78 protein-coding genes, 1 tRNA gene and 1 pseudogene (1 of these 80 running past the window's edge) are annotated in these 115,343 nt (G+C 40.5%); 39 read left to right on the forward strand and 41 right to left on the reverse strand.

Annotation, left to right across the window (positions count from 1 at the left end):
* Positions 1-97: 97 nt before the first annotated feature.
* Positions 98-1,303 carry a site-specific integrase gene (locus tag AB8M93_RS11965; protein ID WP_373057941.1) on the reverse strand — a complete coding sequence of 402 codons (1,206 nt, stop codon included), beginning with the start codon at positions 1,301-1,303 and terminating at the stop codon, positions 98-100.
* 826 nt (positions 1,304-2,129) lie between these two features.
* Between AB8M93_RS11965 and AB8M93_RS11970 the strand changes: the two genes are divergently transcribed.
* Complete coding sequence (locus AB8M93_RS11970) at positions 2,130-5,297, forward strand: DUF4011 domain-containing protein (protein WP_373057943.1); 3,168 nt, start codon at positions 2,130-2,132, stop codon at positions 5,295-5,297.
* Positions 5,261-7,906, forward strand: a complete 2,646-nt coding sequence (locus AB8M93_RS11975) for an AAA domain-containing protein (protein ID WP_373057945.1) — start codon at positions 5,261-5,263, stop codon at positions 7,904-7,906. The genes AB8M93_RS11970 and AB8M93_RS11975 overlap by 37 nt, the downstream gene beginning before the upstream one ends.
* Positions 7,907-7,988: 82 nt before the next feature.
* Here the strand turns inward: AB8M93_RS11975 and AB8M93_RS11980 are convergent, their stop codons facing one another.
* The 9 genes from AB8M93_RS11980 to AB8M93_RS12020 all read right to left on the reverse strand — a co-directional run bounded on the left by AB8M93_RS11980 (position 7,989) and on the right by AB8M93_RS12020 (position 27,015).
* The gene (locus tag AB8M93_RS11980; protein WP_373057947.1) at positions 7,989-10,577 is read right to left on the reverse strand and encodes a cellulase family glycosylhydrolase; all 2,589 of its coding nucleotides are present in this window, start codon (positions 10,575-10,577) and stop codon (positions 7,989-7,991) included.
* A 65-nt stretch (positions 10,578-10,642) separates the two neighbouring features.
* Positions 10,643-13,090, reverse strand: a complete 2,448-nt coding sequence (locus AB8M93_RS11985) for a glycoside hydrolase family 2 TIM barrel-domain containing protein (RefSeq protein WP_373057949.1) — start codon at positions 13,088-13,090, stop codon at positions 10,643-10,645.
* 19 nt (positions 13,091-13,109) lie between these two features.
* A complete protein-coding gene (locus AB8M93_RS11990) occupies positions 13,110-14,309 on the reverse strand; it encodes a glycoside hydrolase family 53 protein (protein WP_373057951.1) in 1,200 nt (399 codons plus the stop codon).
* A 73-nt stretch (positions 14,310-14,382) separates the two neighbouring features.
* On the reverse strand, positions 14,383-15,531 hold the full coding sequence (locus AB8M93_RS11995) for a SusE domain-containing protein (RefSeq protein WP_373057953.1): 1,149 nt from the start codon (positions 15,529-15,531) through the stop codon (positions 14,383-14,385).
* Positions 15,532-15,548: 17 nt separating this feature from the next.
* Positions 15,549-17,150 (reverse strand): RagB/SusD family nutrient uptake outer membrane protein, encoded by a 1,602-nt coding sequence (locus AB8M93_RS12000; RefSeq protein ID WP_373057955.1) that lies wholly within the window; start codon positions 17,148-17,150, stop codon positions 15,549-15,551.
* A gap of 10 nt (positions 17,151-17,160) precedes the next feature.
* On the reverse strand, positions 17,161-20,139 hold the full coding sequence (locus tag AB8M93_RS12005) for a SusC/RagA family TonB-linked outer membrane protein (RefSeq protein ID WP_373057957.1): 2,979 nt from the start codon (positions 20,137-20,139) through the stop codon (positions 17,161-17,163).
* A 233-nt stretch (positions 20,140-20,372) separates the two neighbouring features.
* The gene (locus AB8M93_RS12010) at positions 20,373-24,431 is read right to left on the reverse strand and encodes a two-component regulator propeller domain-containing protein (RefSeq protein WP_373057959.1); all 4,059 of its coding nucleotides are present in this window, start codon (positions 24,429-24,431) and stop codon (positions 20,373-20,375) included.
* 473 nt (positions 24,432-24,904) lie between these two features.
* Complete coding sequence (locus AB8M93_RS12015) at positions 24,905-25,345, reverse strand: hypothetical protein (protein WP_373057961.1); 441 nt, start codon at positions 25,343-25,345, stop codon at positions 24,905-24,907.
* A gap of 74 nt (positions 25,346-25,419) precedes the next feature.
* Positions 25,420-27,015: an energy transducer TonB gene (locus tag AB8M93_RS12020; protein ID WP_373057963.1), complete on the reverse strand. Its 1,596-nt coding sequence runs from the start codon at positions 27,013-27,015 to the stop codon at positions 25,420-25,422.
* Between the two features lie 394 nt (positions 27,016-27,409).
* On the opposite strand from AB8M93_RS12020, the gene AB8M93_RS12025 reads away from it, so the two are divergent.
* The 9 genes from AB8M93_RS12025 to AB8M93_RS12065 all read left to right on the forward strand — a co-directional run bounded on the left by AB8M93_RS12025 (position 27,410) and on the right by AB8M93_RS12065 (position 45,560).
* A complete protein-coding gene (locus AB8M93_RS12025; protein ID WP_373057965.1) occupies positions 27,410-30,154 on the forward strand; it encodes a substrate-binding domain-containing protein in 2,745 nt (914 codons plus the stop codon).
* Positions 30,155-30,872: 718 nt separating this feature from the next.
* Positions 30,873-34,043 (forward strand): SusC/RagA family TonB-linked outer membrane protein, encoded by a 3,171-nt coding sequence (locus AB8M93_RS12030; RefSeq protein ID WP_373057967.1) that lies wholly within the window; start codon positions 30,873-30,875, stop codon positions 34,041-34,043.
* A gap of 11 nt (positions 34,044-34,054) precedes the next feature.
* Positions 34,055-35,770, forward strand: a complete 1,716-nt coding sequence (locus AB8M93_RS12035) for a RagB/SusD family nutrient uptake outer membrane protein (protein WP_373057969.1) — start codon at positions 34,055-34,057, stop codon at positions 35,768-35,770.
* A 67-nt stretch (positions 35,771-35,837) separates the two neighbouring features.
* Positions 35,838-37,355, forward strand: a complete 1,518-nt coding sequence (locus AB8M93_RS12040) for a TolB family protein (protein WP_373057971.1) — start codon at positions 35,838-35,840, stop codon at positions 37,353-37,355.
* A 295-nt stretch (positions 37,356-37,650) separates the two neighbouring features.
* Positions 37,651-38,940 carry a TolB family protein gene (locus AB8M93_RS12045; RefSeq protein ID WP_373057973.1) on the forward strand — a complete coding sequence of 430 codons (1,290 nt, stop codon included), beginning with the start codon at positions 37,651-37,653 and terminating at the stop codon, positions 38,938-38,940.
* A 155-nt stretch (positions 38,941-39,095) separates the two neighbouring features.
* Complete coding sequence (locus AB8M93_RS12050) at positions 39,096-41,870, forward strand: glycoside hydrolase family 2 protein (protein WP_373057975.1); 2,775 nt, start codon at positions 39,096-39,098, stop codon at positions 41,868-41,870.
* Positions 41,871-41,910: 40 nt separating this feature from the next.
* Positions 41,911-42,750: a sugar phosphate isomerase/epimerase family protein gene (locus AB8M93_RS12055; RefSeq protein ID WP_373057977.1), complete on the forward strand. Its 840-nt coding sequence runs from the start codon at positions 41,911-41,913 to the stop codon at positions 42,748-42,750.
* Between the two features lie 140 nt (positions 42,751-42,890).
* Positions 42,891-44,135 (forward strand): redoxin domain-containing protein, encoded by a 1,245-nt coding sequence (locus AB8M93_RS12060; RefSeq protein WP_373057979.1) that lies wholly within the window; start codon positions 42,891-42,893, stop codon positions 44,133-44,135.
* A gap of 243 nt (positions 44,136-44,378) precedes the next feature.
* Entirely contained in the window at positions 44,379-45,560 is a 1,182-nt protein-coding gene (locus AB8M93_RS12065) for an MFS transporter (RefSeq protein ID WP_373057981.1), read from the forward strand.
* Between the two features lie 5 nt (positions 45,561-45,565).
* On the opposite strand, the gene AB8M93_RS12070 is transcribed toward AB8M93_RS12065, so the two are convergent.
* The 5 genes from AB8M93_RS12070 to AB8M93_RS12090 form a co-directional block, all read right to left on the reverse strand.
* Complete coding sequence (locus AB8M93_RS12070) at positions 45,566-46,675, reverse strand: formylglycine-generating enzyme family protein (protein ID WP_373057983.1); 1,110 nt, start codon at positions 46,673-46,675, stop codon at positions 45,566-45,568.
* Between the two features lie 254 nt (positions 46,676-46,929).
* A complete protein-coding gene (locus tag AB8M93_RS12075) occupies positions 46,930-49,791 on the reverse strand; it encodes a glycosyl hydrolase 115 family protein (RefSeq protein WP_373057985.1) in 2,862 nt (953 codons plus the stop codon).
* A 4-nt stretch (positions 49,792-49,795) separates the two neighbouring features.
* Positions 49,796-50,929 (reverse strand): endo-1,4-beta-xylanase, encoded by a 1,134-nt coding sequence (locus AB8M93_RS12080; RefSeq protein ID WP_373057987.1) that lies wholly within the window; start codon positions 50,927-50,929, stop codon positions 49,796-49,798.
* A gap of 86 nt (positions 50,930-51,015) precedes the next feature.
* Positions 51,016-51,759, reverse strand: a complete 744-nt coding sequence (locus AB8M93_RS12085; protein ID WP_373057989.1) for an SDR family NAD(P)-dependent oxidoreductase — start codon at positions 51,757-51,759, stop codon at positions 51,016-51,018.
* Positions 51,760-51,835: 76 nt separating this feature from the next.
* On the reverse strand, positions 51,836-54,016 hold the full coding sequence (locus AB8M93_RS12090) for an alpha-glucuronidase family glycosyl hydrolase (protein WP_373057991.1): 2,181 nt from the start codon (positions 54,014-54,016) through the stop codon (positions 51,836-51,838).
* A 165-nt stretch (positions 54,017-54,181) separates the two neighbouring features.
* Between AB8M93_RS12090 and AB8M93_RS12095 the strand changes: the two genes are divergently transcribed.
* Genes AB8M93_RS12095 through AB8M93_RS12115 form a run of 5 tightly spaced genes read left to right on the forward strand, consistent with a single transcriptional unit; the run spans position 54,182 to position 60,559 of the window.
* Positions 54,182-56,389 (forward strand): glycoside hydrolase family 3 N-terminal domain-containing protein, encoded by a 2,208-nt coding sequence (locus tag AB8M93_RS12095; protein WP_373057993.1) that lies wholly within the window; start codon positions 54,182-54,184, stop codon positions 56,387-56,389.
* 15 nt (positions 56,390-56,404) lie between these two features.
* Positions 56,405-57,820, forward strand: a complete 1,416-nt coding sequence (gene uxaC, locus AB8M93_RS12100) for a glucuronate isomerase (protein ID WP_373057995.1) — start codon at positions 56,405-56,407, stop codon at positions 57,818-57,820.
* Positions 57,820-58,794 (forward strand): TRAP transporter substrate-binding protein, encoded by a 975-nt coding sequence (locus AB8M93_RS12105; protein ID WP_373057997.1) that lies wholly within the window; start codon positions 57,820-57,822, stop codon positions 58,792-58,794. Before uxaC ends, AB8M93_RS12105 begins: the two co-directional genes overlap by 1 nt.
* Positions 58,791-59,273 (forward strand): TRAP transporter small permease, encoded by a 483-nt coding sequence (locus tag AB8M93_RS12110; RefSeq protein ID WP_373057999.1) that lies wholly within the window; start codon positions 58,791-58,793, stop codon positions 59,271-59,273. Before AB8M93_RS12105 ends, AB8M93_RS12110 begins: the two co-directional genes overlap by 4 nt.
* Complete coding sequence (locus AB8M93_RS12115; protein ID WP_373058001.1) at positions 59,273-60,559, forward strand: TRAP transporter large permease; 1,287 nt, start codon at positions 59,273-59,275, stop codon at positions 60,557-60,559. The genes AB8M93_RS12110 and AB8M93_RS12115 overlap by 1 nt, the downstream gene beginning before the upstream one ends.
* Here the strand turns inward: AB8M93_RS12115 and AB8M93_RS12120 are convergent.
* Positions 60,545-61,603 carry a LacI family DNA-binding transcriptional regulator gene (locus AB8M93_RS12120; RefSeq protein ID WP_373058003.1) on the reverse strand — a complete coding sequence of 353 codons (1,059 nt, stop codon included), beginning with the start codon at positions 61,601-61,603 and terminating at the stop codon, positions 60,545-60,547. The two genes, AB8M93_RS12115 and AB8M93_RS12120, sit on opposite strands and share 15 nt — an antisense overlap.
* A gap of 185 nt (positions 61,604-61,788) precedes the next feature.
* The gene (locus AB8M93_RS12125) at positions 61,789-62,508 is read right to left on the reverse strand and encodes an NUDIX hydrolase (protein WP_373058005.1); all 720 of its coding nucleotides are present in this window, start codon (positions 62,506-62,508) and stop codon (positions 61,789-61,791) included.
* Positions 62,509-62,695: 187 nt separating this feature from the next.
* On the opposite strand from AB8M93_RS12125, the gene xylE reads away from it, so the two are divergent.
* From xylE to xylA, 3 genes are read left to right on the forward strand one after another with little or no spacing between them, the layout of a single operon-like run.
* Entirely contained in the window at positions 62,696-64,309 is a 1,614-nt protein-coding gene (xylE, locus tag AB8M93_RS12130) for a D-xylose transporter XylE (RefSeq protein WP_373058007.1), read from the forward strand.
* 20 nt (positions 64,310-64,329) lie between these two features.
* A complete protein-coding gene (locus AB8M93_RS12135; protein ID WP_373058009.1) occupies positions 64,330-65,823 on the forward strand; it encodes a xylulokinase in 1,494 nt (497 codons plus the stop codon).
* A gap of 4 nt (positions 65,824-65,827) precedes the next feature.
* Complete coding sequence (gene xylA / locus AB8M93_RS12140; protein ID WP_373058011.1) at positions 65,828-67,141, forward strand: xylose isomerase; 1,314 nt, start codon at positions 65,828-65,830, stop codon at positions 67,139-67,141.
* Positions 67,142-67,645: 504 nt separating this feature from the next.
* Here the strand turns inward: xylA and AB8M93_RS12145 are convergent.
* Genes AB8M93_RS12145 through AB8M93_RS12155 form a run of 3 tightly spaced genes read right to left on the reverse strand, consistent with a single transcriptional unit; the run spans position 67,646 to position 74,707 of the window.
* The gene (locus AB8M93_RS12145) at positions 67,646-69,736 is read right to left on the reverse strand and encodes an endo-1,4-beta-xylanase (RefSeq protein WP_373058013.1); all 2,091 of its coding nucleotides are present in this window, start codon (positions 69,734-69,736) and stop codon (positions 67,646-67,648) included.
* Between the two features lie 16 nt (positions 69,737-69,752).
* Positions 69,753-71,585, reverse strand: coding sequence for a RagB/SusD family nutrient uptake outer membrane protein (locus AB8M93_RS12150; protein WP_373058015.1), 1,833 nt, complete (start codon positions 71,583-71,585; stop codon positions 69,753-69,755).
* Positions 71,586-71,596: 11 nt separating this feature from the next.
* Positions 71,597-74,707: a SusC/RagA family TonB-linked outer membrane protein gene (locus AB8M93_RS12155; protein WP_373058017.1), complete on the reverse strand. Its 3,111-nt coding sequence runs from the start codon at positions 74,705-74,707 to the stop codon at positions 71,597-71,599.
* A 286-nt stretch (positions 74,708-74,993) separates the two neighbouring features.
* Here AB8M93_RS12155 and AB8M93_RS12160 point away from each other — a divergent pair, with 286 nt between their 5' ends.
* Both AB8M93_RS12160 and AB8M93_RS12165 read left to right on the forward strand, forming a co-directional pair.
* Positions 74,994-76,100 carry a glycoside hydrolase family 43 protein gene (locus tag AB8M93_RS12160; protein WP_373058019.1) on the forward strand — a complete coding sequence of 369 codons (1,107 nt, stop codon included), beginning with the start codon at positions 74,994-74,996 and terminating at the stop codon, positions 76,098-76,100.
* 16 nt (positions 76,101-76,116) lie between these two features.
* Positions 76,117-78,039, forward strand: a complete 1,923-nt coding sequence (locus tag AB8M93_RS12165; RefSeq protein ID WP_373058021.1) for a sialate O-acetylesterase — start codon at positions 76,117-76,119, stop codon at positions 78,037-78,039.
* Positions 78,040-78,176: 137 nt separating this feature from the next.
* On the opposite strand, the gene AB8M93_RS12170 is transcribed toward AB8M93_RS12165, so the two are convergent.
* Positions 78,177-79,850: a glycoside hydrolase family 43 protein gene (locus AB8M93_RS12170; RefSeq protein ID WP_373058023.1), complete on the reverse strand. Its 1,674-nt coding sequence runs from the start codon at positions 79,848-79,850 to the stop codon at positions 78,177-78,179.
* A gap of 324 nt (positions 79,851-80,174) precedes the next feature.
* Between AB8M93_RS12170 and AB8M93_RS12175 the strand changes: the two genes are divergently transcribed.
* Positions 80,175-80,435: a PID-CTERM protein-sorting domain-containing protein gene (locus tag AB8M93_RS12175; protein WP_373058025.1), complete on the forward strand. Its 261-nt coding sequence runs from the start codon at positions 80,175-80,177 to the stop codon at positions 80,433-80,435.
* Here AB8M93_RS12175 and AB8M93_RS12180 read toward each other — a convergent pair.
* Complete coding sequence (locus tag AB8M93_RS12180; protein WP_373058027.1) at positions 80,432-81,019, reverse strand: riboflavin synthase; 588 nt, start codon at positions 81,017-81,019, stop codon at positions 80,432-80,434. The genes AB8M93_RS12175 and AB8M93_RS12180 overlap by 4 nt on opposite strands.
* A gap of 61 nt (positions 81,020-81,080) precedes the next feature.
* On the opposite strand from AB8M93_RS12180, the gene pdxA reads away from it, so the two are divergent.
* From pdxA to AB8M93_RS12225, 9 genes are all read left to right on the forward strand, one after another.
* A complete protein-coding gene (gene pdxA, locus AB8M93_RS12185; protein WP_373058029.1) occupies positions 81,081-82,127 on the forward strand; it encodes a 4-hydroxythreonine-4-phosphate dehydrogenase PdxA in 1,047 nt (348 codons plus the stop codon).
* 96 nt (positions 82,128-82,223) lie between these two features.
* Positions 82,224-82,757: a YceD family protein gene (locus AB8M93_RS12190; RefSeq protein ID WP_373058031.1), complete on the forward strand. Its 534-nt coding sequence runs from the start codon at positions 82,224-82,226 to the stop codon at positions 82,755-82,757.
* Positions 82,758-82,770: 13 nt separating this feature from the next.
* A complete protein-coding gene (gene rpmF / locus AB8M93_RS12195; protein ID WP_081208252.1) occupies positions 82,771-82,968 on the forward strand; it encodes a 50S ribosomal protein L32 in 198 nt (65 codons plus the stop codon).
* A gap of 176 nt (positions 82,969-83,144) precedes the next feature.
* On the forward strand, positions 83,145-84,140 hold the full coding sequence (locus tag AB8M93_RS12200; RefSeq protein WP_373058033.1) for a beta-ketoacyl-ACP synthase III: 996 nt from the start codon (positions 83,145-83,147) through the stop codon (positions 84,138-84,140).
* A 20-nt stretch (positions 84,141-84,160) separates the two neighbouring features.
* Positions 84,161-84,664 carry an acetyl-CoA carboxylase biotin carboxyl carrier protein gene (gene accB / locus AB8M93_RS12205; RefSeq protein WP_373058035.1) on the forward strand — a complete coding sequence of 168 codons (504 nt, stop codon included), beginning with the start codon at positions 84,161-84,163 and terminating at the stop codon, positions 84,662-84,664.
* 60 nt (positions 84,665-84,724) lie between these two features.
* Entirely contained in the window at positions 84,725-86,077 is a 1,353-nt protein-coding gene (accC, locus tag AB8M93_RS12210; RefSeq protein ID WP_373058037.1) for an acetyl-CoA carboxylase biotin carboxylase subunit, read from the forward strand.
* A 1,105-nt stretch (positions 86,078-87,182) separates the two neighbouring features.
* A complete protein-coding gene (locus AB8M93_RS12215) occupies positions 87,183-88,295 on the forward strand; it encodes an NAD(P)/FAD-dependent oxidoreductase (RefSeq protein ID WP_373058039.1) in 1,113 nt (370 codons plus the stop codon).
* A gap of 1 nt (position 88,296) precedes the next feature.
* The gene (gene mtgA / locus AB8M93_RS12220; protein WP_373058041.1) at positions 88,297-88,968 is read left to right on the forward strand and encodes a monofunctional biosynthetic peptidoglycan transglycosylase; all 672 of its coding nucleotides are present in this window, start codon (positions 88,297-88,299) and stop codon (positions 88,966-88,968) included.
* A 58-nt stretch (positions 88,969-89,026) separates the two neighbouring features.
* Entirely contained in the window at positions 89,027-89,479 is a 453-nt protein-coding gene (locus AB8M93_RS12225; RefSeq protein WP_373058043.1) for a transcription elongation factor, read from the forward strand.
* A 61-nt stretch (positions 89,480-89,540) separates the two neighbouring features.
* Here the strand turns inward: AB8M93_RS12225 and AB8M93_RS12230 are convergent, their stop codons facing one another.
* The gene (locus AB8M93_RS12230) at positions 89,541-90,506 is read right to left on the reverse strand and encodes an ABC transporter ATP-binding protein (protein ID WP_373058045.1); all 966 of its coding nucleotides are present in this window, start codon (positions 90,504-90,506) and stop codon (positions 89,541-89,543) included.
* Positions 90,507-90,595: 89 nt separating this feature from the next.
* Here AB8M93_RS12230 and AB8M93_RS12235 point away from each other — a divergent pair, with 89 nt between their 5' ends.
* Positions 90,596-91,189 carry an HAD family hydrolase gene (locus AB8M93_RS12235; protein ID WP_373058047.1) on the forward strand — a complete coding sequence of 198 codons (594 nt, stop codon included), beginning with the start codon at positions 90,596-90,598 and terminating at the stop codon, positions 91,187-91,189.
* 63 nt (positions 91,190-91,252) lie between these two features.
* On the opposite strand, the pseudogene AB8M93_RS12240 reads toward AB8M93_RS12235, so the two are convergent.
* The 5 genes and pseudogenes from AB8M93_RS12240 to AB8M93_RS12260 form a co-directional block, all read right to left on the reverse strand.
* Positions 91,253-93,388 (reverse strand): annotated as a pseudogene (locus tag AB8M93_RS12240) (prolyl oligopeptidase family serine peptidase).
* A gap of 82 nt (positions 93,389-93,470) precedes the next feature.
* Positions 93,471-94,460, reverse strand: coding sequence for an aspartate-semialdehyde dehydrogenase (locus AB8M93_RS12245; RefSeq protein ID WP_373058049.1), 990 nt, complete (start codon positions 94,458-94,460; stop codon positions 93,471-93,473).
* A gap of 236 nt (positions 94,461-94,696) precedes the next feature.
* Entirely contained in the window at positions 94,697-95,134 is a 438-nt protein-coding gene (gene mscL, locus AB8M93_RS12250; protein ID WP_373058051.1) for a large conductance mechanosensitive channel protein MscL, read from the reverse strand.
* A gap of 48 nt (positions 95,135-95,182) precedes the next feature.
* A complete protein-coding gene (gene alr, locus AB8M93_RS12255) occupies positions 95,183-96,298 on the reverse strand; it encodes an alanine racemase (RefSeq protein WP_373058053.1) in 1,116 nt (371 codons plus the stop codon).
* On the reverse strand, positions 96,291-96,938 hold the full coding sequence (locus tag AB8M93_RS12260) for a thymidine kinase (protein ID WP_373058055.1): 648 nt from the start codon (positions 96,936-96,938) through the stop codon (positions 96,291-96,293). The genes alr and AB8M93_RS12260 overlap by 8 nt, the downstream gene beginning before the upstream one ends.
* A 250-nt stretch (positions 96,939-97,188) precedes the next feature.
* Between AB8M93_RS12260 and AB8M93_RS12265 the strand changes: the two genes are divergently transcribed.
* Positions 97,189-98,133 (forward strand): DUF8457 domain-containing protein, encoded by a 945-nt coding sequence (locus tag AB8M93_RS12265; RefSeq protein ID WP_373058057.1) that lies wholly within the window; start codon positions 97,189-97,191, stop codon positions 98,131-98,133.
* Between the two features lie 24 nt (positions 98,134-98,157).
* Positions 98,158-98,829 (forward strand): 16S rRNA (cytidine(1402)-2'-O)-methyltransferase, encoded by a 672-nt coding sequence (rsmI, locus tag AB8M93_RS12270; RefSeq protein WP_373058059.1) that lies wholly within the window; start codon positions 98,158-98,160, stop codon positions 98,827-98,829.
* A gap of 3 nt (positions 98,830-98,832) precedes the next feature.
* On the opposite strand, the gene ade is transcribed toward rsmI, so the two are convergent.
* Positions 98,833-100,449, reverse strand: a complete 1,617-nt coding sequence (gene ade / locus AB8M93_RS12275; RefSeq protein ID WP_373058061.1) for an adenine deaminase — start codon at positions 100,447-100,449, stop codon at positions 98,833-98,835.
* 103 nt (positions 100,450-100,552) lie between these two features.
* Here ade and AB8M93_RS12280 point away from each other — a divergent pair, with 103 nt between their 5' ends.
* The 3 genes from AB8M93_RS12280 to AB8M93_RS12290 all read left to right on the forward strand — a co-directional run bounded on the left by AB8M93_RS12280 (position 100,553) and on the right by AB8M93_RS12290 (position 103,048).
* The gene (locus tag AB8M93_RS12280; RefSeq protein ID WP_373058063.1) at positions 100,553-100,897 is read left to right on the forward strand and encodes a HopJ type III effector protein; all 345 of its coding nucleotides are present in this window, start codon (positions 100,553-100,555) and stop codon (positions 100,895-100,897) included.
* Between the two features lie 44 nt (positions 100,898-100,941).
* A complete protein-coding gene (gene recJ / locus AB8M93_RS12285) occupies positions 100,942-102,636 on the forward strand; it encodes a single-stranded-DNA-specific exonuclease RecJ (protein ID WP_373058065.1) in 1,695 nt (564 codons plus the stop codon).
* Positions 102,637-102,697: 61 nt separating this feature from the next.
* Complete coding sequence (locus AB8M93_RS12290) at positions 102,698-103,048, forward strand: hypothetical protein (protein ID WP_373058067.1); 351 nt, start codon at positions 102,698-102,700, stop codon at positions 103,046-103,048.
* On the opposite strand, the gene AB8M93_RS12295 is transcribed toward AB8M93_RS12290, so the two are convergent.
* On the reverse strand, positions 103,045-103,812 hold the full coding sequence (locus AB8M93_RS12295) for a UDP-2,3-diacylglucosamine diphosphatase (protein WP_373058069.1): 768 nt from the start codon (positions 103,810-103,812) through the stop codon (positions 103,045-103,047). The genes AB8M93_RS12290 and AB8M93_RS12295 overlap by 4 nt on opposite strands.
* A gap of 527 nt (positions 103,813-104,339) precedes the next feature.
* On the reverse strand, positions 104,340-104,792 hold the full coding sequence (locus tag AB8M93_RS12300; RefSeq protein WP_373058071.1) for a 6-pyruvoyl trahydropterin synthase family protein: 453 nt from the start codon (positions 104,790-104,792) through the stop codon (positions 104,340-104,342).
* A 99-nt stretch (positions 104,793-104,891) separates the two neighbouring features.
* Here AB8M93_RS12300 and AB8M93_RS12305 point away from each other — a divergent pair, with 99 nt between their 5' ends.
* A complete protein-coding gene (locus AB8M93_RS12305; RefSeq protein WP_373058073.1) occupies positions 104,892-105,545 on the forward strand; it encodes a 2OG-Fe(II) oxygenase in 654 nt (217 codons plus the stop codon).
* A gap of 1 nt (position 105,546) precedes the next feature.
* Here AB8M93_RS12305 and AB8M93_RS12310 read toward each other — a convergent pair whose 3' ends face one another.
* From AB8M93_RS12310 to AB8M93_RS12335, 6 genes are all read right to left on the reverse strand, one after another.
* On the reverse strand, positions 105,547-105,675 hold the full coding sequence (locus AB8M93_RS12310) for a hypothetical protein (protein WP_373058075.1): 129 nt from the start codon (positions 105,673-105,675) through the stop codon (positions 105,547-105,549).
* Positions 105,672-105,848, reverse strand: coding sequence for a hypothetical protein (locus AB8M93_RS12315; RefSeq protein WP_373058077.1), 177 nt, complete (start codon positions 105,846-105,848; stop codon positions 105,672-105,674). The genes AB8M93_RS12310 and AB8M93_RS12315 overlap by 4 nt, the downstream gene beginning before the upstream one ends.
* Positions 105,849-106,083: 235 nt before the next feature.
* Complete coding sequence (locus tag AB8M93_RS12320) at positions 106,084-106,257, reverse strand: hypothetical protein (RefSeq protein ID WP_373058079.1); 174 nt, start codon at positions 106,255-106,257, stop codon at positions 106,084-106,086.
* Positions 106,258-106,260: 3 nt separating this feature from the next.
* Positions 106,261-107,028 (reverse strand): enoyl-CoA hydratase/isomerase family protein, encoded by a 768-nt coding sequence (locus tag AB8M93_RS12325; RefSeq protein WP_373058081.1) that lies wholly within the window; start codon positions 107,026-107,028, stop codon positions 106,261-106,263.
* Positions 107,029-107,209: 181 nt separating this feature from the next.
* On the reverse strand, positions 107,210-108,538 hold the full coding sequence (locus AB8M93_RS12330; RefSeq protein WP_373058083.1) for an MATE family efflux transporter: 1,329 nt from the start codon (positions 108,536-108,538) through the stop codon (positions 107,210-107,212).
* Positions 108,539-108,596: 58 nt separating this feature from the next.
* Entirely contained in the window at positions 108,597-109,082 is a 486-nt protein-coding gene (locus tag AB8M93_RS12335; protein ID WP_373058085.1) for a GNAT family N-acetyltransferase, read from the reverse strand.
* A 78-nt stretch (positions 109,083-109,160) separates the two neighbouring features.
* Between AB8M93_RS12335 and AB8M93_RS12340 the strand changes: the two genes are divergently transcribed.
* Positions 109,161-109,234: transfer RNA gene (locus tag AB8M93_RS12340), tRNA-Ala, on the forward strand.
* Positions 109,235-109,292: 58 nt separating this feature from the next.
* Here the strand turns inward: AB8M93_RS12340 and AB8M93_RS12345 are convergent.
* The 4 genes from AB8M93_RS12345 to kbl form a co-directional block, all read right to left on the reverse strand.
* On the reverse strand, positions 109,293-110,177 hold the full coding sequence (locus AB8M93_RS12345; RefSeq protein WP_373058087.1) for an alpha/beta hydrolase family protein: 885 nt from the start codon (positions 110,175-110,177) through the stop codon (positions 109,293-109,295).
* A gap of 26 nt (positions 110,178-110,203) precedes the next feature.
* Entirely contained in the window at positions 110,204-112,966 is a 2,763-nt protein-coding gene (locus AB8M93_RS12350) for a PD-(D/E)XK nuclease family protein (protein ID WP_373058089.1), read from the reverse strand.
* A 71-nt stretch (positions 112,967-113,037) separates the two neighbouring features.
* Positions 113,038-114,447: an OmpA family protein gene (locus AB8M93_RS12355; RefSeq protein ID WP_373058091.1), complete on the reverse strand. Its 1,410-nt coding sequence runs from the start codon at positions 114,445-114,447 to the stop codon at positions 113,038-113,040.
* 172 nt (positions 114,448-114,619) lie between these two features.
* A protein-coding gene (gene kbl / locus AB8M93_RS12360) for a glycine C-acetyltransferase (protein ID WP_373058093.1) crosses the window boundary here: on the reverse strand, positions 114,620-115,343 show its 3' portion. The gene runs 470 nt beyond the window's last position; 724 of the gene's 1,194 nt are visible here — the last part of the coding sequence; its start codon lies beyond the right edge, outside the window; the stop codon is at positions 114,620-114,622.

Below are 115,343 nucleotides of genomic sequence, written 5' to 3' on the forward strand. Positions count from 1 at the left end.
TGAAGAAAGGGTTCGACTTTAAGTAATAAAGCCAAACCCCTTTATTTAAAACTTACACACTTTACGGGATAGTGTCTATAGTCTATAGAAGCTTTACCTATTGTAATAATAATTCACTTGCTTCATCCAGTATTGCAGTATCCAGCTCTTTTAGATAAGCTTTGGTGGTTTTAATATCTTGATGACCTAGAGATTCGCTTATGATATCTGTTCCCGTTCCTTTTTGTTTTAAGCAATTGGCGAAGCTATGTCTGGCGACATAACTCGTAAGGGGTTTATTTATTTCGGCGAGACTTGCTAATTCCTTTAAATCCTTATTAAACTTGCTCAGGGTTTTTCTTTTTCTGTCATTTAATTGATTGGGGGTGAGTTTCTCTCTAAGGATTATTGGAAATATAAAGGGTTTTTTATTTTTTCGGTAATAGTCAAGTATGTCTTTTACCGGTGGCATAATTTTAATGATGAAATTCCCTTTGGTTTTGGCTCTGGTATAATGAATTCTATCGCCGGAAACATTTTCCCATCTCAGTCTCATCATATCAGCAAAATTCATTCCCCTGGTATAAAAGCTAAAAATAAAATAATTTCTACTATTGACTAAATGAGGTTTATCACTCAAATCTAAATTTTGCAGGTTATGAACCTCTTCAATATTAAGGGCTTTTTTAATGGCTTTACCTTTTAGTTTAGAAATCTTATAATGTTTAAAAGGATATAGTTTTTCATCTATTATACCTCTTTTTATTGCCACATTGAATAAAGCTCGGATAGCTCTCATTTTAACGCCAATACCTCCACCGGTTCCACCTTTATTTCTAAGGTGGACTTCATATTTATCTAAAAAGGTGGGGGTCACTTCGTAAAAATGTAGAGACTTTTGTTTCGCGAATTTCTGCATTGAATTCCTAGTATGGTGATAAATGGCTGCATTGCTCATTCTCCCTGCCTCTTTAAATTCATCAATTTGCTCTTGCCAAAATGAAAATATATTTGAAGCTTCGGGATTTGATTGTAACCTGAACTTCTTTTCAAAATCATTCAGGGTATAGAAATCCTGGTTCATTCCCAGTTCACTAATGACTTCTAAAGCACGATCTTCAAATTTTCCTATTAATCGATTCGACTTAAGTTGCTGAGTAAACTTTTTATTAAATCTTCCTAATTTAGAATCCCATTCACTTAATTGAGCTTCGAATGGGGTCCCAAAAAACTTAGATTTACGATCTTTGGTTACCCTTAAAAGAACTGGGTATTTTCCGTTTCTTAGTGAAGTTTTCCGAAGGATGGTTTTAATTGAAGCCATAGCTTTATATTTAAATTCCCATCATTTTTATGTACAACATATGTACAACAAATTAATAAATAAAGGTAATTTAAAGAAACCAAAATAAAAATAAATACTTACAAAACATTGATAATCAGATAAACGAAAATAAATGAAAATTATGAGTAGGCTATTTTTGACTTCTCATAATCAAGGGGTCCCTGGTTCGAGCCCAGGTGGGACCACCTATAAACAAAGGCTTCACAAGGTTTTACCTGTGGAGCCTTTTTTCATTTGCACATAATTTGCACATACACGGTTTTTTTAACATTGTTTTAGTAATTCACATTTCCAAATTGAATCAATAATAATGAGGGATACGTGGAACATCGTTTCTTTTTATCTCCTGTGGAGTATAACTTTTCCTATACAGAAGGTTTTTTCATGTCCTTTCCGGTCTGTTGGAAATAAAGCCTATTTTTCATGTAAAATTTTAAGATAATTTTTTACTTTTAAGCAATCTGCGGTACATTCTTGTCCCTACCGAAACTGTAAAGCAGATTTTAGAGTAGTAGATGTCAATACCACAACAGAATTTATTAATGGTATTTTTCCAGGTTTCGGTGTTTAGTAATGATCACGAGTTTCAGGATCGATTTGCAGCTATAGGATACATTGAATTATCCTTGTGTCTCTTGCATGTACACACTCTAAAATTCGTGTATTCAAGTTATGATCGAGATCCTGTCAAAGATCTTTGTCTTAATATGCCACAACATCTCTTTACTTCATTATCGCATCATAATGTTTCTAAATATTTAAGAAACCTAAGAATTCTTTATCAGAGATCCCTAAATCAACTATTATGAATATTCAGTTAGAGCTTGTAGCGAGAGAACGGATGAACCTGGCCCTACTCCAGAACCGTATTCCTTTAATTCAGCAATTACAGATTAAAAATAGCAGTGAAAACCAGTTGGAGAATTTAAAGCTGCAGATAAGTTCAGATCCAGAGGGGGTGTTAAGCGCTGAAGTAGGAATTTCTACAATTCATCCTGAGGAAATATATGTTCTGGAGAATCTCCTTTTAAGCCATTCCTGGGACTTTTTCAAAAAAGTAAATGAGAAGATTCGGGGAAGAATTTTGCTTGCTTTGAAGGATGAAAATGGTAATATTCTATCGCAAATGTATCAGGATATAGAAATCGAACCGGAAAATGTATGGCTGGGTCAGCAAGCGCCCCTTGAACTTTTAGTCAGTCATATCATGCCTAATAGTAAGATCGTTCAACAGATCAATCGCAAAGCTGCAGATTTCCTTCAGGAAACGACAGGAAACTCTGCCTTAAGTAGCTATCAAACAAAAGATCGTGAACGCGTATATCAAACAGCACAAGCTATTTATCAAGCTATTCGAGAAGAAAATATTACATATTCCGAGCCTCCTGCAAGTTTTGAAGATTCAGGCCAAAAAGTAAGGACACCAGAACAAATTCTTAATAATTGCATGGCGACCTGCTTAGATATTTCTCTTTTATATGCTTCCTGCTTGGAACAAGCAGGAATATATTCCATTATTTTTATTGTTCAGGGACATGCCTATACTGGATTTTGGTTGGAAGACAAGTTTATGCCCCGACCCCTGGAAGAAGATGCCCAGTTTTTTAGAAAAAGGATTGAGCTGGATGAGATGGCAGCAATAGAAATTACAGGAGCTACTTCAGATAAAAATCCGGGATTCTCTCAATTGGAGAATGCTGGCAAAAAATATTTTGAGGATGAGGAAAACTTTATATGTGGCATAGACGTAACACATTGCCGGAGGCATGCGAGAATACATCCTTTGAATGATTCAGGTTTATATTCTAAACAACCGAATGCAAAAAGGGATAAACGAAAAGAAGCGGCTGAATTGGAAACGCGCCGATTCAAGGATTTTGACATTCCTGAAGATATCGAGGCACGGGAACAAGAACTGGACAAATGGAAAGATAAGCTTCTGGATCTTAGTTTTCGCAATCGCCTTTTAAATTTTAAAGCAAACAAAGGGACTGTCGAAATTCTCTGCCATAATCCAAGTGAAATAGAGGATATACTTGCAGATGGTGCAGCTTTCGAAATATTACCCGAACCGAAACAAAGTTCATTGAACCTGTATAGGACGGATCAACAGGAAATTTTAACAGATCAAATCACTTTAAATTTTGAACGAAAAAAGCTGTTGACCAAAATTTCTGAAGCTAAGTTTCAGGGACTGCTAAATAGTCTTTACCGTTCAGTGGTAAATGCAGAAGAAGAGACTGGAGCAAACACCCTTTTTCTTGCCCTTGGAATTCTTTCTTGGAAAGAAACAGATCGCAGTCATCAAATAAGAAGGTCTCCACTGCTGTTACTTCCTGTCAATCTTAAAAAGAAGTCGGTGGGTGGCAAATTTTCTTTATCGCTCAGGGATGATGAGACCGTAATGAATCACACGCTTCTTCAGAAATTAAAGAAGGATTATAATATGGATTTTCCGGGTCTTGATCCGCTTCCAGAGGATGAATCCGGAGTAAATGTTCCTTTGATTTTTGATATTATACGAAAGGTGATTCGGGACAAACGAGGATGGGAAGTTAAGGAAGAAGTGTGGCTTAGTGAGTTTTCTTTTCAGAAATACCTAATGTGGAAAGAACTGGATAATCATTACGAGGAAATGCTCAAAAGCCCTGTTATACGTACAATAATGACTTCCGAAATTCCTAAGGAAATTCCAGAATTTATTCCTGAAGATAAGGTAGAAGAATTACTTCATCCAAAAGACATATACTGTCCCTTATCTGCAGATTCATCACAAATGGCAGCAGTACTTTCAGCGGCAAACGGCAACAGTTTTGTATTGCAAGGGCCGCCCGGTACTGGAAAGTCCCAGACTATTGCTAATATGATAGCCCATTGTATAGGAATTGGTAAGCGGGTGCTTTTTGTTTCTGAAAAGAAAGTTGCATTAGAAGTGGTTTATAGAAGGTTACAGGAAATTGGTATTGGTCCGTTTTGCCTGGAGCTACATTCCAAGAAATCAGAGAAAAAGGAAGTGGTAAAAAGTTTCTACAATGCATTGGAATTTAATTCTAATGGCCTGAACGGTGAATGGGATCAGGTGTCAGAAGAACTTAAGAGTTCAAGAGATGGATTGAATAACTATTTCCGTGAACTTCATGAAGTTAGTTCTTCAGGTATTTCGGCATATAAAGCTTTTGGGGTGGCTTCCAGGAATCAGGATCTGCCAAATATTGAGCTTGATTTTAAAAGCTTTTTGGATTATCCTTTTGCAGAACTAAGAGAACTTGTTTTTAAATTAAAGAATTGGGAAGAGTTCGCTGAAACGCTCACCAGTGAAGAATACCTGGCCTGGGCCGCGGTTCAAAAGAAGGAATGGAATAGCCGCACAGAAGATTTAATGGTTGATTTACTTAATAAAATCCAATCTCAGATTGAAGAGCTGAATAAAGTGCATTCAGATATCAATCAGAAGGTCCCAATCAACAAGGACTGGAAAATCGTCAATTGGTTAAACCTTGCCGATTTTACCGCTAAACTCCTGATTACACCCGATATTACTTCAAAGTTTCTTAATCAAGGGGATTTCCAAAAATTTCAACATGAATTTAATGAAAATATAGAGCATCTAAAGAATCAGGCAGAATTTAAAGAAAAGCTAGATAAGATCTTTCAACCCGAGATTTTTAATGTTAATTTTTATGAATTAAAGCGACAGCTACAGGAGACGAGAGAGGGCTTTTTCCTTATTACTTTTTTCAGAAAACTCCAATTTAAAGGAAGGCTTAAAAAACTGGTAAAAAATAAGTTGCAGCCCCTGGATGAGTATGATCAGTATTTAGTAGCTGGAATAAAATATCAGGAAGGCCTGGCAAAAGAAGATACAGCTTCACGTTTTGTAAAAGAAGCAACAGGGGAAGAATATCAACTGTTAGAGATGAGAAATTCCGAAATGGGATGGCCTGGGCGGAAGAGGTGTGGAAGCATCTCATAAGCCTCTATTCATCAGATTTTGAAAAAGCAGCTTCTGCTAAAGCTTTTATTAGCAATATAATCGAAAACCGTTCTATGGCTTTATCAGGATCAAGTGATGTAAGAAATGAACTGGAACAAAAACATAGATTACTTGGTGGCTTAAGAACAAATCTGAATTCGCTTAGGAAAGAACTTGAACTACAATCGGGATTTTTTGAGGTGGATATAATTCAACTTGACACCAGGCTTAAGGCTATTGGAAAAACTTCTTCCCTTTTCAGAGACATTACAACAATGAATGTTTTGAAATCTGAACTTTTGGCAGCAGGTTTAAAGCCGTTGTTCGAAAAAGTGGATAAAGGAGAGCTTCCGAAATCCGAAATTAGTAACATTTTTAAATATAACTTTCATCGCCAATGGCTACAAGAGAAAAATGAAACTTCTGAAATTCTGAATAGTACAACTGGACTTCAGCTAAATAAACTTGATAATCATTTTAAAGAATTAGATAAAAAATACAGAACTTATACAGAAAAGGCACTTTCCGGGAAAATAGCTTCTGATAAACCCAAAATGGGAAATTTGATTTTACCTGATACTCCGGTGGGCCTAATTGTTAAGGAAAACAAGAAGAGCAGAAGACATTTGCCAATCCGGAAGTTTTTAGACTCTATTGGTTCGGTAGCAAAAAGCCTTAAACCGTGTTATCTGATGAGTCCAATGTCGGTGAGCCAATATCTGCCTGTCTCCCCAGATTTCGACATTGTCATCTTTGATGAAGCATCGCAAATTCCACCCTGGGATGCCATTGGAGCTTTATCCAGAGGGCAACAAGCTATAATTGTTGGAGATACAAAACAATTGCCACCTACTGCATTCTTTAGTATGAAATCTGAAGATGATTCAGATGAGAAGATTGATTGTGAGAGCGTTCTGGAAATGTTTGGAAGCATATATCCTGAAATGCTTCTAAAATGGCATTACAGGAGCCGGTCCGAAAGTCTTATTAGTTTTTCCAATCATCATATTTATGACAATCGCCTTTATACTTTCCCTGCAAGTAATACTGAAGATGATAAAGTTTCTCTGAAAATAGTAACCGGGAAGAATGCTTATTATGACAGGGGCAAATCCAAAACAAATGCCGGGGAAGCTCATGCTGTGGTTGACGAAATATTCAGCAGACTCAAAGAAGAAGGAAACACAGGCTCTATTGGTGTAGTAACCTTTAGTTCAGTACAGGCTACTCTTATTAGCGATTTGATAGATGAACGTCTGCAGAAGGAACCGGAGTTTGAAAGCTTTTTCGATGTCGCCAATCCTGAATATATATTTGTAAAAAACCTGGAAAATGTTCAGGGAGATGAAAGAGATGTAATTCTCTTTTCCGTTGGCTATGGAAGGGATAGTCTTGGCAAAATTAGCCGGAATTTCGGTCCTTTAAATAATTCCGGAGGGGAACGTCGATTAAATGTCGCAGTTACCCGTGCCAGGTATGAGGTGGAAATATTCTCCAATTTTCATCCAAGAGAACTGGATGTGAGCACAAGCAGCTCTGAAGGTCTTCGACTTCTTAAGGAATATTTACTTTATGCACAGGAAGGTCATACGGCGCTTCTTCGTCAACAAAGGGTTAATGATGAAAATGAATTTGATTCACCTTTTGAAAAAGAGGTTGCTGAGGCACTTAGGAAAAAAGGCTGGGAAGTACGAACACAGATAGGAGTTGGGGGTTATCGGGTGGATCTCGGGGTGGTGCATCCCGAATATTCCGGACAATTCCTGGCAGGTATAGAATGCGATGGTGCACGTTACCATTCAGCTAAATCGGCACGCGATCGGGATATTCTTAGACAGATGGTGTTAGAAGGGCTGGGTTGGAACATACTTAGGATTTGGTCGACCGACTGGTGGTATGATAATGAAAAATGTATGGATAAGCTTCACCAGGAATTAGAAGTGTTATTAGCAGCGCCCCGGGAGGCTATAAAGCAGGCATTAGAAGAAGTAGATATTGCCGAATCTGAAAAGAAAAATTCATCTGGGCAGGAGGCCGTCCTGCCTGAACAACATGAGGAGACAGATGCAAATGCTCAACTTTATGACCCTTCAGTAGTAGAATTGACGCCTCAAGGTGAGTTTTTTGAAAATTCCTCTCTAATAAAACTTCAAATTAGGGAGATGGTGGATAGATTAGCACCCATTTCCAGAGAGGAATGTTTTTCTATCATAGCACGTTCGTGGGGATTTGCGCGCAGAGGAAACCGGATTGACCAGTTATTGGATTATTGTTCTAAAGATGTTTATAAAACAAAATCCAGGGGACAGATATTCTTTTGGAATTCTCCAGAAGATGTGGCATCTATTACGGCTCTTCGATTACCTCCAGAAGGTCACCAGAGGCATCCATCCTCTATAGCACCAGAGGAACTTGCGTATGGATTTTTGCCAATACTTCAAAGTAATATTGAAGTTCCAAAAGATGTGCTTTTTAAAGAAGTGGCAAAAATGCTTGGTTTCAGCAGAATTTCCCGGGAAAATATGAAATTCATGGAGCCGGCCTTGGAGGTAATTAAGAATCAAAAACTGGTAAACGAGGAGGATGATACTATTCTTTGGCGAGGCTAAATACTAACCTTATGAATTGTTAAAAATAATCCTGCTTTTTGGAGTGGTTGTACATTAAAATTAGAATATTTTAGAAGCATATTTACTGCAATCTCACACTCACAATCCCTACTCCGTGCGCCTGTTTAAGTTCTTCCCCTTCCATTCCCGGGCCAATGGAGAATTGGAGGCTTTCAGTATTTTTCAGATTAAATTCTCCTTTATAATTATGATCAAAATAGTACGGCACAAATGACGGGTATGGTCGTGGCAGAGTTACCGTTTTTACAGGCTGAAGCTCTTCTAAACTAACGCGATATTCTTCAATTTCCGGAGTCAGCTTAATAATTTTGCCAAATGCTGCTCCGTTATCCATCACCAAAGCAACCTGCAGTGTTTCCGGTTTATCATTCAGCGACCTGGCCTTTATAACTAATTCCTGCTTCGCCGGCAGCTCTTCCAGCCTGCCTTTTATTCTTTCCTGGAAATTATAACGGAAGGAATAATCGTAAACAGGTTCAGCATCCAGATTTTCCGCATCTTCTTCAAAAAGCTGCTCCACATTTACCTGATATTCCGCCTCATTCGGATTATTTGCAGGCACCACATTGTTTCCGGGATTCCAGGGGGCAACCACATAATTGGCATTTTCCGAAGCATTAAAAATATAAAGCGGACTCTCATTTTTTACAATTTTCAGCCTGTAGGAAGCCTCATCATAAAAATCCCAGTCGCGCGGGCTACCATCCACTCCCGAAGGAAAAGTTTGGCTACCTTCCGGCGTATTTACGATTATCTGGTACTCGAGAAAACCGTGTTTTAGCAATTTTTTGGGGACTTCTGCGGAATAATTATAGGGTGCTTTATGGTGAAGTTCAAGATTCTCAAAGGAATTACCATTTCTCAACGCCACGGTTACCTTTTCTATATTAGTATTGGAAATAATTTCTGCTGAAATCTCTAAAAATGAATCTTCTGAAATTTCCTGAAGTGGTTCGTGCACTACATATGTTTGTTCTACCGTAGTTTCCGGCGCTGTAAATTCTTCCAGGCCAATATTTGTCAAATTTGAGATATCGTCTGAAAAAGATTTTCCGGAATTGATTAAAAGATAAGTTCCCGGCCTAATTGAAAATGATCCGGAATTAACTTCAGTAGAAAAAGAATTACCTTCATTTAAAGCCTTAACAGAAAAATTGTCGAGGCCCGGCAAACTAAGAGTCATATTTCTGCTTTCCCAGTTTATAACCGAGATTATCTTCTCCAAACTGTTACTTCCAAATGGATTGCTCACATTAAAAGCATCGGGCATCACTTCCAAACGCCACACACCGTCTTCCAGTTTATCAATAAAATAAGCTCCTGTACCCTCATATTCCACCAGATTGGAATTTCCATACCCGGCAAGATGGATCAAGGATTCTGCTGATTTTGGCTCCACTACATTATGGTTTGTATAAATAAATTCTTCTGCGGAATTATATACTGCCAGGTCCTTTTTATAATCTATGCTGAAATTGCCAAATTTCAGATTTTCAGGATAGGTTCCAGGATCTTTGTTCATCGGGACTTCATGAAATATTTTGGAAGCAATCATCAAAGCCAAAGCTTTTTTTGGAGTATAAGCCAGGTTCATATAATGGGTATTATATTCCGTATTGGCATAGGCCATAAAAGTGGGATCGTAAGCAAAATGCGTGGCAATCTGGATTCCCGCTTCGCGAAAACTCCTAGCCATTGCGGGATACATGTAAGATTTAAAAACATCGGCAGCATCAAACTCATAAACTATTTTTGCGCCGTTATTTTCAATAATTACATCGTCAAAAGGGATATTGTATTCATTCACATTAGGAAGAAGATTCCCCTCCAATTCTTTCTGAAATCCAAGCCCTGTTGGATACCACTGGAAAGTCCCACCCTGAATATCGGCATCAAAATAAGCCTGGGCCAGGTGAGTGCTGTGGCTAATATTGTAGAAAATTGGCTTCTCCGATCCTGTACTCCTCATTGCCTTCACCATTTTACTTATAAATGCAGTTACTTCAGCCGGAGTTCCTTTGTGATGAGGTTCATTGCTGATTTCAAAAGCAATAATATTAGATTCATTTTTATAGGCAACGCCGGTATAGGGATTCACATGATTTAGAAACTGTTCCAGGTAATTTTGCTGCGCTTTTATTGCGCCAGGATCGGTCAAACTATTTGCTTTGCCATATTTATCTGAAAATCCGGGAGTGTCTTCGTCGGGTTCCGGCCAGCCATTGCCCCAGTAGGCTATAGGCGTAATCATAAAATTGATATTCCTGTCCTTTAGCTGTTTCAGGAGATAATCGAAGGTTTCCAGATGTTCATTTTCCAGCAGGTTTCCCTCTTCATCACTAATTTCTGTATCCCAAACATGAATGCGATAAAGGTCAAATCCCAGCCTTGAAAAATGATATACATCATTATCTATGGCTTCCTTTATATCCACGCCTAATTTTTTTGCAGTTCGATAGGCATGTGCGAAAGGGGCAGAATAATTTACTCCAAAGCCTTTTACTTCTTCATTCGTATTTTCCCAGCGTATTACCCCTTTATCATCTACATAGGCGTTGCCATGCTGCTTGTTTTCCTGAGCTGAAAGTCTGCTGAAAATCCCCAGAAGCAGGAAAACAGCTATTTGAAATATTTTTTGTTCTCTTTTCATAGTTGAAATTTCCATGCAGTTTAAAGAGAAAGTTTAAATCCCTTTTAACTGGAATACTCTTTAATTTATTCTACGTTTATTTTAACCGAATCTTTCCCGATGCCTTTTGTTTGCGCGGTTACATTAATAGTCCCGGCATCAAAATCTGAGCCCACAATAATCATTGCTTTTCCGTAGAAAAGGTCTACCTCATCGTCTTGTAAAGGTTCGAAAGACTGCGGATTACCATTCCCCGCACCGGCAAGATGCCCCTTACCACTCACTTTAATTGCTATGGAATTATCGGCCAGGGGAGCCGGATTCCCATCTTTATCAAAAGCTTCCACGAGAATGTAAGACAAATCCATTCCATTGGCCTGAATTCTAGTCCTGTCTGCCGAGAGTTTTATATGATGTGGCTCCCCGGCAGTTTTCACCGTATTTTCTCCTATTTTCTCTCCATTCTTATAGGCAACAGCCTTTACCTCTCCAGGCTGATATTTGGTGTTTTTCCACATTAACCTAAAACGTTCTGTAGAATTGGAAGACACCGGGTCTTTACACTTTTTGCCCTGGGATTTGCCGTTTATAAAAAGTTCGGCGCAATCACCGTTGGTGTATACAAAAACAGGGACGGTTTCTCCTTCTTTCCCTTTCCAGTTCCAATGCGGCAGTATGTGTACAGTAGTTTCTTCAGGCTTCCAGTAGCTTTTATAGAGAAAATACCTGTCTTTGGGAATTCCCACCATATCCACAATTCCAAAATAAGAGCTACGCGCCGCAGCTTTATCCTTCATTCCCATTTTCTTTACTTCTGCATTGGTATAAGGTGTTGGTTCTCCCAAATAGTCAAAGCCGGTCCATACAAATTCTCCTGCGATATAATTTTCTTCCTGCTGCCACATAAAATCGTCATCTGAAATTTCGGCCCATTCAGGAGCATTCAGGTCATAAGAACTCACCTGTAGTGATTTGGTGAAATCGGTTTTTTCTTCCGCAAGCGGAAATTCATAAAATCCGCGTGTACTTACCGTAGATGCCGATTCGCTGATGATCACCGACTTATCCGGCTCTAACTGGCGGGCAAGCCTGTAGCGTCTTCCGTAGTTCCAGCTGTGTACGTCGTAATAATCAAAATGTCGCAAAGCTGCATTTGCCATCTGGTCATTTACAAGAGTTGTAGGTCGTGTAGGATCGTATTTATCTACATAATTCAGCATAGTATGCAGCCTTTTAAAGCCATTATTGATATTGGCCTGCACATCGTGTATTTCATTGCCCACGCTCCAGATAAAAACCGATGGATGGTTCCTGTCTCTTCTTACAAAATTCCGTATATTCCTGTGGGCGAAATTATCAAAGTCGGTAGTATCCGTGATATCTGCTTTAGCATCATATTTGTCAAAAATTTCATCAAAAAAAAGGATACCCATTTTATCACAAAGTTCCAATAGCTCGGGCGCGGCAATGTTGTGGCTGTTCCTTATGGCGTTTACACCCATTGCTTTCATGATTTCCAGTTGCCTTTCAGCAGCACGAGGATAAAAAGCTGCTCCCAGCGGCCCATGGCCGTGATGGAGGTTTACACCCTTTAACTGCACTCTCTTGTTGTTCAGGTAAAATCCATCGTTGGCGGTAAATTCAATAGTCCGAATCCCAAAAGTTGTTTCTTTTTTGTCTACAAGTTTATTATTCTGATAAACGTTTGTAAGTGCGGTATAGAGGTTTGGTGTTTGTGTATCCCAGAGAAGAGGATTAGTCACTTGTAAAGTAACTTCCAAATCTTTATCATCACCTGCTTTTATAGTTTTAGTGATGCTTCTTTTGGCGACTTCATTTTTCTGATGATCAAGAATTAATTGCTCCACCCGGATGGAATCGGATTCAGCAGAATTGTTAACAATATTGTTGCTGATTCTTACATCTGCATAATGGGATTTTATAATTGGGGTGGTAACATAGGTACCCCAAATACTTACATGAACCGGATTGGTCACCAGCATTTGCACCTTGCGGTAAATCCCGGCCCCGGGATACCACCTGCTGTCGTGTTCTTTGGTGCTGGCATGCACGGCCAGGATATTTTCACCTTCAAAGTTGAGATAATCGGTAATATCGAGATAAAATGAATTATAGCCATAATCCCATTTTCCAACCAGCTCCCCATTAATATAAACTTCAGGGAAAGCCATCACCCCGTCAAAAATAAGCTGCACTTTTTTGTTTTTAAAGGAAGGCTGAATTTTTAGTTCCTTACGGTACCAGCCTTCTCCCTTCCAGGGAAGTTTTCCTGTGCTGCCATCGCCATCTGTAATAAAATCTCCGGAAATTGCCCAGTCGTGAGGAACGCGCACCTGCTCCCAGTTGGAATCATCGAAATTACTGGTAGCGGCATGCTCAGGATTTCCTTTTGTGAATTTCCATTCTTTCTGAAGATTGAAAATTTCCCGCTGCTGCGCATTAATTGTGGAAAATGTTGAAAAAAATATGGAGATTAAAATTAGGGTCAATTTCCCTGGTATGCAGAATTTCATTTAAACAGTTATTGAGTTCTTAATCTTTTTTTGATGCCTGGTAAAATTGCATTCCCAGTGCAGCCTTATTATTATGGTCAAATAGTGTGGCATTATCCCAATGTGATCCAGTGCCCCACTGGGTATTGCAACCTGTAGAAACCCAGGCAGGTTCCCAATACACCAAACCTTCTCCGCCCGCCGCAGCAATTACCTCCTGAAGCTTATTGAGGTAATCCAGCTGCCCTTGTTGTGAAGCAGGATAACCTTCTATTAAAGCATCATTTCCAAGAATATTATTTGCGGAATCTACATCTTCCATAGTAAAGGGATATGCAGTTTCCACTACCATCAATTTCTTATTGTATGTATTAATAAGTGTTTCAAAAGCAGAAGCAACGTTGTTTAAATCATAGTCAGACCAGATAGGGTAATATGAAAGACCAATCCAGTCATAATCTGTCACCCTGTTTTCTGTAGCCTGTTCAAACCACCAAAGTCCGTTTTCAGGCTGGGCGATATGCAACATCACCTCAATACCGGCTTCTTTTTCTTCGGAAATATCCCTTACCGCACTTATCCCCGAATTAATAAGGTAGGAATTCCGTTCCCAATCTATAGGCCATACCAGTTCTCCTTTTTGAAGTATCATTCCGTTAATTTCGTTACCTACCTGAACGATTTCAGGTAACAAACCGGCCTCAGCCAGATCATTCAAGGTGTTATATGTATAATCATAAAGCAATTGCCCCAGAGCCTCCGTATCATCAATTTCATCTTCCCAGGCTGCGGGAATTTCCTGTGACTCCGGATCGGTCCAGTTATCGGAATAATGAAAATCCAGCAGAACCTGCATTCCCTGTTCTTTTGCGCGGCTAATGGATTTTTTAACATCCTCAAAATTGGAATAATTAGTCCATTGCGGATTATGCCATAGACGCACCCGTACCAGATTGGCCCCTGCATTTTTAAAAATACTGTAGGGGTCTTGGGCTTCTCCTTCGTGGTTATAATAAGTTGCGCCGCAATCCTCCATTTCGTTTACATAAGACAAATCTGCCCCATAATAGAAACTGATTTCTTCGGAAGGGGTTTCTCCAGGCTCTTCTTCCTCTTCTTCTTCATTTCCGGGTACTTCTCCTGTTGGATCATCATCAGAAGTAATTCCGCCATCATTATTATCACCAGATGAACAGGATATTCCCATAAAAAGCAACAACATTATACTAAACATCTTCATACTGATTCGTTTGAGAAGGGAATAACCGGGCGTTATGCAAAATTATTCCCTGTTTATTTGTAGCAATTTTGTTTTATTCCAGGGTGATCGTTTTTTCCTGGCTGTTGATTGTAATAGTATAAGAACCAGGTTCTCCAACAAAACTGAAATTTCCATCGGCATCTTCCGCAGAAACAATTTCATCATCTATGGTGTAGCCAAGATCTTCAAAATAGGTATAATTAAGGCCACTGTCCCAATTTCCACTTTCAGTAAAAAACCTGAAGATTCCGCTGGTAAAAGGCAAAGTAGCTGTCCTGATGTACGGTGAAGTTTCTTCTGCCTGTACTGCTCCGTCAAAACTCCAGCTTCCGGGTACTGCATCGCCAACCATAATGTAAGCCTGGGATGCTTCTACGCTAATTGCCTTCTCATTGTCGTTAACCACAACAGTATAAATTCCGGGCGTTCCGTTAAAGTAGAAGTTACTGTCACCATCTTCGGCATTTTCAAACAACGGATCTATGGTGTAACCTTCTTCAATAAAGTAAGGATAATTCATGCCAGAATCCCAATCTCCCTCTGTCTCAAAGAAACGGAAGGTGTCGTTTGTAAGTTCTAAGCTGGCTGTGTAAACGCTATTATCGCAATTAAATACAATGGGAGAGGTCCATTCCCAACCTGCATCTACTGCGCCTGCTCCAACTATATAAATTGGGTCACAACCAGCACCTTCTGGTGCACGCTCAATCCACCTTATAGTAATTGGCTGAATGTCGGACATCACATCTACACTGTTTGCTGCTCCCGTACCGGTATAGGCGTGAACCCTAAAATATACTTCCCCCATATTGTTGGGCAAACCATCTTCTGCGGTGGTTTCAGGATCATTATCCAATCCCATATCCTCTGCAAAACCTAATAATTGTTCCACTGTAACAGCCTGATTGGTGCTGGTGCTGGTTCCTATAATTTCTGATGTAGTAAAATCCGGATCTGTAGAGGCCAGTAAATCATAACTTACATTTACGGGCGCATCAAAATCTACAGCGTTCCAAAAAAATCTTTCAGCAATATTAGTTTCTGTTTCTTCAGAAAGTAGATATTCAGGCTGGAAGGAGTTTTCAAATGATATTCCTTCGGGATCTGGTACTGCCGTAAAATTGAGGCTGTCTTCTTCTTCGCAGGAAATAAACCCAAGAAGACTTACAACTGAAAATATATATACAAATGCTCTTTTCATCTTTTTATTGTTTAATATTAATAACCGGGATTTTGGGTAAGATTTGGATTGGCCGCTAAACTTGCACTTGGGATAGGATATAATCTTCTATTTTGATCTATTGCTATCCCGTTGGGGGTACTTCCTTTCCAGGACCAGTTATAGGCACCGCCCGTAAACCTGTTAAAGCGGATAAGGTCCTGCCTGCGATGGGCTTCCCAATATAGTTCAATCATTCTTTCTTCAAGTAGAAAATCTAAGTTCAGATCTCCCGCGCTCACTCTTAATGGATTATTTGCGCGTTCCCTTAGCTCATTAACATAAGCCACTGCATTTTCAAGGGAACCTCCGCCACCTCTTAAATGAGCTTCGGCATACATTAAATAAACATCACCAAGCCTGAACAATGGAAAATCTGTGTCTACAATTTCCAAAGCAGAACCTGCTTCTCCTGTGGATGATTTATTGGACCACTTTGAAACAATATAGCCGGTATTTCGCTGAGCGATATCGGGGATATTGATGCTTCTTTCTTCTGTAACAAGAGTATTGCGGGCGTCGTTATTGTAGGTGCCATTAAGCATAGTTTCAGAAAATTCCTGAGTTACCCTTATCGCCCCGTTCCATCCCGGGCTTACCCCAAAATCTGCAGCATTGGCTTCAATAGAGCCTACCTGGCCATTAATAACAACTGTTGTTGGGCCATAATTTTGTGTTACGACTCCATCGGAAACTAAAGGAAAAATAATTTCATTTCTTGCCGCACTTACATCATTATCTGCCATAAAAAGGCTAAGATAATCTGGAGCAAGATTAAATCCGGCCCCTATAATATCTTCACAGTATGAAATACAATCTGTATATCGGGCTTCACCTGTATAAACTTCAGCATTCAGGTACATCTTGGCCAACAGCATCCAGGCTGCAGCTTTATCAGCCCGGGCATATTCATTTTGAAGGGGTTCTTCCAGTTGTGGAATGATCTCCAGAAGTTCTGACTCAATGTAATTGAAAAGCTCTGTTCTTTCATAAACAGGTGCCTGATAAGCACCTACGGGATCATCTACGGTGACAAACGGTGCCTTGCCAAATAAATCCATCATATGGTAATAAGCAAGAGCCTTCAAAAACCGGGCTTCAGCACGATAAGTAGCGATTTCTTCTCTTAATTGACTGTCTACCCCTCGGGAATCCAAGGCTGCTTCTGAAGTCTGCCTTAAATATTCGTTAGCGAATGCTACAGAAGTCATTGTTCTTCCAAACATTCCCCTTAGAACTACGTTTGCTGCTGTCCACGTATTTCGGTTTAGTTCCCTTAAACCAGGATCATTTTCCCAGGACCATACGGCCTCATCTGTAGGTAATTCCTGCAAATTCCACAAACCACGGCCATACTGGCTGGTACCGGCATCCAGGCCGGCAATATTTGAATTATCTGCGCCATCTGTTCCTGTAAGGCTTAAATTGGCGTAAACACCGGCAAGGCCTTCCCGGTAAGATTCCGGGTCCGAATAAAAATCATCTGCAAGAAATGCATTAGGATCTCCCGGTTCCACATCCAGTTCGTCTGTACATCCTGAAAGCAGTATGAAAATGCTCAGGATGCTTAATTTGTTTATTTTTCTTATAATATTATTCATAGTCTGCTTTTTACAATCTTACGTTTGCTCCTAAAAAGAAAGTTCTTGGCCTTGGGTACAGGGTATTATCTATTCCATTTTCAAAAACTTCAGGATCCAGGCCGGAATAATTGGTGATGGTAAAAACGTTTTGTACTCCGGCAGAGATACGTACTGAAGAGTTATTGCTCCAGGCGTTTTCAAAAGTATATCCCAGGGTAATATTGTCCATTTTCAGGAACGAAGCTTCTTCTATATAATGGTCTGATAAAATAACATCCTCAGTAGTGGTAAATCCGGTATTAAGGACCGAAACCGGCAAGTTGGAAACCACGGCATTATTTTCTAATAGCCTGTACTGCGCCCTGGAAGAATTTACGTTATTATAAACATAATGCCCCAGGTTCGCCCTAAGATTAAAGGAGAGGTCAAATCCACGATAGTACATATTGGAAAGAAAGCCCATGGTAACATCTGGTGTTCCGTTTTGATAAATATAGCGGTCATCATCATTTATGAGATTATCACCATTTAGATCGGCATAGCCTCCTTCTATGGGCAAGCCTTCTTCATCATACACCTGCTTATACACAAAATACGAGTAGGGGGTATACCCAACCCGGTGGATTTGTACTGTATTTCCGGTTCCCCCGCCTATTTCCCCTACCTGCTGATCCTGGTTTAAAGCAAGGGTTTTAATTTCAGTATCAATAATTGTGGTGTTAAAATTCACATTCCAGGAAAATCTATCATCACCTCCTTGAAAAACATCTCCATTTATGGAAAACTCCATTCCCTTTGAGACAAAATTCCCTACATTCTGAAATCCGGCGTTGCTGAAGTTTGAACCATCTGATATAGCCACATTGGCAAGAAGATCTTTGGATTCTTTATAAAAGGCTTCTAAAGAACCTGAAAACCTGTCCTGTAAAATTCCGTAATCCAGCCCCAGGTTGTATGTTGAGGTTTCTTCCCATTTAAGGTTTTCATTCCGGTATTCGGGGATACCAATCTGGATAATTTGGTTGCCAAACTGGTATTGTGAGGCAGGTAATCCTCGGGCATATCTTTGGAGGAAAAGATCTGCGTTGTCACGGCCTATATCCTGTTGTCCTGTCACCCCATATCCAGCCCTTAACTTAAGAGTGGAAACAGTTTCTGATTCCGGAAAAAATTCTTCGTTAAGTTTCCAAGCAAAAGCGGCAGCAGGGAAATTGCCCCAGCGGTTTTCGTCACTAAATCTGGAAGTACCATCCCGGCGAAGAGATAATGTTAGCAGATATTTATTCTGAAAAGAAAAATTTGTTCTGGCAAAGAAACCAATTAATACCAAATCGGTATTAACGGTCAAAACCGGCTCACTGTCTTCCTGATCGTTGCGCAGTTCTCCGGAAATATATTGATTGCTTTCAAATTTTTGAAAAGAATAACCTGCTGTGGCTTCCAGCTCAAATTCACCTAACTCCTTTTCGTAAGCAAGATAACCATCAAAAAGTTTATTCATTTGATAATTCTCATAGGTTGATTCTGAACCTAAAAAGTCACCGTTGGGCTGGCTTACAGGATTTTCATCTGAAATTATTACAAATCCATCAGCCCTTTGCTCGTCATAACCTAAATTCACCACAGCACTTAAATCTGGAAAGAAGTGAAACTGATAATCAAATTTTACATTTCCGAAGAAGCGCTTTACCTCGCTCCTGTCATTTCGCTGAAGTAAATTGGAAACCGGGTTAAAAGGAGCGTCTGGTGTAAGGTCATTAATATCCAAAACACCGTCATCATTTAAATTGTAATATTGAAAAAACCCTCCGAAAGGAGACTCCGTATCATAAACCGGCTGGGTAGGGTCAAAAGTAATGGCATTACCTTCTTCTCCCTGTGCAAACCTGTTCTTTTCGTAAGTTCCATTTGCATTAAGGCTTATTTTTAGATGATTATCAAACAAGCGCGGATTAAGAGTAAGTGCTGCGTTATTTCTTTCAAATCTTGAGGTTAACCTTAGCCCTTCCTGTAAAGTTCTTCCAATAGAAAGCCGGGCAGGGGTGTTTTCAAAAATAGATCCCGAAACCGAAAGGTTTTGGCTGGAGTTGAGACTGGTCCTGTAGATTTCCTCCTGCCAGTCTGTATTTGCATCACCAAGCAATGGTACAAGGTCTGGACGTTGTTCTGCAACGATTTCCCTGAATTCCTCTGCTGAAAATACATCTACTTTATTAGCAAGGGAGTTAATGCCTATTTGGGTATCCAGATTTACACGAAATTCCCGGCCTCCCTGTTTAGTTGTAATTATAATTACTCCATTAGAAGCCCTGGAACCGTAAATAGCTGTTGCCGAAGCATCTTTTAAAACTGAAAAGGACTCAATATCATTAGGGTTAATAGTACTTAAAACAGATCGGGAACCTCCAATGGTGTTGTTATCTACCGGTAAACCATTAATTACAATTAATGGATCATTTGATGCTCCAAGCGAAGCACCTCCTCTAATTCGTATGGTGGATCCTGAACCCGGGGCCCCACCGGTATTAATGCTTAATCCGGCAACACGGCCGCTTAAGAGGTTCTCTGGGGTGACAATATTCCCTCTGTTAAAATCTTCTTCAGTAACAGAAGTTACAGCACCTGTAGCATCTTTTACAGTAGTGGTTCCATAACCAATTACTACTACCTGTTCCAGCTGGCCTGTATCTTCAGTTAACCGAACATTTAAAGTGGGGCGGCTAACAGTTCGTTCTTCGCTTATAAAGCCAAGAAATGAAAACTGCAGTACTTCACCAGTTTCTACATCAATTTCATAATTCCCATCAAAATCTGTGGTTGTTCCATTGTTTGTACCCTTAACAATTACATTCACACCGGGTAAAGGATTTCCTGTAGACTCTTCTGTAACGGTTCCAGATACTGTTGTTTCCTGCGAGAATGAAATAAGCGGCAGAAAAATTAAAAGAACCGGCAACAAAGCTTTAAGGAGCCAGCGAACAGTTAACTTTGGTAATTTTATATGCATAGGTTTTGATTATTGAATATTAATTACTGCTTTTAGACCTCTTTAATTTTTCATATTCCTAAAATTATTACTTGAATTTTGGGAATATTCATGATTTACAAATAAAACGTTTGCGTAAAATAAGGAAGGGGGAAAAATCTGTTTAAAAAGGGGGATTTTTTCGTTTTATGCAGTTATAGGTGGGCTGAAGAAGTAGAAAGGCAGAGGAACAAAGACTTTAATAGCTTTATATCTCAGCCTTTATTTTTATTATAATCAGAAGGATTTTTACCGAATTTTTTCTTGAAAAGTTTACTGAAGTACTTCCTGTCTGAATAACCAATCCGGTAACAGGCTTCACTAACGGAAAAACCTTTTTCCGCTATTAGTTCCCTGGCAATTTTCAGTTTAAAATCCCGAACAAATTCTACAAATGTCATACCTGTGAGTGCCTTTACCTTCTTATAAATAACAGAATGACTCATTCCCATTTCTTTGGAAATAAATTCCGCATTCAGGCTCTCGGTATCAATATTTTCCCGAATAATACCAATGAGGTCTTCCAGGAATTTTTCATCTAGAGAGTTAATTGCCAGATCTGCAGGGAGTATAGGCTTTTCTGAAGTAAACTTATCCCTCAGCAGGTTACGGCTTCTCAAAAGATTTTTAATTCGTAGTTTTAATATTTGTTCGCTGAAGGGTTTTGTGATGTAGGCATCTGCCCCGGTTTCATAACCTTCCATCTGCTGTGCCGATGTTGCCCTGGCGGTAAGCAGGATCACGGGAATATGGCTTGTTTGCGGGTTTGTTTTTAAAGATCTGGTAAGGTTAACACCATCCATTACCGGCATCATAATATCACTTATTATGAGGTCGGGCTGCTTATCTTCTATAAGTTCCAGTGCTTCTTTTCCGTTTGTAGCTTCTACTATAGTGCAATACTCCCTTAAGAGGCCAGAAATATATTCCCTCACTTCTGCATTATCCTCAACTATCATAAGGGTTTCTCCTTTAAGGATGGATAAATCTACCTTTTTTACGGGTAGCGAAATCTCCTCCTCTAAAATGTGTTCCCGGTGTTTGTCTTTTGTCGGTAAATTCTTTTTAATCTGGTCTTCCCCAAAATGTTTGCTTCCCAATGGTAACTTCAAAAAAAATGTACTGCCAATGCCTTTCTTACTTTCCACAAATAACGCTCCTTTGTGTAAGTCTACAATTTCCTTTGAAATAGATAATCCCAGGCCAAAGCCTGAGTCGCTATATTCACCGGATTTTTTAGCCTGATAAAACCTTTGGAAGATTTTATCTTTCTGCTTTTGACCAATTCCTATACCTGTATCGCTCACCTTCAACTCCACGTGGCTTTCGGATATTGAAATGGCCATTTTTATACATCCGCCTTCAGGGGTAAATTTTAGGGCATTGGAAAGAAGATTGTACAATACTTTTTCCATTTGGTTGGCGTCAAACCACAGGAGAACTTCTTCAACAGAAGTTTCCCATTTAAAATCTATTTTCTTTTGTTGTGCACTTTCAGTAAAAGAGAGAAAAATTTCCTCACAAAAGCTTATCCAGTTCTCCCGGGAAACTTTCATTTTCATGCTTTCCAGTTCCAGGTTCCTAAAATCCAGTAATTCATTCACCAAACGCAGTAGATGGCTCCCGTGTTTTTGAATGTTCCTGAGAGGGGCAGATTGCTTTTTTTCAACCAAACCTTTTTCTAAAAGCCGGTTTGTGGCACCTAGAATTAAAGTAACAGGCGTACGAATTTCATGTGAAATATTGGTGAAAAATTGCTGTTTAAGGGTGTAGAGTTCCTTATCTTTTTCATGTGTGAATTTTTCCAGGCGCAGGTTTGCCTTCATTTGCTCCCAGGCAATTATGTATTTTCTAAAAAGATAAAAAAGCATAATAATTGATAAAGCATAAAAGCACCATGCCCACCATTGCAGCCAGTACGGCTTTAGAATGGTAATATTTATGGAGGTATAATTCTCTTCCCAGTCTCCCCAGGTTTCCCTGCTTTTTACTTTGAAGGTATAATTGCCGGGGGCAAGGTTGGTGAAGGTTGCCGTTCTGTCTTTTCCAATATTACGCCAGTCTTCATCAAAATTTTCCATTTTGATGGCGTACTCACAATTATCAGAAAACGGGAATTTTAGGGCGGCAAATTCAAAAGTAATAACATCGGCATTATGTTTTAATATCAGTTTTTCTTCCGAAGCTATGTTCTTGTTCAAAATCTCATTTTCGCCCACAGGAAGTTTTTTATTAAACAATTTGAAGTTGGTGAGGGCCACCTGTGGAGCACTGGAATTGTATTGCACCGCTGCAGGGTCAAACTTTACCACCCCTTTAATTCCTCCAAAATAAAGCATGCCCTTATCATCTTTAAATGCAGAATTAATGTGAAACTCCCCACTTAACCCGGGAAAACTCCGGAATTCCTGCTGCTCTTTATCAAATTGCCAAATTCCTTGTTTTGTGCTGAACCAAATATTGCCTTTAGTATCCTCTACTATTGCTGTAACAGTGGCATACTTTAAAGCTTCTTCTTTGGTAAACCTGTTGAATTTTCCAGTTTCAGGATCGTAAGTGTTAATTCCTTCGCCTGAAGTCCCAATCCAAAGTTTTCCAGAAGAATCCAGCAGTAAGGAAAACAGGTTGTTTCCCGAGGGGGAATTGCCGTTACTTTCATCAAACTGAAAATGTTTGAATTTTCCACTTCTAAGGTCATATAGCTCCAGTCCGCCACCAAAAGTGGCAATCCATAATTTTTCACCCTGCTTTTGCAGTGAGAGTACGTTATCACTTGTTAAGGTGTTCGTATTGCCTTCACTGGCCCGAAAGCTCTTAAAACTTTTTGTTTCCTCATCAAAGTAATTCAGGCCACCTCCCCAGGTGGCAATCCATAAATTGCCGTTTGCCTCAGGAATAATATAACGAACATCATTGTAGCTAATGGAATTTGGATTTTCTGCCTCATGAGCATAATGCTGAAAATCGCCATTTTCAGGATTAAAAGAAATGAGGCCGTTGGCAAAGGTCCCAAGCCACAAAGTATTGCCCATTATGCTTTTTGCGATATACTGGAAGTAACTTCCCCCAATGTATTTTCCATTTTCCTTATTAAAATAAGTGACCGCTTTGCTGTTGGCATCATAAACGGTAAGGCCATTACCATCCAAACCCATAAGAAGCTTGTTTTTATCTTTAAAAACAGAAAGAACCGGGGAAGGATTATCGCCTTTTATATCACTAAAAAGTAATTCATAGTCCCTGTTGTTCGCCAAAATGTTAATTCCGTTCCAGGCTGTTCCAATCCAGAGGTTGGATTCATTATCTTCCATAATGTCATAAATGGCATTTCCCGATAAAGAGGAGCGCATTTGTGAATTGTACAGGAAATTCTGAATATTTGGTTCTTGTTCAGCTTTGTTCTCAATTTTTAAGAGGCCATTACCGTCTGTCCCAATCCACAGGGCGCCACAGCGGTCACGGGTAATTGCCCGTACAATTTTCACATCTTTTTCTATCCCGACATCCTTCAGGTAATTAGAGAAATTGTCTCTTGTGGTATTATATTTTAATAATCCTGCACCACTGGTTCCTAAAAGTAAATTTCCATCTTCCTGACCGTAAATGGTATAAATGAAGGAGGAAAAATATTCCTCATTAGAATAGATACGCTTAAATTGGTGGGTTTTGAGATCAAATTTATTTAAGCCACCCCCAAAAGTTCCTATCCATAAAGTTCCTGCTTCTGTTTGATAAATCCCGGTAATACTATTATGGCTTAAGCTGTTCTCTTTTTCTGAATGCTGAAAATTCAAAAAACCATTACCTGATTCATCAAAAAAGGATAGACCGTTTTCTGTACCGAGCCAAAGAGAACCTTCGGAATCTTCAAAAATGGTATTTACCTGGTTTGATGCCAGGCTGCCGGATTTATCTGAAGATTTAAAAATCTGAAATGCATCAAGTTCTGCATCGTAGAGATTGAGTCCACCGCCAAGGGTTGCTATCCATAGCCGGTTCTTCTTATCCAGGAAAAGGTCTGAAATATCATTAGAGCTAATGGAACTGTTTTGTTTGGTGTATACTTTACTTTCCAGCCCGTCATAACGGTTAAGGCCATTTTTAGTTGCAATCCATACGAAACCATAAGCATCTTTAACAATACTGGTAACCCTGCCATTAGAGAGTCCGTTAGAATTATCAATTTTTTCAAATATCGGATGTGCCTGGGCTAGCAGGACCTGGCAGGAAAGAAAATAAAATAAAAACAGGAATAAATTAAGCTTTTTGTTCATGGTAAAACAAATGAACCTGAATGATTCAACCAAATACAATTTCTTATGCACTATACTTAAGCAATGGAATATTGTGTACAATATAGCTCGAAAATTTGAAGTAAAGTGCAGAACTTCAATCAAAGCTAGATTTATACCCTTCATTCTAAATTAGCAAAACAAAAAGCAAATTCATTATTAATAATTGTACATAGGCAAATTTTAAATGAACTATAGATTCTTCAAAATGGAACAGTATTGAACTGGTAAAATATATCTTCAACATACCATTAATAGGAGGAGCAAAAATAATCTGTAGGATTTTTAATTTAACTTGCTGCAGCACTCAATTTTATAAAAAATGGCTATAAATGAAAACCACAGGAAGAGCTATGGATGTGGTAACCATAGCTTCTTTCCGTTTATAGGAAAATTAAGAAACAAAGAGGTATACTTCTTAAAAGGCCATACAAGAAGTAATCTTATCAAATCACTTAATCCACATTACCTATAGTTTCCTCTTCAGCTTCTCCAAGGGTATATCTTTTGGTAAAAAGTAGCATATAGGTGATTGCCTGCCTGGACTTATTTAAGCTGCCTGCAGATCTTATTTTACGCATAATAGGGGCATTGTCTACTTCATCTATCATTTCTGGAACAACATTGGATAAACTATCAATGCGGGCTTCAATATCTGCCGCGATTTCATCTTCTATTTCTGCAGGAATCTCAACTCCTGCCTGTACTAAACTGTCATAGACAAATACAGTATTGTAAATTTTAAAAGTTTGGTCAGAAAATTCATCAATGCTTTTAACCTTACTGGGCTTTTTGGGAGGAGTAAGGCGTTGCTCGGTTTGGCCGTAGGTTCCTAAAGTGCATAGATATATCCCAAGGCTTAAAAATAGAGTTGGTATTTTAAAATCCGGTTTCATAATGGAATTTTTTAAGTATTATTTTATTTAGTTTTCCGCCAGGGCGTATTTGTGAAATCATCCTGCCCGGCGGGTTAATCTTTTTCTTTTTTATTCAGGTTAAATAAGTGCCTTAGCTGGTTATTGGAAATATTTTTCTCATTTTCTGCGGTTCTTTCTTCTTCAAGTAATAGAGACTCAGCTTTTGTAATGGTATTTTTGCCATTAGCCCTGAGAACAAAGGGTAAGGAATACAAGACGCCCACCGGTTTCCCTCTTTGTAGGCCGGGTTTCATTTTTGGCAGAAGCTTAACCACACGTATTGCTTCCTGTTCCAAAACTGGATGTGGTGCAATGGAATGAACATCCACAATACTTCCATCCTTGTTGATCTTAAACTTCACATAAATTTGTATCGTACCTTTTAGCCCCAGTTCCTGAATTATTTGGGTATTGAAGTTATGGGTAACCAGCTCATGAATTCTATTAGACATACATGCTTTTCTTTCTTTATTTTCGCACCCCGGGAAAACTGGAGCATTTTCAACTACATCAAAAAGCACATCCTCAACTTCATATTGCGTGGAGTCTTTATTCTCAAATTGATTATCTATAGGGCGCATTCGCGAGTCCGGGCTGCTCTTTAAATTTACATAAGCATTTTTGGCATAATCGTTTGTAATTTTCCTGCTGGCAGGCCTGCAAATAGTAGGAAAATCAAAAAAGTAGAGGCATTCTGGAAGGCAGGCGTTGTTAAAAGTTACGGTAACTGAACCTTTCTTCTTTCCGGCAAAACCTGTGAATAAATAATCGGCTTTAAGTTTCTGTGGACGCCCCTGGGTATCCCGTGCCAAAATTTGAACATTTTCAACACTTCCTTGTTGATATTGGTTAAAATTCCACTGCCTGGAATTTTCATATACCAGGTCTTCAACTAATTGTTCTACATCCTGTAGGGGAGAAATTTCCTTTCTTTCAGCCCGTCTTTCCGCAATAAGATTTTCCAGTCTTACAGGTTGCTGTTCAAGAGCGAATAATCGTAAATTTTCCTGGAATTGTTTAAGAGCGGGGCTGTTACAGCCATTCATTTGTAGTAACCTTACTACATCCAGGCTTATCGCTTTTATTTCTCCCATCATTTTAGCTGCAGTGCCTATTCCATCCCCGGTACCCGCCATAGATAATACATTACCCAGCTGAAATCCCTCCAAAGCCCGCATAGCTGCATACATATCCTTATCAGCATAATAACCTGTTTTTTCGTTTCTCCAGCTAATACAATTCCTGCTTATTTCTATTCCATCACTGTTTTTTATCACCTCTTCCTGGTCGCATACTTGTCTTGTCAGCTGGATCTTGTCCGGAGAAAGGTTGTGGGGGCAAAACCTGGCATATTCCCAGATATAGGTACTGAAAAGACTATAAAAAAACATCCCCTTTCTTTCAAAAGGCACATCCTTAAAATTGCCCATATAAATATCTGTCAGCTCAATTTCATAATTTAATCCTTTAGCTGTAAAACCTGGTTCCTTATCCAGGAAGCTGTTCTCTGCATTTTTTAAACTATAAACGTTTCTAGGCTCTGCTGTAAAGGATTTACAGGGATTAGTGGTTGCCTCAATATTTGTAAAACCCAGGCTTGTATTTAGGAATATTATACTATAAATAGAAAACAGGAGTAGCTTTTTCATAGCAATAACTTTTAATATTCTACGGCTTACTTTGCTAAATTGTCTAATCCTACTCCCGGGCTTTAGGAATGGAAAAGTTCCTGTACAAGAAAATTAGTCTCTGTAAATCACTAAGTTAAATCTAAACATGGTGGTTTTGCAGTACTAATATATAAGCGCAGGCTTCAATTGATTTTCTGTAGCATTCTTAAAGGTAACTGCAGTTTTTAAGATTTGAAGTTGTTCTACATAAATCTCTGAAACCACTTTCCAAAGCGTACAGGTGTCTCTAATGATGCCCCCCCTACTATATTAATTGTTTGTTTTATCTCTATATAAATTAGGAATGTGCTACTATTTATGCCATTTTAATATTAAATTATGATTACATTAGGAACTCTTAATAGTTTTAAAAATGCGTTACCCTACTCTTGTTTTATGGTTTGCTCTTATTGCACTTATTTCTTCCTGCAATAAAGAGCAGGAAACAGATAAAATAAAAATTGGATTTTCTCAATGTACCAGTAATTCCAACTGGAGAAAAAGCATGAACTATTCTATGAAGGTGCAGGCTTCTGTACACTCTAATGTTGACCTAAGCATTTATGACGGAAATGATAATCCCGAAAATCAAATTCATGATATTGAACGCTTAATCGAGGAAGGTATAGACATTCTCATTGTTTCCCCTCTGGAGCCCAACCTGATTGTTGAGGTTCTAGAAAAAGCAGAGAATAAAGGGATCCCAATTATCCTGCTGGACAGAAAGGCAAATCTTAACAACTATACTGCTTACCTGGGAGCAGATAACATTAAGGTTGGGAGAAATGCGGGAAAATTTATGGCCTCTTCAGGCAAAGGAAATATTAATGTTATTGAGGTTAAGGGTGGCGATGAATCTACCCCTTCGCTGGAAAGGAGCCTGGGTTTCCATCAAATTTTAAACAATAACCCTCAAATTCACTTAATACAGAGCCTGGATATTGATGAAGCCGGCTTTCCAAAAGAAGTGTTTGCACGTCTTTTAGACTCTTTGGGTGGCCAGAGAATAGATTATGTGTATTGCTATAATGATGATATGGCACTGGAAGGTTGGGAGGTGGCGAAGGATATGGGCTTTGAGAATGACATAAAATTTGTTGGGGTAGATGGTTTAGATGGCCCTAACGGGGGAATTCAAATGGTACAGGACGGGGTTTTAGATGCAACCATTTTATATCCCACAGGAGGAGCTGAGGTAATAAAACTTGCGCTTCAAATTTTAAATGGCGAAAAAGTACCCAAAAACACGCTGTTAAATACTATAGTCATAGATAAATTTAACGCAGGGATCATGCAGGACCAGTTAAACCGTGTTAATCAACAGCAAATCGAAATAGAAAACCAGGTGAGTACCATCCTAAAGCAGGAAGAACTATATGCATCTCAAAATTTTCTTTTAAAAGCCTCTGTTGCCTTTTTAGTAATTATCCTTAGCCTGGCGGTGTACAGTGTGTATTCTATTATTGCCATTCGTAAGAAGAACCGGCAGCTGGAAATTATAAATAGTAAAATAACTGTACAGAGAAATCAGATTGAAAAAATAGCCAATCAGGTTAAAATCAGCAATGAGGAAAAACTGAATTTTTTCACAGGGATTTCCCACGAATTTAAAACCCCCATTACCCTTATTTTAAGCGCTATAGAATCTATTGGTGAGGTGGTTAAGGAAAAAGGCGTAAAATTAGGAAATGAGCTGGAACTAATACATAATAATTCCAACCGTTTGTTAAGGCTGATTAATCAGCTGTTGGATTTCAGAAAAAATGAAGATCGTAAATTTAAACTAAGGGCTTCAAAAACCAATCTTTACTCCTTTTCTGCTACTATTATGAATGATTTTATGAAAGAAGCCAGGAAGAGAAATATTGATTTCCGGCTGAAAAGCAGTAATAAAGACATTTCTGTGTATATGGACAGAAATTTAATGGAGAAGGTCTATTTTAACCTCCTTTCCAATGCTTTTAAGTTTACGCCAGATAATGGAAAAATTGAAATTCAGATTATAGATGAAGTAGAGCGCAAGCAGGTGTCTGTTGTCTTTAAAGATTCGGGAATTGGAATTCCAAAGCAGGAGCTAGAAAACGTGTTCCAGGTTTTCTTTAAAGGTTCTAATAACAGGACAAAAAGCTCGGGAATGGGACTTCACCTGAGTAAAGAATTTATGGAACTTCACAAGGGAAGCATAAGGGTAAGCTCACTTAAAGGAACAGAGTTTACCATTAAAATCCCCAAAGGCACAGAACATTTAGAACCTGGCCAAATTATTGAAGATGAAGAAATCATCCGGTCCAAAATTATTGATTTTGAGCCTGATCTTTCACAAGAGGTAACCTCTTTAGCGGTAGAGCCTGATAATGCTGAAAAATATTCTGTTCTTATTATTGAGGATGACAAGGATTTATCTTTGTTCCTTTTCAACAAACTTATGAAGGAATACCATGTGGAAATTTCTGATGGTTCAGATGCGGTTGAAAAAGCCTTTCAATCTATACCCGATATTATTATTTGTGATCTTAACCTTGTAGACATTGATGGGTTTGAAATTAGCAACCAATTAAAAAAGGATCTCAGGACTTCCCATATTCCTATTGTTATCTTAACGGCACTAAGCAATAAAGAATCCTATGTAAAGGGACTGCAGTGCGGAGCAGATTTATATCTCACCAAACCCTTTAGTTATTCCATTTTAATCCAATCTATAAGATCTTTGTTATACAACCGCGAAAACCTGAGATATTATTATACTAACAATATTTATAAAATAGACGAAATTGAATCCTTTGGAGACCTGGAACAAGGATTCTTGTGTGATTTAAATAAGTTAATTGAAGACAATATAGATAAGGAAGACTTCTCTGTAGAGGACCTGGCACATCATTTAAGAATCTCCAGATCACAGCTGTATAGAAAAGTAAAGGCCATTCTGGGAATTAGTATTAGTGATTATATTACACAATTTAGGCTGGAAAGAGCAAAATCTATGTTGGTGAAAAGTAACTTAAGCGTATCTGAAATCGCTTATAAAAATGGCTTTTCATCACCAAATTACTTTTCTACTGCTTTTAAAGGAAAATATGGTTCCTCTCCGGTTTACTTCAGAAAATCCATGGCATCTTAACCGCAGGCTCCTGCACAACAAATAGCAATCCATCAATTTCCTTAGATGGGTGCGTGAGCTGTTATAAGAACCAGGCCTCCGGAATAGTTGCTTTTTCAAGTATTAAGAACAGATTTTTTCATTTCTTCCTGATGCCCCCTTAATATCGGCTCATCTTAGATCCTGTAAGCCAATCGTAGTAAAATTGGTACTTTTTCATATTCTGTTCTATAATTAAAAGCTATCGAAGTCGTAAAGGTTGGGGAGGATCTTTGGTTCCAAAGAAAAGATTTGTATTAAAGCCTCTTGAACTGAAGGACAAAAGCCAACCGAAGTTTTCTGTTAAAGATCTTAGCAAAAATAAAGTCAATTTGCTTTTTGTGTTCCAGTCTTTTATTGAATTAGTAAGCTGCCTCGCCAATTTTACTATATCGTTGTAGTGAAAGATTTTAAAAAGAACGAAAAGATAAAATTTTTCATGAAAAACCATGCAACCTCATCATACATCGCTGCAACCTCAGTATAAGTAACACTTTTCTTTTTAAGAAATAATTAGCAATTAACCTTTGAATCTCACCTATAACAAGGGATTCAGAAGGAGCACAACAACATTATAATCATTTGATGTATTATCAAAAACACTGTTGTTTTTTTAATAATAGTTTAGCTCCAGGATACCAAAATTACTAATTAAACAAATTGATATGATTTTAATTAATCTTAACCAAAATAGCTAAATATGAAAATATTTTCTTTCATCTTATTCTTCAGTTCTATGGTAATATGTGCCCATGTAAATGCACAGCAGGGAAATGAAACTATTTCCATAAGCGGTACAGTTACAGATGGCCAAATGCCACTTCCCGGGGTTAATATTCTTGTAAAGGGAACCACGCGGGGAACAACATCAGATTTTGATGGTAATTATTCAATAACCGGGGTAGCGGAAGATGCTACTATAGTTTTCAGCTTCCTGGGATACACGTCCCAGGAGATCCCGGTACAGGGAAGAACCAGCTTAGACGTGGTAATGCAGGAAGATGCCAGTGCACTTAGTGAAATTGTAGTAACAGGTTATGGAAAAGAAAGAAAAGTAGATCTTACCGGAGCTGTAAGCGTGGTGGAGATGGCTCCTATACAGGAAACCACCATGAGTTCGGGTAGCCCTTTGCAAGCCATGCAGGGAAGGGTTGGCGGTCTCTATGTAGAAAAATCCGGGGACCCCTCGGGCAGCAGTAACCGTATCCTTATTAGAGGGGTTAATACCCTTGGGAATAATGAACCTTTGTATGTTATAGACGGGGTTCCCACCGTTAGACAGGAAGTTTTTTCCAGTATTAACCCCAGTACAATTCAATCTGTCCAGGTACTCAAGGATGCTTCGGCATCTTCTATTTACGGTTCCAGGGCTTCCAACGGGGTAATAATAGTGACTACCAAAAGTTCCAAAAGAGGGGATGATCTTAATGTGTCTTTTAACAGTAACTTTTCAGTATTATCTGAGAAAAAGCAGCGGTACGATGTACTTAATGCGCGGGAAAGGGGCAGGGTTCTCTGGCAGGCTTCGGTAAATGATAATTCAGATCCTAATGATGGATATGGAGGTTTATATAATTTTGACTGGAATGGAGATTTTGATAATCCTGTTCTCAATGATGTAACAGTGCAGCCCTTTGTGGGAGGAGATTCTAATGTGCCTTCGGGAGATACAGACTGGCAGGATGCGCTTTATGAAACAGGATATGTGGTAAATAACGACCTGTCCGTTTCGGGAGGGTCAGATAAGGTTTTTGCCCTTATTAACCTTGGCTATCTGGACAATTCAGGTATTTTAAAGTATACCGGGTATGAACGATATTCCGCTAAACTTAACTCAAATGCCAGCTTGTTTAATGATAAAGTAAGGCTTGGGGTGAACAGCCAGTTCTTCACTTCTAAACAAAGGATGCAATCTACAGATGTTGCCAACAACCAGGTTCCCTACCTGGCGATCACCCTGGCTCCAACCATTCCCGTTTATACCGCTACAGGAGATTATGCCGGGCCACTGGGATCTGGATATTCAGACAGGAACAACCCCCTTTATATTCAATATATCAACCGGTGGGATAATACGCAGCGAATGACTGTTTTTGGAAATGTATATGCAGAGGTGGACCTGCTTGAGAACCTCACCTTTAGGACAAGCCTGGGGGTAGACCATTACAGTTCTAAAGCAAAAGACATAGAACCATTGGTGCAAAACGGCTTTATAACCAGGACCACGAACAGTTTAACTGAAGTACAACAGGATTTTACCAGTACAATTTTTAGCAACACGCTAAATTATAATGTGGAATTAGGAGAGCATAGGTTTGATGTGCTCCTGGGAACAGAATCAATTGAAAATACCTTGAACAGCACTACTGCTTCAGCCCAGGATTTTGCAGTTGAAAATGAATCATATTTTGTGCTTTCTGCGGCTACAGGTCAAAGGAACAGTTCGGGAACAACGTCGGGGGATGCGCTTTTCTCACAATTTGGAAAGATAAATTACGGGTATGCAGATAAATATTTAGCTTCTGTGACCCTGCGCCGGGATGGTTCCTCTAAATTTGGATCAGAGAACCGCTATGCTATTTTCCCGGCAGTCACTGCAGGTTGGAGGATAAATAATGAAGCGTTTTTGAAGGATAATGAAACCATATCCACCCTAAAATTAAGAGCAGGGTATGGGGTGGTTGGAAATCAGTTTATAGGAGATTTTGCAAGGTTTGGACTATATGAAGCACGCTATGGCCCGGTAGAATATCAATACGAACAGAATTTGTTTAGTGAGTGGTATAATGTTGGTACCGCTTATGATCTAAATGGTAATAACAGCGGGAACCTCCCAGCGGGATTTGTTTCCATTCAGGCGGCCAATCCTGGTTTAAAATGGGAGGAGACAAAAGAGGTAAATATCGGCTTAGATTTTGGGTTCTTGAATAATGACCTTACAGGATCTTTTGATTATTATAACAGAAATACCGATGGCATTCTCATACAACCGCCCATTGCCTCTGCTGTGGGAGAGGGAAGAGAAAAATGGATTAACGGAGCCTCTATTCATACCCATGGCTGGGAGCTGGCCCTTAATTATTCTACTATCTTCGGGGAAGATTTCTCCTTTGCAGTTGCCACCAATTTTGGAGCCACTAAAGATGAAATAACAGATTTACCGGAGGAAGCCCGGACCGCCTATCCCGGGACTGCAGACAATTCTATCATCGGGCATTCCCAGTTCTCCATCTTTGGATATAGAACCAACGGATTGTTCCAGAATCAGGCTGAAGTAGATGAACACCCTACCGGTGGAGTGCAAATAAGCAATGCGCGTCCCGGAGGTATTCGTATAGTAGACACTAATAACGATGGAGTTATAAGTGCAGATGACCGGGATTGGCTGGGCACTACCTTGCCAAGCCTGGAATATGGGATAAGAATAGATGCCAGGTATAAAAATTTCGATTTTTCAGTATTTGGTTCTGGCGTTGCCGGTAGAATAGGGGTAGATAGCTATATAAATTTCAACAATTTTGTTCCTGGATTAGATAATGCGGGACCCGGCACCCTTGATGCCTGGACGCCCTCTAATACCAATACCGATATTCCTGCTTTGAGCCTGGTGAATAATTTCACTGAAGATTCAGATTATATTTACAGGAACAACTCCTATTTTAAAGTAAGGAACATGCAATTAGGATATTCATTACCAGAGGATATGATTTCTGAATGGGCGGGAATGTCCAGCCTAAGGTTTTATATTCAGGGAGAAAACCTGTTTTGGTTCACCCCAGAGGATTATATAGGGTCAGATCCTGAACGTACGAACATTAGTGCGATCCCGGTACCTACAACCTTATCTATTGGACTTAATTTAAACTTCTAAAAATGCGAACTATGAAAAAATTATATATTACTGTTTTTGTTGCCTTACTGGCTGTAACTATAAGCGGCTGTAGTGATGATTTTCTGGAAGTTGAACCTTCCGGAGTACTTTCTTCAGACAATGTGGCTACTATAGATAATGCTGAAGCCCTGGTTGTAGCGGCATATTCAGCCATTGGAAATGATAATATTGGAGGGCCAATAACCAACTTATGGCCTTACGGAAGTGTGCGGGCAGACGATGCCTATAAAGGCGGCGGTGGGCGTACAGACCTTGGGGAAATTGACAGGCTGGAGGTTTACACCCTCACCATTCCCGATGCCGGGGACCTGATGGGGCCTAAAACCTGGAAAAATTATTATAAAGCAATTTCCAGGGCTAATTTCGCCCTAAGGGTGATCAATGAAATTCCGGATGCAGATTATCCAGACAAAAGCACAAGAATTGGAGAACTAAGGTTCTTACGCGGGCACTCCCATTTTATGCTGAAGCTTTTATTCAAACACATTCCTTATATCTCTGAAGATATAAGTGATGAAGAAATCCTGAATGTTTCGAATGATTTACCAAATGATGAGTTATGGAACAAGATAGCAGACGATTTCTTATACGCATACAACAACCTTCCCCAATCCCAGGACCAGGTAGGAAGGGCAGACAGGAATGCGGCGGCCGCTTATCTTACCAAATTAAGACTATACCAGGCTTATGAACAAGATGAGCAAAACCAGGTGGTAAATATTAATGAAGAACGCCTGCAGGAAGTAATAGAGTACGCTAATGAAGTGACAGGAGACCTGGAGCCGGATTTTGCTTATAACTTTTTGCCGGGTTACGAGAACGGACCGGAATCTATCTGGGCAGTTCAATTCTCCCTTAATGATGGTACTGAAGTTAGCAGAGGCAGCTATGCTACAGCAGTAAACTCACCCACAGGGTCGCCTCTTTATGGATGTTGTGGTTTTCACCAGGCCAGCCAGAATATGGTAAACGCCTTTAAAACAGGTTCAGATGGGTTGCCACTCCTGGAAAGCTTCAACACTACAGATATGACAGATCCCGAAGCTTATGGCAGTATAGATCCAAGGTTTGACCATACGGTAGGTTTCCCTGGCAGGCCATATAAATACAGGAACCAGGTGGCAGAACCCGGCGATATGATCTATAAATCTACCTGGGCGAGAGATCCCGGTGTCTATGGATTTTATGGTAACATGAAAGAACAACAGGCGCCAGATTGTTCTTGCTGGTTTAAAGAGGGACCTTTTATTGTGAGTTCAGTAAACTATACCTTCATTAGGTATGCAGATGTCCTGTTGTTCAAGGCAGAAGCCCTAATCCAGTTAGACCGTTATGAGGAAGCCCTTCCAATTATTAATGAAATAAGGGCAAGGGCTGCCGCCAGTACAGATCTACCACTGGAAGCAGGGGCAAGCAATGTGTATAATATTCAGCCTTATGAGAATTTCCCTTCCAAAGAATATGCCCTTAAAGCCTTAAAATTTGAAAGAAGGCTGGAATTTGGAATGGAAGGCTGGCGCCTTTTTGATCTTGTAAGATGGGGGGAAGCAGAAGAAGTTCTTAATGCCTATCTGGAAGAAGAACAAACCAAGCGGGAATATCTGTCCAATGCCCATTTTACAGCAGGAAGGGATGAATACCTTCCTATCCCTCAACAAGAAATAGATTTTACCAACGGGTTATACGTACAGAATCCCGGATATTAACAAAAGCTGTTACCTCAAAAAAGTAGTAACAGGTAAAACCCTTTAATAATTAATTATAAATCTTAATATGAAAATTAAATTTATGCTATTGTTATTCTGTGTCACACAGCTAACTTTTGCCCAGGATTCACAGGTAGGCATCTTTCAAAACAACAAAGATATTGGAAACCCTAAGAAAGCAGGCTCGGCTTCTTTTGATGAAGATACCCAGACCTATACCATTAAAGGTGCGGGTTATAATATATGGGGTCAACGGGATGAGCACCATTATTTGTACAATAAGTTGCAAGGGGATTTTATTGTGACCGCTAATTTTGAATTTGTTGGTGATAATGAGGTGCATCGTAAAATTGGATGGATGGCCCGTGCTTCAGAAGATGATAACGCGGTAATGGTGGGAGGATTTCTTCATGGGGATGGCCTTACCGCCGGCCAGTGGAGGGAAAGAAAAGGTGCCGCTATGGAAAATCCTTATGATGATGTTTGGGCTCCTAAAAAATTCTACCAGGTTATCCAGCTGGAGCGAAAAGGAAATACTTTTATAGTACGTGCTGCCCATCCCGGAGAGCCCCTCCAGGAAATAAGTTCTAAGGAGCTGGATTTTATGCCGGAAGAAGCTTTGGTGGGAATAGTTATAGGTTCTCATGATGAAGATGTTGTGGAAACAGCACATGTTTGGAATGCCCGCATAGACCAGCCGGTACCGGAAGATTATAATCCCAATGAAGAAGGCTGGATAGGCTGCCGTATGGAAACCATGAATGTTTTTGATGGCAAACGTGTGGTGATTCATGAAAAAGACAGCCGTTTTGAAGCCCCTAACTGGATGCCCGATGGGGATAAACTGTTATTTAATATGGACGGCTCTCTTTATACTATTCCCACAGATGGAGGTGGAATAGAAAAAGTAAATACCGGCTCTGCAGATAATCTTAATAATGACCATTGTATCTCCTTTAATGGGAAATTATTGGGAATAAGCAATAATAATGGCAATGGTTCAAATGTTTTTGTACTGCCACTTAGCGGGGGAGAACCCACAGCGGTTACCAGTAACCCTCCTTCTTATTTACATGGATGGGCACCTAATAACAAAGAAGTTGTTTATGTGGCGCAACGAAACGGAAGACAAATTTATGACATCTACAAAAAATCCATTAAGGGGGGAGAGGAAGTAAAGCTCACCAATAATGAAAAATTAGAACATGTAGACGGGCCTGAATATTCACCAGACGGGAAATATATTTATTATAATGGTTCCAAAAAAGGAGGAACCATGCAGCTCTGGAGAATGAAGCCGGACGGGAGTGATAAGGAACAACTAACTTTTGATGAATATAACGATTGGTTCCCGCATATCTCTCCAGATGGAAAATGGATCGCGTTTATCTCCTTTAAACCAGGTATAGAATTAAATGACCATCCTTCCTATAAACAGGTGATGTTAAGATTGATGCCGGTCTCAGGAGGAGCTCCCAGGGTAATCGCCTATTTATACGGTGGGCAGGGAACTCTTAATGTAAATTCCTGGTCTCCGGACAGCAAGCATATTGCTTTTGTGAGCAATTCAGCTAAAAAAGAATAACAAGATCCCATTTCCCAATCTGCAATACAGATTTGAAGAGCTACTGCCGGGAAAAGGGTTGTGGAATATTAATAATATTTTATTCCTGAACAGAAGATGTCTTAAATACAAGAAACATGGAGGTTAGTAACTAATTTCAGAAAAAATAAAGCATAATTAAAAGAGCTGGGATATAAAGTCTGTTTTTTGATCTTAAAGTTTGGAAGTTGCACTTTCAGCAAAACGGCATCAAATGCGGCAAGCTTTTTAACTGAATTAGCCAGGCGTTACTGACCTCTTTAAAAATAGATAAATAATGATAAAATATTTGAAGATCTTATGCATATTCCTCATGTTTTGTTCTGCGGGATATGCACAGCTGGGTCAGTTTGAAGAAAGTCAGGATATAGGTGATCCTAAAGTGAAAGGATCGGCTTCTTACGATCCTGCTTCACAAACTTATACTATAAAAGGAGGAGGAGCAAATATCTGGTTTAACCATGATGATTTTCATTTCCTTTTCAGAAAAATAAAGGGAGACTTTATCCTAACCGCGAATTTTGAGTTGGTGGGAAACGAAGATGGTAATAATCACAGGAAAACCGGCTGGATGATCAGGGAAAGCACAGAGCCGGATGCGGTGAGCATCAATTCCTGTGTGCACGGCGATGGCCTGGTGGTATTGCAGTGGCGGCTCATGCGAGGCGCGTATATGCGTGATCCTCAGGAAGAGATATTTTTCCCAAAGACTTATTTTGGAGAAACCATAATCCAGTTAAGCCGTATTGGCAAAACCATTACCATGCGTGTGGCTCACCCGGGAGAACCTTTGGAAGAGATGGGTTCTATTGTGCTGCCGGAGTTAAATGAGGAGGTTTTGGTAGGCCCTTACGCCCTTGCCCATGATCCTGATGAGGAGGACCTTCAGGAAGTGAAGGTCTGGAATGTAAGGATTACGAAACCTGTGGCTGCAGATTGGCACCCCAATCCATTGGTGAAAACGATATCCTATGATAGTATTCAAATGGGAAGCAGGCTGGAAACCATAGCTGTGGCTACGGGAGAAAGAAAGGTTTTATATACCTCAAAAGATGCTATAGAGAACCCATACTTTTCAAAAAATGGGAATACTATCCATTTTAAAAATGATAATGAAACCTTTGAAATAAGTGTTAACGGAGGAGATAATGTTCAGAAAAGCAGGGAAACTAAAGAACCTCAACCTGTTAACTCATCCAAAAAATATAGCTTCTACAGTGCTGGAGAGGAGGGTACAAACCAAATTTGGAAGAAAGAAAAAGATGGCTCCGGCAAAATCCAAATGACTTATGATCTTGGACATGCTCGTTTTCCTCAGGTGTCTCCCGATGGAAAATGGATTGCCTATCTGTCTTTTCCCCATGATTCTGATCCAAAACAGGCGGCAGCAAATAAAATGGTAAATTTAAAGCTGTTACCGGTAGATGGAGGTGGTTCTAAAACTATTGCTTATTTCTACGGGGGCAAAGGTAGCTTTGGCAATTATGCCTGGAGTCCAGATGGGAAGTCAATAGTTTTTGTAAGCAACACTAAGGCAGAATCTTCACTGCTGAACAATATAGAATAAGCAGTATCAATAATTTTTTGGATGCCCTAAAAGAAGTATATTATCTGCTGGCCAGACCTGTATTTAAAGGAATGCTTGAAGAAATGTAGGAAAAGGCTGTAATCTGCCTTTCCAGGAAACTGAAATTAAATAAAAGTAAAAATATAACAGAACACATGAGAAAAATATTCAGGTTGTTGCTTCTATTTTGTGTTTTTAGCCAATCTGCTTTAGCACAGGATAATGTTGTAAAACAGGAAAAGATAACCAATTTTGAACTTCAGTCTTCACAAGTGATAGACGAAGGTGGCGAGACACTCTCTACAGCAGCTTATAAACCAAAGGTATTCTGGTTTCCGGCAATAGTGCCTTCCACCATATTATCGGCGCTTGTAGATCACGAGGTATATCCAGATCCTCACATTGGGATGAATAATATGAGGATTCCCGATGCTTCAGATGAATTTAATGAAACTTATAACCTGGAACAGTACAGCCATATTCCTAATGTGGGAAACCCTTGGAAGGAACCCTACTGGTACCGAACCTCTATTAAAGTTCCTGCTGAAGATAAAGGACGCCATTTTCAGCTCATCTTTAAAGGGATTAATTATCGTGCCGCGGTTTGGATGAATGGTAAGCAGGTAGCAGATTCTACAGAGATGGTGGGAATGTTTGCTGAATATAGTTTTGATGTAAGCGAGCTGGTAAAACCGGGTGAAGAAAATGTGCTGGCCGTAAAAATTTATCCTTTAGATTTCCCAGGGCTTCCTTCAGAAGAACAGTTAAAAGCAATGGGAGATTTTTTCCCCAACGGCGGCCCTACGGGGGATATTGGTAAAAATGTTACCATGTTATGTTCTGTGGGATGGGATTGGGTTCCCCCGGCAAGGGACAGGAATATTGGCATCTGGCAACCTGTTTACCTCAGGACCACCGGGGCGGTTACCATTAAAAGGCCGCATATTGTTACAGAGCTTCCTAACTTACCCGATACTACGCTCGCCAGGCTTTCCTTAGATCTTTCTTTGAGAAATATTGGCAGCAAAGTTCAAAAGGGAACCTTGCAAGTGGATATTACTCCAAATAATTTTGAAGGCGCCCCAATACATATTTCAAGAGAAATCAATATACCCGCAGCATCAGAAACTACTGTGGATATAAATTCTGAAAATACCGCTGAACTGCAGGTTAAGGATCCTCATTTATGGTGGCCAAACGGGCAGGGAAAGGCCAATCTGTACAACATCAACCTACGATATGAAACCGATGGAGTGGTTTCAGACGATACCAGTTTTGTTTTTGGAATTCGTACGGTAAGCTCTAAACCTGTTGAAGTAAAAGACAAGTTTCTAAGAAGGGATTTTTATGTGAACGGAAGGCGTATCCAGCTGGTTGGAGGTGCCTGGGTTCCCGATATGCTGCTGGACCGTGATTCCACCCGCTATGATGCCGAATTACATTTGTGCCGAAATTCAAATATTAACCTCATCCGCATCTGGGGAGGGGGAATTACCCCACCCGATACCTTCTTTAACCTGGCAGATAAATATGGAATGTTAGTATGGTCAGACTTTTGGGTAACCGGCGATACCCACGGCGAATTTAAAGGATCTACAGACTGGCCCGTAGAACCAGATGTTTTTGTAGATAATGTAAAAAGTACTATTTACAGGATCAGGAATCACCCCAGTTTGCTTTTATGGACGGGTGGAAATGAAGGGCATATTAGAAAAGATGTGTACAGGCAAATGCGGCAAAGTGTAATAGATCTGGACGGAACACGTCCATTTATTCCCAGCTCTTCCGGTTTCGCGAAACTGCCTGAAGATCTTGAAGGCTCCTGGCCAGATGGAAAAGCCTCCGGGGTTTATAGCAGCGGCCCTTATACCTGGCAGGATATTGAGGAGTATTACGACCTGGCCAATAATGCAAAAGACTGGGTGTTTAAAGATGAAACAGGATTGCCCTCCCAGCCTCCCTATAATTCCCTTAAAAAGATTATTCCAGATTTGGTCTGGGATCCGGAACTTCCGTTTCCGCTAAATAATACCTGGGGCTATCATGATGCCGCCACCGGTAACGGCAGGTACGACCTGTATTATGAACAAATGGTAAAACGTTATGGTGAACCTGTTTCTATGGAAGATTTTTCTGAAAAAATGCAATTGATGAACGCGGTGGGGTATCAGGGAATTTTTGAAGCGGCAGGAAGTAGGTTAAATGATATTGGCGGGGCAATGCTCTGGAAATTAAATGCTGCTTTTCCCAGCGTAATCTGGCAAATTTATGACTGGTACCTTCAGCCAAACGCGGGCTACTATTTTATGCAGGGGGCAGTGGAGCCGGTGCATGTTCAGCTTAATCCAATTAATTATGAGGTCACTGTGGTAAACCGTTCATATAAAGATTTGAAAAATATGAACCTGGAGGTAGCGGTTTTTAATCCTGCTTCAGAAAAGTTATACCAAAAAACTTCAAAGGTAAAGGCAGGTGCCTCAAATGTGGTGCAGCCATTATCAATTAAAAAAGTTTTTCAGAATAATGACGGAGTAAAAATAGTGGTCTTAAGCTTAAAAGACGAAAGCGGAAACCTCCTTTCCCATAATACGTACTGGCTGGCGAAAAATGACGATTACAGTTCTTTAAACACAATGAAGGAAACAAGCCTTGAGGCTGAAGTTTTAAATAAAGAACAGGAAAACGGTAAGGTTACCTGGACGATAAAGTTTAGTAATACCTCCGGGGAACTGGCTTTCTTTACCCGCGCAAGATTGCTTAATGACGGGGAAGATGTGTTACCCGTGTACTGGAAGGACAATTATTTTAGCCTTAAGCCGGAGGAATCTATGAATGTGGAAGTTTCTGCCTCTGCTGATTTGCTGGAGGGAAATAACCAGATCCTGCTGAAAGGGTGGAATGTTAAAGAAAAGTATTTGAAACTAAACTAGCTATGGCAATTTTTTATAAATTAACTAAAATATTACAATTATGATAAGCCGGAAAAAATTTTTAGTCCAGTCTGCTGCTTTTACAGCGGGAGCAATACTCCTTCCTTCTTTCACCTTAGCTCCTTCTGCAGCAAAAGTGAAAAAATTCGGAGTTCAGTTATATACCTTTCGTGATGCGTTGGATACCGATGCCCGCGGAACACTTGAAAAGATAGCAGCCATGGGCATAAAAGAAATAGAAAGCGCCCGTAGCCAAAAAGGAAATTATTACGGTATGGGGCCGCAAAAAATGCAGGCAGCCTGTAAAGAGTTGGGCATGAAGCTGGTGAGCGGCCATGTACATCTGGACGATCAATGGGAAGATACTATGCAGCAGGCTGTGGAATCTGGACAGGAATATCTTATCTGCTCCACTATGCCTTCAGAAGGGCAAACGGTAGAGAATTATAAGAAAGTAGCCAATATGTTTAATGAAGCCGGAAAAGCCTGTAAAGAAAGAAACCTGAAATTTGGCTATCATAATCATGAATATGAATTTGAGACCAAAGACGGGCAGGTACTATATGATGTTTTGCTGGAAAATACAGATCCTGATCTTGTACACATGGAACTCGATCTTGGATGGGTGGTGGCTACAGGAAACGATCCTGTTGACTATTTTCAGAAATTTCCGGGCCGTTTTCCCCTTTGGCATTTAAAAGACATGAATATTACCGAAAAAGAAAGTACCGAATTTGGGAATGGAGATCTGGATATTAACAGGATCCTTGAAAATCAGAAAAAATCGGGCGTAAAACATATTTTTATTGAGCAGGAAGAATACACCAATAATCCTTTTGAAAGCATGGAAGAAAACATGGCATACCTGCGTGATATTTAAGAAGTAGCCCCATTAAGGCTGGACTTCTAAAACATTGGCTTAAAAAAGAAGAATTTTAACCTCTGTAGCGTGGGGACAAGGAAAATGAGTCCTGAAACTTTTTAGGTAGTTTACAGATTAGCATTAAGAATAGTAATATTATGGAAAGAATAAAAGAACTTTATGTAAGGACCGTAAAATTTGCTTTTTTACTTTTTACATTGTTCCTGTTGGTTCAGTGTAAAAGTGATAAGGAAAATACCAATGAGGAGGATTCCCGGGATTTACAGGAAGAAAACTCAGAAGCTGGAATAGCTTTTGCCTTTGCCAGTGATCCACAGCCGGTACCCAAGCAGGAGGTAAAAACCCTTGAAATAGGAAGTAAGGCCCCAGATTTCAACCTTCCCGGGGTAGATGAAGAATACCATTCTTTATCAGATTATGAAGATGCCAAAGTGCTTGCAGTCATTTTTACCTGTAACCACTGTCCTACGGCCCAGGCTTATGAGGACCGTATAAAAGCAATCGCTTCAGATTATAGTGATAAAAGCGTGCAATTAATTGCTATTTCTCCCAATAGTCCGCTGGGTTTGTTGCCGGAGGAGCTGGGATATTCAGACATGGGTGATACTTTTGAAGAAATGCAGGTAAGGGCAAAAAATAAAAATTTCAACTTCCCTTATTTATATGATGGTGATACCCAGGAGGTATCCCTTGCCTATGGCCCTGCTGCTACCCCCCATGCGTTTGTTTTTGGCCCGGACAGGAAATTACAGTATGTGGGTAGGATAGATGATACCGAAAAACCAGGCACAACTAATGGGGAAGATCTTAGGAATGCGCTGGATAAAGTTCTGGCAGGAGAAGAAATAGAAGACCCGGTTACCAAAACCTTTGGTTGCTCCACAAAATGGGCCTGGAAGACAGAAAACAGGAAAAAAACAGATGCCATGTGGGCTGATAAAGAAGTGGAATTAACTGAAAGTTCTATGCAGGATATCAAAAAATTAATTGATAATAACAGTGATAATCTTAGGTTAATAAATGTATGGGCAACATGGTGTGCCCCTTGCAGGATTGAATATCCTGAATTTGTTACCATCCAGCGGATGTTTGGCGCCAGGGATTTTGAGTTCGTATCGGTTTCAGCAGATAAACTTTCCAAAAAAGATAAAGCCCTGGAATTTTTAGAAGAAGCCAATTCAGCTTTAGAGAATCATATAGTTACCAATGACGATAAATATGCTTTAATAGAAGCCATAGATCCAGATTGGAATGGTGCTTTGCCCTACACCATGCTTATTGAGCCCGGCGGAGAGGTGGTATGGAAATATCAGGGGGAAGTAGATTTTAAAGAACTCAAAAAAACTATAGTTGAGAACCCTATGATTGGCAGGGTGTATTAATTAAATCGTTAATGTTAATAATCAAAGTAAAGGGCTTTAGGGAATAATCTAAGGCCTTTTTTACATTTTCTTCTGAAGAATGGCCGTTATGGCCTGTATCTTAACAACATTTTATCAGCCGTTAAAACCGCTTCTGCTGCCGTATTATTTAATTTTGAAGTTCCCCTGAAAATTTAAATTACCAGATAGCGGCAGAATATGTTTGGAACCGATAAGCGAATTATAATCCTTGGAATTGCAAGAATGGCAGATTCACTGGGGAATTCTTTTCTTATCGTGGTGCTCCCGCTTTACATCGCCAGTGAAAAAGTACAGGGAGAATTCTTCGGACTTTCAGAATCCTTTATTACCGGGCTGGTGCTTGGCCTTTTTGGTCTCATAACAAGTTTCACCCAACCTTTTGCAGGAAGGCTTTCCGATAAATTCGGAAAAAGAAAACTCTTTGTTCTGTTTGGGCTCGGGCTTTTTACCATTGCCAATTTTAGTTATTCCTTTGTCCACACCTACTGGGCACTAATGATTGTAAGGGCATTCCAGGGCCTGGCCGCGGCACTTACTATTACGGCCAGCCTGGCACTGGTAAGCGAACTTAGTGGTAAAGGCAGCAGGGGAAATAATATGGGCGTGTACAATTCTTTCAGGCTAATCGGGTTTGGCGCCGGTCCTTTAATAAGTGGCGTTCTGGCACAGGGAGGGCCATATAATGTTCCTGTTTTGGGAACTATAGATGGCTTCACCGCTTCTTTTTACATTGCTTCATTTGCAGCCTTACTAGGTGCTGCGCTGGTCTCCCTGCTGGTGCACGATCCTGCAGATATTGAACCCAGCGACAGGAAAATGTCCATCCGCGTAAAATCTACGGAAAAAGGGCGGATCCTGGATCCCATTTTTGCCCTTGGTCTGGCAACGCTTATAATGAGTTTTGGCTTCTCTCTTTTAGCTCCTATAGAAACCGAAACCAATCAACGTTTAGGGCAGGGTGCTTTCTTATTTTCAGTAGAATTTAGTGCGCTAATTGGGGTTTTGGCCATATTCCAGCCCTTAATAGGTAAAGCCAGTGACAAATATGGACGTAAGATTTTTATCGTAATAGGGCTTATTGCCTTAATTCCTGCAGAACTGGCACAGGGGATTGCCACAGAATCCTGGCATATGATCGCTGCCCGGGCTTTCCAGGGCATTAGCGCCGCAATGGTGTTTGCTCCGGCACTTGCACTTGCCGGCGACCTTGCTCAAAAAGGCCAGACGGGTACCCAGCTTTCTGTGGTAACTATGGCTTTTGGTTTAGGAATCTCCCTTGGATCTTTCCTATCAGGTTATGCCGTAAGATTTGGGTTTATAGTTCCTTTTATTGTGGGCGCCGTGCTTGCCGGCCTTGGAATTTTAATTGTGACCACCCAGGTGCCTCAGGATAAAAAAACATAAGCACCTTAATAAGATTTTGCTGCTGGCCGTAATATTGTTCGAAAGCCCACATGATCTGTCCCTGAATCTATAGACATTCCCATCCTTGCTGAAATACGGTAACTGGCACAATAGGATTTATTACATAAAAAAGATCCGCCCTTCATCACTTTCTCCGGTTCATACGGATTATCGGGATTATATGGCCTTTCTGAACCTTGTGGATTAATCTGTTCTCCCTCATTTAACGCCTGGTTATAATAATTAACGTCAAACCAATCGGTAGTAATTTCCCAAACATTTCCTGCCATATCATATAATCCTATACTGTTTGGCGGAAAGGATTTCACTGGTGCGGCATATTTAAAGCCATCTTCAGGTGTGTTCTCTGTAGGAAATGTGCCCTGCCAGGTATTTGCATTTTCGTTCAGTTTTTTTTCTTCATCTCCCCACGTATAAATCCCGCCGTTAAGCTGCCCTTTTGCGGCAGCTTCCCACTCCGCTTCCGTAGGAAGGCTTCTGCCCGCCCATTTACAATAGGCAAAGGCATCTTCATAAGAAACATGAACTACGGGATAATCCATTTTACCTTCTATAGAGGTTCCCGGGCCGTAAGGATGTCTCCAGTTAGCGCCAAGTTTCCATTCCCACCACTGGGAATAATCATTGAGATTATTAACCTTTTCAAGGCTTTTTTTGAAAACCAGGGAGCCAGGCTGCAAAATACTGTCCGGCGGTTTTGGAGTGCCTTGTGGTAGCTGCTTTTTCATTTCTTCCCAGTTCACCGGCCTTTCAGCAACGGTAACATAGCCTGTTTCCTTCACAAATTCGGCAAATTCGGCATTGGTTACTTCGGTTACATCCATAAAAAAACCGTCCACCGCTACAGGGTGTGCCGGTTTTTCTCTGGGTAGGGCATAAGGATCATCCCCGGTTGCACCCATAGTGAATTTCACGCCGGAAACCCATTGCATGCCTTCGGGTACAGCAATACTATCGGGCTTTTTTACCAGAAGATCATAGGAAGATTTTTCTTTCTGCTGAACAACAGTCTGCGAATTTTCTTTTTCTGAATCCTGGCAGGAAATGAATGCTGCAGAAAGTGCAATAGAAAGTATGTAGGCTGATAATTTCATTTTTTATTAATCTGAAGATAATATTCAGGGCAAGCAATTTACTAAATGATATTGAAACCGGAATAATATCCTGCTAAAAGCAACTGCCGTACCCATGAATGATTATTTTACGAAAAGTGAACCCTAAAGTCCACTCGAGTGCAGTCGAGAAGTTAATTTAAATGTTCGTAGTAAGAACGGGTTCTCCACTACGGTCTGCCTCCTAAAAGACTCAAACTGCGCACCAATTCATTGCTACATTAATACATTTTAAATTATTCGACCTTCACACTTTCCGGCGGCCCGAGATAAGAATCACCAACTTCCCTTGTTTTAATGAGGATCTTCTGAAGCACAATTCCCGGGTCTACCGCCCAGATTTTTAAGCTGTGGTTCCCGCCGGCTCCAAGATCAAAAGAGGCAGTCACCCTGGTGGCATTATTAGCTACTGAAGTATTCCAGTCGTCCTCCGTGTCCTCCTGCAGATTTAATATTTTAGGTTCTTTTCCATCAATGGATGCCGCAAATCTTAGTCCGCCCCGGTCAAGAAAATCCAGGCTGGGAGATAAAGTAAATTCCACTTCCACATTACCAGATTCAAATGTATAGAATTCATAATTTAAGGAAGGATTATCTTCAGTGAATTCCTGGCCAGGCTGCATTTCTCCTGAAGACATTGCAGCGCCGGTCTTTCCTAAATTCGGAATTTCCTTCCAGCTGTTTTCTCCTTCAGATTTTTCTGAAAATCCCGTTGCGGGGATAGAAATATAGCCGTTGCTTTCCACGTAACCTGAAATGTTTTCTTCGGCAGGATTATAAACAGGAACAATAACTTCAACTTTTGTCCTGCCCGGCCCTTTAATCGTTAGCGGAACTTCAGTAGTTCCTTTTGTCGCCGAATTCCAGTCAATATTCAAAGCAATTTCTTCGGAATCGTTTACTTTTCCTTTTTCCGAAGAAAGCTGAAGCCAGTCCTTTTTGTTTTTGACCTTATATTTGAATTCTTCCTGCCCTTTATTGAAAATGGTGATTTTCGGCTTTACATTACTGTATGGGCTCAATACCGGAAGTTTTGCCTGCCCTGAAGTTTGTGGCCATGCTTCATTTGAGCCGGTAACACTAATGCCCATTGCGGCATCTTCAGGTATTTCGATTCTTTTTACCTCCGGAATATTATTTTGCTCGGGCTGTTGCCAGTAGGTGTAGCCAATATGCGTTTGGGACATCATGTGGTTCCATTTGCCATCAGCCAGTTCGTTGTGGTAGTAATCAGTTAATTCGGCATCTTTTTCAAAATACTCCTCTACTTTATCAGCATATTTATTGGCTGAAGCCCGGCCTTGTTCTGCATACAATTTATTTTTTCCCGCCGCTATATAAAGCCTGTTGAGGTTTGCAGAAGCCTTTACCGGAAATAAAACCAGTTGGTAAAAAGCATCTTTATATTCCTGCGGAAGTTTACTGTACACATTTTCTGCTTTTTCTTCCAGGGCATCAAAATCTTTCAGCACCTTATCTGCTTCGTCAAAATTGGTAAGGCTGTAAGTTTCGGGGCTAATAAGTTCTGGTTTTCTGCGGCTGTTGTAGTTGGTATAAGTGAGCAGTAAATCTGCGGTTTCTTCAGCATATTCCTTTGGGAATTGATCCGCTGCCCAATCTACAGTATATTGCTTAAGGTCTTCTGCAGCGATTTTTTCAGGATTCCAGGCGAAATCCAGGAAAAAACTAATGGGATATTCCATAGGCTTAATATCGCCAACATTAACAATCCACAGGCGATCTGCCCCAAAATCATAGGCCAGGTTCATCTGTTCCCAAACCCTGGAAATTTGTGTGGTGTTAATCCATTTATAGTTTCGCGGGCCACCAACATAATCATAATGATAATAAATTCCGTAGCCGCCTTCCCGTGCTTCTTCCTCAGGATTTGGCAATTTTCTTATGTTTCCCCAGTTATCGTCAGAAAGCAGTAAGGTAACATCATCCGGCACCCGCATTCCCTGGTCGTAATAATCCTGTACTTCTTTATAAAGCGCCCAAACCTGTGGAGTTTCTTCAGCAGGTTTCCCGGTAACTTCAGAAATTATCTGCCTTTGGTCTGCCACAATATTTTCCAGCAGGTTTATAGCCGTGCCTTCGCTCATAGGCTCATCTCCGTCGCCGCGCATTCCAATGGTAACCAGGCTCTCATTATCGCCCATTCTTTCCATGCCTTTGCGCCAAAATTCCTGGAGGTTCTCTTTGTTTTTGGTATAATCCCAGGGGCCTTCACCATATTTTCCCCATTCCGCATGGGCACGCATCAAAGGTTCGTGGTGTGAAGTTCCTATCACAATGCCATAATCATTGGCCAGTTTGGGATTTTTTGGATCGTCATCATAAAACGCCCTGCCCCACATTGCCGGCCAGAGATAATTACCTTTCAGGCGTAGAATAAGTTCAAAAACATGCTCGTAAAACTGACTGTTAAAGCCGCCAAAATTTTCCATGATCCAGCCGGAGAGGGCAGGGGCTTCATCATTAATAAAAATTCCGCGGTATTTTACTTTTGGGGAACCATCAGTAAATTTTCCGCTTTTCACGTAAATCTCATCAGCTTTTTTAGCAGGAACATCTGCCCACCAGTACCAGGGAGAAACACCCATTTCTTCAGAAACATCGTACATGCCAAAAATCGTCCCCCGCTTGTCGCTCCCAGCTATTACCAGGGCTTTTTCCACATTGGGCATTGGATTCTCCACTACCTGTATGCTGAAATTTTCCCAGTTCCCCACAATCTCCGATACGTCTAACTTCCCGTTACCGGCGAGTTGATCAATAAGCGGACTTTTACCCAGCGTACCTACGATAATTGCCGTTTTAGCACTTACTTCTCCAGTGCTGTCTATCTTCGGAAGCCTTCCCGTCACCCTTTCAATATCCTGGCTCAGGTCCTTGGCTACCATTTTTACGCCTTTAAAATCTTCAGTATTTAGATAAATTGATGGTGATTCTGAAGCAGAAGCTAAAGTAAAAGCTCCTTCTTCAGCATTATTGGTGATATAACTTTCCTGCGCAAAGCCAAGCGCCGGAAGCAAAAAAGCCATTACACCGTAAAAAATTCTTTTCTTTAATCTTGCTGCTGCGGAAATTTTCATTTTCTTAATTTTTTTCGTCAAACTCAACCACCTTCCAGTACGCTTTTTTCGGCTCATAATTTTCATCAAAAAGCAGCGGATAATTTTTTCTGCCTTCTACAGGATAATGGTCAAGCCAGCTGTAATTGTCAGATACATTCCAAAAAGTAACTCCTGTCAGCACGTCTTTATAATCCCTGAAAACTTTAAAAAACATATCATAACTTTCAATTTGCCGTTGCTCCATTTCAGGGGTAAATTCATCAGATTCGCCCTCTCTTAATTCCCTTCGTTCCTTTTCCCACGGATAAAGGGAAACGTCGAGTTCTGTTATCTGCACGTCAAGGCCCAACGAAGAATATTTGTCTATGGCTTTCCTTAAATCTTTTTCGGAAGGGTCAAAAATTGACCAGTGTGCCTGGATTCCCACGCCGTCAATCGGGGCGCCTTTGTCTTTCAGCAGTTTTAGAAGCCTGTAAATCCGCTCCCTTTTTTCAGGAATAATGGCATTGTAATCGTTGTAGAAAAGCTTGGCTTCAGGGTCGGCTTCATGCGCATATTCAAAAGCTTTTATCAGAAAATCCTCACCGGCAATTTCATACCAGGGGGAATTTCTTAAGAATTCTTCGGGATTGTCTGATATGGCCTCATTCACCACATCCCAGGCGTAAATTGTTCCTTTGTACCTGGAAACCACGCTGTCTATATGGGTTTTCATGCGTTGTAAAAGCTCTTCTTTGCTCACCTGGCCGCCATCTTCAGCTTTAAAAATCCAATCGCCGGTTTGCTGGTGCCATACCAGGGCATGGCCACGCATTTTCATATCATGTTCCCGTGCAAACTCAGCAATTTTATCGGCAGCTTCCCAGTAATACTGGTTTTGTTCGGGATGGATTTCTCCCATTTTCATAACGTTTTCCGGAGTAAGGCTATTAAATTGTTCCAGGATAAGATCTTTGGATTGCCCTTCAAGTGATCGCGGCGCAACCGCTACGCCAATGGGGAAATAGCCTTCATAATAATCTTTAAGCCCTTTTTCTTCTTTTTTTTCTGCGGAAGCAATTTCTGAATTCTCTTTTTCTTCGGAATTGGACTTACAGCTAAAGAGTGACAGGACACAAAGCAGTAGGAAACTAAGGTTTAGTATTTTATTTTTCATAACGGCAATGTTTTAGAAGACTTCAGCAGTTAAATACCTGCTGATATTTTGTATCAGCTTTTAATTATTCTTTATGGAGCTATGTTTTAAAATCCTATTGAATTTCCGCCGTCTATAGGCAAAATAGTTCCTGTGGTAAATTTTGATTCGGTCGTCGCATAATAAAATACGGCATCTGCCACGTCTGAAGGGTCTCCCAGTTTGCCCATTGGGGTCCTGGAGAGCACCTTCTTTTTTCTTTCCGGCTCACTATCCAGTGCCTTGCTGCTCATATTGGTTTTGATGAATCCCGGAGCCACACAGTTCACTCTTATTCCAAATTCGGCAAGATCAACAGCCATGGCGCGGGTCATTCCTTCAATAGCAGTTTTACTGGCAGAATAAGCGATCACCTTTGGAATGCCGTACTGCGCCGCCATAGAGCTTATGTTAATAATACTTCCTGCGTTCTTCTCCTTCATATATTTTGAAACCTCGCGGCTCATTACAAAAACGCTGGTAATATTAGTATGCAGAATGGACTGGAATTCCTCATCGGTCACTTCCATAAATTCTTTTTTCATGTTTATTCCTGCATTATTCACCAGGATGTCTATGCTTCCTGCTTCTTTGGCTATTTTTGCCACCGCAGCGGGAATATCTTTAAGGTTGTTGAGGTCCAGGATAAAAGGTTTGGCATTAGGGCCAAGTTCCTCACAGGCCTTTTTGGTTTTTTCTTCGTTTCTGCCATTTACATAAGTAGTAACGCCGTTGTCGCATAATTTTTTAGCGGTGGCGTAGCCTAAGCCGGCGTTGGCGCCGGTAACAATTGCGGTTAGATTTTCTTTCATTAAAAATAAGATTTGGGAGATTTTGGACTTTCCAGTTCTTTTTCTCCTTATTCAGGTTTTCAAATTTTCCGAAAAATTATATTCCCGGAGCATAGGGGGTTTTTAAATTTTTATAGTATTCTAAGGTATGTTCGGGTTCAGGGATGAAGTCGGGCATTTCCATATTAGAGAATTGCTGGAAATAAAGAAGGCAGGCATCCCTCCACCATTTGGCTTCCTTCAGCTGGATTTGCAACAGCATGGAAACTTTTTCAAATCTTTCCTCATCTACATAGGATTCCATTTTTTTCCAGGTTTCTGCCATACCTTCAACTTCTTCCACGCCTTCCTGGTATTTTGCGGCCATATTGTACCACAGGGTTTTTCCGTCTTTCATTTTATAGTCCCAGGGCAGGTGGTGGAACCATAAAAGATATTTTTCCGGAGTGGTTTCCGGAGAACTATATCTTTCAGCAATAGGATCGGCGTACTGATCCAGGGCATTGCTGCCGCTTTTTGTACGGTCAAAACCAATTCCTGCCGAATCTGCCTTATGGTAATAAACCGGATTCCATTCCGGGCGGGAAAGATTACTTACCCATGGACCGGGACCGTAATGGTGGCCGGTGCGCATAATATGATGAAGGCCCAGCGGCGTCATATATTTTACCACGGTTTCGCGGGATTCCAGCATCATTTCTTTCATGGGTTCAACAAAATCCTCATTATTGGTAAAAGTCATTTTCAGCCATTCTTCGGCTATTTCTTCTGAAGAGAGATAGGGATCCCAGGCGAGGCGGCCAAAACCATACCAGTTGGCCTGGGCAAAGGGATGCCCCGTCCAGTTTCTTTCATTTCCAATATTTGCGACTCCTGCCATTCCGGTAAGCTTTTTACTAGAAAGTGTGCCATCAATAACTTTGGCAACCGTAGAATTTTCCCCATCAACAAAAGTGTCTTCTTCTAAAGTCTCTTCAAATAATTTCGGAAGAAAAACCAGATGCGTGGCAAACCCAAGGTATTCCTGCGTGATCTGGAACTCCATCATCAATGGAGTATCAGGCATCGCACCGAATAATGGATGAAATGGCTCCCGCGGCTGAAAATCTATAGCTCCGTTTTTTACCTGTAGCAAAACATTATCTGCAAACTCTCCGTCAAAAGGAACAAATTCTGAATAAGCCTGTTTTGCGCGATCTTCAGGGTCATGCTCAGAATATACAAAGGCGCGCCACATAATTATTCCGCCATGAGGAGCCACGGCTTCGGCGAGCATATTAGCGCCGTCCACATGTGAGCGGCCATAGTTATTTGGTCCCGGCTGCCCTTCAGAATTCGCTTTAACCAAAAATCCACCAAAATCGGGAATTTCAGCATAAATCTGGTCGGCTTTGTCTTTCCACCATTGCCTTACTTCTTCATTTAAAGGATCGGCAGTTTCCAGGCCACCGCTTTCTATGGGAGAAGAAAATCTTGCGGTAAGGTAAACCTGGATCCCGTAGGGTCTGAAAACTTCAGCAAGCGCTTTTACTTTTTTAATATATTCTTCAGTTAAAACAAGGGAATTGGCATTTACATTGGTAAGCACGGTCCCGTTAATCCCAATAGAGGCGTTAGCGCGGGCATAATCTGTATACTCAGGCTTGATAAGATCTGGCAGCAAATGCCAGTCCCAGATGGAAAAGCCGGCATAACCTCTTTCCACCGTGCGGTCCAGGTTATCCCAGTGATTAAGCACCCTTTTCTGGATTTTTGGACTATTGTAGATATCAAGGTTGGACAGTCCATTGTGCAACTGCATTTCCCGAAGCAGCCGAAAACTGCCGTAAAGTACACCTATGTCGGATTTCCCGGTTATAAGAATTGTATTATTGCCTTCAAATTTTACTTCTTTAATAATGTAACCTTCAGAATTGATATTTTCGAAATCCTGTTTTAAGTTTTGTTGAAGCTGCTGCGGAAGTTGATCCATTTTTCCCAGCACCAGTATATTTTCTCCTGAATTTTTCTCCGGAAGTTCTTTTCCGAAGAAGGATTTCCAGGCGTTCTGCATTTCTTCCGCAGAAACATTAAGGGTTGGCGAGTTTCCTAAGATTTTTATTCCCTGGATCTTATTAAGATAATTTTTCTGAAGTTGGGCATCTGTAATTTTGTTGTATTGCAGCCATAGGTTATAACCCTTTTGGGAAAAAGAGGTGGTGGCTAAAAAGAGAGTTAAGGTGCTTAAAATTAGATTTTTAAGTTTCATAAAACAGGAGTCAATAAAAAAGATGCTCATGGCAATTTGCACATGTATGGCGAAAATTAGGTAAAAAAAGCATGTAAACAAAATTTTTTACGCAATCGGTTGCGTTTAATTTAAATTTATGCGTTATTTGTTAAGCTATTGCGATATTCATCCCTTTATTTTCAAAAAATCATAATTTTCAATACTATAGAAGCCATGAGAATAATAATTACTAAAGTCCTGCTCATTACTATGGGTATTGTTTTTTCCGCTCAGGCCAATGCGCAAAATTCCGGTAATTCCGGGGCTTATCCTTTTAGGGATCCCGCTTTGCCTGTAGATGAAAGAGTTCAGGATTTAATCAATCGATTGACTCTGGAAGAGAAAGCAATGCAAATGGTGCATAACAGCCCGGCGGTAGAAAGATTGGGGATCCCGGAATATAACTGGTGGAACGAAGCTTTGCACGGGATTGGAAGGTCTGGCGTTGCCACGGTCTTTCCACAGGCCATAGGGATGGGGGCGACTTTTGATGAAGAACTTATAAAGGAAGTGGCCTCTGCAATTTCAGACGAAGCCAGGGCTACACATAATACGGCAGTTGAAAATGGTTATCGCCGCCAGTACAGCGGCCTTACTTTCTGGACGCCGAATATCAATATTTTCAGGGACCCGCGTTGGGGAAGGGGGCAGGAAACCTATGGAGAAGATCCTTATCTCACTTCTATCCTGGGCACTGCTTTTGTAAACGGCCTTCAGGGAGATAATCCAAAATACTTGAAGACGGCTGCGGCTGCAAAACATTTTGCAGTACACAGCGGCCCCGAAAAACTAAGGCACGAATTTAATGCGGAAGCCTCCCAAAAAGATTTATGGGAAACTTACCTGCCCGCATTTAAAGCTTTGGTAGATGCCGATGTGGAAACCATCATGTGCGCCTACAACAGCACCAACGGGGAACCTTGTTGTGCCAATAAATATCTGCTCCAGGATGTTTTGCGTGATAAATGGAATTTTGACGGGCATATTGTGAGTGATTGCTGGGCTTTAGTTGATTTTTATGAAGGGCATAATGTAGTGGAAACTCCTGAAGAGGCTGCTGCGCTTGCTATTAAAAGCGGGGTAAACCTTAACTGCGGAAGTGTTTATCCGCATCTTCCCGCCGCAGTAGAGCAGGGATTGGTGACCGAGGAGGAAATTGATGAACAGCTGGCAACTTTGCTAAAGACCAAGTTCAAGCTGGGCCTTTTTGATCCGGCTGAAGATAACCCGTATTCTAAACTTTCTGTGGAAAATTTAAATACCGAAGAACACCGGCAGCTGGCCAGGAAAACCGCGCAGAAGTCAATTGTAATGTTGAAGAATAATGGGGCGCTTCCATTAAAGAATAATCTTTCCAAATATTTTGTTACCGGGCCTAATGCTACAAGTGTAGAAGTGTTACTGGGGAATTACCACGGAATAAATCCTGATTTAGTAACCATTCTTGAAGGGCTTGCAGGAGCTATCGAGCCACAAAGCCAGATGCAGTACAGGCAGGGGACCTTGTTTGATCGTCCCAACGCAAACCCACAGGATTGGGCTTCCCCAAATGCGGGAAATAGCGATGCGACTATTGCCGTTTTGGGAATTTCAGGAGTATTGGAAGGTGAGGAAGGAGAGTCTATTGCTTCGGAAACCTTTGGAGACAGAATGGATTATAATATTCCGCAAAACCAGATCGATTATTTACAAAAATTGAGCGATGCCGCAGGCGATAATCCTGTTATTGCGGTAATTACCGGCGGCAGCCCAATGAACCTTGAAAAAGTGCATGAACTGGCAGATGCGGTGTTGCTGGTATGGTATCCCGGCGAAGAAGGAGGTAACGCGGTGGCCGATGTTGTTTTTGGCAAGGTTTCTCCTTCGGGAAGATTACCGATCACTTTTCCAAAATCACTTGATGACCTGCCGCCTTATGAAGATTACAGCATGAACGGCAGGACTTACAAATACATGGATGAGGCGCCAATGTACCCGTTTGGCTACGGACTTAGCTATACCAGTTTTGACTATTCTGCTATCAAGCTGTCAAAGAATAAGGTGAAAAAGGGCAATTCCCTGCAGGCTTCAGTTAAAGTTACCAACACCGGGGAAAAAGAAGCTGAAGAAGTGGTGCAGCTATATGTATCAGACGTAAAGACTTCAGTAGACGCTCCAAAATACCAGTTATTCGGGGTGAAAAGGGTGAAACTGCAGGCGGGTGCTTCCGAAGAAATCAGTTTTGAAATTACCCCGCAGATGATGGAACTGGTTAACCTGAAAGGAGAACGTGTACTGGAAAAAGGAGAATTTAAAGTGTACATTGGAGGCTCTACCCCCAATCCCAGAAATGTTGAACTGGGTATGACTGAAGTTGAAGAAGCTACTTTTAGCCTGAACTAATCTTAAAAGTTTTAAATGAAAAGTTTTATAGACGATAATTTTTTACTCGAAACTAAAGCTGCGCAAAACCTTTATCATGGCTTTGCAGAATCGCTTCCCATTATTGACTTTCACTGCCATTTACCCGTTGAAGATATTGCAGAAGACCGGCAGTTTTCCAATTTAACCGAAATTTGGATCAAGGGAGATCACTATAAGTGGCGGGCCATGCGGGCACTAGGAATTCCCGAAGATTACATTACAGGTGAAAGGACTGATGAAGAAAAATTCATGAAATGGGCCACCACCATTCCTTATGCGGTAAGAAACCCGTTATACCACTGGAGCCATCTGGAACTGGAGCGCTACTTTGGAATTACTGATCTTTTGAAGCCCGAAAATGCGAAGAAAATTTATAATCAATGCAACGATTTACTGGCCACCCCGGCTTATTCTGCAAGAAACCTGCTGAAGAAGATGAAGGTGGAAGTAGTTTGTACTTCCGATGATCCTGCAGATGACCTGAAGTATCATAAACAACTTGCAGATGAAGGATTCGAAATAAAAATCCTGCCTACTTTTCGCCCGGATAGTTTACTGGGGATTGAAAAAAATGATTTTGGCGTTTATATTGAAAGGCTTTCAGAAATAACCGGTATTGAGATCACCAATTTTAGTTCGCTGCAGAGAGCTGCTGAAAGCAGGATAGAGTATTTTCATGAAGTAGGCTGCCGCCTTTCAGACCATGGGCTTGATTATGCCTGTTCTGAAGATTTTACCGATGAAGAACTGGATGAAATTGTAAAAAAGAAACTGGGCGGGCAGGAAATAGAGGCTGAAGATGCTGTGATCTATAAATCTGGATTAATGCATTATCTCGGCATGTACTACGCTAAGAAAAAATGGGTGATGCAGTTGCACCTGGGGCCGGTGAGAAATGCAAATTCGAGGCTTCTGGAAGAATTAGGTGCCAATGCAGGCGTAGATAGTATAGGCGATTTTGAGCAGGCAAAGCCACTGGCAAAATTCCTGGATGGCCTGGAAAGAGAAAAGGCATTACCGAAAACTATCCTTTACAATGTAAATCCTGCAGATAATGAAGTGATGGCAACTATGGCGGGAAATTTTATGAGTGACAGTCCGAAGGGAAAAATTCAGCACGGTTCTGCCTGGTGGTTCCTAGACCAGAAAGATGGGATCGAGAAGCAACTCAATTCTCTTTCAAACATGGGCCTTATCAGCTGTTTTGTAGGAATGCTTACCGATAGCCGTAGCATGCTTTCTTTCCCGCGTCATGAATATTTCAGGAGGGTGTTGTGTAACCTTTTTGGGAAAGATATTCAGAAAAAGGAACTTCCTGAAGATATGGAATGGCTGGGGAAAATTGTTCAGGATATCTGCTATTATAACGCAAAGGAATATTTCGGTTTTTACGAAGCTGAGGACAAATAATGATAAAAAAACTCTTCTTTTTCAGTTTTTGTTTGCTGCTATTTTTCGCCTGCGGAAAAAAGGAGGAAGGGAAATCTTTAAAGCTGGCGCATAGCTTAGGGGTAACGCACCCTGTGCATATCGCCATGGAATATTTTGCTGAAAAGGTAAAGGAAAAATCGGGCGGGAAACTTAGTATTGAGATCTATCCCAGCAGCCAGTTAGGCTCTGAGCGGCAGGCGCTGGAATTATTGCAGATTGGCAGCCTTGCCATGACCAAGGTATCTTCTGCGGTAATGGAAAACTTTTCTCCAAAATTGCGGGTTTTTGGATACCCTTATTTATTCCGTGACCGGCAACATAGGTATAAGCTTTATGATAGTGAGCTGGGAAAAGAACTGCTGATGGACGGCGAAAAATACTGGTTGCGGGGTCTTACTTATTTTGATGCCGGCAGCCGTTCATTCTATACCATGGATACGCCTATAGAGGCTCCGGAAGACCTTCAGGGTATGAAGATAAGGGTAATGCAAAGCCCTACTGCCATTGCCCTGGTAAAAGCTTTGGGAGGATCTCCCACGCCGGTTTCCTGGGGAGAGCTTTATACTTCGCTACAACAAGGGGTGGTAGATGGTGCTGAGAATAACTTACCTAGCTTCTATTCCTCTAAGCATTATGAAATCTGTAAGAAATTTTCTATGGACCAGCATACTGCTATTCCCGATATTCTGGTTATAAGTTCTTCTATTTACGAGGAACTGAGTGAAGAGGAGAAAGGTTGGATTAACGAAAGCGCCAGGGAGGCTTCCCTCAAGGAGAGGGAACTTTGGGAAGCATCCGAGAAAGAGGCGCTTGAAGAAATATTAAAAGCCGGAGTGAAAGTTAATTATCCTGATAAAGAAAAATTCCGCGAAGAAAGCGAAGTCGTCATTGAAGCTTTAAAACAAAAAGATACTTCCCTCTACAACCTCGTGCAGGAAATAAAGGACTTATGAAAATACGTAAGAGGCTGAATATTGTGCTGGAATGGCTGTTAGTGATTTTACTTGCCGTTATGCTTTGTAGCGTTTTATGGGGTGTGGCCACCCGCTATATATTTGAAGATCAAAGCTCATGGACGGATGAACTTGCGCGTTTTATGCTTATTTGGGTGAGTATGGTAGGTGCAACTTATGTTTCCGGTAAAAACGGGCATATCGCCATAGACCTTTTACCAGCTTCCATGGCTGAAAAAAAGAAACTAAAACTCGAAATTTTAGCCTACGTATTAATTGCACTTTTTGTACTGGCAGTATTTGTTATTGGCGGGTTGCGCTATGTCTATATTTCTTTCCATTTAGGGCAAACCTCTGCCGCACTGGGCCTGCCTATGGGATATGTATATACTATTCTTCCGGTTTGCGGATTCCTTATAATTTATTTTAAGCTTCTCTCTGTACAGGAGGCAAAGATGCTTTTAAAAGAAACGGAATAATGGAGATACTTGTACTGGTACTTGGTTTTGTTGTGCTTGTTGGTATTCGTGTTCCGGTGGCATGGAGTATTGGTATAGCGTCGTTGCTCACCATCCTCATCAGCATAAATTCTATTCCTGCCTTTACCACTATTGCACAAAGAGTTGTGACCGGCCTGGATAGTTTTTCTCTGCTCGCCATACCTTTTTTCATCCTGGCGGGGCATATTATGAATCACGGCGGAATTGCCAAACGACTCATTGAATTTGCCAAATCTTTGGTAGGTTCCCTGCCAGGCGGCCTGGCCCATGTAAATATTGTTGCCGCTATGATGTTTGGTGCTATTGCAGGTTCAGCCGGTGCAGCCGCGGCAGCTATAGGAAGTTTTATGTCTGAACGTATGGAGAAGGAAGGCTATACAAAGGAATTTGGGGTGGCGGTTAATGTGACTTCAGCTACTACGGGATTGCTTATCCCGCCCAGCAATATTTTCATCATTTATTCCCTGGCCAGTGGCGGGGTAAGTATTGGTGCGCTTTTTCTGGCGGGTTATATTCCCGGAATCCTTACAGGGCTTATTTTGATGATCATTGCCTTAATATGGGCTAAAAGGAAAGGTTTTCCCACAGGAAAAAGAAGTTCTGCATCGCAGGTTTTTAAAGCTTTTATTTCGGCTTTACCAAGCCTGTTTCTGTTATTTATTATCATTGGTGGCATTGTTGCGGGAATTTTTACCGCTACTGAAGCGTCTTCGGTTGCGGTGGTGTATTGCCTTATACTTGCTTTCATTTACAAAGAAGTGGGCATTAAAGACCTGAAGGCTATCCTGGTGCAATCTGCCGGAACTATTTCCCTGGTAATGTTGCTTATCGCCATGTCCATTGCCATGTCCTGGATTATGTCTTATGAAAATATTCCGCAGGATGTAACTTCAGCTTTGCTGTCCTTCAGCGATAATCCAATTATCGTAATGATCCTAATCAACCTTATCTTGCTGTTTATTGGGATTTTTATGGACATGACCCCGGCAGTGCTCATTTTTACTCCCATTTTTCTTCCCGTTGCTACAGCAATGGGAATAGATCCTGTTCACTTCGGGATTATTATGGTGCTGAATCTATGTATTGGGCTTTGCACGCCACCGGTTGGTGCCGTACTTTTTATTGGGGTTGGAGTGGCAAATACTACAATTCAAAAGGTAATAAAACCTTTGTTGCCTCTTTTTGCAGGAATGCTGATCTCGTTAATCCTGGTAATTCTTTTTCCTCAGCTAAGCCTTTGGTTGCCGGAACTATTCGGCTTCTAATAAAGTTGCTGGAGTTTTCTTTTTACTGGAATTCCTTACGATAATTTCTGTATCCAACATGGTTATTTCTGAAACGTCGGTATCGAGATTTCTGGAAGAATGCTCCAGAATACGCTGGGTTGAAATTTCTCCCATTTTCATGGCAGGATGTGAAACCGTAGATAAAGCAGGTTCAACAATAGAGGCGATTGGATCGTCATTAAAGCCAATTACAGCAAAGTCATCCGGCACTTTTACTCCTTTTTTCTTGGCAGTTAGGATGGCGCTTACGGCGGCAGTGTCATTTGAAGAAAACAAGCCATCAGGTGGATTGGCCATATCTAACAGCCGGTTGGTGGCTTCTTCTCCTTCTTCAGAACTCATGGTGTTAAAGTCCACAATTAAATCTTCATCAATTTCAATAGCATTCTCCCGTAGGGCATCCAGATATCCTTTTTTCCGAAGATTATAAACGTTAAGATGCTGAGCGCCTGCAAAATGGGCAATCCTCTGGCAGCCCTGGTCAATAAGATGCTTGGTGGCACGGTAACCTGCTGCGTAATTATCAATAATCACACGGTAAGAGTTAAACTCATCTGGCACACGGTCTACAAAAACAATTGGGATATTCTGATCTATAAATTGTTGAAAATGGCCGGTGTCTTTGGTTTCCATCCCCAGGGAGACAATTAAACCACAAATGCGGCTGTCGTACAGTGCTTTGGCATTATTTATTTCATTTGCGTATTTATCGTTGGACTGACTTATAAGTACATTATGTCCCGCTTTTCTTGCAGCTTCTTCCACGCCGCTAATTAAGGAAGCGATAAAAGGCCTGTTAATACGGGCAATCATTATACCTATGGTCTTGCTTTTGTTATTCCGAAGGCTGGCTGCGATGGAATTTGGGCGGTATCCCATTTTTTTGGCGACCTTCTGAATTTCTTTAGTCGCTTTCTGGCTGATGCTCTTGTGGTTATTGAGAGCTCTTGAGATGGTAGAAGGAGAATATTTTAATTCCTTTGCAAGGTCATAAATAGTGACTTCCTTTTTCTTTTTCTTCATTATAACATTATTGACAGCCAATTATAGTTGCGCATAATTTCAAATATAATGAATTCATTTCATTCATAAGCCTTTAAAACAGGTAGATTCGAAACAGCAACAATTGCATAGGAATATCAAAATTCAATGCAACAACAAAAGCCTTATAATAATGGTAAAAATAACGTTTATAAAGGGATTTTGTTTTAAAATTCAAAGCTAAATCCTTTTTCGGTAAGTCTTTTATAAATGTTATCATCAAAACGGTATAGTTTGGCCGCCCGGTGGGATACATCTTTTTGTTTTTCGTTTAAATCTACCAGGAGTTTCATTCTTAAAATTTTCCTGCGGAAGTTGGGTTTATCCATTTCCACGCCAAGGATTTCTTCATAAAGCTGCATGAGTTGAAGTAAGGTGAATTTTTCCGGGAGCAAATTAAAGCCTATTGGTGCTTTTCTTACCCTACGTCTTAACCTTTTCAGGCTGTAATCCAGAATTTCATTGTGATCATAAATAAGATGAGGAATTTCATTTATTTTGTACCATTTCGCTTCCGATGCCGTAAAACCAGCCTTGACGTTATAATCTTCTCTTTTTATAAGAGCATTATAGCCAATGGTAATTACCCTTCCCACGGGAAACCGGTCTGGTTCCCCAAAAGCCTTGAGCTGTTCCAGGTAAATATTGTTGAGGCCGGTTAGCTCTCTTAGTAACCGGTGCGCCGCGTCATCCAGTCCCTCCTCCTTTTTTATCCATCCACCGGGTAGCCCCCATTCCCCTTTTCTAATTCCCTGGCCATGCTTAACCAGTAAAATTTCAAGACTGCCTGCTTCAAAACCAAATACCACACAATCTATGGTTATAGATCCTATAACAGTGGCTTCCACCATTTCTCCTGTTTCTTCGTTTATTAATGTTTTTTTCATCAAATTCCTGGCAATAATTTTTAGTAGTAGCTTTGCGTCTCTTTTTTTAGGATATGACACCTGGAGACTGTGCATTTTAAGAAAAATTAATAAATAATTATAATAAATTGCTAAAGTAAAAAATTATTTTTAAACTTGTGGTCATACAAACCATAAGGTATAAACTTACACATAATTTCCGCAAACGATGGCGACAGCAAAAATTAGTCAAAAAAGTGTTTACCTCATAACAATAGTTGCGAGTCTGGGAGGCTTGCTGTTTGGTTATGATACCGCAGTTATTTCCGGAGCGGTTGGCGCACTTGAAAATTATTTTATTACCTCTCTTCAAAACGACCAGGTACTATCAGCGAGTACTATTTTTCAGTTTAAAGTTATCATTAGCCTGTGTATACTGGCAGTGGGAATATTATTCGCTTCCTTTATTCTTAAGTTTTTTAGCCGGACAAAAGCATATGTAATTATTGCAGCAATTTTAATCCTTGGAGGGGCAGTTTATTATTTCCAGTTTTTATCGCTGCCCGATGTAATGACAGAAAATCTTCAAAATTCTATTCTCGGGTTTATGATTAGCAGTGCACTGGTGGGCTGTATCATTGGTGCATCTATGGGAGATAAAACGGCAAATTCTATTGGTCGCAGAAATGGTCTTATTCTGGCGGCGGTATTATTTCTTATATCTGCCTGTGGATCTGCCTACCCTGAACCCATGAATATTTTCCAGGCGAATACTTTAACTTCATTTATAATTTACCGGATTATAGGAGGGATAGGTGTGGGACTGGCCAGTATGCTGGCACCACTTTATATTGCTGAAATGGCACCGGCCAATATCCGCGGAAAACTGGTTTCTTTTAACCAGTTCGCAATCGTTACCGGAATGCTGGTGGTTTATTTTGTAAACTATTTTATAGTAAACGGCCAAACTGAAGATTGGATTAATCTGGAAGGATGGCGCTATATGTTTTTGAGTGAAGGTATCCCAGCGGTACTTTTCTTTCTGTTTTTACTGGTGGTGCCCAAAACTCCACGTTTTCAAACCATGAAAGGAAATGAAGAAGATGCGGTAAAAGTGCTTACCAAATTAAACGGTCCTGAAAAAGCCTCGCAAATCCTCCAGGAAATAAAAGCGTCCTTCAGTAAGACGCGGGCGCATTGGCTTACCTTTGGATGGGGAATTATTATAATTGGTATTCTACTTTCAGTTTTCCAGCAGTTCGTGGGTATTAATGTAGTTCTCTATTATGCTCCTGAAATTTTTAAAGGAATGGGAATGGAAACCGATGCTTCTATGCTCCAAACAATTATTGTAGGGGCCATAAACATGCTTTTTACCGTTCTGGCAATCTTTACCGTGGATAACTTCGGAAGAAAAAAATTAATGCTCATTGGTAGTGCGGTTATGGCTGTGAGTATGATTGGCCTGGGATTAGTATTGTACATGCAATCTGAAGGAGTATATGCTTTGCTTTGGATGCTGCTTTATATTGCTGCATTCGCTATGTCCTGGGGCCCTGTTACCTGGGTGCTGCTTTCTGAAATTTTTCCGAATAAAATTAAGGGAGTTATGGCTGTGGCTGTGGCCGTACAGTGGCTTGCGAATCTTTTAGTTTCCTGGACTTTCCCTATGATGAACAATAATGAAGGCCTTGTTGAAACATTCAACCATGGATTCTCTTACTGGATCTACGGAATTATGGCGGTACTCTCCGGGCTTTTCATCTGGAAATTTGTACCGGAAACCAAAGGCAAAACCCTGGAAGAAATGGAACTTTTGTGGGGGCCAAAAGATAAATTATAAGAATTGAAAAAAAATAAATTATGTACTTCTTAGGAATAGATTTAGGAAGCTCTTCCATAAAGCTTTCGGTTTTAGATGCTGAAAAGGGAAAAGAAATTTGTGCAGTGACTGTTCCCGAAGCCGAAATAGAAATGATTGCCCCAAAATTTGGATGGGCAGAGCAAGATCCTGAATTATGGTGGGATTATGTAAAAAAGGGACTGGGCAAAATAAGAAATCAGCACCAGGTAGATCTTAAGAAAATAATGGCCATAGGCATAGCTTACCAAATGCACGGGCTGGTGCTTACAGATGAAAATCTGAAACCTTTAAGGCCCTCAATTATCTGGTGTGACAGCCGTGCGGTAGCAATAGGAAATGAGGCATATGAAGCAATTGGGAGGGAAAAGAGCCAAAAGCAAATCCTTGGAAGCCCCGGCAATTTTACTGCTTCCAAATTAAAGTGGGTAAAAGAAAACGAGCCGGAAATTTATAAGAAGGCAAAATACATGATGTTACCAGGAGATTTTATTGCTGCAAAACTCTCTGGTGTCGCTCAAATCTCTTCTTCAGGTTTATCTGAAGCTGCTTTATGGGATTTTCCCAAGGGAAAATTAGCTACCGAAGTATTGGAAAAGATGGGGCTTTCTAAAGACCTTGTGCCTGAAGTAGTACCCAGTTTTGCAAAACAGGCAAAGGTGAATTCCCAGGTTGCCGAAGAACTTGGGCTTAATCCGGAAGCTGTAATCACCTACAGAGCTGGGGATCAGCCTAATAATGCACTTTCCTTAAATGTTTTAAAACCGGGAGAGATTGCTACTACCGCGGGTACATCTGCAGTAATTTATGCAGTGACTGATAAGGATATTTATGATGAACAAAGCCGCATTAATACTTTTTTACATGTTAATAATACCGAAGATCACAAACGAAATGGAATACTGGGTATTATAAATGGCTCCGGAATTCTTTACCAGTGGCTTAGGAAGACCATCTCCCTTGGCCGGCAGGAACTACTATCGTATGATCTTTTAAATGAAGAAGCCGCAAAAGTTGCCCCGGGAAGTGAAGAGTTAAGGTTTTATCCCTTTGGAAACGGAGCCGAAAGGATTTTTAATAATAAAGCGGTGAACTCGGGAATTGAGAATTTGAACTTTAATATGCATAAACCCGCACACCTTATAAGGTCGGCCTGCGAAGGGATCGTTTTTGCAATGAACTATGGATTTGATGTGATGAAATCCCTAGGAACCACAGGAGATGTGGTGCGTGCAGGTAAAGGAAATCTTTTTTTAAGCCCCGTCTTCAGGGAAATATTTTGCAATACCACGCAGGCTAACCTTCAACTTTATGAAACATCTGGTGCAGAGGGTGCAGCACGGGGTGCAGCTTATGGTTATGGGTACTATCACAGCCTGGATGAAGCTTTTGGGGATCTTGAAATCCTGGAAAGCCTGGAGCCTAAAAAAGAACTAAGCGCTCAATATCAGGATATATATGAAAATTGGAAACAATACATTAAAATAGAAGAATAATATTATGGAAAGTAAATTTTTTAAAGACGTTGATAAAGTAAAATATGAAGGAAGGGAAAGTGATAATCCCCTGGCCTTTAAATGGTACGATGAGAATAGAATGGTAGGGGGCAAAAGCCTTAAAGAACATTTACGTTTTGCAACTGCTTACTGGCATACCTTTAACAATACAGGAGCAGATCCTTTTGGTCCGGGAACAGAAACATTCGCCTGGGACAAAAGTGATGATCCTATTATCCGTGCAAAGGATAAAATGGATGCCGCTTTTGAGTTCATGACAAAATTGGGTATGCCTTATTATTGTTTTCATGATGTAGATGTGGTAGATGAAGCGCAAACGCTTGCTGAATTTGAGAAGCGCGTGCAAACAATGGTAGAATATGCCAAACAGAAGCAACAGGAAACTGGAATAAAATTACTTTGGGGTACTTCTAATCTTTTTAGTAACCCAAGATTCATGAATGGTGCAGCTACTAATCCTAATTTCGATGTATTGGCTTATGCTGCAGGACAGGCAAAAATAGCGCTTGATGCTACTATTGCCCTTGGAGGTGAAAATTATGTTTTCTGGGGTGGTAGAGAAGGCTATATGAGTTTGCTGAATACCGATATGAAAAGAGAGCAGGATCATTTAGCAAAATTCCTGCATACCTGTAAAGATTATGCACGTAAACAAGGTTTTAAAGGCATCTTCTTTATAGAGCCCAAGCCTATGGAGCCTACCAAGCATCAGTACGATTATGATGCGGCTACTTCTTTGGCATTTATCAATAAATACGGGCTTCAGGATGATTTTAAGCTGAACCTGGAAGTAAACCACGCAACTCTTGCTGGACACACTTTTCAGCATGAATTACAAGTTGCTGTAGATGCCGGAATGTTGGGCAGCATAGATGCCAACCGCGGTGATTATCAAAACGGTTGGGATACCGATCAATTCCCAATTAATCTTTATGAAATTACACAGGCGATGCTGGTAATTCTTGAAGGTGGCGGAATTCAGGGAGGTGGAATCAATTTTGATGCAAAAGTTCGTAGAAATTCAACCGATTTAAAAGACAAATTCATTGCACACGTTGCGGGAATGGATGTTTTTGCTCGGGGATTGATTTGCGCAAATGAGATCCTTGAGAATTCAAATTATCGAAAATTACGTAAGGATCGTTATGCTTCATTTGACAGTGGTAACGGGGCCAAATATGAAAAAGGAGAACTGTCTCTTGAAGAACTTAGTAAAATTGCCCGCGAGAATGGTGAGCCAAAACAAATAAGCGGCCAGCAGGAACTTTACGAGCAAATTATCGCTAATTCTTATTAGGATACATATTACTGTTAATTTAAAGGAGGCACTAAACCCTTAATCTTCCTTTTTGTATTACTTGAAATTAAAAAAGCTGTTCTCATGTTTTTAGAACAGCTTTTTTATTTAATTAAGATTGCTTCAGCAGGATTCCTAATAAGAATTTAGACATTTTATACCAATAAGACTAAACAAAGGCGATATTTATTGTTGATAGAACTTATTCTTGTGGAAGAGTTCGTTTACATTACAATTGGATTACATTGAGTTTATGCATTTTGTGTTTAGGGAAATAGGTTAAGGTTTGGTAAAAATTAAAAGAGCATAAATTTTCTGGATTAAGAAAAAATGCTTTTCACGGCTTCTTACAGTAAGAGTATTGCTTGCCAAGAAATTTTTTGGAGCATAAAGCTTTGCTTATATAGCTCTGGGGAAACAGGAGGTTTAGGAATAATAAAAGCCGTCTCATCTTATGCCCGAGACGGCTTTTCTTCATTACCAATTCAAACTTCTTTTATAGGATTAGTCTCTTAAAGCTTTTAACACTCCCGAATAAGCAGCCTTTTTCTGATAATCTTCATCAAAAAGCAGAGGGTATTCTGCTCGGCCATCAGAAATTAGCCAACTGTCTTTATCTGATACGCCCCAGAAGGTTACTCCATATTGTTGATCTGGCGGAACATTTCTTTGATAGGAATTAATCACGTATTCATACATCGCTGCCTGGTAGCCATAAAGTTGAGGAGTTGGAATAAAGCCTTGTTTTTCAAACGGATTCACTTTTATGTCAAGTTCAGAAACTTTGATTTGCAAACCAGTTCCAGCTAGTTTTTGAAACATATTGTCAATTCCTGCTTGTGATGTATTAATTCCAATATGCATTTGGGTTCCAATTCCATCTATTTTAGCACCTTTTCCCTGTAGTTCCTGCACGTAGGCAACCAGAGAATCTAATTTTGCAGGGTTCGATTCCAAATTATAATCATTTATGAAAAGGTCAGCCTCAGGATCTGCCTCTTCTGCATATTGAAATGCTTTTAATGCCCAATCCCTACCCAGATAATCTGACCAGAAGAAAACATCTGTAGCTTCGCTACTTACGGTAGTATTTAAACTGGTACGCAATCCACTGCCGCCATCAGCCATAGATTCGTTTACAACATCCCAGGCATGTACATCACCTTCAAAATGATTTACGGTTTCAGTAATAAAGTTTTTAAGTGCTTCATCTACTATCTGTGCAGCATCGCCTCCCCCGTCACCGCCTTCAGAGCCTGCTTCAACAAACATGATATCATCTACGTAATAAGTCATACTCGAGGCGCCCATGTCTAAAACAATTCTTGTTGAAGGATCATTTGCAGTGAAAGTCCAGCTGTATCTGGTCCAATCTGTGGTAATCTCAAAACTTCCGGAATATAGGGCTCCTGCTGGGGCATTTGTGGAATATCTAATATTTCCTCCTGAGGATTCAGCTTTTATCCATGCAGACATGGTATAATCTTCACCTACATTAGTGGGAATAGGATCACTAACAAATTGAGTTCTCCATGCATCCTGTCCTTCTCCAGTAGCCTGTAAGGCTCTATCGCCGGATCTAACGTTTTGTGGATCTGTGGTTTGTACAAGAAGACTGGCACCATTAAATTTACTCCAACCTGTAAAATTATCTCCTTCTCCTTCTTCAAGCCCCCCATTTACTGGATAGGTGTCTGGTCCTTCAGTTTCCTCAGGTTCTGCGTTAGGATCATAAAATTGTGCATCATCCAGGTAATAAGTCATGACTGAACCTCCCAGATCTAAAGCAATGCCTGTTTCTTCAGAATTTGCGGTGAAACTCCAGCTTAAGAGGGACCAATCTGTGCCTACCTCGTAATTTGCAGAATATTGTGCCCCTGCAGCGGAAGTGGTTGAAAATCTGATATTTCCTCCTGAAGATTCGGCTTTTGCCCAAATACTAAAAGTATATTCAGTCCCGTTGGTGGTAGCTATGGCATCACTGGCCAATTGGGTTCTCCATGCATCCTGGCCTTCTCCCGTAGCTTGTAATGCCCTGTCACCTGTTCTAACATTATCTGGTTCTGTTGCAGCAACAAGAAGATTTCCTCCATTGTATTTAGCCCAATTGGTAAAGTTATCTCCTTCTCCTTCTTCAAACCCCGGATTCAGCAATAAATTGTTAATAGTATTGCCTCCCCCTCCACCGGCTTGTTCAACAAGGCTGTTCAAATAATTTGCATTTTGATTAGAGTGCCATCCTAAAGTATGACCAAAAATACTGAGACCGGCATCTTTTGCTGCGGCAACCATTTCATCTGCTCTGGAAAAGTTGAAATTCCCGTTGTTATCTACAATAGCACCATGCTTCATATTGTATTCCAGGGTAACATTATCTGCTTCCTGGCTTACTATGTCCAAAATTTGAGGATTGTTTGAAAAACTTGAATAGTTAATGGAAAAGCCTATAGGAAATTCAGCAGCTTCCTGTAGCTGTCCTTCTGTATCATCGTAATCTCCCGTATCCAAAACATTCACGTCATAATCATCGGTGCAGGAGGTGAAGCCTGTAAGAATGGCTATTAGAATAAGTGAAATATATTTAATATTTTTCATTGTTAATAATTTTTATTTAGTATCCTGGGTTTTGGTATTCATCACCGTTTGGATCTGAGATACTGTTTAACTGTGATTGAGGGATTGGCCTTAACCTGTGGTAGGGCTCTATGTTAGGTGCTGCATCAGGATTATATTCTCTAACCCTTTCTAGTAGCATGCCTCTCATGGCCAGATCGGGCCATCTCATACTCTCTCCTACTAATTCTCTTGTTCTTTCATTGAGAATGAAATCCATGGTAACATCTGAAGCGCTTATGGTCATTTCATCCCGGCGATCTTCAACTTCTTCTGAACTTAGCTCTGGACGGTATGCTGCTCTTTCCCTTATCACGTTCAGGTAATCTGCAGCTTTATTTAATTGTCCTAATTGAAATGCTGCTTCTGCCGCTAAAAGGTAAGCTTCAGAAAATTTACTTACGATAAAGGGTCTCCCGGATACATCATTAAAAGCAGCACGTTGGGTATCATCATACTTTTTTAAATTAGGATAAAGTTGGATTGCCGGATTTTGATTGGTATAGTAATCGCTAGGTCCTAATACCCAGTAATTTTTGATTGGTTTTAATCTTTCTGCTTCAGCATCTGTAGGAGCCAGGTATATGGCGGTATCGCCTATTTCCAAGCCCAACTCAGCTATTCTATTAACGTACGTATTATAAGCATCTGTACCTTGTTCATTCACCGTGCTGGCATACCATACGGTTCTAAAGGAATTATTATATCGGCTATCATTAACCTTGTCTGCAAATGCTACCTCATAAACGTAAGGAAGTGGAGCATATCTTCTTAAAGGTCGTCCGTATTGAAGTGGCCTGCTATCTATTAACTGCTCACCTGCAAGATTGCTATTTGGATATGTACTTGGTATAGTGGCAGTATAATTAGCATTAAACATGTTGTTGGCAATATTAACCTTATTAGAGAAGTCACTACCGGGATTACCTACTTCATTAGCGGCATTGTTAAGTGGTAATCGTTCAACAGAAAATAATATTTCTCTGTTATAGTCATTACCTTGCTGGTGAACCATACCAAAATCTTGTAACAATCCTGTTCCGTAAGTGCCGCTATTGTTAACAAGTTGTTCTGCAGCTGCAAGGGAGTTTTCAAAATCCCCCGGTTGGCTTACCGAAGAATAGCCACGGTATAGATAAACTTTGGATAGTAAGAGAAATGCAGCCGCTTTAGAAAGTCGGAATGCATTTTCAGGCCGTTGATCGGGTAAATTTTCACTAGCATAAATCAAGTCATTAATCATGGCCTCGTAATCTTTTGCCAAAACTTCATCCATGGGTAAACGATAGAACTCATTCGTTGGGCTATTGTTATATTCCAGATCGCCCGCTCCTAAATTTACGGGAACTGCCCCAAATTGCTGCACTAGTAAAATATAATATTGCGCCCGTAGAAAATGTGCCTCTGCCATTATACGGGTTCGGGTATCTTCAGGCATATTAACATCCGGTGCAAACTCCAATACCGCATTAGCCAGGTTTATATTGGAATAGTTACGATTCCATGGTGTGAGAATTGCACCATTATTTGCATCTAAAGTATAGGTTCCTAATCTTAGAACATCACCATCCTGTCCTGTGGCAGGTTGGTCACCATAGGTCCATTCGTCGGTACCTACGGTGGTAATAGCTAAGGCTCCATTGGGTCCAAAATCATATCTTAAACCTGCGTAGATAGCATTTACAGCATCTTCAAGTCCAACCTGCGTTCTAAAATATTCTGGTGTGAAACTCGTATATGGCTCCTCCTGCAAAAAATCTTTTTCACAACTTATGGTAACCAAAGCTATTAATAGTAAACCATATGAGGTTAATTTTTTATTCAATTTCATATTGATGTTTTTTAAAATTTAAAATTCATTCCAAAAATCAGGGATTTGGTAGGTGGAGTGCCGGCTGAAATTACCAATGCACTGCCACTAAGGTTGCCGGGGCTGGATACCCCCTGACTATTATTAAAAGTACTGGTAGGTTCTGGATCTACCCCTCCTTTATCCACATAAGGAGAATACAGTAAAAAAGGATTTTGGGAGGTGACGTACAGACGTAAACTTTTTATAAATGAATTCTCAAGGGTTTCAGGACTTAATGTATATCCTAAATTAATACTTCTAATTTTCACAAATGAGGCGTCAAAGTATCCAAGGGTAGTCCAGGCATCGGATTGAGGACTTATTTGTTCTGCAGGTTGAGGGAAAAAGTTAGTGGGATTATTAGGGGTCCAATAGTCAACTTTAATTTGGTTTCTCCTTCCGTCATTCACTGTGAGGTAGCTGGATAGGGTTTGGTGAGGCTGGCTCACTAATAAACCACCTATTCTTGCGTAGGTGACTACGGAGAGATCGAAGCCTTTCCAGTTAAAGCGATTAGTAATACCGCCCTGCCAATCTGCTTCTGCGCTTCCAATTACGGATTTATCACTTTGATCAATTACTCCGTCATTGTTAATATCTTCCAGTTTCAATTGTCCTGGAACAGCTCCATATGTTGCTGCCTCCTGGGCCTCATCCAACTGCCATATTCCAAGTTTGTTATAATCATATATTGCACTAATGGGTTCTCCTATATGAAGACCTGCGTTAATATCTCTTTGGAAGCCACTTGTTAGCTCCTGTAGTTCATTCCTGTTATAAAACCAGTTTATATCAGCTTCCCAGGAAAAACCATCTGGATCTGCAGGACGGAAGATATCGGCAGACAATGTTACTTCTAATCCACGGTTGGTCATTTCTCCAACATTGGTAACAAAACTTCCCACTGCTCCGGATGAAGCAGGTAATTGTTGGCCATATAATATGTTATAGGTTCTGGCTTTGTACCAATCCACACTTCCTGAAATTCTATTTTGGAACAATCCAAAATCTACTGCAAGGTTAAGGGTTCTAGTATATTCCCAATCTAAATTGGGATCCGGAATATTTAGAATATAGAAGCCCTGTACTATAGATTGTCCATAATTATATCGAACAGGAATGCCGTTAATGGTATTACTTACTCCCCCTAAAGTGGAGTAGGGAGCAATAGCTTGGTTTGAAGTTTCTCCATATCCTCCGCGGAATTTTAAATTATTTATGAAGTCAACATTGTCCATAAAAGCTTCGTTGTGTAGATTCCAGCCCAAAGAAAATGCGCCATAGGAGTGAAACTCATTTCCCTCACCTAACCTGGATGAACCATCCCTACGCCCAGACACTGTAAGAAGGTAACGATCATCATAACCATAATTTAGCCTTACCATTTGTGATTCCAGTTGCCAGGATGATTCCCCCCCACCTAATTGGGCAGCCGGAGAGGGAGAAGATATTCCAAGGTTATAAAACCTCACAAAATCGGCAGTTATAGAATCTTTGCGAACATTTGTACTGTAATTTTGATCTTCCTGAGCACTATATAAAAGTGTGACATCAATATTGTGTTTATCCGCAATAGTTTTTTTATAGGTAATTAAATTTTCCAACGTATACCCAAAGGATTCTGCATTACCTACATATGCTGTATTTCCCTGGTTAGGTCTAAAATAAGATGGTTGTGCAGGTATATCCTGAGGTTGAAATTGTGCATTCTGCGTCTGTCTGTAATATCCGCCGGCATTTAGCCTATATGCGAATCCATCAAAAATTTCCCACTCAAAATATCCTGTATTAAATGTGTAAAGGGTTCTAACTCTATCGTCCCAGCTTCCTTCATATTCTCTTATTAAAAGAGGGCTGTAAGTGGATTCCTGATCATCAATGTTTCCAGCTGGGGTTACCAGAATATTTCCATTTTCATCATAAGGTGGCATCAAAGGGCTTAATGTGAGTAAAGGAAACACGTTTAATCCAAATTGAGAACCATTTGTAATAGTTAAATTATTAAGAGTGCTAATTCCTAATCTCACATGGTCACCCATGTTAAAATCTCCATTTGCCCTTAGAGAAAATCGTTCAAAATCTTGGGAGGGCAATACTGTGGTTTCTTTAAAATAGCCTAATCCCGTTGAAAAGCGAGAAGTTTCACTTCCACCGGAAATATTTAAATTATGATTAGTAATAATACCATCCTGGTAAACCAGGTCCTGCCAGTCTGTATCTCTTCCTTGGGCAATGCCTTCAATTTCTCTTGGGCGGTAACCTTCTCTAAAAGGAGAAATATCTCGTAAAGCGCGGTATTCTTCTGCACTATAGACATTATATTTTCTTGCAACTGTATTAATTCCGGTATAAGAATCAAGGTTAATAGTAGTTTCTCCTGCTACTCCATCTTTTGTAGTAATGAGGATCACTCCATTTGCACCTCTGGAGCCATAAATAACAGTGGCTGAAGCATCCTTTAATACATCAATAGATTCGATAGAATTTGGGCTAATATCTGTAAGACTACCTTGGTAAGGTATCCCGTCTACCACTACAAGTGGGTTGTTATCTCCTGTTATAGACCTGTTCCCTCGTATCCTAATTCTTGCATCTGCTCCGGGTCTGTTCCCAATAGGTTGGATTTCTACCCCCGCAAGACGACCCTGTAATTGTTGTTGTATGTTTGCCGCGGGTACCTCCCTTAGCTCCTCGCTCGAAGTAGAAACAATAGATCCTGTAACATCACTACGGCGTTGTGTACCATATCCAACGACAACGATTTCGTCCAAGGATTCAGTATCTTCTTCCATTGTAACATCTATTGTTGATCTTCCTTCTACAGGAACATCTAAAGTCTTGAAACCAACAAAGCTAAATCTTAAAGTTCCCGTTGATGGAACAGCGGTAATACTGTAATTACCATTAAAATCTGTGACCACTCCTCGATTGGTCCCTTCAAGTATTACAGAAACCCCTGGTAAGGGTCCCATGGCATCAGATACAGTACCTGATACAGTCACTTCCTGAGCACTTAAAGCTGTTGTAAATAGTAGCAAAAAAAGGAAGGACAATTTTTTTAAAGGATTTTGTTTTCCTTTAGAGAGTCTTTTTTGGATCATAATATCATATTTGTAGTTCACAGTATTAAAATATATTATTAATGCAATTAATCATTTATAAAAATTTAGATATGATAAATATACATAAATAATTGATTGACGCAATCGGTTGCGTTAAAAAATCATAGATTTTTGTAAATTTAACATAAAATATTATGCTATGACTAAATTAAGTATCTGTAAATCAACTATTTAATAAAATAAAATTTTGGCGAATACGATTGAGTAAAGATTTTATACTTTAGCTTTTTAATAATTCTTTAAAAACATCCTCTAATTTAACATTATGAAAAAACAAGCTATTCTTATTGCCATTTCTTCTCTATTCCTCCTTACTGAAGGTTGCGGTGAAAAAAAAGATAATCATTCAGAAGAGGCAGAAGTTCAGGAGGATTCTGTAAAGCCTGAAGAAGAACAATTCAACTCCAAGCCTTTAATTACAGATAACTACACGGCAGATCCTTCTGCGCATGTGTTTAATGGTAAAATTTATATCTATCCCTCACATGACTGGGATTCAGGAGTTCCTGAAGATGATATGGGGAACCATTTTAATATGAAAGATTATCATGTATATTCTATGGATAGCATTGGGGCAAAAGTCGTAGATCATGGAGTGGCCCTTGACGTAGAGGATGTGGAATGGGCAAAGAGACAAATGTGGGCGCCAGACGCTGCTGAAAAAAATGGGACCTATTACCTGTATTTTCCAGCCAAAAATAAAGATGATGTCTTTAAAATAGGAGTTGCCACGGCCGATAATCCCGCAGGTCCTTTTACTGCTCAGCCAGAACCTATAGCAAACAGCTTTAGTATAGATCCTGCTGTCTTTGGAGATACCGATGGGGAACACTATATGTATTTTGGCGGAATCTGGGGAGGACAGTTGCAACGCTGGCAGTCTGGAAAATATGTTGAAGAAGATAAATATCCTGCTGATAGTGCCGCAGCTCTTCAGCCTAAAGTGGCTAAGCTGGGTGAGGATATGATGAGCTTTGCTGAAGCTCCAAGGGACATAAAAATTTTGGATGAAAACGGTAAGGAACTTACCACAGGAGACAATGAGCGCAGATTTTTTGAAGCCGCCTGGGTTCATAAAATGAACGGGAAGTATTATTTTTCCTATTCCACAGGAGATACCCATAAGATTGTTTATGCCACCGGCGATAGCCCATACGGTCCTTTTACCTATCAGGGAGTGGTGCTGGAGCCTGTTTTAGGCTGGACCAACCACCACTCTATTGTAGAATATAAGGGCAAATGGTACCTATTTTATCATGATAGTTCTTTGTCTGGAGGGAAAACTTATCTGAGAAGTGTTAAAATGACTGAACTTCAGATTAATGACGATGGGAGCATAGAAACAGTAAATGCCATGGTTGAGGCTGAATAATTTATTTCCAGATATTATGAAAAAATTGCTTTTTATCCTGATGCTCATTATTCCATTTGGAGTAATGCAGGCTCAGGTGCGTTTGCCGCGCCTTATAAATGATGGAATGGTGCTGCAGCGAAATGCAGAGGTGAAAATTTGGGGCTGGGCTTCTAAAGGAGAACAGATTAGCCTTTCTTTCCTCAGCGACACTTATGAAGCCAAGGCCGATAACAACGGGAATTGGGTTATAAACCTTTCAGATTTAAAAGCCGGCGGCCCGTATAAAATGAGCATTAGCGGCAAAAACAGTATTGCTTTAGAAGAGGTTTACGTAGGGGATGTTTGGCTGGCTTCCGGGCAATCCAATATGGAACTGCCAATGTTCCGGGTAGAATCTATGTATAAAAATGAAGTGGCAACAGCATCTAATTCTGGCATACGTTTTTTTCAGGTGCCGCAAACCTATAATTTCAATGAACCAAAACAAGATTTGGAAGGAGGAGAATGGCTGCCGGTAACGCCGGAGAACATCAGGCAATTCTCTGCGGTCGCCTACTTTTTTGCCAAAAACCTTAATGAGCGGTATAAGGTACCTGTGGGCATAATAAATTCCAGTTTGGGAGGTTCGCCGGCGGAAGCATGGATAAGTGAGGAGTCCCTGAAAAAATTTCCGGAATATTCTAATGAAGCAATTCGGTACCAAAATGCCTCATTCCGTGATAGTATTGAAAAAAGTGATTCTGAAAGGATAAACAGCTGGTATGGAAAATCCACTGAAGGAGATTTAGGAATAGCCGAAGACTGGAAAGAAGAAAATCTTAATGTTTCTGATTGGTCCCAGATGGAAATTCCGGGGTATTGGGCAGATTATTCCCTGGGCCAAAAAAATGGGGTGGTATGGTTCAGGAGAAAATTTAAAATTCCTGAGCATCTTACTAACCAGTCTCCAAAGCTATTATTAGGGAGAATAGTAGATGCAGATTCGGTATTTGTAAATGGTTCTTTTATAGGGAATACCACCTATCAATATCCACCAAGACGATACCAGGTTCCTGCAAATATTCTAAAGGCCGGCGAAAATACTATTAGTATTCGTGTTACTAACGTAGGAGGGCGAGGTGGTTTTGTTGAAGATAAACCGTATAAGCTGGTTTTTGAAAATTCTGAAATAAATCTGGCCGGGGAATGGAATTACAAATTAGGTGTTGAAATGCCTCCTTTAAGAGGTGAAACATTTATAAGGTGGAAACCTCTTGGCTTGTATAATGCCATGATTGCCCCTTTAACAAATTATACCATAAAAGGCGTTATTTGGTACCAGGGAGAGTCTAATACAGATACTGCGGGGGAATATAGAGACCTTTTTTCAAGCCTTATCCGGGACTGGAGAAAGCAATGGGATCTGGGAGATTTTCCTTTTCTCTTTGTACAACTGGCGAATTTCATGAAGGCCAAAAATGAACCGGGCGACAGTAATTGGGCCAGATTAAGGGATGCCCAACTAAAATCATTGGCATTACCCCAAACAGGAATGGCCGTAGCCATAGATGTTGGGGAATGGAATGACATCCATCCTTTAAATAAAAAGACGGTGGGTGACCGTCTTGCCCAGGCCGCCCGAAAAGTTGCCTATAACGAAGAAGTTGTCGCCGGAGGCCCAATATACAGTTCCTACACCCGCAAAGGGAATTCTATTGTTATCAGCTTTAATGATGTTGGCAAGGGCCTTATGATTAAAAATGGCAATAAACTGAAACATTTTGCCATTGCCGGTAAAGATCATCAGTTTGTTTGGGCGAATGCGAAAATCCAGGGAGATAAAGTTGTGGTTTCCAGCCCTAATGTTGAAAATCCCGTAGCGGTAAGATATGCCTGGGCAGATAATCCGGAAGGGGCAAATCTTTACAACAAAGCTGGATTTCCAGCGTCGCCTTTCAGGACTGATAGCTGGGAATAGCCATTTTTAAGAACCATAAAAACAGGATTAGAGCTTCTCTGATCCTGTTTTTTATTTTGAAGGAAATATTAGCAGAATTTTATCTGCTTCTTCAGCCTTTATAACAGTCTCAGAAGCAGGTTAAAAATCTGAAACTCTTAGTCCATTTCATTGTAGATCTCATCTTTTCCGGTATATTCAAACCAGTTAAAGCTGGCAGAATTATCGCTTTTTTCTCCATTAGAAGTGGTGTACATTCCCAGCGTTACCCCTACAAAGCCGCCGACTACTTTTGTGCTGAGGTATTTACCATCAATATCTTTTGCAAGCCTTTCCCAGTTGTTTTTTGTGGTGGCATAATAAAAATTATACCTGTCTTTATTGAATTCAATCTTCAGAAGAAGAGGAGAGTCGTTAATTGTAATTTCTTCTTTTGCAACTATTGTGCTTCCGTTTTCAGTTCCTTTTGCTAATGCCACTATAGGTTTCCCATTTTCCAGGGTTTTATGCAGATAGTAGTAGTGAGATTCGTTCTGAAAAGCTAGCATCCCCGCACTTTCATCTTCAGATTCAGCTTTAAAATCAAGAGAAATACTAACCTCCCCGTTTAAATGCTGTTGGCGGTGACCTATAAAACTGGGATTTGAAGTGCCTTCCACTGTCTGCGATCTGGTTTTGAGAATTAATTTGCTGTTTTCCAGTTTATACCATTTCTCAAGAGGTGTACGTAAAAACAGCCAGCTTAAACCAAGACTGTCTTTATCAAATTCTCTACGGAAGCTGAAGTTGCCATTTAGAGGAAATAAATCTTTCTCAATGCTGGTACCTTCCGGCAAAGGGTATTGATATTTGATTTTTTCCCCTCCCAGGTCAAAAACCGGCCAGTCATTTTCCCATTTTACAGGAGCCATAAAAGTTTCCCTTCCGGTATTGTAATAATCATCTTCATAGGGCCTCACCGCTAAGAAAACGCCGTACCAGTCCCCGTTTTTATCCTGAATTAAATCGGCATGCCCTGCGGAGGTTATAGGTTTGTTCCTGTTTGGGTCCAGCTGTCTCTGGGTGAGAATAGGGTTATTTTTATATGGAATAAACTCACTGTCAATATTCTTATTGCGATAGATCATTTCTGAATGATTTACGGCTGTGCCCCCTTCCGCAGTCATAAGATAATAATAGCCGTTTTCTTTATAGATCCTGGGGCCTTCAGCCCATACCGGTTTTGTGGAAATATCTACCCCACCATTAACAAGAATTCGATTATCACTAATCACTTCCAGATTTTCTTTATCAAATTCCACCATTCTTATAGTGCGATGGCCGCTGTATTGTGGTTCATTATTGGGAGCATCACTGTTATACACAAGGTAGGTTTTGTTTTCATCAAAAAAGAGCCCGGGATCAATACCTTTCACTTCCGGTAACCATATGGGATTAGACCATGGTCCCGCCGGATCTTTGGCAGTGACCAAAAAATTGCCTTTTCCGTCCACCATTGTACAGGTAACATAAAAAGTACCATTGTTGTAGCTAATATCGGGTGCAAAAATAGCCCGTGATACTCCAAAACCTTCTAAATTCAGTTGCTCGGGACGATCTAAAACATTTCCAATTTGTTCCCAATTTACAAGATCTGTACTGTGGAAAATTGGTATTCCGGGAAAAAAGGCAAATGTGGAATGTACCATATAATAATTACCATTTCCATCATCCGTAATTGCGGGATCGGGATACCATCCTGCCAGGATGGGGTTCTGGTAATATTCCTGGGCATGTATACGGGGATTCAGGTTAAAGCATAAGAGCAATAAAAGGATGGAAATTTTCTTCATGGTACAGTTCCTGGTTTTTAGTTTTAGCAATGAGTATTGCCGGCAATAAAAATGTTAAGCAATTTACTAATTTCCTTCAAGAAAATACGATTAGCAATTCTTACCTGATTATAGGCTATAGTGCTGATTTTCAGGGGTAATTGGTCTTTTGTCGAATAAATTTGAATACCATAGGTGTATTATATAGATTTGGGCTTGAATCTGTGAGTATAGTATTTCAAGTTATATCTAATTGGATATTAGATTTTAAAGTACTTTTATCGGAGGGAAAACCGTATAATCATATTATTCGTTAATATAGTACCTGAAACAAGGATGTCTCATATGGAAATTTTAAGGAAGTATAAAAAAATTGCCTTTGGGGTAATTCTTATGCTATTGCTGTTTCTAAATATGCAAAGTTTTGCACAGGAGCCATGTGATCCCGGAGAGCGATTCTGTAATGGAGAATGCCGTCCTGCAAGGGAGTGCCGCCCCGGAGTGCCCCCTCCGCCTGGACTTCCCATAGATTTTGGAATTTCAGCACTTATTGCTTCGGGACTTGCTCTTGGAGCTTATCACCTTAGAAAGAAGAAAGAAGATTAGCGAAATTCAGAAATTCGTTTTACATATTTCCCAATCACATCAAATTCAAGATTAACCAGATCTCCCGTCTTTAGGGTTTTAAAGGTGGTATGTTCATAGGTGTAGGGGATAATAGAGACGCTAAACTTATTTTTTGCTGAATTCACTACTGTGAGACTTACGCCATTTACCGTAATAGAACCCTTTTCTATGGTTACATTCTCTAACTCGGGGTCATATTCAAAGGTGAAATTCCAGCTTCCGCCGGCTTCTTCCACGGCAATGCAAATCGCAGTCTGGTCCACATGCCCCTGTACAATGTGTCCGTCCATCCTGTCTCCCAGTTTCATTCCGCGTTCAAGATTAATAGTACTTCCTTTCTTAAGCTGGTCCAGATTAGTCTTGCTGAGGGTTTCCTTTATGGCAGTTACTGTATAGCGTGCCTCATCCAAAGAAACAACGGTAAGACAAACTCCATTGTGAGCAATGCTTTGGTCTATTCTAAGTTCTGGAGTGAATTTGGCCTTTATACTGAGGTGAAGATTATTATTTTCCCTTGTGAGTTCAACTACTTCAGCTACTTCTTCTATAATCCCTGTAAACATGGAAGCTATAATATTAGTACATTTGTGTTGTAAAAATAGAAATAAAATACCGGGAAGTTTTATGAAACACGCTCAAAAGATAAAATTAGGAATTAGTATTGGAGACCTTAACGGCATTGGCAGCGAAATTGTTCTTAAAACCTTTGACGATTCCCGAATGCTGGATTTTTGTACTCCTGTGATTTTCGCTTCCGCAAAAATTATCACCTTTTTAAAAAAGCAATATAAGTTATCCCTTAATTTTCAGGGTGTGGATGAGGCTTCAAAAGCTATAGACGGGAAGATAAATGTAGTTAATGTCTGGAAAGAGAATGTGAATATCAATTTTGGCGAGGAAGATCCTAAAGTGGGGGAGTATGCTTTCCTCTCCCTGGAAGCGGCAACAAATGCGCTAAAAAATGACGAGATAGATGTTTTGGTTACTGCTCCCATAAACAAAAGCAGCATCCAGAGTGAAAAATTTAATTTCCCCGGGCACACTAATTATCTTGCGCAGGAGTTGGAAGGAGATAGCCTTATGTTTATGATTACCGATACGCTTAAAATTGGGTTGCTAACAGACCATGTTGCCCTTAAGGATATTGCCAGTGTAATTACACCCGAATTGATAGAGAGAAAAATTGCGATTATTCATGAAACCCTCAAGCAGGATTTTAGGGTAGAAAAGCCGAAAATTGCGGTTTTGGGAATTAATCCCCATAGCGGCGACAATGGGGTAATAGGAAAAGAGGATGAAGAGGTTCTGAAGCCCACCCTGCAAAAAATAAGGGAAAAGGGGAAGCTGGTATATGGTCCTTATTCGGCAGATAGTTTCTTCGGCTCAAAAAACTATAAGAATTTTGATGCAGTGGTGGCTTCTTACCATGACCAGGGGCTTATTCCTTTTAAGACGCTCTCCTTCGGGAATGGGGTAAATTTCACTGCCGGGCTTAGCAAGGTGCGTACTTCGCCAGATCATGGTACCGCCTTTGAAATAGCCGGTACAAATTCAGCAAACATCAATTCTTTTAAAGAAGCGGTTTTTAAGGCTATAGAAATATACAAATGCCGGAAAGAATATAAGAAACTCACTAAAAATCCGTTAAAGAAACAAGGCAAAAAGATATAAACAAAAATTTGTTTATAATCCATAGTTAATTAATTATATTTTTTATCTTTGCAGCCGCCTAAGCCTAAGGGCCAGGCGCTCGAAATTGGAGATGAGATGAGGAAATTAGCAGCATTTACAATTCCATTCGTGGGATTAAAGCTAGGGAAACACCATTTTGAGTACGATATTGATAATGAGTTCTTTGATCATTTTGAGTACGATGACTTTAACAGCGCAAATGTAAAAATTGACTTGCTGTTTGAGAAAAAAACCACCATGATGGAGCTTACATTTCAAGCTTCGGGAACGGTAAATGTAAATTGTGATCTCACCAATGAGCCTTATGATCAGCCTATAGATAGTAGTCTGTTTCTGGTCATCAAGTTTGGTGAAGAGTATAACAATGATGATGAGGATTTGCTTATAATTCCTCATGGGGAGTTTGAAGTGAACGTACAACAATATATATATGAACTTATTGTTTTGTCCCTGCCGCTTAAACGGGTGCATCCCGGGGTGGAAGACGGAACTTTAAAGTCAGACGTACTTGACAAACTGGAAGAACTTAGCATCAATAAGAAAGAGAATAAAAAAGATGGGGAAACAGATCCCCGCTGGGATAAACTAAAGAATTTACTAAACGATTAAATAATAGCAAGCCATGGCACATCCAAAGAGAAAAATCTCCAAAACCAGAAGAGATAAAAGAAGGACACATTATAAGGCCTCGGTACCAAAAATAGCTACCGATCCTACTACAGGCGAAGCACATTTGTACCATAGGGCACACTGGCATGAAGGTAAATTATACTACCGTGGTCAGGTTTTAATAGACAATACAGAAGAAGTAGAGGCTTAATGATATTAGAGCTTCAATAAATTACAGAAACTCTCACCTGGTGGGAGTTTTTTGTTTTTAGTTGAATAAGTCCTAAAAAGACCTTAATTTGCACCGCGTTTCGGAGAAATTTTAGTAATTTTCTCAATACTGTACTTTGCGCAAATGCGAGGCGCCGATGCTTAAAATTCTAATTTATGAATAAAATCACAGCAGCAATTACAGCTGTGGGTGCATACGTTCCCGAGGATGTTTTAACCAATAAGATGTTGGAAGAAATGGTAGATACCAATGATGAGTGGATCACTTCCAGAACCGGGATTAAAGAACGTAGAATATTAAAAGATCCAAGTAAAGGAACTTCCTTTCTGGCTATAGAAGCGGCTAAGGATCTTATCAGGAAAAAAAATCTTGATCCAAAGGAAATCGACCTTATCATCATGGCAACGGCAACTCCGGATTTGCCTGTGGCAGCAACCGGAGTACATGTGGCCACGCAAATTGGTGCCGTAAATGCTTTTTCCTATGATCTGCAGGCCGCCTGTTCCAGCTTTCTGTATGGGATGTCCACGGCGGCGGCTTACATTGAATCCGGGCGGTACAAAAAAGTGATAGTTATAGGGGCAGATAAAATGTCCTCAATAATAGATTACAAAGACAGGACCACCTGCATTATTTTTGGAGACGGGGCCGGAGCCGCGCTTTTTGAACCTAATGAAGAAGGACTTGGCCTGCAGGATGAAATATTGCGCTGTGATTCTATTGGCAGGGATTCCCTTAAAATTGAAGCCGGAGGTTCCCTTATGCCGGCAACAGCAGAAACTGTGGCCAGTAACCTGCATTATGTAAGACAGGACGGGAAGACGGTCTTTAAATTTGCTGTTTCCAATATGTCTGGTGTTAGTGAAGAAATCATGCAACGCAATGACCTTACTAATAATGATGTAAATTGGCTAATCGCGCACCAGGCCAACAAAAGAATAGTAGGAGCAACCGCCGGCAGGATGAATTTAGAAGATGAAAAGGTGCTGATGAATATCCAGCGGTACGGGAATACCACTTCTGCAACTTTGCCGTTATTGTTAAGCGATTACGAGAAAAATTTCAAAAAAGGTGATAACCTTATTTTTGCCTCTTTTGGGGGAGGTTTCACCTGGGGTGCGGCCTACCTGAAATGGGCTTATAATTCTTAAAAAACCAACACTTTAATATCATGGATTTAAAAGAAATTCAGAATCTGATAAAGTTTGTAGCCAAATCTGGTGCCAGTGAGGTTAAACTGGAAACGGGAGATGTTAAGATTACCATCAAGACCGGCTCAGATGAAAAAGAAACCATTGTACAACAAGTGCCTGTACAGCAGCAAATACCTGCAGCGCAGCCACAACAACAGGCCCCTGCGCCGGCCGCGCCAGCCCCGGAACAAACTTCAGATGCTTCAGGCAAGGATAATGCGGGTGGCTCAGACAATTCAAATCACATTACTGTTAAATCTCCAATTATTGGTACCTTCTACAGGAAACCATCTCCAGATAAACCAGTGTTTGTAGAGGTGGGAGACAGCATTAAAGAAGGAGATGTGCTATGCGTGATAGAGGCCATGAAACTTTTTAACGAAATTGAAAGCGAAGTTTCCGGTAAGGTCGTAAAAGTACTGGTAGACGATTCTTCTCCCGTGGAGTTCGATCAGCCATTATTCATAGTAGATCCGTCATAAATTACTGCCCGTTTATCCTGAAGAGTAAAAAAAATTTCTTCAGAAAAAAATACAATAGGTATGTTTAAAAAAATTCTAATTGCCAATCGAGGGGAAATTGCCCTGCGCATTATCCGCACATGTAGGGAAATGGGTATAAAAACCGTCGCGGTTTATTCTACCGCCGATGCCGAAAGCCTGCACGTAAGGTTTGCTGATGAAGCCGTTTGCATTGGTCCTCCCCCAAGTAATCTTTCTTACTTAAAAATCTCGAACCTTATTGCAGCTGCAGAAATCACCAATGCAGATGCCATACATCCCGGCTACGGGTTTTTATCAGAGAACGCTAAATTCTCTAAAATCTGTGGAGAACACGAAATTAAATTCATTGGGGCATCCCCAGACATGATTTCAAAAATGGGAGACAAAGCCACCGCAAAAGCGACTATGAAAGCTGCCGGTGTACCTTGTATCCCTGGATCTGAAGGAATTATAAAAGACTTTAATGAGTGCAAAAAACTTGCTGAGGAAATAGGTTATCCTGTAATGCTAAAAGCCACTGCCGGTGGCGGTGGTAAAGGAATGCGTGCAGTCTGGAAGCCGGAAGATCTTGAGAACGCCTGGGAATCAGCCCGTAAAGAAGCCGATGCTTCCTTTGGGAACGATGGCATGTATATGGAAAAACTCATTGAAGAACCACGCCATATAGAAATACAGGTAGTAGGAGACAGTAGCGGTAAAGCCTGTCATCTGTCAGAAAGAGACTGCTCTATCCAAAGGCGTCACCAAAAATTAACCGAGGAAACCCCTTCTCCTTTTATGACCGATACCCTCAGGAAAAAAATGGGGGAAGCAGCCGTAAAAGCAGCCGAATATATTAAGTACGAAGGCGCCGGGACAGTGGAATTTCTTGTAGACAAGCATCGTAATTTCTACTTTATGGAGATGAATACCCGTATACAGGTAGAGCATCCAATTACCGAGCAGGTAATAGATTACGATCTTATACGCGAACAGATACTTGTGGCAGCAGGAGTGCCAATCTCAGGGAAAAATTATTTCCCTCAACTGCATTCTATCGAGTGCCGTATAAATGCAGAGGATCCTTATAACAATTTTCGCCCTTCTCCAGGGAAAATTACTAACATGCATGCTCCCGGCGGGCATGGGGTGCGTATAGACACTCATGTCTACAGCGGTTATATGATTCCTCCAAATTACGATTCCATGATCGCTAAATTAATTACTACTGCCCAAACCCGGGAAGAAGCTATTAATAAGATGAAACGCGCGCTGGATGAATTTGTGATAGAAGGCGTTAAAACCACTATTCCTTTTCACAGGCAGTTAATGGATGAACCCGCTTACGTAGAAGGAAATTACACCACTAAATTTATGGAAGATTTCAAAATGAAAGCTCCTGTAGAAGAATAGTTTTTGTAAAACAACAGGTATAACAAAGCCCCGAAAGTAATTTTCGGGTTTTTTTTTGGGCGTTCCCACGATAAAAATCGTGGTCGGGCTATCCGTTTTTAGTTTTTGTTCGCTTCCCTCACAAAAAGCTAACCACTACTATCCCTAACGCAACCACCCGTTCTGCGGCCACCTATCCTCAAAAAAGAAGGGGAGCTTCAAGGGGTATGATATTGAGAGGCCCAAGACGAAGTAATCTGCCTTTAAAAAGTTCTAACATTGTTCCTGCCGAAAAATAAAAAGATTGCTTCGCTTCACTTCGTTCCGCTCGCAATAAACAAAACCAGGTTAAATTTTAAATTAAAACAGCTCCTTCCCTTTCAAGGGAAGGTGGCTTCCTCTTCGGCAGAAGGGGAAGACGGAAGGGTGAAATCGGAACAACCACCGCGGCCTTTGGCCACCCCTCCTTAAAAAGTAGGGGAGCTCCTCATAAGGAAATTAGAACCTCATAAAGCTTTAAGTTAAAACAGCTCCTTCCCTTTCAAGGGAAGGTGGCTTCCTCTTCGGCAGAAGGGGAAGACGGAAGGGTGAAATCGGAACAACCACCGCGGCCTTTGGCCACCCCTCCTTAAAAAGTAGGGGAGCTCCTCATAAGGAAATTAGAACCTCATAAAGCTTTAAGTTAAAACAGCTCCTTCCCTTTCAAGGGAAGGTGGCTTCCTCTTCGGCAGAAGGGGAAGACGGAAGGGTGAAATCGGGACAACCACCGCGGCCTTTGGCCACCCCTCCTTAAAAAGTAGGGGAGCTTCTCATAAGGAAATTAGAACCTCATAAAGCTTTAAGTTAAAACAGCTCCTTCCCTTTCAAGGGAAGGTGGCTTCTTCTTCGGCAGAAGGGGAAGACGGAAGGGTGAAATCGGGACAACCACCGCGGCCTTTGGCCACCCCTTCTTAAAAAGTAGGTGAGCCCCTCATAAGGAAATTAGAACCTCATAAAGCTTTAAGTTAAAACAACTCCTTCCCTTTCAAGGGAAGGTGGCTTCCTCTTCGGCAGAAGGGGAAGACGGAAGGGTGAAATCGGAAAAACCTATTGATCTTTTTTGTACTTTCATCCAAAAGAAATCAAGATGAATTTCTCCTACTGGGAAACCAAAACCTGGTTCTCTAATATAGATTACACCATAATTGGCAGCGGCATCACGGGCCTAAATTGCGCGTGGTACTTAAAGCAAAGATTCCCAAAGGCAAAAATTGTAGTTTTGGAACGCGGATTTCTGCCCAACGGGGCGAGTACAAAAAATGCCGGTTTTGCATGTTTTGGAAGCCTTTCAGAAATCCTGGACGATCTAAAATCCCATTCTGAAGAAGAAGTGATTTCGCTCATAAGGAAACGAATGAACGGCCTTGGGTTACTAAGAAAGAATCTGGGAGATAAAACCATAGGATATAAAGCTTATGGCGGTTACGAGCTTTTTACAAAGGAAGATAAAGAATGCTTTGAGTACTGCCTAAACAAAATGGACGGGATAAACCGAATCTTAAGGCCGGTATTTAACGACCTGGTATTTAGCCTGGAGAGAAACTTGTTTGGTTTTAAGAATATTCAGCATGAACTTATTTATAATTGTTTTGAGGCGCAATTGAATACGGGAAGAATGATGGAAAAACTGCTTAAAAAAGTGCAGGCTTCAGGAGTAAAGATTTTAAATAATGTAACGGTGGAGGAATATATTGAAAATGCAGATTCGGTTGAAATCAAAACAGAACACTTCAGCTTAAAATCTTCCAAACTATTTATTGCTACCAATGGTTTTGCTTCAAAACTTGGCATAAAAGCTGTAAAACCTGCCAGGGCACAGGTGCTTATCACCAAACCGATTAAAAATTTACAGATTAAGGGCACTTTTCATATAGATAAAGGTTACTATTACTTCAGGAATATTGATGATCGTATTTTGTTTGGCGGCGGAAGAAATCTGGATCTAAAAGGAGAAGAAACTACTGATATTGCCCAAACTCAATTAATTCAGAATAAACTGGAAGAACTTCTAAAAACAGTGATCCTTCCTAAAACCGAATTTGAAATCGATCAGCGCTGGAGCGGAATTATGGGAGTGGGAGATCAAAAAAAACCTGTGGTAGAGCAAATTTCAGAAAATGTCTACTGCGGCGTGAGGCTGGGAGGTATGGGAGTTGCTATTGGCAGCCTTATTGGGAAGGAACTTGCAGAACTTTTATAAAATGATAAAAAGGATATTCAGGTTTTTACTGAAACTGGTAGGATTTCTATTTCTTTTTTCCCTGTTTATGGTAATTATCTATAAATGGGTCCCGGTGCCTTTCACCCCGCTTATGGCGATTCGCTATTTAGAACATCCCGAAGAAGATATTTGGCACGATTGGGTTCCTATGGAAGAAATTTCAGATAAGCTCCAGCTCGCCGTAGTGGCAAGTGAAGACCAGAATTTCCCAAACCATAACGGTTTCGACTTTAAAGCGATTGAAAAGGCGATAGAAAATAATAAAAAAGGAAACCGGGTGAGGGGAGCTAGCACGATCTCGCAACAAACCGCGAAAAATGTATTTTTATGGCCGCAAAGAAGCTGGTTTAGAAAAGGCCTGGAAGTGTATTTCACGTTTTTAATAGAACTTTTGTGGAGTAAGGAAAGAATCCTTGAAGTTTATTTAAACAGCATAGAAATGGGAAAGGGAATTTATGGTGCCCAGGCTGCAGCACAAGCCTGGTTTGGTAAGCCTGCGGGAAACCTTTCGGCTTATGAGGCTGCGGCCATTGCTGCCGTACTTCCAAATCCGCGGGAATATCGGGCTAACCCTGCCAGCAATTATATTCAGCAGCGTAAAACCTGGATTGTAAGGCAAATGGGCAACCTTGGGAAATTGAAATTGGATTGAAACCTGACCGTCTAGGAATTTCAAAATCAAAAATTTCCAAAAATCAATTAGAAAGAAAATGAATAAGATAAAACAACAATTATATAGTTCCTGTGAACAATACGTGGAACAAAGAATGCAGCGGATTTTAACTGCGATGGAGGACCTGGAAAACGACCTAGAGAATGAAACCAAAAGCAGCGCGGGAGATAAGTATGAAACCGGAAGGGAAATGATCAACCTGGAATGGAATAAGCTCTCTAATCAATTACAGCAATTTAAAATGTTGAAAGAAACGCTTAAAAGCGCGAAAAGAAGGAACGCGTCTGATGAAATTCAGTTAGGAAGCCTTATTAAGACCAACATGGCGAATTATTTCATTACGATTCCCGCCGGGCAAATCCAGGTAGAAGGAGAGACCTATTTTAGCATAGGCGCCGGTTCCCCCATAGCGCAGTTACTGCTTAACAAAAGAGCCGGGGAAGATTTTAGCTTTAACGGGAAGACCAATCATATTATTTCTGTGGAATAACCTAATTTTTAAGAGAGCTCACTGGTTCCCGCAACCGGTGAGATTTGTTACTAAAAGTCAATCAGGAACGGGATTTAATAAGTCCTTCTGATATTTTCAGGCCAATTTTTTTACCCTGGATTAATGCGGTGCCATTTTTAAAGAAAATGGTACTTCCATTCAATTGAGCTTCTATCAGCCAGGAATTCCCCTGAAAATAGGAGTTTTGGACTTTAGCTTTTATTTTGGAATTTCGGCTTAATTTGATTTCTTCAGGATACAAAATAATCTTTTTCCGGCTCTTTTCTGAAGCTTTTATATCCTTCAGCATCACTTCGTTTACATCACCGAAAAGGGAAGCAACATAAACATTTGGAGGGTGTTGATATAAGTTCTGCGGTGTGTCCTGTGCGTAAATGCCATGATTTTTCAGCACTATGGTTCTGTCGGCAAAAGAAAGTGCATCTGTACTGTCATGGGTAGCTACAATGCAGCTGATATTTTCCTGTTTAAGGTAACTAAAAAGTTTACGGCGTAAATTATTTTTACGGAATTGATCTATGTGGCTAAAGGGCTCATCCAGCAAAATAATTTCCGGTTTTTTAGCCAGGGCGCGTGCGAGTGCCACTCGTTGTTGCTGGCCTCCACTAAGTTTTTTTGCCTTTACGTCTTTAAGTTCTGTCATTTCCACCACGTCCAGCAATTCCATTATTCGCCGTTTTTTCTTTACGGGATACATGTTGCTGAGGTATTTCCCTACATTATCGGCTACGCTTAGCGGCGGCATAAGGTCAAAATCCTGGGCAAGGTATTTCATAAACGGGTGTCCCGGCACCAGGTTAAAAGCGGGGCCTAAAAGTTGTTCTTCGTTTCTGTAAATTTCACCTTCAACATCAAAAAGTCCGTATATAATTTTAAGTAAGGTACTTTTTCCGCAGCCGCTTTCCCCAATAATAGAAAGGTGTTCACCTTTTTCCATTCGGAGATTAATATTTTTCAGAACAAGATCTTTCTCGTAAGCAAAAGTGACATTATCAAGTAAAAGCATAAAAATTTCAAAATTCTAAGTTACAATTTTCAAATTTTGCGGGTGGGTAATTCTTAATTATTTACCTTCAGAAGCATAAACCTGTCCAGATGAAGAAAATTGTAGTTTATGATCTAAATAAAACACTTTATAACAAATCTTCCAAAGATGAATTTTTCAAGTTTATCTGTTACAAAAAGGGCTATAAGCTGCTTCACTTATTCCAGCTTTCCGGGCTGAAATTGATGGGGAAAATGAAGGTGATAAGCAAGACCTTTTTTAAAGAGAATTTTTATAATTACTTAAAAAACCTTCCGCCAGATACCGTAAAAAGGTATGCCGAGGAATTCTGGAATATGGAATTTCCCGATAAATTCCGGGAGAAAATGCTTTCGGATATTAAAAAGTTTAAAGCTGAAGATGTGGAGGTGTATATTATCACCGGCGGTTTTGAAGTGTATACCAAATATCTGGAAGATTTATTGCCGGTAAAGGTGCTCGGGACCAAAACAGAGTTTAAAAACGGCAATTATGAAGTGATAGGCAAAGCCTGTAACGACCAGGAAAAAGTAAGAAGGCTGCAAGAAGACGTTAACGGGGAATTCCGCATTATTGAAGCCTATTCAGATGATAAAGAGGAAATCCTGGAATTGGCCGAGAACGCTTACCTGGTTGATGAAGATGGAAACCTTGAAAAAATTTAAAATAAAAAAGCTGTCTGGCATTATGAAAAACCCCGGACAGCTTATTTGTATTCAGAAGAGGTGTTATCCTTTTACTTTTTCTTCCACTTTATTTGGTAAAACCTTGTAACCCATATTATAAAGCGTAAAACCAAAAATATCGGCATATTCTTCAATGATCATTTTGGTGGGTTTCCCCGCGCCATGCCCCGCCTTGGTTTCAATACGAATTAGAACAGGCTCGTTCCCGGCTTGTTTTTCCTGCAATTCAGCAGCAAATTTAAAGGAATGCGCCGGTACCACTCGGTCGTCATGATCTCCTGTGGTAATTAAAGTAGCAGGATATTCTGTTCCCACCTCCACATTATGAACAGGAGAATAACCATACAAATAATCAAACATTTCCTTGCTGTCTTCAGCCGTACCATAATCATACGCCCAGCCCGCACCTGCGGTGAAGGTGTGATAGCGCAACATGTCCATCACCCCAACGGCCGGCAAAGCCACTTTCATAAGGTCAGGACGCTGGGTCATGGTAGCGCCAACAAGCAATCCGCCATTAGATCCACCGCGAATGGCAAGATAATCCCTGGAAGTGTAATTGTTGTCAATAAGATATTCTGCAGCAGCGATAAAGTCGTCAAATACATTTTGCTTTTTCATCTTGATCCCAGCGTCGTGCCATTCTCTTCCATATTCGCCACCCCCACGAAGGTTTGGAACAGCATAGATCCCACCCTGCTCCAGCCACACGGCATTTGCGGTGCTAAAAGATGGGGTAAGGCTAATATTGAATCCGCCGTAACCATAAAGGATGGTAGGATTTTTACCATCAAGCTCCAGTCCCTTTTTATGAGTGATAATCATTGGAACTTTGGTGCCATCTTTTGAAGTAAAGAACACCTGCTTACTTTCGTAATTGTCCGAATTAAAATCGATGTTAGGCTTGTTATAAACTTCTGAAGTTCCTTCTTCAATATTATATTTATAGATGGTTCCCGGCGTTTAAAGCACATCCTCGTCTTTTTTGGCGCCAAAACCACCGGCAGAGCCTATGCCTGGCAATTCCACATCGCGCACAAGATTCCCCTCATAATCGTATTGTTTGACCTTCGAAATAGCGTCTTCCATATATTCCGCGAAAAAATATCCTCCCGCAGTAGAAGGGCTTAGCACGTTTTCGGTTTCAGGGATAAAATCTTCCCAGTTTTCGGGCTGCGGATTGGCGGCATCTACCGTTACCACCCTTCGGTTTGGGGCATCAAGGTTGGTAACAATATATAATTTGCTGCCTTCATTATCGATCACATAAGAATCGGTATCCTCATTGCCAATAATAGCCTTTAATTCCGGGTTCTTTTCAGAAAGGTCCATCATAAAAAGTTTTCCTCCTGAAGTGGAATTTCTTGCTGAAATGAACAAATAGCGATTGTCTTCGCTCACATTTCCACCAACATAACGATGCTTTTGATATTCAGTTCCCCCGAAAATGAGTTTATCCTCACTTTGTTTGGTGCCTAATTTATGATAGAATAAACGGTGCTGATCTGTTTTAGCTGAAAGTTCGCTGCCTTCCGGTTTTTCATAGCTGGAATAGTAAAAACCCTCATTGCCTTTCCAGGATACCCCGCTGAATTTCACATCCCGGATGGTATCTTCAGCAATCTCTTTGGTTTCGGCATCCATTACAATAATCTTTCTCCAGTCGCTTCCGCCTTCAGAGATACTATACGCAGCCATTTTTCCATTTTCAGAAAAACTAAGTCCGCTAAGCGAAGTGGTTCCATCTTCACTGAAGTTATTGGGATCCAGGAAAACTTCCGGCTCGGCATCTTCAGATTTTTTTCTGTATACCACGTACTGGTTCTGCAAACCATCATTTTTATAGAAATAAATGTAGTTACCTTCAGTAAAAGGAGAGCCTATTTTTTCATAATTCCATAATTCAGAAAGGCGGTTTTCAAGCTCTTTTCTAAATGGAATACTTTTTAAGTAATCAAAAGTGACCGCATTCTGGGCCTCCACCCAATCTTCGGTTTCCTCACTTCGGTCATTTTCCAGCCAGCGGTAGGGGTCTTTTACTTCAGTTCCAAAATAGTTGGTAGTGGTGTCTACTTTTTTAGTTTCAGGATAATTCAAGGCTACTTCTTTTTCATTTTTAGAATTATCGCAGGCAGCTAATGCGCCAATGGCGAGAATTCCGGTTATAATTTTTTTCATATACATAGATAGGGTTTATTATAAAAAACGCCTGTAAGTTACGATCCTACAGGCGTTTCTAAAATAATGTTTTAAAAAATAATCACACAAGTTTATTTTTTAGTAAATATTCCGCAATCTGTACTGCATTTGTGGCCGCGCCTTTTCTAAGGTTATCGGCAACCACCCACATGTTTAAGGTGTTTGGCTGAGAATAGTCCCTTCTAATCCTTCCCACAAAAACATCATCTTTTCCTTCCGCATAAATAGGCATGGGATAGGTATTGGTATCTGGATTGTCCTGCACGGTAACGCCGGGAAAATCGTTTAGAATCTTACGAACTTCCTTTTCTTCAAAATCAGCTTCAAACTCAACATTTACAGATTCGCTGTGGCCGCCAACTACCGGAATCCTGATTGCAGTAGCGCTTACTTTTACTGAATCGTCTCCCAGGATTTTTTTGGTCTCTTTGGTAAGCTTCATCTCTTCCTTGGTATAGCCGTTATCTTCAAAAACATCACAATGGGGCAATGCATTCCTGTGGATGGGATAAGGATAGGCCATTTCCCCTTTTTCTCCGGCATATTCATTTTCCAGCTGCTGAACCGCTTTTACGCCGGTTCCGGTAATAGACTGGTAAGTAGAAACCACTACTCGCTTTATTTTATAGTTATCATGCAGTGGTTTTAAGGCCATCAATAACTGAATGGTGGAGCAGTTTGGATTTGCAATAATTTTATCTTCTTTAGTCAGTTCTTTGGCATTAATTTCCGGGATCACCAGTTTTTTAGAAGCATCCATTCTCCATGCTGAAGAATTATCGATCACGGTGGTTCCTGCTTCGGCAAATTTTGGAGCCCATTCTAAAGAAGTGCCCCCACCAGCTGAAAAAATAGCGATATCAGGTTTTTTTGAAACAGCGGTTTCAAGTCCAATCACTTCATAATCTCTGCCTTTAAACTGCACTTTTTTTCCAACCGACTTTTCCGAAGCCACCGGGTATAATTCCTCTACAGGAAAATTTCTCTCCTCTAATACTTTTAACATTACCTGGCCTACCATTCCCGTAGCGCCTACTACTGCTATTTTCATTTTATAAATTTTATTTAGTAGGAGACCTCACAGATTTCAAAAATCCGGGTTCCTAATTCTTATGTGCAAATGTATTATTCAAAATTATTCTGAAGCACTACTAAACGCCTAAAATTCATGAAAGTAAGTTTTTTAAACCAATTTGTACATTTTGTTAAAAAAAGACCCCTCACCTTCGCAAGGGGTTTAGGTTAATTGCTACTTCTAAAATGTGCAGTATAGCGGTGCACGTATTTTTATGCCTGTGGGGCATTATTTTTTCTAAGCTCGTCTCTTATTTCAATAAGCAATTCCTCCTGGGAAGGTCCTTTTGGCGCAGCTACTTTTGGAGCCTCTTTCTTTGTTTTGGTTTTTTCATAAGCTCTTAGGAGTAAGAATATAAAAAATGCCACGATCACAAAATAAATAATGGCCTGGATTAAATTGCCATAAGTTAAAACGGCAGCCTCAGCTTCTTTGGCGGCTTCCAGGGTTTCATAATGTTCCCCGTTAAGCGCAAAGAATTTTTGGGAAAAGTCTGCTCCGCCGGTAAGCACTCCTATTATAGGCATCAGGATATCGGCTACCACAGAAGCTATAATCTTGTTGAATGCTGCTCCCATCACTACGGCCGTAGCCAGGGCGATAATGTCACCTTTCATGAGAAAGGCCTTGAAATCTTTAAAAAAAGCCATTTGATATAAGTATTTGATTAGTAGTGTGCTAAGATAAATATAATTTAGTTATTGTTCCTCTTCAAGGATCAACCTGGTCACGCGTTGGGAAATGCCGGTTATTAATTCATACGAAATGGTATTACCGGCTTCTGCGAATCTTGTGGCGTGTTGCACGTTACCAAAAACAATTACTTCATCCCCCTCCTTGCAATCAATTTCAGTAACATCTATCATTATAATATCCATACAAACATTCCCCACAATTGGAGCAAACTGGCCGTGAATATATACTCCGGTTTTTTCATTACCATATTTGCGGTGGATGCCATCGGCATATCCAAGGGGGAGTGTGGCTATTTTAGAAGGTTTGTCTACTTTATAAGTCCTGTTGTAGCCCACGGTGTCTCCCGGTTCCAGGTGTTGTATCTGCGAGATAATGGTTTTTAAGGTTCCTACCGGTTTAAGATTTGCATCTATATTTTTATCATTTCCGAAGCCATACAAACCAATCCCGCTTCTCACCATGCTTAAAGCAGCTTCAGGATAATTAAAAATAGCCGAAGTATTACAAATATGAAGTAAAGGTTCATAGCTGAACTCTTCTATAAACTTTTGCGCAATGCTGCGGAACCTGTTAATCTGGTTTAAAGTAAATTCCCGCTCTTTCCAGTCTTCACTTGCCGCAAGATGGGAAAAAACAGAATGTACTTTTACGGCTGAAGTGTTACGGAGAATTTCAAAAACTTTTTCGGTTGCTTTTTCAGCAAACCCAAGCCGGTTCATGCCGGTATTAAATTTTATATGAACCGGATAGTCTTTCTGTTTTTTTTCTTCAGCAAAAGCAATAAATTCTCTCAGTAACTTCTCGCTGTAAAGACTTGGTTCCAGGCAGTGCTCTATAAGTTGTTCAAAATTTTCTTTTTGCGGGTGAAAGATCATCACCGGAGCGGTGATTCCTGCGGCACGCAGCCGCACGCCTTCCTGTATATAAGCCACTGCCAAATAATTGGCCCCTAATTCTTCCAGTTTTCGCGCAAAGCTTACAGAGTCATTTCCGTAGGCATAAGCTTTTATTACCGCCATAAATTTAACATCGGCCGGTACTTTGGATCGAATGGTTCTATAATTATGGGCAAGGGCGCCAAGATCTATTTCCAGTACTGTTTCGTGTGCTTCAGGCATTTTTTTGCTTTGGTTTCGGGTTGAGTTCCTGCGCGTTATTCACCTCCAGTTTCCTTACCCGTTCTTTTAGCATCGCTTTGTAGTATGCTGCCCGGCTTAATGGCTCGTATTCTTCATTCTCGCCAAGAAAAACAAGATCGTCATTTACCGCTTTTCTATAGCTAAACTGTGCGAGATTTCCTGTGCGGGTACAAACTGCATGCACTTTTGTTACATACTCGGCAGTAGCCATAAGGTTTGGCATAGGCCCAAAAGGGTTTCCTTTAAAATCCATATCCAGGCCGGCAACAATCACCCTAACCCCGCGGTTGGCCAGGTCGTTACAAACGGTGACAATTTCATCATCAAAAAACTGGGCTTCATCTATTCCCACTACATCGCATCCATCGGCGAGAAGCCTGATGTTTGAGGCAGAAGGAACAGGAGTAGACCGTATTTCATTAGCATCATGGGAAACCACCATTTCCTCGTCGTAACGAATGTCTATAGCAGGTTTAAAAATTTCTACTTTTTGTTTGGCAAATTGAGCGCGTTTGAGTCGGCGGATCAGTTCTTCAGTTTTACCCGAAAACATACTTCCGCAAATTACCTCAATCCACCCAAATTGCTCTTCGTGATTTACTGTATTTTCGAGAAACATTTTGTAATTTTCAAATCGAAATCGGAATAAGCTCGTTTCGTATAAAGGTGGAACAAATTTATTAAAAATACAAGCCTTGCCGAAGGGCTAAGCCTTAAATTTATAAAAGGCCGCAGCGAGCTTCGCGGTAAATTTTGAATTGGTAATTTCTCTGGAAATTTTTGCGCAGGTGTGAATATTTCAGAATAAAAAACCAGAAAACCGCTGTTTTATAACTGAATCATCGTCTGATGTCACAAAATTTAATGAAATGAAAAAGAAGATAGAACAGGAACTTTACCATCTTGCAGAAAAGATCTTAAAAAATAAATCTAATAATGATATAGCGAGTCTGAAGAATGAAGTTCTGAAGATTTATGAAAAACTAACATTGCTGGCTTTTACCGAAAAGTTTATGGAGGAGGCTGAAGCGCAGCCGCAAATGAAAAAAGAGAAGGAAGAACCAAAAGAAGATCTTCAGCAGGAACAAAGGAAACGGGAAGCAGACAAAGAGCGTGCGAGTTATTTTGCGCCGGATGGGACTGAATACAGCGACTCTGAATCTATTACCGAACCTGCTACGGAAAAAATTAAAAATATTGTTTCGCAAATGCCTCCCGAAGCAGATCAGTTTCATAATTTATTTGAGTCTACCCCTGCAGAAGAGCAGGTTCCTGGGGGGGCTGCACATCCGCCAAAACCCAGAGAACCGGGGCCACATCAGGTTCCTTCACCGTCTCAAAATCCAGCGCAGGACCAAACCCCTCCACAGGAAAAAAGCCCTTCGCAACCTCATACTTCACAGCCTCAGCTAAGACGGGATTCACCACAGCCTCATAGCGATGAATCCAATAAGCCCGGAGACAGAAAAAAACGGCAAGGAGATTTTCATGATTTTGGAGTAGATTATGACAGCCTGCCAGAATTTGAGCCGGTAAACCAGAACGGGAAGGTGCAACGCCCAAGATCGCTGAACGACAGGCTAAAGAAGGGTATTAACATTGGCCTGAATGAACGCCTTTCTTTTATAAAACATTTATTTGAAGGAAATACAGCAGATTATAACCGGGTGATTTCCCAGTTAAATACTTTTGATTCCCTGGAAGAAGCACATAAATTTATTCAGCTTGTGGTGAAGCCAGATTATAACAACTGGGAAGGAAAAGAAGAACAGGAGCATCGTTTCTGGGAAAAAATTGAAAATAAATTCAACTAAAAAAATTGAAAACCATCTTTAGGCATGGGTAAGCTTTTTCTTGTTCCCACTCCAATAGGAAATCTTGAAGATATTACCCTGCGGGCGATAAGGGTTCTAAAAGAAGCCGATCTTATTCTGGCCGAAGATACCCGTAACAGCGGAAAACTGCTGAAGCACTTTGATATTTCCACCCAAATGCACAGTCATCACATGCATAATGAGCATAAAACGGTGGAGGGGATTGTGCAGCGTATTAAAAGTGGCGAAACCATAGCTTTAATAAGTGATGCGGGAACACCGGCAATTTCAGATCCCGGATTTTTACTCACCAGGGCCTGTGTAGAGGCCGGGGTAGAAGTAGATTGCCTTCCTGGCGCCACCGCGTTCGTGCCGGCGCTGGTAAACAGCGGGCTTCCCAACGATAAGTTTATTTTTGAAGGTTTCCTTCCCGTAAAAAAAGGAAGGCAAACCCGGTTAAAATTGCTTGCCGAAGAAACCCGGACCATGATCTTCTACGAATCTCCTCATAAATTATTAAAAACGTTGGGCCATTTTGTAGCCTATTTTGGGGAGGACCGCCAGGTTTCTATTTCCAGGGAAATCACAAAACTACATGAAGAAACCATACGTGGCACTGCTGCGGAAGTGCTTCAGCATTATACAGAAAAACCTCCTAAAGGGGAAATAGTCGTGATTGTAGCCGGAAAAAAATAGTTGTTATGGTGTTACAAACTCAAAATTTTTCCCGCTGAACAAGCCTTTATCTGAAAGTTTTAAATCCGGGATTACCAGCAAAGCCATAAAAGAGAGTGTCATAAAAGGAGCTTTAAGGGTGCTGCCCAGCTCTTTGGCCATAGCATCGATTTCCTGGTAAAGCTTTCCTGTTTCCCAGCCGTTTTTATCACTAATTATCCCGGCAACGGGCAGGGGAAGAACCTTCGCTTTTTCATCTTCTACCGCACAAATTCCTCCTTTGTTTTCAATAATATGGTTTACCGCGTTGGCTAATGCCTTATCTGAAGTTCCCACGGCAATGATATTATGAGAATCATGCGCCACAGAGCTGGCAATAGCTCCTTTTTTAAGGCCGAAGTTTTTAATAAAAGCGACGGCTGGGGGCGCATTTTCATAACGGTTTACCACCGTGATCTTTAAAATATCATTTTCCACATCGGCAATAAATTTGCCATCTTTAATTAATCCCTGCTGTTGAAGTTCATTGGTGATTAAAGCGCCATCTACAGCTTCAATTACTTTTAAGTCTTTTTTATCAGCTTTAACCTCGAATTCTTCGGGCTGTTTTATGGAAGTATGGAAGTTATTGGGTTTATCAAATTCTACAGAAGGAATAAAAGACTGGCCATTTTCGGCTACTTTTTCTCCATTAATGAAGGTTTGCAGGACCTTAAAATTTTTCAAATCTTCCACCACAATAAAATCGGCAGCATCACCTTCTTGGAGCAGCCCTACCTCAAGATTATAATGCTTCACAGGATTTATACAGGCCGCCTTTAGTATTTTAAATACATCAATATCTTCTTTAACTGCCCTGGCACAAAGTTCATTTATATGCCCCAGCAACAGGTCGTCAGGATGTTTATCATCAGAACAAAACATCATGTTTTCGTAATTTTGGGGCAGCAGATTTATAAGCGCATCAAAATTTTTAGCCGCGCTGCCTTCCCTTATAATTACCTTTACTCCCAAAGAAAGTTTTTCCCTGGCTTCTTCATAAGTATAGCATTCATGATCTGTAGAAATACCTGCCGCGGCATATTTCCAGGCGCTTTCTCCCCGCAATCCAGGAGCATGCCCATCTACTGGTTTTTTAAAGTATCTGGCCCAGTTTATTTTTTTCATGATTTCTGAATTTCCCGCCAGGACGCCCGGGTAATTCATCACTTCTGCCAGATAATAAATATCCGGAGAAGTCATAAGGTCTCTTATATCATCAACATTCAGCTCTGCGCCGGCGGTTTCAAATTCGGTGGCGGGTACACAGGAAGGCGCTCCAAAATGGAATTTCAGCGGCACTTTTTTCCCGTTTTCAATCATGAATTCAATACCCTCTTTTCCCAACACATTGGCAATTTCATGAGGATCAGACACCGTTGCAACAGTACCGTGCAATACCGCCAGCCTTGCAAATTCTGAAGGAACCAGCATAGAACTTTCTATATGTATATGGGCATCTGTAAAGCCCGGCATAAGGTAATTTTTAACATTATGGGCTGCCCTTTCAATTTTGGCTATTTTGCCATCTCTTATACTAATTTCAGCAGGGAAAATATCCCTTGCCTCAATATCTACAAATTGTCCCTGTATCTTTTCCATCGCGAATTTTATGAGGGTAAAATAAGCATAAAAAAGAGTATATTAAAATGGATATTTTTGTGCCTCACTAATAATTATTGGCATCTTCGCAGCAAATTTTATTATGAAAACAGAAGAATTTATTAGTGGTTTAAAAGAAAAGCCTCAGGAGAATACTTTTGAGCAAACCATAAAACTTATAGATGAAAACTACCATTTTAAACCTGTTGCTTTTACAAACGGCAAAATTGAAAATGCGGCAGGTGAAAATAACGGCAGTTGTAAAATCTTTTCTTTTGCACAAATGCATGGTTTGGATAAAGCACAAAGCCTTGCTTGTTTTGGGGAAATATATTTTGAACAGGTTCTTAAAAACCCTGCAGGGGATTCCCACCAAAATATCCGAAATTTCATGCAATACGGCTGGGACGGAATTCATTTTAAAGAACAGGCGCTCCAGCCCAAATAATCCTTTTTCTTTTACTACCTTAATTCACCAAATTCCTTATGGAAATGCGCTGGACCCTTAAACCGAAACCTAATGAACAGACCGTGGCCGAGCTGGCAAAAAGCCTTGGCGTAGGAAAACCCATAGCTTCTCTTTTAGTACAGCGGGGAATTGAAACCTTTGCAGAAGCAAAGAAATTTTTCAGGCCCTCTCTCAGGGATTTGCATGACCCGTACCTTATGAAAGATATGGATATGGCCGTGGAAAGAATTGAGAAGGCAATTAAAAATGAAGAAAATATACTGGTTTATGGCGACTATGATGTAGATGGTACCACCAGTGTTGCCCTTATGTTTTCTTTCCTGAAGAGATTTTCCACCAATGTGGCCACCTATATCCCGGATAGGTATGATGAAGGTTATGGTATTTCTTATAAAGGGATAGATTTTGCCGCAGATAATGATATAAGCCTCATCATTGCCTTGGATTGCGGCATTAAAGCGGTTGAAAAAGTAGCTTACGCTAAAGAAAAAGGTGTAGATTTTATTATTTGCGACCACCACCGTCCCGGAACCGAAATTCCTTCTGCGGTAGCTGTTCTGGACCCTAAGCGGGAAGATTGCGAATATCCTTATAAAGAACTTTGCGGTTGCGGGGTGGGATTTAAGTTAATCCAGGCGCTTGCAGCCAGGAAGGGACTGGCAACCGAAATCCTGCTGCCCTACCTGGACCTTGTTGCTACCGCTATTGGAGCCGATATTGTGCCCATAACCGGCGAAAACCGCATACTGGCCTACCATGGACTGAATGTGATTAACGTGGCACCCCGGGCAGGTTTTAAAGCTGTTCTTGCACAGGTGAAAAAGGAAAAAATCAGCATAACCGATGTGGTTTTTATCCTTGCGCCACGTATTAACGCTGCCGGCAGGATGAAACACGGGCAACATGCGGTAAATCTTTTAACTGAAGAAGATGAATTGACTGCTATACAATTTGCGGCAGAAATCGAGAATTATAATTCCGATCGCCGGGACGCCGATAAAACCATTACCGCTGAAGCACTCGCTCAAATAGAAGAATTGCAGGAGCAGGAACGGCTTACCACCGTGGTGTACCAGGAAAACTGGCATAAAGGAGTTATTGGTATTGTGGCTTCCCGCCTTACCGAAACCTATTACCGGCCTACCCTGGTTTTCACCCGCAGCGGAGACAAACTGGCGGCTTCTGCCCGCTCCGTAAAAGGTTTTGATGTTTATGATGCGCTGGAATCCTGTAAAGAGCACATTGAGCAATTCGGCGGTCATAAATATGCTGCCGGCCTCACCCTTCTGGTTTCGGAATATGAAAATTTTAAATTAAAGTTTGAAGAAGTGGTTGCTGAAACTATAGATAAAAACCTGCTCATTCCTGAAATTTCTATTGATGCCGAAATAGACCTGGAGGAGATCACCCCAAAATTTTACCGGATATTAAAACAATTTGCGCCCTTTGGGCCTGGTAATATGTCCCCTGTTTTCCTTACCCAAAATCTTAGGGATACCGGCTTTGGAAAATGTGTGGGCGCAGAGGACAGCCACTTAAAATGCCAGGTAAAACAGGATGGGAAAAAGCCTGTTTTTAATGTTATTGGTTTTGGATTAGGTAAAAAACTGGAAATTATTGCTCAAAATAAAATTTTTAAAGCCGTGTATGCCATAGATGAAAATGAATATAATGGCACTGTTTCCCTGCAGCTAAAACTCAAGGATATTTCTGAATAAACTACTTCTATTTAGATTCATTTTAAATAATAATTTTATCTTTGGAGAAATACATTCAAGGATGGAAGATGTAGATGTAATTTACCACAACAAATTTGGCATCGCTTTCAGGTGGCGAAATCCCGATTTGCATGCCGATCCAAACCGGATCCAGCTTGTGTTTAAAGATATGGGGTTTTACCTGCGAAAGGAGGAGCTTATCCAGTTTTCAGGAAATATAAGAACTGCGGCCCAGCATAACTACTGCAAATGTGATAAGAAAAGCTGCAGGAGTATCTTAGTGAAATCACCTTTGCTGAAAATGGATTTTGCCTTAACAAGGCAGGAACTGGAAGAAATTTCCGATCTTGTTGAAGGCACCTTATTTAAGGTAAATCTTCGAAACTATGTTGATGAAATTTGCTGGAATTAATTTTTTTGATTTTCAAGCTTTTCTAATTTTAGTTCTTTCCCGTCAAAAACTGCATAGGTGTAGTAATTAATCCAGTCGCCTGTATTAATGTAGAGAGAAGTTTCACTTAACCTGAATTCCATTGGTAAATGCCGGTGCCCGAATAAAAAGTAATCATAATGTTTTTTTTCCAGTTTTCGCCTGCAGTATTGGATTAGAAATTCTTTGTGTTCTCCTAAAAACTCCTGGTCTTCATCTCCTGAAATCATCTTGTTTTTCACTGAAAAATATTGTGCCAGCGGCACGCCAAGATCCGGGTGAAGCCACCTGTAGAGCCATTTTGAAAACGGATTGGTAAAGACCTTTTTCATCCTTTTATAACCGTGGTCGCCGGGCCCAAGTCCATCCCCGTGGCCAATGAGGAATTTCTTGTTGTTAAATTCAAATTCCTGGGGTTTATGATAGACGGGAATATTAAGTTCTTCCTCAAAATAATCGTCCATCCATAAATCGTGGTTGCCCACAAAGAAATAAACGGGAATACCACTGTCTTTAATTTCAGCGAGTTTTCCTAAGGTGCGTACGAAGCCTTTTGGAACTACATGTTTATATTCAAACCAGAAATCGAATAAATCTCCCATTAAGAAAATGGCCGCCGCGTCCTGTTTTATTTCGTCCAGCCATTTTACAAATTTTAATTCCCGTGGCCTGCTGTCTTCCCTGGTGGGAGCGCCAAGGTGGTTATCGCTGGAAAAATAGATTTTTTTGCCTTCCGGGATTTTCATACAGTGTATTCTGGAGCGTAAAGATAAATATTTTAGGTTTGGAGACTGCGATTATGGAATTGTTTGGTGCTCTTTTCTATATTACCCTTCCGTCTTAATCTTCTTTCGAAGATCCACCTTCCCTTTAAAGGGAAGGAGCTTTAAATCGGCATAACAGTAGTTTCATTAGTGTTGCCATTGCGAGCGAAACACAGTAGAGCGAAGCAATTTTTTTAATTTTTAGCAGGAACAATGTTTGCAACAATTATTAGCAAATTGCTTCGGCTATCGTCTTGCGATGTTGTTTGGATGATTTTTCACTATTTACCCTTCCGTCTTGATCTTCTTTCAAAGATTAATCCACCTTCCCTTTAAAGGGAAGGAGCTATGATTACAAATTTTTTTCTAATTGCGATCTTAAGGAAATAAAGTGCAGCACTGGGGCAGGGTGGCCGTAGGCCGGGGAGGTTGCGCAAGGGATAGCAGCGGTTAGCTCCCGCTTTTCGCGGGACTAAAAGCGGATAGCCCGGGCCCGTATGGGCTGCGCCCTAATTATTATCGGAAGCATACCACTCGGCAAAAGAAGTTTCGGTTTCCTGCAGTTTTAAGGAGAATAAACCAATGTGGGAAGGCAGGTGCTTTTTGATTTTTTCGGCAAAGTCTGTCACCATATTTTCGCTGGTGGGCTGGTAATCTACCAAAATCACGTGGTGGCCCCGGGATTTTAGCTCTTCGGCCAGTTCCAGGTGCGGCGTATTTTTGTTAAACACAGTGGCGTGATCAAATTTATCTACAATTTCAGATTTCACGATTTTTTTGAGGTCCCCAAAATCGATCACCATGCCATATTTTACATTCTTATCATCATTTATAGGTTCGCCAATAACCGTTACGGCAAGTTTATAACTGTGGCCGTGAACATTGCGGCACTTGCCATCGTACCCGTAAAGGGCATGGCCGGTTTCAAAAGAGAATTGCTTGGTAATCCTTATTTTGCTCATCCTTTATTGAATTTGTTGCAAAGATAAAGGTTTTTTAGGGCTTAAAATTTTTATATATCCCATCATTTTCTAATATATATTTGCAAAATTTATTTCGCTATGGAAAGTGCAACAGAAGAATTATTTGAGCAGCTGGAGTTTAGAGAAATTCCGCTTTATGAGCAGATTATAACCGATTTGCTGGAAAAGCAATATTCGGTAATCGATTCTTTTTTTGATTTGGAGGAAGTGGAAGCGCTCCGCAATTCTTTGCATTTAAAATATGAAGAGGATAATTTCAAAAAAGCTGCCATTGGTAACCGCACTAATGAAATTGTTAAAAAATCGGTACGGGGAGATTTTATACTGTGGCTGAACGAAGCGGAAGCCGGCCCGGCGGAAAATTTGTTTTTCAATAAAATTAATTCTCTTATAGATTATTTGAATAAAACCTGCTTTTTGGGAATTCTTACCAAAGAATTTCATTATGCTTTATATCCTGAAGGGACTTTTTACAAGCGCCACCTGGATACTTTTCAAAATGACGGCAGAAGGAAGTTATCACTTGTTTGCTACCTGAACCAGGAAGACTGGAAACCGGAAAATGGCGGGGAACTGGTAATTTATAAAGAGAAAAATGGAGAGGAAACTTCAGAAAGCTTTTTCCCTTTCCCGGGAAGAGTGGTGATTTTTGAAAGCCAGTTACTGGAACATGAGGTAAAACCGGTAAAACAGGAAAGGCTTAGCATTACCGGGTGGCTTAAAACAAGATAAGTTATTTGCGGAATTTTTTATAGAAAACCACAAAAACAAGAATAAGGGCAATAATTAGCCAGAAACCATAGCCGCTTAAAAAACTCAAAATTTCCCAGGTTTCTTCAGAAGGGGTGTCCTGCTGCGTCATTGCTCGTGCCTTTTTCTCCAGTTGTACCGCGCATAGAAGAAAACCGCCAGAATAAATAAAATTGCAAGGAGGTAGATCCAGTTTCCGGTAATAAATTCCCATAATGTAAAGCCCCAGTTTTCTTCTTCGGTGGCATCGCGTACCTGCGGTAAATGTTCCTGGAGAATAATCATGGTTTTGTTATTAGAATTTCTGTTGCCAATATTAGTTGTACGTTACCAAGTATAAGTTTTGGGTTGTGGGGTTGTGGTTTTCTTCTTGAACTTCCCCGGAGTTTCCACTTTACAATCTTCCCATTTTTCTTCCGCAGATTGCGCAGATATGATTTTCGCTGAACTCTCCACTCAACAACCAAGATACACAAGATACAAAGGATTTATAAAATGCTGTTCTTACGGAATAAGATTTTCACTTAATTGTCTCTGCATGCTTTTTCCTGTTCCTTATTATCAAATATACTATGGCAATAAGGGCTACCAGGACGGTTGCAGCAATAAAAATGTAGTTTTGGCCTACAAAATATCCCATTTTATACGCCCAGTTATCGGGATTTGAAGTGAGGGCAATTTCAAATTTGAGCATGATTTACTTTTTAAATTTAGAAAGTGCGTTTTTGGTAAAATCTGATAGTACAAGCGCTCCTGAAATCGCCGCTCTTTCTTCCAAAAGATGATCCCAGTTTTCAGAATTTTTCCATAAAATCTTTTTCATTTCAAGAAGGGCCTGGGGATTATACGAAGCCAGTTTTTCAGTAAAAATTTCAACTTCATTATCCAGATCCTTTATAGATTCAAAGACTTTGGCGTATAAGCCTTTTTCTTTGGCCCAATAGGCATTTTTCCATTCATGCGCCGCCAGGCTCAATTCTCCCAGCGCTGCGGTTCCTATTTTACGCTCCACTGCCGGGGCAATTACAAATGGGCCAATGCCAATGCCTAACTCTGATAATTTAATCGCGGCTGCATCTGTGGCCATGGCATAATCGCAGGCGGCAATAAGGCCCACGCCGCCACCCACAGTTTTTCCCTGTATGCGGCCCAGGATAAGTTTTTTACATTTTCGCATGGCATTAAGCACCCTGGCAAAACCCGAAAAGAATAATTTCCCCTGCTGCAGGTTTTCTATCGCCATAAGTTCATCAAAAGAGGCGCCGGCACAAAAAGCCTTTTCTCCTTCAGATTTCAGGATGATCACATTTACATTTTCATCTTCTGAGAGTTTATTAATTTCCTTTTCCAGCCTTTCCAGAAGTTCTGAAGGGAAAGAATTGCTGGCAGGATGCCCAAATTCCAGCGTGGCAATTTTATTTTCAATTTTGGTATATAAGCTTCCGTTCTCGCGTGTGGTAGTCATTTTTAATTCTATTTTCTCAAATTTATAACTATAAAGGAGAATATTATAATTGTTACTCAATATAGCATGATAAAGTGCAATTTTTTAGCCTGTCTAAACCCCTCCGGCCTATGGCCACCTCCCCTTGTAAAAAGAGGAGGAGCATTAAGAGGTAAAAAGAATAGACTGAAAATTGGGAAAATTAGACTTCCTTATTTAAATATTTTCTTCGGAATTGAATAACAAGGGCACTGCTCCTTATAAGCATCCATACAAAAAAAGCCATCCAGATCGCGTATAATTTTAATCCGAAGTAATCCGAAATTAGAAGGGCAGGAGTAAAACCAAGAAAGGTAGCCACTAATAATACATTCCGAAGATATTTTGCTTCGCCCAGGCCTTTAAAAATTCCGTCGAACATAAAAGCAATTGCATTTACCGGCTGCATGATTAAAACGATCCAGAAAGCGGAAGAAAACAATGCCAGTACGCCTGCTTCTTTATTGAAAAGCCAGCCGATTTCATCATAAAAAATTCCGCAGATGGCCATTAAGATCAGGGCAATCAAAACAGCGTAAAGGCTTATTTTCTTGCTTAATTCCCATAGGTTTTTATAATCCCTAGCGCCTAAAAGCCTGCCCCCAATAGCATTTCCCGCATTGGCGTAACCATCTATAAAAAAGCTGAAAAACAGCCATATATTCATAAGAATGCTTTGGGCGGCAATGTAATTTTTCCCGTAATCTGTGGCATAAGCATTGGCCAGATAAATGGCAAAATTAAGGGCAGCGGTACGCACAAAAAGGTTAGCTGCCATGAGCAATAGGGGACGCATTTGAGGATTGATTTTAAAGCTCAGTTTCATGTGAAACGGAGTTTTTTTGAAAAAGAACCAAAATGCCATAATGAACATTACCGCCTGGGCAGCAAGGCTGGCGTATGCTGCACCCGCAAGGTGCATGGGAGGAATAAAACCTTCTATTCCATAAACCAGCAGGTAATCTAAAGCCACGTTAACTACGGCACCGGTTAAACTGCATTTCATCGCCCACAAAGTATTTTGCAGGCCGCGAAAAACGCCAAATATGGCAAATGTGACCAGGGTTAGAGGGTATCCCAGGGCGCGTATTTGATAATATTCCTGGGCATAATTAAGTATAAGCCCTTCGGCATTATAGGCACTGAAAATAGCTTCCGCAAAAAAAGCCGTAATGGCGTAAATGAGTAAACTGAAGATAAGATTAAAAGTAATTGCCTGGGGAATCAAAGTTTTTACCGCATGAAGCCGGTTTGCGCCAAGATGTTGCGAAACAATCGCTGAAATTGCCGTTTTCGTCTGCGCAACAATCCAAATTAGGGCAGAAAGAAAAGAGCCAACTATGCCCGCCGCGGCCAAAGCTTCTACAGAATTTTCACCCACATTGCCTATCACTGCAATATCGGTTAAGGAAATTAGCGGTTCTGCAATCCCTGCTATAATGGCGGGAATGGCAATCCTGTTGATATTTTTAAAACTTACCGAAGTTTCCACGAAAAGATTTAAGCCGCTAATATAGCATTTCAATTACGATTCCCCATCTTCTGAAAGTTTACAGAATCAACTCATAGCAGTAGAAAGGCGCTTTGCTCTGCTTCGGAAAATAAATATCCCCCAATCTTTTATAACCGCGGGATTCGTAAAATTTCTGGTTTCTTTTATTTAAACTGAAAGTATCCAGCCGCACCGACTTATATTTCTGGTTTTTGGCAAATTCTTCCGCAAAATCCATTAACTCCTTTCCCGTACCAGAGCCCCACTTTTCAGGCCTGGTTGCCACCCGGTGGATATACAAATTATTTCCGCTGTGGGTTAACCATTTTACAGGCACATATTCTTCATCCATAAAATCTGTGAGCACAATAATCCCTTCGATATTTCCATCTTTATCCTTTACATACAATTCTTTCTTCTGAATATCTTCAGCCAGTCGCTCCCGGGAAGGATAGTGCTCGTTCCACTGGTAAATTCCTTTTTCCTGCATGGCACGGGCGCAGGCTTCTGTAAGCTTTTTAATGTTTGGGAGATCTTTTTCCACAGCAACTCTTATCATAGAAACAGAAAAAAATAAAAGATTTCTTTATTTAAAGAAAATTATTACATTTGCCCTTCAAACGGGGGATTAGCTCAGCTGGCTAGAGCGTTTGGCTGGCAGCCAAAAGGTCATCGGTTCGACTCCGATATTCTCCACAAAAACCACTGGTTTCCAGTGGTTTTTTGCTTTTACTGCCTACTATACCAGGAAATGCTATTCTCCGTAAGCCTCGTGCAATTCCTTGTTTTCGGTTTTAATAAATTCCAAAGTGTTGTCCAGCACGTATTGAAATTCTTTTGGAAGCCCCTCCTCGTTCCACGGGTGTTTCATTCCAAAAACATGATCGCCATTTTCTACCAGTAAAAGTTTTGGTGCAGGGCTCCATTCGAAAAGCTGTCCTGAATCTGCTATAGAAACGCTGGTATCGTTACTACCATGTACAATAAGATGCGGAATTTCCAGTTTTTCGGCGGCGTTTTTAATATTCAGCCGCTCTTCATTTTCCTGAAAATTGGTGTAAAACTGGTAATGGTGCGGGAGCTGCTGCTTTGTGCGGGAATTGGTAATATAACGAACACCTTTTTCTCTCCAGGCCTCAAGCACCTCTTCTTCGGGAAAACGCGAACCAAAATCGGCCACCGAAGCAAAAGTGATAAGCTTGGTAATTCTTTTTTCTTCTGAAGCCTTAATAATGGCAATGCCGCCACCACGGGAATGGCCTATTAGATTGATAGACGCAGGATCTATATTCTGGGCATAAGTAAAATTGGGCAAAAGCAAAGAATCTATTACCGACTGTAAATCGTCCAGTTCTTTGGTATAATTATTTTCCCCGAAAGCCTCAATGTCTAAAAATTCGGTAGGATTATCTTTGGTGGTGCCGTTGTGGGAAAAGTTGAATTTTACAAAAAAGAAACCCTCTTCCGCAAAACGTTCAGCCATTTTATCCCAGCCACCCCAGTCTTTGAAGCCTTTGTAGCCATGGCAAAAGATAATTACAGGTTTTGGTTTTTTGTCTGCCTTAAAATAATAATCGGCTAATATGGGTTTCTCGTGCTTTCCATTAAAAACAAGGTTCTTTTTCTTTGTGATTTCCATTTCACTACAATTTTTTTCGGCTTGCCTCAATAGCTTCCGAATGTTGGTTTTATTTCTTTTTCAATAAAAGGAATTTCAGGATTGCAGATTTCAGCAATTAATTTCTGCAATTCCAGGCCAAAAGCTTCTAAAACTTCGTTGTCTATAAAAGATTTCTTTCCGCTTCTTTGCCCGGGTTTATCCTTTTTACAAAATTTAAGGAACCCACCTTTCATGTTTTTAAAGGAAATGATTCCCGCTTCCACCGGCTGGATAAACTCCTGGCTGGCATTTAGCATGGTTGCATAGCAAAGCACCTGGAAGCTTTTACTGTACTTGTCGTAATCTGTAGTTATGGATTCCCAATCTACAATTTCAATTTTATTCTGTTCCACCTTTCCTGTTTTATAGTCAATAATTCTGGTAATACCATTAAAATTTTCGACTCTGTCCACTTTTCCCCGCAGAAAGACCGGGAAATTGAGGTGATTTATTTTTACAGTAGCTTTTAAATTACGTTCTATTTGCAAGATTTTAATTTCTCCTCCATCTTTTATTCTTTTAAGCTCAAACTTCAGAAAATTCAAAACATATCTTTTGGCCACTTCAAAAATGAGCAGGTTCTTGCCCTTTTCCATAGGTGCCCGGGTGTAGGTTTTTTGAAACTGATGTTTAATTGCCAAATCCACTTTTTTCATCATTCCTAAGATAGTTTTTTCAGATAAAAAGTGATCTTCAAAGGGTTCATAAAATTCCTGTAGCGTGTCATGTACCACGGTTCCCAGTGTATTGTAAGCCACGGTTTCTTCTACTTCCTCCTGTTCACGTATGCCTAAAACATACTGGTGATAAAAATCGAGAGGGTTTCTGATATATGTGGTTAATGCGGAAGGTGAAAATCCTGAAGCAGCAAGATTTTTTAGCTGTTCCATGACCGCGGCTGTTTTTTTAACCTCACGGGGGCCGGTAGTGGCTACATTTACCTTTGGCGCTATAAGTTGCTTTTTGAAATGATGCGCCGGTTGTTTTTCTATCTCCAGCTGTGTTAAAAACCGGCTTTTTTCCCCGGCACCCAGGCCTGTACTTTCTATGTTATAAAGCAGGTGAACGTTTTTTGCCCGCTGCAGTAACCTGTAAAAATGGTAGGTATATACGGCATCTTTCTCTCGATAGGTGGGAAGCTTATAGGTTTTTTTGAGATCATAAGGAATAAAGGAATTGCTGGATTTTCCCGCCGGCAACACCCCTTCATTTAGAGAAGTAATTATTACATTTTCAAAATCCAGGGCGCGGGACTCCAACATTCCCATAAGCTGCAGCCCCTGGAATGGCTTTCCCTGAAAATCCAGACTTTGCGTGCTCATAATCTCTTTGTAAAAATGGTAAAGGGCTTTCATGTTTTTAATATGAGGGTACTCCTTAATAAGACTTTCCAACTTGTTAAAAAGCACGTGAAACTGGTACAAAAATTCCAGCCCTAAGGTATCTCCCGATGCCTTAAGTTGTTTTTTGATGACCTGTATGATGTCCAGAAAATTTTCCAAAGCTTTTTCAGGAGAATCTTCCCAATAGCCAAAACAGGCGTTTAAAAGGGAAGATTTTTCTGTGGGAGTTTGGCCTGAAAAATCACGGGGGCTTAGATATACCAGGTTCTGCCGGTTGATTTTTTTTCTGATTTTTGCAACCGGGACTTCAGAAATCCCCGCAACGGCGGGATGATTTAGGACCGCCAGGACATCTTTATAATAGTATTCCTTTTCAGTATGCAGGTGAAGTTGAAAAAGTTTTTCAAATAAAGAAGCTAACGGAGCGTTTTTTAATGGGAAGCCCATGGTAATATTCAGCGCTTCCACATTGGGAGGGAGGCTGTTTAAAACCGGCAAAAGCAAGTCTTCCTCTCCCAGCACTACTGCAGTTTTCTGAAGCTGGGAAGGCTCCATATTGGCCAGGATTTCTCCCAAATATTTCGCCTGCCCAATATTCTTAGGAACACCCGTAATGCTGATGTTTTTTTCTGAAGCGTATTCCTTTACAGCAATTTTTTTTTGGCGTGAGGAGTAATATGGCCATTTCTTTAAATAATCTCTAATAAACAGGGAAGCCCCATGTTCCTGGTCCTGCAGAAAAATTTCATCAATATCCCAAAATACTTCTGCTGCCATTTTTTCCAGCATCGCCTGGAAGATCTCTTCTTCAGCAGCATTAAGGGCATTAAAGCCTATAAAAATATGTTTCCGGGAATTATACTGCAGGTAATCATGAATTTTGGAAGCGGCTTCTCTATAAATTAAGCCCTGGTAGCCCTGGTTTTTTGACAATAACTGTTGCTTCAGTTCTTCATAATATGTGGGTAAGGTATTCCAGAATCTAAGGTAATTTTTTACCAGTTCTGTTTTTTCTTTCTGAAGGTACCAGTGGTTAATGTCCTGAATTTCGGAGAGGTAATTAAAAAACTCTTTATAGTTGATGAGATAGCGGTCTACTTCATTAAAATCATGAATTAATGTTTGTGCCCAGTTTAGAAAAGTTTCAAAATCTTCCAGTTCTTCCTTAGGTGTGCAGTTGCGGTAAACTTCAAAAAACTCGAAGATGGCAATAGTATTGTCTACGCTTTTAAGGCCTGAAATCTTTTCAGTAAATTCTTCAATGCTAAAAATTTGCGGGGCGAAAATACTTTTTTTACTAAGCCCTGCCAGTTCGTTAAGGAGAAAAGCTCCCGCCCTTTTGCTTGGCAGAATGAAAATGGCTTCTGAAATATTTTCTTCAGAAGCCAATATTTTCTCAAGCACCTCTTTAATAAATGATCTCATGTTATAAAAATAAAAAACGCCCCGACGAATCGGAGCGTTTTTCTATAGAAATTTAATTCTCGTAAATTAACTTACATAGAGGAATCCCTCATTTCCTTATCCTCGTCTAAAGAGATTTCAACCCTTCTGTTCTCCTGTCTTCCGGCAGCAGTACTGTTGGTTGCAATAGGCTGAGTTTCGCCGTAACCCTGAGAGGTAAGTCTGTTTTCTGGAATACCATGACTTGTTAGGTAATCTTTTACAGAAGCAGCACGTTCTTTGGAAAGTTGAAGATTATACTCATCACTTCCTGTACTGTCTGTATGCCCTTCAATATGGAACACTGTATTTGGATATTCCATCATGATATCTGCAATAGAATTCAGTGCTTCTTCAGATTCGGTGCGTATTGTGGCTTTATTCAGGTCGAATAGTACCGTATTTGAATATTCATTTAATTCAGAAACAACTTCAGCAGTTGGTTCAGGACATCCGTTATTAGCCATTGTACCGGCAACATCAGGACAATCATCTTCATCATCGATTACTCCGTCACCATCAGTATCTTCTTCAGGGCATCCATTATTATCTGCAGGACCGGCCTCATCAGGACAATCATCTTCGTTGTCTGCAACTCCGTCTCCATCAGAATCAGGACATCCATTCATTGAAGCCATACCGGCAACATCTGGACATTCATCTTCATTATCTGGTACACCATCTCCATCAGAATCAGGACATCCGTTAAATTCAGCAAGGCCAGCTTCGTTTGGACAATCATCCATGCGATCTTCTATCCCATCACCGTCTGAATCTGGACATCCGTTAAATTCAGGAAGACCTGCCTGTTCCGGGCATTCGTCATCTTTATCATAAACCCCATCCCCGTCAGTATCAGTACCTCCGAAGATGAATTTTATACCGGCAGCGTGTTGAAAGTGAGAAGCACTTTCAGTTTCAAAAGAGTGTTTGTAATTAGATTCAACTGTTAAAGCGATATTGTCTGAAAACCAGAAGTTAAGCCCAACTTTTCCGTTTAGGGTAACACCATCAAAGTTTTGAGGATCGCTTGAGTCCTGATCTCCAATCCACACATAATCACCACCCACACCAATCACGGGATCTAACCAGCCGTCATTAAGTAATGCTCTTAAACTATAATTTGCAGAAAGTCCTGCAGAGTAATAAGAAAGCTGAGGGATTGATTCTGTACCAAACTGGTCAATTTGGTTTATAGATCCTGCGAATTCGGCAACAAATCCTGCACCTATGTAACGGCCTACGGTAAGTCTTGAAACAGAAGGAAGGATGTTCCAGTTATCTGTTTGAAAATAATGGTCAAAATAACCTCCTTGACCTGGTGCATCTTCACCCGTTGGATAGAAGTCTACCGCATTGGTCTGGATACCTATAGCCCATGGGTTGTTTTCATCCTGGGCATTTACAGAAGTAATTCCCAGAAACAACATCGAAGCTAATAAGAACTTGCTAAAATGTTTCATATTCAATAGTTTAGTTTTAAGTGTTAACTGTAAGCAAAAGTATGTGCTTCATGCACATTAACAAAGAAAGAAATAATAAAGTTTTCTTAATAGATCCTTATATAGCGGCGGTTTGCGCATGATTTTCGCAAAAAATAAGCGGTAATTTTAAATACTTTCTTGTCCATTTTTCTTAAATGACATTTAATTCTTTTCCCACTTCTATAAAAGCTTGTATGGCCTTATCCAGGTGTTCCTTTTGATGCGCTGCAGAAAGCTGAACCCTTATTCTCGCCTGTTCTTTAGGCACTACAGGATAAAAGAAACCAATTACGTAAATTCCTTTTTCCAATAGCTTTTCTGCCATTAATTGGGAGAGCTTTGCTTCGTAAAGCATCACCGGAACAATGGCAGCGTCTCCTTCAATTATATCAAATCCTGCCTTTTTAATACTGTTCCTGAAATATACGGTATTTTCCTTTAACTTCTTCCTAAGGGAATCATCCTTCTCCAGCATCTCAAAAACTTTAATAGAAGCACCTACTATGGCAGGAGCAAGGGAGTTGGAAAACAAATACGGCCTGGACCTCTGCCGCAGTACTTCAATTATTTCTTTTTTAGCCGTGGTATAGCCACCCATGGCTCCTCCAAGAGCTTTCCCAAGGGTTCCGGTAATAATATCTACCCTTCCCAGAACATTTTTTTCTTCCAGGGTACCAATTCCCATGTCGCCAATAAAGCCGGTAGCATGGCAATCGTCTATCATAACCAGGGCATCATATTTTTCAGCCAGGTCGCAAATTTTGTCGAGCGGGGCTACCAGGCCGTCCATAGAAAAAACACCATCTGTGACAATTATTTTAAATCTTGCACCATTTTCATTGGCGGCTTTTAACTGCTTTTCCAGATCTTCCATG

The organism is Autumnicola aciditolerans (assembly GCF_041679265.1).
In the GTDB taxonomy this organism is placed as follows: Bacteria; Bacteroidota; Bacteroidia; order Flavobacteriales; family Flavobacteriaceae; genus Autumnicola.

Bases quoted from the DNA above. Each gene is read 5' to 3' on its own strand.
- AB8M93_RS12315 (WP_373058077.1), bottom strand. From the start codon at position 105,848: ATGATTATTCTCCAGGAACATTTACCGCAGGTACGCGATGCCACCGAA.
- AB8M93_RS12310 (WP_373058075.1), bottom strand. From the start codon at position 105,675: ATGACGCAGCAGGACACCCCTTCTGAAGAAACCTGGGAAATTTTGAGT.
- pdxA (WP_373058029.1), top strand. From the start codon at position 81,081: ATGAAACACGCTCAAAAGATAAAATTAGGAATTAGTATTGGAGACCTT.
- xylE (WP_373058007.1), top strand. From the start codon at position 62,696: ATGGCGACAGCAAAAATTAGTCAAAAAAGTGTTTACCTCATAACAATA.
- AB8M93_RS12105 (WP_373057997.1), top strand. From the start codon at position 57,820: ATGATAAAAAAACTCTTCTTTTTCAGTTTTTGTTTGCTGCTATTTTTC.
- AB8M93_RS12075 (WP_373057985.1), bottom strand. From the start codon at position 49,791: ATGAAAATTTCCGCAGCAGCAAGATTAAAGAAAAGAATTTTTTACGGT.
- AB8M93_RS12215 (WP_373058039.1), top strand. From the start codon at position 87,183: ATGAATTTCTCCTACTGGGAAACCAAAACCTGGTTCTCTAATATAGAT.
- AB8M93_RS12225 (WP_373058043.1), top strand. From the start codon at position 89,027: ATGAATAAGATAAAACAACAATTATATAGTTCCTGTGAACAATACGTG.
- AB8M93_RS11990 (WP_373057951.1), bottom strand. From the start codon at position 14,309: ATGAAGATGTTTAGTATAATGTTGTTGCTTTTTATGGGAATATCCTGT.
- AB8M93_RS12120 (WP_373058003.1), bottom strand. From the start codon at position 61,603: ATGAAGAAAAAGAAAAAGGAAGTCACTATTTATGACCTTGCAAAGGAA.
- AB8M93_RS12055 (WP_373057977.1), top strand. From the start codon at position 41,911: ATGATAAGCCGGAAAAAATTTTTAGTCCAGTCTGCTGCTTTTACAGCG.
- AB8M93_RS11975 (WP_373057945.1), top strand. From the start codon at position 5,261: ATGGCCTGGGCGGAAGAGGTGTGGAAGCATCTCATAAGCCTCTATTCA.
- AB8M93_RS12000 (WP_373057955.1), bottom strand. From the start codon at position 17,150: ATGAATAATATTATAAGAAAAATAAACAAATTAAGCATCCTGAGCATT.
- AB8M93_RS12050 (WP_373057975.1), top strand. From the start codon at position 39,096: ATGAGAAAAATATTCAGGTTGTTGCTTCTATTTTGTGTTTTTAGCCAA.
- AB8M93_RS11985 (WP_373057949.1), bottom strand. From the start codon at position 13,090: ATGAAATTCTGCATACCAGGGAAATTGACCCTAATTTTAATCTCCATA.
- AB8M93_RS12290 (WP_373058067.1), top strand. From the start codon at position 102,698: ATGGAAGATGTAGATGTAATTTACCACAACAAATTTGGCATCGCTTTC.
- AB8M93_RS12235 (WP_373058047.1), top strand. From the start codon at position 90,596: ATGAAGAAAATTGTAGTTTATGATCTAAATAAAACACTTTATAACAAA.
- AB8M93_RS12170 (WP_373058023.1), bottom strand. From the start codon at position 79,850: ATGAAGAAAATTTCCATCCTTTTATTGCTCTTATGCTTTAACCTGAAT.
- AB8M93_RS12040 (WP_373057971.1), top strand. From the start codon at position 35,838: ATGAAAATTAAATTTATGCTATTGTTATTCTGTGTCACACAGCTAACT.
- AB8M93_RS12200 (WP_373058033.1), top strand. From the start codon at position 83,145: ATGAATAAAATCACAGCAGCAATTACAGCTGTGGGTGCATACGTTCCC.
- mtgA (WP_373058041.1), top strand. From the start codon at position 88,297: ATGATAAAAAGGATATTCAGGTTTTTACTGAAACTGGTAGGATTTCTA.
- AB8M93_RS12300 (WP_373058071.1), bottom strand. From the start codon at position 104,792: ATGAGCAAAATAAGGATTACCAAGCAATTCTCTTTTGAAACCGGCCAT.
- AB8M93_RS12115 (WP_373058001.1), top strand. From the start codon at position 59,273: ATGGAGATACTTGTACTGGTACTTGGTTTTGTTGTGCTTGTTGGTATT.
- AB8M93_RS12145 (WP_373058013.1), bottom strand. From the start codon at position 69,736: ATGAAAAATATTAAATATATTTCACTTATTCTAATAGCCATTCTTACA.
- AB8M93_RS12060 (WP_373057979.1), top strand. From the start codon at position 42,891: ATGGAAAGAATAAAAGAACTTTATGTAAGGACCGTAAAATTTGCTTTT.
- AB8M93_RS12025 (WP_373057965.1), top strand. From the start codon at position 27,410: ATGCGTTACCCTACTCTTGTTTTATGGTTTGCTCTTATTGCACTTATT.
- AB8M93_RS12080 (WP_373057987.1), bottom strand. From the start codon at position 50,929: ATGAAAAATAAAATACTAAACCTTAGTTTCCTACTGCTTTGTGTCCTG.
- AB8M93_RS12070 (WP_373057983.1), bottom strand. From the start codon at position 46,675: ATGAAATTATCAGCCTACATACTTTCTATTGCACTTTCTGCAGCATTC.
- accB (WP_373058035.1), top strand. From the start codon at position 84,161: ATGGATTTAAAAGAAATTCAGAATCTGATAAAGTTTGTAGCCAAATCT.
- AB8M93_RS12085 (WP_373057989.1), bottom strand. From the start codon at position 51,759: ATGAAAGAAAATCTAACCGCAATTGTTACCGGCGCCAACGCCGGCTTA.
- AB8M93_RS12135 (WP_373058009.1), top strand. From the start codon at position 64,330: ATGTACTTCTTAGGAATAGATTTAGGAAGCTCTTCCATAAAGCTTTCG.
- accC (WP_373058037.1), top strand. From the start codon at position 84,725: ATGTTTAAAAAAATTCTAATTGCCAATCGAGGGGAAATTGCCCTGCGC.
- AB8M93_RS12355 (WP_373058091.1), bottom strand. From the start codon at position 114,447: ATGAAACATTTTAGCAAGTTCTTATTAGCTTCGATGTTGTTTCTGGGA.
- AB8M93_RS12110 (WP_373057999.1), top strand. From the start codon at position 58,791: ATGAAAATACGTAAGAGGCTGAATATTGTGCTGGAATGGCTGTTAGTG.
- AB8M93_RS12155 (WP_373058017.1), bottom strand. From the start codon at position 74,707: ATGATCCAAAAAAGACTCTCTAAAGGAAAACAAAATCCTTTAAAAAAA.
- AB8M93_RS12005 (WP_373057957.1), bottom strand. From the start codon at position 20,139: ATGCATATAAAATTACCAAAGTTAACTGTTCGCTGGCTCCTTAAAGCT.
- AB8M93_RS12095 (WP_373057993.1), top strand. From the start codon at position 54,182: ATGAGAATAATAATTACTAAAGTCCTGCTCATTACTATGGGTATTGTT.
- AB8M93_RS12325 (WP_373058081.1), bottom strand. From the start codon at position 107,028: ATGACTACCACACGCGAGAACGGAAGCTTATATACCAAAATTGAAAAT.
- AB8M93_RS12190 (WP_373058031.1), top strand. From the start codon at position 82,224: ATGAGGAAATTAGCAGCATTTACAATTCCATTCGTGGGATTAAAGCTA.
- AB8M93_RS12150 (WP_373058015.1), bottom strand. From the start codon at position 71,585: ATGAAATTGAATAAAAAATTAACCTCATATGGTTTACTATTAATAGCT.
- mscL (WP_373058051.1), bottom strand. From the start codon at position 95,134: ATGGCTTTTTTTAAAGATTTCAAGGCCTTTCTCATGAAAGGTGACATT.
- AB8M93_RS12030 (WP_373057967.1), top strand. From the start codon at position 30,873: ATGAAAATATTTTCTTTCATCTTATTCTTCAGTTCTATGGTAATATGT.
- recJ (WP_373058065.1), top strand. From the start codon at position 100,942: ATGCGCTGGACCCTTAAACCGAAACCTAATGAACAGACCGTGGCCGAG.
- AB8M93_RS12280 (WP_373058063.1), top strand. From the start codon at position 100,553: ATGAAAACAGAAGAATTTATTAGTGGTTTAAAAGAAAAGCCTCAGGAG.
- uxaC (WP_373057995.1), top strand. From the start codon at position 56,405: ATGAAAAGTTTTATAGACGATAATTTTTTACTCGAAACTAAAGCTGCG.
- AB8M93_RS11970 (WP_373057943.1), top strand. From the start codon at position 2,130: ATGAATATTCAGTTAGAGCTTGTAGCGAGAGAACGGATGAACCTGGCC.
- AB8M93_RS12125 (WP_373058005.1), bottom strand. From the start codon at position 62,508: ATGAAAAAAACATTAATAAACGAAGAAACAGGAGAAATGGTGGAAGCC.
- AB8M93_RS12175 (WP_373058025.1), top strand. From the start codon at position 80,175: ATGGAAATTTTAAGGAAGTATAAAAAAATTGCCTTTGGGGTAATTCTT.
- AB8M93_RS12020 (WP_373057963.1), bottom strand. From the start codon at position 27,015: ATGAAAAAGCTACTCCTGTTTTCTATTTATAGTATAATATTCCTAAAT.
- AB8M93_RS12065 (WP_373057981.1), top strand. From the start codon at position 44,379: ATGGCAGATTCACTGGGGAATTCTTTTCTTATCGTGGTGCTCCCGCTT.
- alr (WP_373058053.1), bottom strand. From the start codon at position 96,298: ATGCCTGAAGCACACGAAACAGTACTGGAAATAGATCTTGGCGCCCTT.
- AB8M93_RS12045 (WP_373057973.1), top strand. From the start codon at position 37,651: ATGATAAAATATTTGAAGATCTTATGCATATTCCTCATGTTTTGTTCT.
- AB8M93_RS12230 (WP_373058045.1), bottom strand. From the start codon at position 90,506: ATGCTTTTACTTGATAATGTCACTTTTGCTTACGAGAAAGATCTTGTT.
- AB8M93_RS12245 (WP_373058049.1), bottom strand. From the start codon at position 94,460: ATGAAAATAGCAGTAGTAGGCGCTACGGGAATGGTAGGCCAGGTAATG.
- AB8M93_RS12165 (WP_373058021.1), top strand. From the start codon at position 76,117: ATGAAAAAATTGCTTTTTATCCTGATGCTCATTATTCCATTTGGAGTA.
- AB8M93_RS12265 (WP_373058057.1), top strand. From the start codon at position 97,189: ATGAAAAAGAAGATAGAACAGGAACTTTACCATCTTGCAGAAAAGATC.
- rpmF (WP_081208252.1), top strand. From the start codon at position 82,771: ATGGCACATCCAAAGAGAAAAATCTCCAAAACCAGAAGAGATAAAAGA.
- AB8M93_RS12305 (WP_373058073.1), top strand. From the start codon at position 104,892: ATGGAAAGTGCAACAGAAGAATTATTTGAGCAGCTGGAGTTTAGAGAA.
- AB8M93_RS12295 (WP_373058069.1), bottom strand. From the start codon at position 103,812: ATGAAAATCCCGGAAGGCAAAAAAATCTATTTTTCCAGCGATAACCAC.
- ade (WP_373058061.1), bottom strand. From the start codon at position 100,449: ATGGAAAAGATACAGGGACAATTTGTAGATATTGAGGCAAGGGATATT.
- AB8M93_RS12160 (WP_373058019.1), top strand. From the start codon at position 74,994: ATGAAAAAACAAGCTATTCTTATTGCCATTTCTTCTCTATTCCTCCTT.
- AB8M93_RS12260 (WP_373058055.1), bottom strand. From the start codon at position 96,938: ATGTTTCTCGAAAATACAGTAAATCACGAAGAGCAATTTGGGTGGATT.
- xylA (WP_373058011.1), top strand. From the start codon at position 65,828: ATGGAAAGTAAATTTTTTAAAGACGTTGATAAAGTAAAATATGAAGGA.
- AB8M93_RS12015 (WP_373057961.1), bottom strand. From the start codon at position 25,345: ATGAAACCGGATTTTAAAATACCAACTCTATTTTTAAGCCTTGGGATA.
- AB8M93_RS12320 (WP_373058079.1), bottom strand. From the start codon at position 106,257: ATGCTCAAATTTGAAATTGCCCTCACTTCAAATCCCGATAACTGGGCG.
- AB8M93_RS12345 (WP_373058087.1), bottom strand. From the start codon at position 110,177: ATGGAAATCACAAAGAAAAAGAACCTTGTTTTTAATGGAAAGCACGAG.
- AB8M93_RS11980 (WP_373057947.1), bottom strand. From the start codon at position 10,577: ATGAAAAGAGAACAAAAAATATTTCAAATAGCTGTTTTCCTGCTTCTG.
- AB8M93_RS12180 (WP_373058027.1), bottom strand. From the start codon at position 81,019: ATGTTTACAGGGATTATAGAAGAAGTAGCTGAAGTAGTTGAACTCACA.
- AB8M93_RS11995 (WP_373057953.1), bottom strand. From the start codon at position 15,531: ATGAAAAGAGCATTTGTATATATATTTTCAGTTGTAAGTCTTCTTGGG.
- AB8M93_RS12350 (WP_373058089.1), bottom strand. From the start codon at position 112,966: ATGAGATCATTTATTAAAGAGGTGCTTGAGAAAATATTGGCTTCTGAA.
- AB8M93_RS11965 (WP_373057941.1), bottom strand. From the start codon at position 1,303: ATGGCTTCAATTAAAACCATCCTTCGGAAAACTTCACTAAGAAACGGA.
- AB8M93_RS12035 (WP_373057969.1), top strand. From the start codon at position 34,055: ATGAAAAAATTATATATTACTGTTTTTGTTGCCTTACTGGCTGTAACT.
- AB8M93_RS12090 (WP_373057991.1), bottom strand. From the start codon at position 54,016: ATGAGCATCTTTTTTATTGACTCCTGTTTTATGAAACTTAAAAATCTA.
- AB8M93_RS12010 (WP_373057959.1), bottom strand. From the start codon at position 24,431: ATGAACAAAAAGCTTAATTTATTCCTGTTTTTATTTTATTTTCTTTCC.
- rsmI (WP_373058059.1), top strand. From the start codon at position 98,158: ATGGGTAAGCTTTTTCTTGTTCCCACTCCAATAGGAAATCTTGAAGAT.